General features: G+C 52.9%; 106 protein-coding genes, 1 tRNA gene, 1 other RNA gene, 1 pseudogene and 1 riboswitch (2 of these 110 running past the window's edge). Of the genes and pseudogenes, 59 read left to right on the top strand and 50 right to left on the bottom strand.

All coding sequences use genetic code 11. The annotated features are described in order from the left end of the window. A protein-coding gene (locus FDW92_RS03060) for an AraC family transcriptional regulator (protein ID WP_042311020.1) crosses the window boundary here: on the top strand, positions 1-91 show its 3' end. It extends 761 nt beyond the left edge of the window; 91 of the gene's 852 nt are visible here — the last part of the coding sequence; its start codon lies beyond the left edge, outside the window; the stop codon is at positions 89-91. A 45-nt stretch (positions 92-136) separates the two neighbouring features. Here the strand turns inward: FDW92_RS03060 and parE are convergent, their stop codons facing one another. Genes parE through nudF form a run of 5 tightly spaced genes read right to left on the bottom strand, consistent with a single transcriptional unit; the run spans position 137 to position 4,542 of the window. Further along, positions 137-2,029 carry a DNA topoisomerase IV subunit B gene (gene parE, locus FDW92_RS03055; protein ID WP_042311021.1) on the bottom strand — a complete coding sequence of 631 codons (1,893 nt, stop codon included), beginning with the start codon at positions 2,027-2,029 and terminating at the stop codon, positions 137-139. A gap of 28 nt (positions 2,030-2,057) precedes the next feature. Further along, entirely contained in the window at positions 2,058-2,639 is a 582-nt protein-coding gene (gene yqiA / locus FDW92_RS03050; protein WP_038633915.1) for an esterase YqiA, read from the bottom strand. Then, positions 2,639-3,466, bottom strand: coding sequence for a 3',5'-cyclic-AMP phosphodiesterase (gene cpdA / locus FDW92_RS03045; RefSeq protein WP_042311024.1), 828 nt, complete (start codon positions 3,464-3,466; stop codon positions 2,639-2,641). Before cpdA ends, yqiA begins: the two co-directional genes overlap by 1 nt. Before the next feature lie 24 nt (positions 3,467-3,490). Further along, a complete protein-coding gene (locus tag FDW92_RS03040) occupies positions 3,491-3,913 on the bottom strand; it encodes a DUF1249 family protein (RefSeq protein WP_003024582.1) in 423 nt (140 codons plus the stop codon). Next, positions 3,910-4,542: an ADP-ribose diphosphatase gene (nudF, locus tag FDW92_RS03035; RefSeq protein ID WP_042311025.1), complete on the bottom strand. Its 633-nt coding sequence runs from the start codon at positions 4,540-4,542 to the stop codon at positions 3,910-3,912. Before nudF ends, FDW92_RS03040 begins: the two co-directional genes overlap by 4 nt. Before the next feature lie 205 nt (positions 4,543-4,747). On the opposite strand from nudF, the gene tolC reads away from it, so the two are divergent. From tolC to FDW92_RS03020, 3 genes are all read left to right on the top strand, one after another. After that, positions 4,748-6,223 carry an outer membrane channel protein TolC gene (gene tolC, locus FDW92_RS03030; protein ID WP_042311027.1) on the top strand — a complete coding sequence of 492 codons (1,476 nt, stop codon included), beginning with the start codon at positions 4,748-4,750 and terminating at the stop codon, positions 6,221-6,223. A gap of 148 nt (positions 6,224-6,371) precedes the next feature. Continuing rightward, positions 6,372-7,049 (top strand): DUF1190 family protein, encoded by a 678-nt coding sequence (locus tag FDW92_RS03025; RefSeq protein WP_042311029.1) that lies wholly within the window; start codon positions 6,372-6,374, stop codon positions 7,047-7,049. 5 nt (positions 7,050-7,054) lie between these two features. Further along, positions 7,055-8,215 carry a glutathionylspermidine synthase family protein gene (locus FDW92_RS03020; protein WP_042311167.1) on the top strand — a complete coding sequence of 387 codons (1,161 nt, stop codon included), beginning with the start codon at positions 7,055-7,057 and terminating at the stop codon, positions 8,213-8,215. A gap of 40 nt (positions 8,216-8,255) precedes the next feature. Here FDW92_RS03020 and ygiD read toward each other — a convergent pair whose 3' ends face one another. Next, a complete protein-coding gene (gene ygiD / locus FDW92_RS03015) occupies positions 8,256-9,044 on the bottom strand; it encodes a 4,5-DOPA dioxygenase extradiol (RefSeq protein WP_042311031.1) in 789 nt (262 codons plus the stop codon). 147 nt (positions 9,045-9,191) lie between these two features. Here ygiD and zupT point away from each other — a divergent pair, with 147 nt between their 5' ends. Next, complete coding sequence (gene zupT, locus FDW92_RS03010; protein WP_038633928.1) at positions 9,192-9,965, top strand: zinc transporter ZupT; 774 nt, start codon at positions 9,192-9,194, stop codon at positions 9,963-9,965. Positions 9,966-10,031: 66 nt separating this feature from the next. Here zupT and FDW92_RS23020 read toward each other — a convergent pair whose 3' ends face one another. Further along, positions 10,032-10,208, bottom strand: coding sequence for a hypothetical protein (locus tag FDW92_RS23020; RefSeq protein ID WP_064507033.1), 177 nt, complete (start codon positions 10,206-10,208; stop codon positions 10,032-10,034). Between the two features lie 429 nt (positions 10,209-10,637). Then, positions 10,638-11,291 (bottom strand): 3,4-dihydroxy-2-butanone-4-phosphate synthase, encoded by a 654-nt coding sequence (ribB, locus tag FDW92_RS03005; RefSeq protein WP_038633931.1) that lies wholly within the window; start codon positions 11,289-11,291, stop codon positions 10,638-10,640. Positions 11,292-11,397: 106 nt separating this feature from the next. Next, positions 11,398-11,548: riboswitch (FMN riboswitch) on the bottom strand. Between the two features lie 132 nt (positions 11,549-11,680). On the opposite strand from ribB, the gene ubiK reads away from it, so the two are divergent. Continuing rightward, positions 11,681-11,977 carry a ubiquinone biosynthesis accessory factor UbiK gene (gene ubiK, locus FDW92_RS03000; protein ID WP_038633935.1) on the top strand — a complete coding sequence of 99 codons (297 nt, stop codon included), beginning with the start codon at positions 11,681-11,683 and terminating at the stop codon, positions 11,975-11,977. 32 nt (positions 11,978-12,009) lie between these two features. Here ubiK and glgS read toward each other — a convergent pair whose 3' ends face one another. Continuing rightward, entirely contained in the window at positions 12,010-12,216 is a 207-nt protein-coding gene (gene glgS, locus FDW92_RS02995; protein WP_087856824.1) for a cell surface composition regulator GlgS, read from the bottom strand. A 261-nt stretch (positions 12,217-12,477) separates the two neighbouring features. On the opposite strand from glgS, the gene FDW92_RS02990 reads away from it, so the two are divergent. Then, positions 12,478-13,107, top strand: a complete 630-nt coding sequence (locus tag FDW92_RS02990) for an OB-fold-containig protein (protein ID WP_042311034.1) — start codon at positions 12,478-12,480, stop codon at positions 13,105-13,107. A gap of 23 nt (positions 13,108-13,130) precedes the next feature. Then, positions 13,131-14,798, top strand: a complete 1,668-nt coding sequence (locus FDW92_RS02985) for a flotillin family protein (protein ID WP_042311035.1) — start codon at positions 13,131-13,133, stop codon at positions 14,796-14,798. Positions 14,799-14,863: 65 nt separating this feature from the next. Here the strand turns inward: FDW92_RS02985 and hldE are convergent, their stop codons facing one another. Genes hldE through FDW92_RS02970 form a run of 3 tightly spaced genes read right to left on the bottom strand, consistent with a single transcriptional unit; the run spans position 14,864 to position 20,546 of the window. Next, a complete protein-coding gene (gene hldE / locus FDW92_RS02980; protein WP_042311038.1) occupies positions 14,864-16,297 on the bottom strand; it encodes a bifunctional D-glycero-beta-D-manno-heptose-7-phosphate kinase/D-glycero-beta-D-manno-heptose 1-phosphate adenylyltransferase HldE in 1,434 nt (477 codons plus the stop codon). A gap of 59 nt (positions 16,298-16,356) precedes the next feature. Further along, a complete protein-coding gene (gene glnE, locus FDW92_RS02975) occupies positions 16,357-19,197 on the bottom strand; it encodes a bifunctional [glutamate--ammonia ligase]-adenylyl-L-tyrosine phosphorylase/[glutamate--ammonia-ligase] adenylyltransferase (protein ID WP_042311040.1) in 2,841 nt (946 codons plus the stop codon). 47 nt (positions 19,198-19,244) lie between these two features. Further along, the gene (locus FDW92_RS02970; RefSeq protein WP_042311042.1) at positions 19,245-20,546 is read right to left on the bottom strand and encodes an inorganic triphosphatase; all 1,302 of its coding nucleotides are present in this window, start codon (positions 20,544-20,546) and stop codon (positions 19,245-19,247) included. Between the two features lie 242 nt (positions 20,547-20,788). On the opposite strand from FDW92_RS02970, the gene FDW92_RS02965 reads away from it, so the two are divergent. Beyond that, the gene (locus tag FDW92_RS02965; protein ID WP_048232822.1) at positions 20,789-21,409 is read left to right on the top strand and encodes a TIGR04211 family SH3 domain-containing protein; all 621 of its coding nucleotides are present in this window, start codon (positions 20,789-20,791) and stop codon (positions 21,407-21,409) included. A 62-nt stretch (positions 21,410-21,471) separates the two neighbouring features. Next, positions 21,472-22,713 (top strand): multifunctional CCA addition/repair protein, encoded by a 1,242-nt coding sequence (locus FDW92_RS02960; RefSeq protein ID WP_042311046.1) that lies wholly within the window; start codon positions 21,472-21,474, stop codon positions 22,711-22,713. A gap of 97 nt (positions 22,714-22,810) precedes the next feature. On the opposite strand, the gene bacA is transcribed toward FDW92_RS02960, so the two are convergent. Together bacA and folB are read right to left on the bottom strand one after the other, a co-directional pair. Then, complete coding sequence (gene bacA / locus FDW92_RS02955) at positions 22,811-23,629, bottom strand: undecaprenyl-diphosphate phosphatase (protein WP_042311049.1); 819 nt, start codon at positions 23,627-23,629, stop codon at positions 22,811-22,813. Between the two features lie 86 nt (positions 23,630-23,715). Further along, positions 23,716-24,084 carry a bifunctional dihydroneopterin aldolase/7,8-dihydroneopterin epimerase gene (gene folB / locus FDW92_RS02950; protein ID WP_042311051.1) on the bottom strand — a complete coding sequence of 123 codons (369 nt, stop codon included), beginning with the start codon at positions 24,082-24,084 and terminating at the stop codon, positions 23,716-23,718. Between the two features lie 106 nt (positions 24,085-24,190). Here folB and plsY point away from each other — a divergent pair, with 106 nt between their 5' ends. Continuing rightward, positions 24,191-24,808 carry a glycerol-3-phosphate 1-O-acyltransferase PlsY gene (gene plsY, locus FDW92_RS02945; protein ID WP_003024662.1) on the top strand — a complete coding sequence of 206 codons (618 nt, stop codon included), beginning with the start codon at positions 24,191-24,193 and terminating at the stop codon, positions 24,806-24,808. A 31-nt stretch (positions 24,809-24,839) separates the two neighbouring features. Here plsY and FDW92_RS02940 read toward each other — a convergent pair whose 3' ends face one another. Then, positions 24,840-25,781 carry a LysR family transcriptional regulator gene (locus tag FDW92_RS02940; RefSeq protein ID WP_042311052.1) on the bottom strand — a complete coding sequence of 314 codons (942 nt, stop codon included), beginning with the start codon at positions 25,779-25,781 and terminating at the stop codon, positions 24,840-24,842. A 212-nt stretch (positions 25,782-25,993) separates the two neighbouring features. On the opposite strand from FDW92_RS02940, the gene ttdA reads away from it, so the two are divergent. The 10 genes from ttdA to ureG all read left to right on the top strand — a co-directional run bounded on the left by ttdA (position 25,994) and on the right by ureG (position 34,069). Beyond that, positions 25,994-26,902 carry a L(+)-tartrate dehydratase subunit alpha gene (gene ttdA, locus FDW92_RS02935; protein ID WP_042311054.1) on the top strand — a complete coding sequence of 303 codons (909 nt, stop codon included), beginning with the start codon at positions 25,994-25,996 and terminating at the stop codon, positions 26,900-26,902. Then, positions 26,899-27,504, top strand: a complete 606-nt coding sequence (ttdB, locus tag FDW92_RS02930; protein ID WP_042311055.1) for a L(+)-tartrate dehydratase subunit beta — start codon at positions 26,899-26,901, stop codon at positions 27,502-27,504. Before ttdA ends, ttdB begins: the two co-directional genes overlap by 4 nt. Positions 27,505-27,552: 48 nt before the next feature. Next, positions 27,553-29,016 (top strand): anion permease, encoded by a 1,464-nt coding sequence (locus FDW92_RS02925; RefSeq protein WP_042311057.1) that lies wholly within the window; start codon positions 27,553-27,555, stop codon positions 29,014-29,016. Between the two features lie 123 nt (positions 29,017-29,139). Next, positions 29,140-29,964 carry an urease accessory protein UreD gene (locus tag FDW92_RS02920; protein ID WP_212734091.1) on the top strand — a complete coding sequence of 275 codons (825 nt, stop codon included), beginning with the start codon at positions 29,140-29,142 and terminating at the stop codon, positions 29,962-29,964. A 10-nt stretch (positions 29,965-29,974) separates the two neighbouring features. Further along, a complete protein-coding gene (locus FDW92_RS02915; protein ID WP_042311062.1) occupies positions 29,975-30,277 on the top strand; it encodes an urease subunit gamma in 303 nt (100 codons plus the stop codon). Between the two features lie 9 nt (positions 30,278-30,286). Then, positions 30,287-30,607, top strand: coding sequence for an urease subunit beta (locus tag FDW92_RS02910; RefSeq protein WP_042311064.1), 321 nt, complete (start codon positions 30,287-30,289; stop codon positions 30,605-30,607). Further along, positions 30,600-32,303: an urease subunit alpha gene (gene ureC / locus FDW92_RS02905; RefSeq protein ID WP_042311066.1), complete on the top strand. Its 1,704-nt coding sequence runs from the start codon at positions 30,600-30,602 to the stop codon at positions 32,301-32,303. Before FDW92_RS02910 ends, ureC begins: the two co-directional genes overlap by 8 nt. A 9-nt stretch (positions 32,304-32,312) precedes the next feature. After that, complete coding sequence (gene ureE / locus FDW92_RS02900; protein ID WP_042311069.1) at positions 32,313-32,771, top strand: urease accessory protein UreE; 459 nt, start codon at positions 32,313-32,315, stop codon at positions 32,769-32,771. Beyond that, complete coding sequence (locus FDW92_RS02895; RefSeq protein WP_042311070.1) at positions 32,771-33,442, top strand: urease accessory protein UreF; 672 nt, start codon at positions 32,771-32,773, stop codon at positions 33,440-33,442. The genes ureE and FDW92_RS02895 overlap by 1 nt, the downstream gene beginning before the upstream one ends. A gap of 9 nt (positions 33,443-33,451) precedes the next feature. Beyond that, positions 33,452-34,069, top strand: coding sequence for an urease accessory protein UreG (gene ureG, locus FDW92_RS02890; protein ID WP_038633986.1), 618 nt, complete (start codon positions 33,452-33,454; stop codon positions 34,067-34,069). Positions 34,070-34,156: 87 nt separating this feature from the next. Here the strand turns inward: ureG and tsaD are convergent, their stop codons facing one another. Further along, positions 34,157-35,170, bottom strand: coding sequence for a tRNA (adenosine(37)-N6)-threonylcarbamoyltransferase complex transferase subunit TsaD (gene tsaD / locus FDW92_RS02885; protein WP_042311072.1), 1,014 nt, complete (start codon positions 35,168-35,170; stop codon positions 34,157-34,159). 236 nt (positions 35,171-35,406) lie between these two features. Between tsaD and rpsU the strand changes: the two genes are divergently transcribed. The 3 genes from rpsU (at position 35,407) to rpoD (ending at position 39,735) form a co-directional block, all read left to right on the top strand. Beyond that, on the top strand, positions 35,407-35,622 hold the full coding sequence (gene rpsU, locus FDW92_RS02880) for a 30S ribosomal protein S21 (protein WP_001144069.1): 216 nt from the start codon (positions 35,407-35,409) through the stop codon (positions 35,620-35,622). A gap of 238 nt (positions 35,623-35,860) precedes the next feature. Next, on the top strand, positions 35,861-37,606 hold the full coding sequence (gene dnaG / locus FDW92_RS02875; protein ID WP_038633998.1) for a DNA primase: 1,746 nt from the start codon (positions 35,861-35,863) through the stop codon (positions 37,604-37,606). Positions 37,607-37,890: 284 nt separating this feature from the next. Next, positions 37,891-39,735 carry an RNA polymerase sigma factor RpoD gene (rpoD, locus tag FDW92_RS02870; protein ID WP_038634001.1) on the top strand — a complete coding sequence of 615 codons (1,845 nt, stop codon included), beginning with the start codon at positions 37,891-37,893 and terminating at the stop codon, positions 39,733-39,735. A gap of 45 nt (positions 39,736-39,780) precedes the next feature. Here rpoD and mug read toward each other — a convergent pair whose 3' ends face one another. Then, entirely contained in the window at positions 39,781-40,287 is a 507-nt protein-coding gene (gene mug / locus FDW92_RS02865; RefSeq protein WP_042311075.1) for a G/U mismatch-specific DNA glycosylase, read from the bottom strand. 124 nt (positions 40,288-40,411) lie between these two features. Here mug and FDW92_RS02860 point away from each other — a divergent pair. Continuing rightward, positions 40,412-40,487: transfer RNA gene (locus FDW92_RS02860), tRNA-Ile, on the top strand. A gap of 214 nt (positions 40,488-40,701) precedes the next feature. Here the strand turns inward: FDW92_RS02860 and FDW92_RS02855 are convergent. The 8 genes and pseudogenes from FDW92_RS02855 to FDW92_RS02825 all read right to left on the bottom strand — a co-directional run bounded on the left by FDW92_RS02855 (position 40,702) and on the right by FDW92_RS02825 (position 47,601). Then, positions 40,702-41,187: a hypothetical protein gene (locus FDW92_RS02855; RefSeq protein WP_137349730.1), complete on the bottom strand. Its 486-nt coding sequence runs from the start codon at positions 41,185-41,187 to the stop codon at positions 40,702-40,704. A 656-nt stretch (positions 41,188-41,843) separates the two neighbouring features. Beyond that, positions 41,844-41,972 carry a hypothetical protein gene (locus tag FDW92_RS23295; protein ID WP_256372417.1) on the bottom strand — a complete coding sequence of 43 codons (129 nt, stop codon included), beginning with the start codon at positions 41,970-41,972 and terminating at the stop codon, positions 41,844-41,846. A gap of 311 nt (positions 41,973-42,283) precedes the next feature. Beyond that, a pseudogene (locus FDW92_RS23325) lies at positions 42,284-42,432 on the bottom strand (cell filamentation protein Fic); the annotation flags it as partial. 215 nt (positions 42,433-42,647) lie between these two features. Then, on the bottom strand, positions 42,648-42,971 hold the full coding sequence (locus FDW92_RS02845; protein ID WP_001573898.1) for a DUF1889 family protein: 324 nt from the start codon (positions 42,969-42,971) through the stop codon (positions 42,648-42,650). Between the two features lie 109 nt (positions 42,972-43,080). Next, entirely contained in the window at positions 43,081-44,895 is a 1,815-nt protein-coding gene (locus FDW92_RS02840; protein WP_042311081.1) for a diol dehydratase reactivase subunit alpha, read from the bottom strand. A gap of 11 nt (positions 44,896-44,906) precedes the next feature. Further along, positions 44,907-45,335 carry a diol dehydratase small subunit gene (locus tag FDW92_RS02835; protein ID WP_042311169.1) on the bottom strand — a complete coding sequence of 143 codons (429 nt, stop codon included), beginning with the start codon at positions 45,333-45,335 and terminating at the stop codon, positions 44,907-44,909. A 2-nt stretch (positions 45,336-45,337) separates the two neighbouring features. Then, positions 45,338-45,922 carry a propanediol/glycerol family dehydratase medium subunit gene (locus FDW92_RS02830; protein WP_042311082.1) on the bottom strand — a complete coding sequence of 195 codons (585 nt, stop codon included), beginning with the start codon at positions 45,920-45,922 and terminating at the stop codon, positions 45,338-45,340. 11 nt (positions 45,923-45,933) lie between these two features. Further along, entirely contained in the window at positions 45,934-47,601 is a 1,668-nt protein-coding gene (locus tag FDW92_RS02825) for a propanediol/glycerol family dehydratase large subunit (protein WP_016243883.1), read from the bottom strand. A 392-nt stretch (positions 47,602-47,993) separates the two neighbouring features. Between FDW92_RS02825 and FDW92_RS02820 the strand changes: the two genes are divergently transcribed. The 4 genes from FDW92_RS02820 to FDW92_RS02805 are packed head-to-tail and all read left to right on the top strand — an operon-like array spanning position 47,994 to position 50,509. Next, on the top strand, positions 47,994-48,422 hold the full coding sequence (locus FDW92_RS02820; RefSeq protein WP_007372190.1) for a heme-binding protein: 429 nt from the start codon (positions 47,994-47,996) through the stop codon (positions 48,420-48,422). A 22-nt stretch (positions 48,423-48,444) separates the two neighbouring features. After that, on the top strand, positions 48,445-49,608 hold the full coding sequence (gene dhaT, locus FDW92_RS02815; RefSeq protein ID WP_042311086.1) for a 1,3-propanediol dehydrogenase: 1,164 nt from the start codon (positions 48,445-48,447) through the stop codon (positions 49,606-49,608). A gap of 16 nt (positions 49,609-49,624) precedes the next feature. Continuing rightward, positions 49,625-49,978, top strand: coding sequence for a glycerol dehydratase reactivase beta/small subunit family protein (locus FDW92_RS02810; RefSeq protein WP_042311087.1), 354 nt, complete (start codon positions 49,625-49,627; stop codon positions 49,976-49,978). After that, on the top strand, positions 49,979-50,509 hold the full coding sequence (locus FDW92_RS02805) for a cob(I)yrinic acid a,c-diamide adenosyltransferase (protein ID WP_042311088.1): 531 nt from the start codon (positions 49,979-49,981) through the stop codon (positions 50,507-50,509). Here FDW92_RS02805 and dhaR read toward each other — a convergent pair. Both dhaR and FDW92_RS02795 read right to left on the bottom strand, forming a co-directional pair. Beyond that, positions 50,487-52,412: a dihydroxyacetone kinase operon transcriptional regulator DhaR gene (dhaR, locus tag FDW92_RS02800; RefSeq protein ID WP_137400539.1), complete on the bottom strand. Its 1,926-nt coding sequence runs from the start codon at positions 52,410-52,412 to the stop codon at positions 50,487-50,489. The two genes, FDW92_RS02805 and dhaR, sit on opposite strands and share 23 nt — an antisense overlap. An 89-nt stretch (positions 52,413-52,501) precedes the next feature. Next, on the bottom strand, positions 52,502-53,599 hold the full coding sequence (locus FDW92_RS02795; protein ID WP_007372185.1) for a glycerol dehydrogenase: 1,098 nt from the start codon (positions 53,597-53,599) through the stop codon (positions 52,502-52,504). Positions 53,600-54,159: 560 nt separating this feature from the next. On the opposite strand from FDW92_RS02795, the gene FDW92_RS02785 reads away from it, so the two are divergent. Then, complete coding sequence (locus FDW92_RS02785) at positions 54,160-55,818, top strand: glycerone kinase (RefSeq protein WP_042311090.1); 1,659 nt, start codon at positions 54,160-54,162, stop codon at positions 55,816-55,818. A gap of 40 nt (positions 55,819-55,858) precedes the next feature. On the opposite strand, the gene cfa is transcribed toward FDW92_RS02785, so the two are convergent. Then, positions 55,859-57,013, bottom strand: a complete 1,155-nt coding sequence (gene cfa / locus FDW92_RS02780; RefSeq protein WP_042311091.1) for a cyclopropane fatty acyl phospholipid synthase — start codon at positions 57,011-57,013, stop codon at positions 55,859-55,861. A gap of 66 nt (positions 57,014-57,079) precedes the next feature. Here cfa and FDW92_RS02775 point away from each other — a divergent pair, with 66 nt between their 5' ends. Beyond that, entirely contained in the window at positions 57,080-57,928 is an 849-nt protein-coding gene (locus FDW92_RS02775; RefSeq protein ID WP_042311093.1) for a helix-turn-helix transcriptional regulator, read from the top strand. Here FDW92_RS02775 and FDW92_RS02770 read toward each other — a convergent pair whose 3' ends face one another. Next, a complete protein-coding gene (locus FDW92_RS02770; RefSeq protein ID WP_042311096.1) occupies positions 57,929-58,702 on the bottom strand; it encodes a siderophore-interacting protein in 774 nt (257 codons plus the stop codon). Positions 58,703-58,938: 236 nt separating this feature from the next. On the opposite strand from FDW92_RS02770, the gene FDW92_RS02765 reads away from it, so the two are divergent. Continuing rightward, positions 58,939-59,619: a PadR family transcriptional regulator gene (locus FDW92_RS02765; protein ID WP_162267385.1), complete on the top strand. Its 681-nt coding sequence runs from the start codon at positions 58,939-58,941 to the stop codon at positions 59,617-59,619. Positions 59,620-59,671: 52 nt separating this feature from the next. Here FDW92_RS02765 and FDW92_RS02760 read toward each other — a convergent pair whose 3' ends face one another. Continuing rightward, positions 59,672-61,192, bottom strand: coding sequence for a PAS domain-containing methyl-accepting chemotaxis protein (locus tag FDW92_RS02760; protein WP_042311101.1), 1,521 nt, complete (start codon positions 61,190-61,192; stop codon positions 59,672-59,674). Positions 61,193-61,622: 430 nt separating this feature from the next. On the opposite strand from FDW92_RS02760, the gene ygjG reads away from it, so the two are divergent. Beyond that, the gene (ygjG, locus tag FDW92_RS02755; protein ID WP_167371260.1) at positions 61,623-63,002 is read left to right on the top strand and encodes a putrescine aminotransferase; all 1,380 of its coding nucleotides are present in this window, start codon (positions 61,623-61,625) and stop codon (positions 63,000-63,002) included. 91 nt (positions 63,003-63,093) lie between these two features. Here ygjG and FDW92_RS02750 read toward each other — a convergent pair whose 3' ends face one another. After that, on the bottom strand, positions 63,094-63,426 hold the full coding sequence (locus tag FDW92_RS02750) for a tRNA-binding protein (RefSeq protein WP_042311103.1): 333 nt from the start codon (positions 63,424-63,426) through the stop codon (positions 63,094-63,096). Positions 63,427-63,635: 209 nt separating this feature from the next. Here FDW92_RS02750 and ebgR point away from each other — a divergent pair, with 209 nt between their 5' ends. The 7 genes from ebgR (at position 63,636) to FDW92_RS02715 (ending at position 75,626) form a co-directional block, all read left to right on the top strand. Continuing rightward, on the top strand, positions 63,636-64,619 hold the full coding sequence (gene ebgR, locus FDW92_RS02745) for a transcriptional regulator EbgR (RefSeq protein ID WP_042311105.1): 984 nt from the start codon (positions 63,636-63,638) through the stop codon (positions 64,617-64,619). Between the two features lie 207 nt (positions 64,620-64,826). Further along, positions 64,827-67,919: a beta-galactosidase subunit alpha gene (gene ebgA / locus FDW92_RS02740; protein ID WP_137400538.1), complete on the top strand. Its 3,093-nt coding sequence runs from the start codon at positions 64,827-64,829 to the stop codon at positions 67,917-67,919. Then, positions 67,916-68,365: a beta-galactosidase subunit beta gene (locus FDW92_RS02735; protein ID WP_003828536.1), complete on the top strand. Its 450-nt coding sequence runs from the start codon at positions 67,916-67,918 to the stop codon at positions 68,363-68,365. The genes ebgA and FDW92_RS02735 overlap by 4 nt, the downstream gene beginning before the upstream one ends. Positions 68,366-68,430: 65 nt before the next feature. Then, complete coding sequence (locus FDW92_RS02730) at positions 68,431-69,864, top strand: amino acid permease (RefSeq protein ID WP_042311108.1); 1,434 nt, start codon at positions 68,431-68,433, stop codon at positions 69,862-69,864. A gap of 83 nt (positions 69,865-69,947) precedes the next feature. Continuing rightward, positions 69,948-71,009: a protein YgjJ gene (gene ygjJ, locus FDW92_RS02725; RefSeq protein ID WP_042311111.1), complete on the top strand. Its 1,062-nt coding sequence runs from the start codon at positions 69,948-69,950 to the stop codon at positions 71,007-71,009. Positions 71,010-71,025: 16 nt separating this feature from the next. Continuing rightward, complete coding sequence (gene ygjK / locus FDW92_RS02720; protein WP_042311112.1) at positions 71,026-73,377, top strand: alpha-glucosidase; 2,352 nt, start codon at positions 71,026-71,028, stop codon at positions 73,375-73,377. Positions 73,378-73,607: 230 nt separating this feature from the next. After that, a complete protein-coding gene (locus FDW92_RS02715) occupies positions 73,608-75,626 on the top strand; it encodes an NADPH-dependent 2,4-dienoyl-CoA reductase (protein ID WP_042311114.1) in 2,019 nt (672 codons plus the stop codon). Between the two features lie 56 nt (positions 75,627-75,682). Here the strand turns inward: FDW92_RS02715 and rlmG are convergent, their stop codons facing one another. Continuing rightward, a complete protein-coding gene (gene rlmG, locus FDW92_RS02710) occupies positions 75,683-76,819 on the bottom strand; it encodes a 23S rRNA (guanine(1835)-N(2))-methyltransferase RlmG (RefSeq protein ID WP_042311116.1) in 1,137 nt (378 codons plus the stop codon). Between the two features lie 82 nt (positions 76,820-76,901). Between rlmG and FDW92_RS02705 the strand changes: the two genes are divergently transcribed. The 4 genes from FDW92_RS02705 to sstT all read left to right on the top strand — a co-directional run bounded on the left by FDW92_RS02705 (position 76,902) and on the right by sstT (position 81,199). Continuing rightward, on the top strand, positions 76,902-77,402 hold the full coding sequence (locus FDW92_RS02705; protein ID WP_042311118.1) for a M48 family metallopeptidase: 501 nt from the start codon (positions 76,902-76,904) through the stop codon (positions 77,400-77,402). A gap of 72 nt (positions 77,403-77,474) precedes the next feature. Then, positions 77,475-78,473: a Gfo/Idh/MocA family oxidoreductase gene (locus tag FDW92_RS02700; protein WP_042311121.1), complete on the top strand. Its 999-nt coding sequence runs from the start codon at positions 77,475-77,477 to the stop codon at positions 78,471-78,473. A gap of 268 nt (positions 78,474-78,741) precedes the next feature. Beyond that, on the top strand, positions 78,742-79,710 hold the full coding sequence (locus tag FDW92_RS02695; protein ID WP_038642882.1) for a TerC family protein: 969 nt from the start codon (positions 78,742-78,744) through the stop codon (positions 79,708-79,710). A 244-nt stretch (positions 79,711-79,954) separates the two neighbouring features. Next, positions 79,955-81,199, top strand: a complete 1,245-nt coding sequence (gene sstT, locus FDW92_RS02690) for a serine/threonine transporter SstT (protein WP_042311123.1) — start codon at positions 79,955-79,957, stop codon at positions 81,197-81,199. A gap of 16 nt (positions 81,200-81,215) precedes the next feature. Here the strand turns inward: sstT and FDW92_RS02685 are convergent, their stop codons facing one another. From FDW92_RS02685 to uxaC, 3 genes are all read right to left on the bottom strand, one after another. Further along, positions 81,216-81,770, bottom strand: coding sequence for a YgjV family protein (locus FDW92_RS02685; protein WP_042311125.1), 555 nt, complete (start codon positions 81,768-81,770; stop codon positions 81,216-81,218). A gap of 138 nt (positions 81,771-81,908) precedes the next feature. Further along, a complete protein-coding gene (locus FDW92_RS02680; protein WP_042311128.1) occupies positions 81,909-83,396 on the bottom strand; it encodes an altronate dehydratase family protein in 1,488 nt (495 codons plus the stop codon). Positions 83,397-83,557: 161 nt separating this feature from the next. After that, positions 83,558-84,970: a glucuronate isomerase gene (uxaC, locus tag FDW92_RS02675; protein ID WP_042311130.1), complete on the bottom strand. Its 1,413-nt coding sequence runs from the start codon at positions 84,968-84,970 to the stop codon at positions 83,558-83,560. Between the two features lie 473 nt (positions 84,971-85,443). Between uxaC and FDW92_RS02670 the strand changes: the two genes are divergently transcribed. The 11 genes from FDW92_RS02670 to FDW92_RS02620 all read left to right on the top strand — a co-directional run bounded on the left by FDW92_RS02670 (position 85,444) and on the right by FDW92_RS02620 (position 92,723). Then, on the top strand, positions 85,444-86,745 hold the full coding sequence (locus FDW92_RS02670; RefSeq protein ID WP_042311133.1) for an MFS transporter: 1,302 nt from the start codon (positions 85,444-85,446) through the stop codon (positions 86,743-86,745). A gap of 134 nt (positions 86,746-86,879) precedes the next feature. Continuing rightward, positions 86,880-87,656 carry a transcriptional regulator ExuR gene (gene exuR, locus FDW92_RS02665; protein WP_038634073.1) on the top strand — a complete coding sequence of 259 codons (777 nt, stop codon included), beginning with the start codon at positions 86,880-86,882 and terminating at the stop codon, positions 87,654-87,656. 349 nt (positions 87,657-88,005) lie between these two features. Then, positions 88,006-88,668 (top strand): DedA family general envelope maintenance protein YqjA, encoded by a 663-nt coding sequence (gene yqjA / locus FDW92_RS02660; protein WP_003024820.1) that lies wholly within the window; start codon positions 88,006-88,008, stop codon positions 88,666-88,668. 3 nt (positions 88,669-88,671) lie between these two features. Continuing rightward, positions 88,672-89,055: an EnvZ/OmpR regulon moderator MzrA gene (mzrA, locus tag FDW92_RS02655; protein WP_042311135.1), complete on the top strand. Its 384-nt coding sequence runs from the start codon at positions 88,672-88,674 to the stop codon at positions 89,053-89,055. Positions 89,056-89,203: 148 nt separating this feature from the next. Continuing rightward, the gene (locus FDW92_RS02650; protein ID WP_038634079.1) at positions 89,204-89,572 is read left to right on the top strand and encodes a DUF1090 domain-containing protein; all 369 of its coding nucleotides are present in this window, start codon (positions 89,204-89,206) and stop codon (positions 89,570-89,572) included. 33 nt (positions 89,573-89,605) lie between these two features. Continuing rightward, positions 89,606-89,911 carry a YqjD family protein gene (locus FDW92_RS02645; RefSeq protein ID WP_006687949.1) on the top strand — a complete coding sequence of 102 codons (306 nt, stop codon included), beginning with the start codon at positions 89,606-89,608 and terminating at the stop codon, positions 89,909-89,911. A gap of 2 nt (positions 89,912-89,913) precedes the next feature. Then, positions 89,914-90,309, top strand: a complete 396-nt coding sequence (locus FDW92_RS02640) for a phage holin family protein (protein WP_038634082.1) — start codon at positions 89,914-89,916, stop codon at positions 90,307-90,309. Next, positions 90,309-90,608 (top strand): YqjK-like family protein, encoded by a 300-nt coding sequence (locus FDW92_RS02635; protein ID WP_038634085.1) that lies wholly within the window; start codon positions 90,309-90,311, stop codon positions 90,606-90,608. The genes FDW92_RS02640 and FDW92_RS02635 overlap by 1 nt, the downstream gene beginning before the upstream one ends. Before the next feature lie 173 nt (positions 90,609-90,781). After that, positions 90,782-91,174, top strand: coding sequence for a DoxX family protein (locus FDW92_RS02630; protein ID WP_032940735.1), 393 nt, complete (start codon positions 90,782-90,784; stop codon positions 91,172-91,174). Between the two features lie 71 nt (positions 91,175-91,245). Beyond that, a complete protein-coding gene (gene yqjG, locus FDW92_RS02625; RefSeq protein WP_042311138.1) occupies positions 91,246-92,232 on the top strand; it encodes a glutathionyl-hydroquinone reductase YqjG in 987 nt (328 codons plus the stop codon). 125 nt (positions 92,233-92,357) lie between these two features. Next, the gene (locus FDW92_RS02620; RefSeq protein WP_038642883.1) at positions 92,358-92,723 is read left to right on the top strand and encodes a DUF805 domain-containing protein; all 366 of its coding nucleotides are present in this window, start codon (positions 92,358-92,360) and stop codon (positions 92,721-92,723) included. Between the two features lie 108 nt (positions 92,724-92,831). Here FDW92_RS02620 and yhaJ read toward each other — a convergent pair whose 3' ends face one another. Next, positions 92,832-93,728, bottom strand: coding sequence for a DNA-binding transcriptional regulator YhaJ (gene yhaJ / locus FDW92_RS02615; RefSeq protein WP_042311140.1), 897 nt, complete (start codon positions 93,726-93,728; stop codon positions 92,832-92,834). 104 nt (positions 93,729-93,832) lie between these two features. On the opposite strand from yhaJ, the gene FDW92_RS02610 reads away from it, so the two are divergent. Together FDW92_RS02610 and FDW92_RS23015 are read left to right on the top strand one after the other, a co-directional pair. Continuing rightward, the gene (locus FDW92_RS02610) at positions 93,833-94,534 is read left to right on the top strand and encodes a pirin family protein (protein ID WP_042311142.1); all 702 of its coding nucleotides are present in this window, start codon (positions 93,833-93,835) and stop codon (positions 94,532-94,534) included. Positions 94,535-94,560: 26 nt separating this feature from the next. Next, positions 94,561-94,710, top strand: coding sequence for a hypothetical protein (locus FDW92_RS23015; RefSeq protein ID WP_165406919.1), 150 nt, complete (start codon positions 94,561-94,563; stop codon positions 94,708-94,710). A 54-nt stretch (positions 94,711-94,764) separates the two neighbouring features. Here the strand turns inward: FDW92_RS23015 and FDW92_RS02605 are convergent, their stop codons facing one another. The 14 genes from FDW92_RS02605 to garP form a co-directional block, all read right to left on the bottom strand. Further along, positions 94,765-96,075, bottom strand: a complete 1,311-nt coding sequence (locus FDW92_RS02605; protein ID WP_042311144.1) for a serine dehydratase subunit alpha family protein — start codon at positions 96,073-96,075, stop codon at positions 94,765-94,767. 24 nt (positions 96,076-96,099) lie between these two features. Next, complete coding sequence (locus FDW92_RS02600) at positions 96,100-97,431, bottom strand: amino acid permease (protein WP_042311146.1); 1,332 nt, start codon at positions 97,429-97,431, stop codon at positions 96,100-96,102. 988 nt (positions 97,432-98,419) lie between these two features. After that, complete coding sequence (tdcG, locus tag FDW92_RS02590) at positions 98,420-99,784, bottom strand: L-serine ammonia-lyase (protein ID WP_042311189.1); 1,365 nt, start codon at positions 99,782-99,784, stop codon at positions 98,420-98,422. An 87-nt stretch (positions 99,785-99,871) separates the two neighbouring features. Continuing rightward, complete coding sequence (locus FDW92_RS02585; protein ID WP_003828585.1) at positions 99,872-100,267, bottom strand: enamine/imine deaminase; 396 nt, start codon at positions 100,265-100,267, stop codon at positions 99,872-99,874. A 13-nt stretch (positions 100,268-100,280) separates the two neighbouring features. Next, positions 100,281-102,575: a 2-ketobutyrate formate-lyase/pyruvate formate-lyase gene (gene tdcE / locus FDW92_RS02580; protein WP_042311190.1), complete on the bottom strand. Its 2,295-nt coding sequence runs from the start codon at positions 102,573-102,575 to the stop codon at positions 100,281-100,283. 28 nt (positions 102,576-102,603) lie between these two features. After that, positions 102,604-103,812 carry a propionate kinase gene (gene tdcD / locus FDW92_RS02575; protein ID WP_038634108.1) on the bottom strand — a complete coding sequence of 403 codons (1,209 nt, stop codon included), beginning with the start codon at positions 103,810-103,812 and terminating at the stop codon, positions 102,604-102,606. Between the two features lie 31 nt (positions 103,813-103,843). Beyond that, positions 103,844-105,175: a threonine/serine transporter TdcC gene (tdcC, locus tag FDW92_RS02570; protein ID WP_006687934.1), complete on the bottom strand. Its 1,332-nt coding sequence runs from the start codon at positions 105,173-105,175 to the stop codon at positions 103,844-103,846. Between the two features lie 22 nt (positions 105,176-105,197). Beyond that, positions 105,198-106,187 carry a bifunctional threonine ammonia-lyase/L-serine ammonia-lyase TdcB gene (gene tdcB, locus FDW92_RS02565; protein ID WP_042311192.1) on the bottom strand — a complete coding sequence of 330 codons (990 nt, stop codon included), beginning with the start codon at positions 106,185-106,187 and terminating at the stop codon, positions 105,198-105,200. A 98-nt stretch (positions 106,188-106,285) separates the two neighbouring features. After that, positions 106,286-107,224, bottom strand: coding sequence for a transcriptional regulator TdcA (gene tdcA / locus FDW92_RS02560; RefSeq protein WP_042311194.1), 939 nt, complete (start codon positions 107,222-107,224; stop codon positions 106,286-106,288). A gap of 859 nt (positions 107,225-108,083) precedes the next feature. Further along, positions 108,084-108,460, bottom strand: an RNA gene (rnpB, locus tag FDW92_RS02555) — RNase P RNA component class A. Between the two features lie 32 nt (positions 108,461-108,492). Further along, positions 108,493-109,638 (bottom strand): glycerate 2-kinase, encoded by a 1,146-nt coding sequence (gene garK / locus FDW92_RS02550; protein WP_042311196.1) that lies wholly within the window; start codon positions 109,636-109,638, stop codon positions 108,493-108,495. Between the two features lie 65 nt (positions 109,639-109,703). Beyond that, positions 109,704-110,594 carry a 2-hydroxy-3-oxopropionate reductase gene (gene garR, locus FDW92_RS02545; RefSeq protein WP_042311198.1) on the bottom strand — a complete coding sequence of 297 codons (891 nt, stop codon included), beginning with the start codon at positions 110,592-110,594 and terminating at the stop codon, positions 109,704-109,706. A 30-nt stretch (positions 110,595-110,624) separates the two neighbouring features. After that, entirely contained in the window at positions 110,625-111,395 is a 771-nt protein-coding gene (gene garL, locus FDW92_RS02540; protein ID WP_042311200.1) for a 2-dehydro-3-deoxyglucarate aldolase, read from the bottom strand. Between the two features lie 15 nt (positions 111,396-111,410). Next, complete coding sequence (gene garP, locus FDW92_RS02535; RefSeq protein ID WP_042311203.1) at positions 111,411-112,745, bottom strand: galactarate/glucarate/glycerate transporter GarP; 1,335 nt, start codon at positions 112,743-112,745, stop codon at positions 111,411-111,413. Between the two features lie 406 nt (positions 112,746-113,151). On the opposite strand from garP, the gene garD reads away from it, so the two are divergent. Together garD and FDW92_RS02520 are read left to right on the top strand one after the other, a co-directional pair. After that, the gene (gene garD / locus FDW92_RS02525) at positions 113,152-114,723 is read left to right on the top strand and encodes a galactarate dehydratase (protein ID WP_042311205.1); all 1,572 of its coding nucleotides are present in this window, start codon (positions 113,152-113,154) and stop codon (positions 114,721-114,723) included. Between the two features lie 355 nt (positions 114,724-115,078). Beyond that, positions 115,079-115,343, top strand: the start of a protein-coding gene (locus FDW92_RS02520; protein WP_042311206.1) for a sugar ABC transporter substrate-binding protein. Its footprint extends 995 nt past the window's final position; the window shows 265 of its 1,260 coding nt (coding positions 1-265); it begins with the start codon at positions 115,079-115,081; its stop codon lies beyond the right edge, outside the window.

Here is a 115,343-nt window from a genome sequence, read left to right as displayed (position 1 = left end):
GGGATTTTCAGAGGTGACGTACTTTATCAGCGCCTTCGGCAAAGGCATTGGCGAGACGCCGCTGCAGTATCGCAAGCGCCATAAACAGTAACGCCGGATAAGGCGGTTTGCGCCGCCATCCGGCATTCACGGTCAATTACCCCTCGAGATCCGCCTGGTCGCCTTTCTCCTGCAACCAGTTACGACGATCTTCAGAACGCTTCTTGGCCAGCAGCATATCCATTACCGCGTTGGTGCGCTGATCGTCTTCATCATCAATGATGAGCTGCACCAGGCGGCGCGTGTTCGGATCCAGCGTGGTTTCGCGCAGCTGCATCGGGTTCATTTCGCCCAGACCTTTAAAGCGCTGCACGTTCGGCTTGCCTTTCTTGCGTTTTAGCTGCTCCAGTACGCCCGCTTTTTCTTCTTCCGTCAGTGCGTAATAGACCTCTTTACCGAGGTCGATACGGTATAACGGCGGCAGCGCCACATAGACGTGACCGTGTTTCACCAGCGTGCGGAAGTGTTTTACAAACAATGCGCACAGCAGCGTGGCAATGTGCAAACCATCGGAGTCCGCATCCGCCAGAATACAGATCTTGCCGTATCGCAGCTGGCTCAGATCGTCGCTGTCCGGATCGATACCGATCGCCACCGAAATATCGTGAACTTCCTGCGAGGCCAGCACTTCATCGGAAGAGACTTCCCAGGTATTGAGGATCTTACCTTTGAGCGGCATGATCGCCTGGTACTCACGATCGCGCGCCTGTTTGGCCGATCCGCCCGCAGAGTCACCTTCGACAAGGAACAGTTCGGTGCGATTGAGATCCTGTGCGGTACAGTCCGCCAGTTTCCCTGGCAGCGCCGGACCGCTGGTCAGCTTTTTACGCACCACTTTTTTCGCCGCGCGCAGGCGACGCTGGGCGCTGGAAATCGCCATCTCAGCCAGCAGTTCGGCTGACTGCACGTTTTGGTTCAGCCACAGGCTGAAAGCATCTTTCACCACGCCAGAGACAAAAGCCGCGCACTGACGCGAGGAGAGACGCTCTTTGGTTTGCCCGGCAAACTGCGGATCCTGCATTTTTACCGACAGCACGTAGGCGCAGCGATCCCAGATATCTTCCGCCGACAGCTTCACGCCACGCGGCAGGATATTGCGGTATTCGCAGAACTCGCGCATCGCATCCAGCAGGCCCTGACGCAGACCGTTAACATGCGTACCGCCCTGCATGGTTGGGATCAGGTTTACATAGCTTTCGGTCAACAGCTCGCCGCCTTCCGGCAGCCAGAGCAACGCCCAGTCAACGGTCTCTGTCTCACCGCTAAAATTACCGATAAACGGTTTTTCTGGCAGCGTCGGCAGGCCATTCACCGCTTCGCTCAGATAATCATTCAGACCATCCTGGTAGCACCAGCGCTGTTCGCTATTGTTGACCTCATCTTTAAAAGTGATCTCAACACCCGGACACAATACCGCTTTAGCTTTCAGTACGTGCGTTAAGCGCGAAACGGAAAAACGCGGGCTGTCGAAGAAGGTTTCATCCGGCCAGAAGTGCACGCTGGTTCCGGTATTGCGTTTACCGCAGGTCCCGACAACCTGTAAATCCTGCACCTTATCGCCGTTCTCAAACGCAATGTTGTACACCTGTCCGTCGCGACGCACGTTCACTTCCACACGCTTAGACAGAGCATTGACCACGGAGATACCCACCCCATGCAGACCACCAGAGAACTGATAGTTCTTATTGGAGAACTTACCACCCGCATGTAAACGGCAGAGGATCAACTCAACCGCCGGAACACCTTCTTCAGGGTGAATGTCTACTGGCATGCCGCGGCCATCATCAATGACTTCCAGAGATTGGTCAGCATGTAAGATCACGTCCACACGTTTTGCGTGGCCCGCCAGTGCTTCATCCACACTGTTATCAATCACTTCCTGCCCAAGGTGGTTCGGACGGGTTGTATCGGTGTACATCCCCGGGCGACGGCGTACCGGCTCAAGCCCAGTGAGTACCTCAATGGCATCAGCGTTATAAGTTTGCGTCATGGTTTAAATAAGCAATTCGAATTGATCGTCAGAAACTGTGCAGTCCAAGAAAATCGACAATCTGGTTGAAATAATCTTCGAAGCCCGTGAATGCGTGGTTTCCGCCCTCAGTAACTGTCTGGCGGCAGGAGGCGTAATACGCCACCGCCTGGCGGTAGTCCAACACTTCATCGCCCGTTTGTTGGAGCAGCCAGATTAAATCCGGCGCTTCCAGCGGGTCAATCTGCATGACTTTAAGATCGTAAATATGGCGTGACTCTAGCACATATTGCTGCCCCGTGTAGGGGTTCTCGTTTTGACCGAGATAGTCGACCAGCAGTTCATAAGGCCGGACCGCCGGATTCACCACCACCGCTGGCAGCATAAAACATTGTGACAGCCAGGTGGCGTAATAGCCGCCCAACGAGGAACCGACAATCCCCAGCGACTCGCCGCCATGCTCAAGAACGATCGATTCCAGCATCTCTGCGGCCTGAGCAGGATACGGCGGCAACTGCGGTACGATCATCTCAACGTGCGGATGGTGCTCCGCCAGCCAGCTTTTCAGCAAACATGCCTTCGCTGAACGAGGAGAACTGTTAAATCCGTGGAGATAGAGAAGTGTAGACATCAGTAGCCTTCTGAAGCGGTATCAGGGTGGAACCGATTACCCTGCAGACGACACACCTGAGTCTGCAACGTACCGTCAGCAAATAGCTCCAGCGTACGCCAGCCGGGGCTGATGGTATCTAACGTGAAATTAGAACAATGCGGCTTAAACTGCACGCAGGTCGACGGCGTCGCCAACAGGCGGCGACCGTTCCAGTCCAGATCCAGTTCCTGATGAATATGCCCGCAGAGCAGATACTTCGCGCGCGGGTAGTTCACCAGCACGTTGTCCAGCTCGGCGGCATTGCGCAGACTGTGCTGATCGAGCCAGCTGCAGCCCGCAGGCATAGGATGATGATGCAGAAGCAGCAAGGTATTGCGTTCAGGCGCATCGGCAAGTTTACGCTCCAGCCATTCGAGCTGAAATTCGCTTAACTCGCCGTGGGGAACGCCAAATACCTGACTGTCCAGCAACAAGATTTGCCACTGTTCGCCAATGAAGACGCGCTTAGCCGGGGAAATGCCAGCTTCCTGCAGCGAGCTGTACATTGCAGGCTGAAAATCATGATTACCCGGGAGCCAAACGCAGGGCGCACGAAAACTTGCGATGCCCTCAGCAAAATGCTGATAAGCCGCAGCGGATTGATCCTGCGCCAAATCGCCAGTCGCGACGATCAGATCGTACTCTGGCGACTCAGCATGTATTGCATCCAGTACGGATTGATAGCTGTCCCAGGTGTTCACACCCAGCAGCGTTTCATGCTTTTCGGCAAACAGGTGAGTGTCTGTAATTTGTAAGATCCTGACTCTGGCCTCACCAGCCAAAGGAAGGGTTAACAGGCTTTCCAAATGGTGTCCTTAGGTTTCACGACGCTAATAAACCGGAATCGCCATCGCTCCATGTGCTAAACAGTACCGTAACCAGTCGGCCAGAAACTGGTTAATTTGATGCTTTTCGTCGCGTTGATGCAACTTTTTATTTGGATAATCATACCGCGCTTTGAAGCGAAAGATCTGCTGACTTGAACACACTTCAGCGACCCTCGCATCATGATACAGACGCACGGTTAACGACGGCAGGCTCCAGTAAGTCACAGCCGGTGCCGTTTGTTCGATCGCGACAAGCGTAGTGTATCGGGTCGATTCAACGATCGTTAACCGATATTGTGCGTTTGCTACCTGATAGCTCACTGTTTCACCGGCTGCGTCATTACGCGGCAACAGGCGGCGCAATTGCGAATAATTGGTTTCGCACAGGCGCATCATTTCAGGGAAGTCAGGTGTGTAACGCTTCATTTTTTCCACTCAGTTTTTAACTCTTGATGGTGCAGCTGTAACCATTGCAAGGCGATGACAGAAGCCGCGTTGTCGATTATCCCCTCTTCTACCCATTGATAAGCCTGTTCCCGGCTCACCACATGAACACGAATATCTTCGTTTTCATCAGCCAGACCATGAATTCCGCTCGCGGTCGTGGCGTCCACTTCACCCACCATAATCGATGAACGTTCGCTGGTGCCTCCCGGGCTTGCCAGATAACTTAGCACCGGTTTTACGCGTTTAACGTTAAGCCCAGCTTCTTCCATGGCTTCACGGCGCGCGACATCTTCCACACTCTCGCCTTCTTCGATCATCCCGGCCACCATTTCCAGTAGCCATGGGCTGGCGCTGGTATCAAACGCCGCGATGCGGATCTGCTCGACCAGCACAACTTCGTCCCGCTCAGGGTCAAAGGGTAGCAAGACTGCCGCGTGTCCGCGCTCAAAAATTTCGCGCTTTACCTCACCGCTCATCCCGCCGTTAAACAGGCGATGGCGGAATCGATAAAGATCCAGTGAAAAAAATCCGCGGTATAGCGTTTCTCGTGCAATAATTTCTACATCATTTTTAGTGAAAGTCATTGGCAAGTTGTCTGGTTTACGCATTGTGCTGTCCTGAAACCAATAGTGTTTAAAATGTGAATTTCAAGGTCGTTTGACTGATGTTTCAACGCCCTTGTGTTAAATTGATGCAAATTAACGCCGTATGGCACGTAACGCCAACTTTTTGCAGTGGCGGATTCTGCTAGAATCAGCAAATATTTTTACAATTTGATCAGCGCTAAATACTGCTTCACAACAAGGAATGCAAATGAAGAAATTGCTCCCCATCCTTATCGGCCTGAGCCTGTCGGGGTTCAGTACTCTGAGCCAGGCAGAAAACCTGATGCAGGTTTATCAGCAAGCACGCCTGAGCAACCCGGAATTGCGTAAATCCGCCGCCGATCGCGATGCTGCATTCGAAAAAATTAACGAAGCGCGTAGCCCATTACTGCCGCAACTGGGATTAGGTGCCGATTACACCTACAGCAATGGCTACCGTGATGCAAATGGCGTCAACTCCAACGCCACCAGCGCATCTCTGCAGTTAACTCAGTCCATTTTTGATATGTCAAAATGGCGTGCCCTGACGCTGCAAGAAAAATCAGCGGGCATCCAGGACGTGACCTATCAGACCGATCAGCAAACGCTGATCCTGAATACCGCCACCGCCTATTTTAACGTACTGAACGCGATTGACGTGCTGTCTTACACCCAGGCACAGAAAGATGCGGTTTACCGTCAGTTAGATCAGACCACTCAGCGTTTTAACGTTGGCCTGGTTGCCATCACTGACGTACAGAACGCCCGTTCACAATACGATACCGTGCTGGCGAACGAAGTTACCGCGCGCAACAATCTGGATAACGCGGTGGAACAGCTGCGCCAGGTGACCGGTAACTACTACCCGGAACTGGCTTCGCTGAACGTTGACGGCTTCAAAACCAACAAACCGCAGGCGGTGAACGCACTGCTGAAAGAAGCAGAAAACCGCAACCTGACCTTATTGCAGGCACGTTTAAGCCAGGATCTGGCGCGTGAACAGATCCGCCTGGCACAGGACGGTCATTTACCAACTCTGGACCTGACCGCATCTACTGGCGTATCTGACACCTCTTACAACGGTTCCAAAACTAACAATAACGCCCAGTATGACGACAGCAACATGGGCCAGAACAAAATCGGTCTGACCTTCTCGCTGCCTATCTACCAGGGTGGAATGGTTAACTCGCAGGTGAAACAAGCGCAGTACAACTTTGTTGGCGCGAGTGAACAACTGGAAAGCGCACACCGCAGCGTGGTGCAGACCGTTCGTTCTTCGTTTAACAACATTAATGCGTCCATCAGTAGCATCAACGCGTACAAACAAGCGGTTGTTTCTGCGCAAAGTTCTTTGGATGCGATGGAAGCCGGTTATTCCGTTGGTACACGTACCATCGTGGATGTATTGGATGCCACTACCACGCTGTATAATGCCAAGCAACAGCTGGCTAATGCGCGTTATACCTATCTTATCAATCAGTTAAACGTCAAATCCGCGCTCGGTACGCTGAACGAGCAGGATCTGGTGGCCCTGAACAATACGCTGGGTAAACCGGTATCCACTACCCCGGATACGATCGCCCCGCAAAACGCGCAGCAAGACGCCGCAGCGGATGGTTATACGTCCAACAGCACGACGCCAGCGGCGCAGCCGACAGCTGCACGTACAACCAGCAGCAACGGCACCAACCCGTTCCGTAATTGATGCTGATGACGGGGCTTCGGCCCCGTCTGAACGTAAGACAACGTAAAGATCCGCCCCTTCCTACGCATTCTCGCCTCTTCCCGCTTCAATTTCGACCAGTCATCCTCTATTCTGAGCAGTATTTACCACTGGGTCCTGGAAGACATAAATGAAACGGACAAAATCGATACATCACGCCTCGTTCCGCAAAAGCTGGAGCGCACGCCACCTGACTCCTGTCGCCCTGGCAGTTACCGCTGTGTTTATGCTCGCGGGCTGTGAAAAGAGCGACGAAACGGTTTCGCTTTATCAAAACGCGGACGACTGCTCGGCAGCGAATCCGGGTAAAAGCGCCGAATGTACTACCGCGTTCAACAATGCGCTGAAAGAAGCGGAACGCACCGCGCCAAAATATGCCACTCGCGAAGACTGTATCGCCGAATTCGGCGAAGGCCAGTGCCAACAGGCACCTGCGCAAGCGGGTATGGCGCCGACAGGCGAAGGCCAGGCTCAGGCGCAGAGCCAAAGCAGCGGCAGCTTCTGGATGCCGCTGATGGCAGGCTACATGATGGGCCGACTGATGGGCGGCGGTATGGGCGCGCAGCAGCCGCTGTTCAGCTCGAAAAATCCGGCCAGCCCTGCCTACGGCAAATACACTGATGCCAGCGGTAAAAACTACGGTGCAGCGACGCCGGGTCGTACCATGACCGTGCCGAAAACCGCCATGGCGCCGAAACCAGCCACCACCACTACCGTCACCCGCGGCGGATTTGGCGAATCTGTGGCTAAACAGAGCACTATGCAGCGTAGCGCCAGCGGTACCACCACACGTTCAATGGGCGGCTGATGGTCATGGAAAGAGTCAGTATTGTTGAGCGCCCGGACTGGCGCGATAAGGCCACCGAATACGGTTTCAACTTTCACACTATGTACGGCGAGCCGTACTGGTGTGAAGACGCGTACTATAAGCTCACGCTTGCTCAGGTTGAAAAGCTGGAAGAGGTCACCGCAGAGCTGCATCAAATGTGCCTCAAAGTGGTGGAAAAGGTCATCGCCAGCGATGAGCTAATGACCAAGTTTCGCATTCCAAAGCATACCTGGGGCTTTGTTCGTCAGTCCTGGCAGACACAGCAGCCGTCACTTTATTCGCGTCTGGATCTGGCGTGGGACGGCACGGGTGAACCCAAACTGCTGGAAAACAACGCCGATACGCCAACGTCACTGTACGAAGCCGCGTTTTTCCAGTGGATCTGGCTGGAAGATCAGCTCAATGCCGGCAACCTGCCGGAAGGCAGCGATCAGTTCAACAGTCTGCAGGAAAAGCTGATCGAGCGTTTCACCGAGCTGCGTGAACAGTATGGTTTTCAACTGCTGCATCTGACCTGCTGTCGTGATACGGTCGAAGATCGCGGAACGATCCAGTACCTGCAGGATTGCGCTGCCGAGGCTGAGATCGCCACTGAATTCCTTTATATCGAAGATATTGGCCTTGGTGAAAAAGGTCAGTTCACGGATATGCAGGATCAGGTTATTGCTAACCTGTTCAAGCTTTATCCGTGGGAATTCATGCTGCGTGAAATGTTCTCCACTAAGCTTGAAGACGCGGGCGTTCGCTGGCTGGAACCGGCCTGGAAGAGCATTATCTCCAACAAGGCGCTACTCCCGCTGTTGTGGGAAATGTTCCCCAACCATCCGAACCTGTTGCCTGCTTATTTCGCCGAAGACGACTATCCGCAGATGGATAAATTCGTCGTTAAGCCAATCTTCTCGCGTGAAGGCGCTAACGTCTCCATCATTGAGAACGGGAAAACGATCGAAGCCGTGGAAGGGCCGTATGGCGAAGAAGGTATGATCGTCCAGCAGTTCCATCAGCTCCCGAAATTTGGCGACAGCTATATGCTGATCGGCAGCTGGCTGATTAACGATCAACCTGCTGGCATCGGCATTCGTGAAGACAGAGCATTGATCACGCAGGATCTCTCGCGCTTCTATCCGCATATTTTTGTCGAATAATCGTTGTGCCGGGTGAGGCGAAGCTGCCACCCGGCATTTCTCATCCAACTTGTACAGATAACATACTTAAACTTCCCATCTCAATCCCGTCGACAGGAATAGTCACCGGCTCTTTGCCATCCCATGCGCCCAATACATACAGCAGCGGCAGATAGTGATCCGGCGTCGGGTTCGATAAAGATCCACCTTCATGATCGAGGTAGTTGACCAGAGGGTGCTGTTCAACCGGTCCCTGCCATGTCAGGTTGGCCTTCACATAATCGTTGAATGAGAAAGCCCAAGGGTATGGCGTGTTCTCACCGTGCCAACGCGCAGTACGCAGATTGTGTACCACATTGCCGCTGGCCACCAACATAATGCCTTCATCACGCAACGCCGCCAGCTTACGGCCCATCTCAAAATGCCAGGCCGCGGGTTTGGTGCTGTCGATGCTCAACTGCACCATCGGAATATCCGCATTCGGATACATCTTGATTAGCACGCCCCAGGAGCCATGGTCGAATCCCCACGCTTCTCTATCTAACGTGACGGGCAAAGGGGAAAGCAAATCCACCAGATGCTGCGCCAGCTCAGGTGAACCGGGGGCCGGGTAATGGGTGTCATATAATGCTTGCGGAAAACCGCCAAAATCATGGATTGTTTTTGGCGCTTCCATCGCCGTCACGCCTGTTCCACGGGTAAACCAATGCGCCGACACCACCACAATGGCTTTCGGACGCGGCAACGTTTCCCCCAGTTGCTGCCAGGCACGGGTATAAACGTTATCTTCCAGAACATTCATCGGGCTACCGTGGCCCAAAAACAATGCTGGCATACGAGTTGAAGACATGATGATATCCTTACTGAGGGAGTCATTTTGATACCACCACAATACGCTTATTCGGTTGATGAAGAACTCAGATAACCATGATGAAGATCATCAGTTATTTTGACGATCCAATCCGGATAGCAGATTGATAAGGAGTTTTATTTGTCGATGTCAGTACCTTTACTTCTGACTTTACTGGCAGGCGCCGCCACGTTTATCGGCGCATTTCTCGGCGTGCTGGGGCAAAAACCCTCTAATCGCGTTCTTGCCTTTTCTTTAGGTTTCGCCGCCGGGATCATGTTACTGATTTCTCTAATGGAGATGCTACCTGCTGCGCTGGCCGCTGACGGCATGTCGCCGGTGTTGGGTTACGGGATGTTTATTGTGGGCCTGCTGGGCTACTTTGGCCTCGACCGTATACTGCCGCATGCTCACCCTCAGGATCTGGTGCAAAAAACCACGCAGCCTTTACCCGGTTCCATCCGGCGTACCGCGATTTTATTAACGCTCGGCATCAGCCTGCACAACTTCCCGGAAGGAATTGCGACATTTGTTACTGCCAGCAGCAACCTCGAACTGGGCTTTGGTATTGCCCTTGCCGTCGCATTACACAATATTCCTGAAGGATTAGCCGTGGCGGGTCCGGTCTATGCGGCTACGGGATCTAAACGCACCGCGATATTCTGGGCCGGGATTTCGGGCATGGCGGAAATATTGGGTGGCGTACTGGCGTGGTTAATTCTCGGTAGTCTGATTTCGCCGGTAGTAATGGCGGCGATAATGGCGGCCGTTGCAGGTATTATGGTCGCGCTGTCCGTCGATGAATTGATGCCATTGGCAAAAGAGATCGACCCCAATAATAATCCCAGCTATGGGGTATTGTGCGGAATGTCGGTGATGGGGTTAAGTCTCGTCATTCTCCAGTCTATGGGAATCGGCTAATCCAGAGGGCGGATGCCACCCTACAAGTTTAACAGCATCCGCTCATCCATAGCAGAACGCGAAGGACTATTCCTGTCCCTTAACCGCGCCGTTATCTTCGCCAGGTCGACGAAAGAGTTTGTTACGCGCCTCAAGCAGCGCATCTCTGTCCTGGCGGAACGCACGACAATAACGCTTCATATGACAATAATAACCCACCGCAACGAGTGCAATTAATACAATCCAATACCAGGCAATAAACATTCTTTTACCCTTAATATTTAACATCATTAAACATTTAACGTTAAAAATTTACACTAACTTATTCTGACCTACCCCTATAGTGGCATAACACAGAAACAAATATATGATTTCGATCATATAACCCAACTGTGCAGGGAATGACAAACGTGTATTAAAAATAAAACAATGTAGAAACAAGCCTGTTTCTAAATAATATTTATTATTCTGTAAATATCCTCAGCTCACTTAAGACAAAGTGATAAAATCGCTAATCCCTGATAATTCATCTCTTTCCCGGCCAATAAACAGAATTATTTAAACTCCACTTTCGGCAATGGCATTTAATTGCGGAACATTTTAAATATAAGCAGGCCTCGATAACAAAAAACCGAAGCCAGAAAACTGACTTCGGTTTTTTTAATCTTCTACAGCAGGCGCGGCAACACGCTATTAGCTGGCTTTACGCTCATGCGCCTGACGGTAAGCCACCAGGTCTTCGATAGTGACCACAGCCATATTATGCTTGCCGGCAAATTCGATGCACTCCGGCGCACGCGCCATGGTGCCATCATCATTGGTCAGTTCGCACAGCACACCTGCTGGTTTAAAGCCTGCCAGCGTCATCAGATCGATGGTGGCTTCAGTATGACCGCCGCGAGTCAACACACCGCCTGCCTGAGCTCGCAGCGGGAAAACGTGTCCCGGGCGGTTCAGATCGGAAGGTTTTGCGCCATCCTTAATTGCCGCACGTACCGTAGTAACACGGTCTGCAGCGGAAACGCCGGTAGTCACGCCTTCTGCGGCTTCAATGGTCACGGTAAAACCGGTACCGTAAGCACTGGTGTTATTTTCCACCATCATTGGCAGATCGAGCTGTTTGCGTCGGTCTTCAGTGATGCACAGGCAAACAATACCGCTGCCGTGACGGATGGTCAGCGCCATCTGTTCAACGGTCATGGTCTCTGCCGGGAAAACCATATCGCCTTCGTTTTCACGATCTTCGTCGTCAAGCACCATCACACCGCGTCCTTCACGCAGCGCAGAAAGCGCATGTTCAACACGTTCGAAAGGCGTACCAAAAGAGGAAAGTAGCGTCTGATTCATGGTAAAAAAACCTCACTAAAATTATGGTTACCAGAATCAGGGCAGTCTTAGGAGTACCGTCTAAGCGGCAAAAAAATAACGTGAGCGGGTCCATGCCCGACTGGATCGTTACTCTCTCCCATCCGGACTCTAACCGTCGGCCCCGGAATTACACCGGATCTGCTGACCTTTGAGTTTGCACCCAAAGCGCTCGCGGGCTTTCAGCATTAAGCTGATTTACCGCCGGTGGGGAATTTCGCCCCGCCCTGAGAATAAGCGGGTTAACTATAACGCTATTGATTACCTTCATCAACGCCTTTACTCGACTTAGCTTCACACAATTCTGGTTTATGCCTGCGCCCATTCGCACTACAATAAGCAGCAACACGTACCAGTTCAGGGAAACCACAATGATTGACCCGAAAAAAATTGAGCAAATTGCTCGTCAGGTTCACGAGTCGATGCCGAAAGGGATCCGGGAGTTTGGGGAAGACGTCGAGAAGAAAATTCGTCAAACGCTGCAGTCACAACTGACCCGTCTGGACCTGGTAAGCCGTGAAGAGTTTGATGTGCAGACTCAGGTTTTGCTGCGTACCCGTGAAAAGTTGGCGCTGCTTGAACAACGCCTGACTGAGCTGGAAGCGCGTGAAAAAACGGCAGAAGTTAAGCCTGCCCCTGCAATCCCCTCAGTCGATCCGCAAGAGTAAAAACGACAACGGGCCGCAAGGCCCGTTTTTTGTTAGTGTTCCAGTTCGAGTTTCTTCGCCTCTGTCGCCTGCTGGCAGTACAGCGCATAACGTTTACAAAACCAGCTACGATGTTCCTCATCCATATTGCCAGTGACGGCCTGGATATCAACAGGGTGTCCCTCAGCCTGCATCCTGGCAAAACTGCGGGCCAGGAAATCGAAATTGTTCATTGAATACATGTTGCTGTGCATGAGCATACCCTCCAGTTATTGAATATCTGCTAAGGCCATATGCTTTTTCTGATTTCAGTATTTCCCTATACGCGAAATGGTTTTGTACATAATGTGCGCAAATTTATAGCCCAGGCTCACACTTTCCTACGAAATATAAGGGGGCAATAAGTCCCCTTTCGGATTTAAGGATAATGGCTCGGCATGCTATTGTAACGTTATGTAAAAGTAACAGGTAAAACCGTTACTTTTGACACTATCAGGGAACGTAGTCGCAGGAGGAAAAAGTTGGTTTTATTTACGGAATATAACGGCCCCTACCTGTTTGCTATTTCATTTGTACTACTGATTGGCCTATTGGAAATCATCTCTCTTATTTTCGGTCATTACCTTTCTGGCACGCTTGATGCGCATCTCGAACATTACGATGCCCTGGCCTCCGGCAATATAGGACAGGCATTGCACTATCTCAATATCGGACGGATTCCAGCGCTGATCGTGCTGTGCTTACTCGCTGGCTTCTTTGGACTTTTCGGTATCCTCATCCAGCATGGCTGGGTCACGTTGTGGCAAGCACCGCTGAGTAATCTACTACTTGTCCCGGTAAGTTTTATTCTCGCCGTCTTCGCTGTGCATTACAGCGGAAAAATTATTGCTCCATGGCTACCACGAGATGAAACCACCGCCCTCGCCGAGGATGAGTTTATCGGCAGCATGGCGATTATTACCGGACATTCTGCGATTGCCGGTACCCCATGCGAAGGCAAATTTACCGACAAGTTTGGGCAGACCCACTATGTGCTGCTGGAGCCTGAAGCGGGCAAAGAATTCAAAAAAGGAGACAAGGTGCTGATTATTTGCCGACTCTCTGCAACGCGTTACCTGGCCGAGCTAAACCCCTGGCCGACTGTTTTATAATTTTATACAGAGGGACCTTATAGATGGATGATGTTTTTGGCATGTTACCTTCATGGATGTTTACCGCTATTGTTGCGGTGGTCGTCTTAGTAATTATCGGGATTATCTTTGCCCGCCTGTACCGCCGCGCGTCTGCCGAACAGGCGTTTGTGCGTACCGGCCTTGGCGGGCAAAAAGTGGTGATGAGCGGCGGCGCAATTGTCATGCCGATTTTCCACGAAATTATTCCAATCAATATGAACACCCTCAAACTTGAGGTGAGCCGTTCAACTGTCGACAGTCTCATCACCAAAGACCGTATGCGCGTGGATGTCGTCGTCGCCTTTTTCGTGCGTGTAAAACCGTCTGTGGAGGGGATTGCTACCGCCGCACAGACGTTGGGTCAGCGTACGTTGTCGCCAGAAGATTTACGTGTGCTAATAGAAGATAAGTTTGTCGATGCGCTACGTGCCACAGCATCACAAATGACCATGCATGAACTTCAGGATACGCGAGAGAACTTCGTTCAGGGTGTACAAAACACCGTGGCGGAAGACCTGTCCAAGAACGGGCTGGAACTGGAAAGCGTTTCGTTAACCAACTTTAACCAGACCGAAAAAATCCATTTCAACCCCAACAACGCCTTTGATGCCGAGGGTCTGACCAAGCTGACCCAGGAAACGGAACGTCGTCGTCGCGAACGTAACGAAGTCGAGCAGGACGTAGAAGTTGCCGTCCGTGAGAAAAACCGCGATGCGCTGTCACGCAAGCTGGAAATCGAGCAGCAGGAAGCGTTCATGACGCTCGAGCAGGAACAGCAGGTGAAAACCCGCACGGCTGAGCAAAATGCAAAAATTGCCGCCTTCGAAGCCGAACGTCATCGTGAAGCTGAACAGACGCGTATTCTTGCCGAACGTCAGATTCAGGAAACGGAAATCGAACGCGAGCAAGCCGTTCGTTCAAGAAAAGTGGAAGCGGAGCGCGAAGTTCGCATTAAAGAGATCGAACAGCAGCAGGCAACAGAGATTGCTAACCAGACCAAGTCCATCGCCATCGCCGCCAAGTCCGAACAGCAGTCCCAGGCAGAAGCGCGTGCTAACGATGCGCTGGCCGAGGCGGTTCGCGCTCAACAGAACGTAGAAACCACTCGCCAGACCGCAGAAGCCGATCGTGCCAAACAGGTGGCGCTGATTGCCGCCGCGCAGGATGCTGAAACACAGGCCGTTGAACTGACCGTACGCGCGAAAGCAGAGAAAGAAGCGGCAGAATTGCAGGCAGCCGCAATTGTTGAACTGGCCGAAGCCACGCGGAAAAAAGGTCTCGCGGAAGCCGAAGCACAACGCGCACTGAACGATGCGATTAACGTGCTTTCTGACGAACAGACCAGCCTGAAATTTAAGCTGGCTCTGCTGCAGTCCCTGCCAGCAGTGATTGAGAAATCCGTTGAGCCAATGAAGTCTATCGATGGAATCAAGATCATTCAGGTTGATGGTCTGAACCGCGGCGGTGCGGGCGGTGAAGTGACCGCAGGTAACGTAAACGGTGGCAATCTGGCGGAGCAGGCATTATCAGCCGCCCTTTCTTATCGCACACAAGCGCCGCTGATTGATTCGCTATTAAATGAGATAGGTTTGTCCGGCGGCTCGCTGTCGGCGCTGGCCGATCCGCTTAAAAACAGCCCACAGCCTGTTGAGAAAACGACTGAAGAATAAGAAACAGAAATGCCGGATGGCAGCGCTTACGCGTTTTATCCGCCATCCGGCAAACTTTCCAAGTGTTACTTATCGCTGTCTTTCTGGATCTTTTTGATGATATTGGTCGTTGAGCAGCCGTCTTCGAAGTTCAGCACCAGTACTTCACCGCCGTTCGCCCACACCTCTTTGCTGCCCGCAATATCTTCCGGCTTATAATCGCCGCCTTTTACCAGCAGATCCGGCAGGATGCCCGCAATCAGACGTTGCGGTGTATCTTCTTCAAAAGAGACCACCCAGTCGACGGCCTCCAGCGCACCCAGTACGATCATCCGCTGTTCCAGCGGGTTGACCGGACGCGTTTCGCCTTTCAAACGTTTGGTCGAAGCATCGCTGTTTACCGCTACGATCAGGCGATCGCCCAGCTTGCGCGCGTTTGCCAGATAGGAGACGTGACCCGCATGCAGGATGTCGAACACCCCGTTGGTCATCACGACTTTCTCACCGCGTTTGCGGGCGCTGGCTACGGCCTGTTTCAGCTCAGCTTCGCTCATCACACCAAAGCCAGTATCTGCCCGACCGCGCACGGCGTTTTCCAGTTCAATGGGAGAAACGGTGGAAGTCCCCAGTTTACCTACGACAACACCGGCTGCGGCGTTAGCAAAGTAGCACGCTTCTTCCAGAGAGTTACCCGCCGCAAGCGTCGCCGCAAGCACGCCAATAACCGTATCGCCCGCGCCGGTCACGTCATACACTTCCTGCGCCTGGGTCGGCATATGCAGCGGTGCTTTACCCGGTTGCAGCAGCGTCATCCCCTGCTCGGAACGCGTGATCAGCAAAGAGGAAAGGTCAAAATCAGCAATCAATTTCATGCCGCGTTCCACCAGCTCATCTTCGCTTTTGCACTTACCAACAACCGCTTCAAACTCAGACAGATTCGGCGTCAGCAGCGTGGCGCCACGGTAGCGTTCAAAATCGGTTCCTTTCGGATCGATAAGCACCGGAACTCCGGCCTTACGCGCCAGCGCAATCATCTGCTGGACGCTTGCCAGCGCGCCTTTGGCGTAATCAGAGAGCACCAGCGCGCCGATAGAACCCAGCGCCTGATTAATACGCTCGTGCAACGGCTGCGGATCCACACCTTCAAAACCTTCTTCGAAATCCAGACGAATCAGCTGCTGGTTACGGGAAAGCACGCGCAGTTTGGTAATCGTCGGATGGGTCGGTACGGAGACGAAATCACATTTTACGTTCACATCCGCCAGCGTTTTGCTCAGCGCACGCGCCGCGTCATCAATACCAGTCAGGCCCACCAGACGCGAATTCGCTCCCAGGGAGGCAATGTTCATCGCCACGTTTGCTGCGCCACCGGGACGTTCTTCGATGGTATCCACTTTCACCACCGGAACCGGCGCTTCAGGCGAAATACGGCTGGTAGGACCGTACCAGTAGCGATCCAGCATCACATCACCGACAACCATTACTCCTGCACGTTCAAACTCTGGCAGCGTTACTTTCATTCCTGTCTCCTGAGAGATTCTCTGAGGGTCTTAAAATTTGCGCGCGATAATAGCACACTTCACTCGGCAACCAGCCACTTCTGCCAGCTGTCGCGCACCAGCGTGCGTTCAGCCTCAAAGCACTCTGGCGCCACATGGCCCGGAAGCTCCTGCAAGGCAAGATGGTGAAGTTCATCACGCAGCGTCGTATAAGCACGGGTAAGCGCCAGCGCCTCCTGCTCATCCATAATGTCGTTTTGCGCCAGTAATTCCAGAATGCGCACGTTATCCGACCAACGCGTCAGCTTCGGTTTTTCATGGGCATAGCGCAGCACCAGGTATTGCGTAATGAACTCAATATCGGTGATGCCGCCTTCGTCCGCTTTGATATCAAAACGATCGCGATGCTTATTGCCCAAATGGGCACGCATTTTCTCACGCATTTCGCGCACCTCGGTTTGCAAGGTTTTTCCGTCACGGACGAGGGTCATGATAGCGCGACGCACCGCGTCAAACTGAGAGGTCAACTGCGGGTCACCGTACACTACGCGCGCACGCACCAGCGCCTGATGCTCCCATGTCCAGGCTTCATTGCGCTGGTAATCGGCGAAAGCGTCCGCTGATGTTACCAGCATCCCCGCCGCACCGGACGGACGCAGTCGCGCATCCACTTCGTACAAAATACCGGAGGAGGTACGGGTGCTGAAAAGGTGCATAATGCGCTGCGCAAGACGCAGATAGAACTGTCGCCCGTCAATCTCACGTTCGCCATCCGTCATTACATCCATCGGACAATCGTGCAGGAAGATCAGATCGAGATCCGAGCTATAACCCAGCTCCCAGCCGCCCAGCTTGCCATAGCCGACCACGGCAAAACCGCGTCCCTCGCGATCGCCAAGATGGGTGGGTTGCCCGTAGCGAGCGACCATCTGCGTCCACGCCTGCTGGACTACCGCATCGATAATGGCTTCCGCCAGCCAGGTTAAGTGATCGCTCACCTTCATCACCGGCAACGTACCGGCGATATCAGCCGCGGCAATACGTAACAGCTGGGTTTGCTTAAACTGACGCAGCGCTTCCAACTGTTGCTCTTCGTCATCTTCCGGCACGCGCAGTAAATACTGACGCAGCTCATCACGGTAGGCATCTGTCGCCGTGGGTTGATACAGCGTGTTCGGATCCAACAGCTCGTCAAGCAACAGCGGATACCGCGCCAGTTGGCTGGCGACCATCGGCGAGGCGGCACACAGTGAAATCAGGTGTTTGAGCGCGCCGGGAAATTCGCTCAGCAGCTCCAGATAGGTTGTACGGGTGACAATGCCCACCAGCAGCGGCGTAATGCGCGACAGCGGAACTGAGGCGTCGTCACGCGAACAGACATCGCTCAGCAGATGCGGCATTAGATGATCCAGCACCTGGCGTCCGCGCGGGCCAATGGTGCGTTTATCCAGCTCTTTACGGAAATCCGCGATCAGCGACAGGACGCGTCGCCGATCGTCATCCGCCAGATGCGTCAGCACCGGCGTGCTGTCATCTTCCTGTAAGGCGTCCTGCCACAATTCGCGCCACTGTTCTGACAGTGACTCCTCCTGTGTTTCGGCTTCGTCATCGCCAATCAACTCGTTAAATACCCGACGCACATTGTGCATATGGCCAGCCAGCACATCGGTCAACTGCTGCCAGTCATCAACGTTCATTCCCCACGCCAGCCGCGCACGATTCAGTTCATCACCCGGCAGCGTCTGGGTCTGTTCATCATTGATGCTTTGCAGCAGGTTTTCCAGACGGCGTAAATAGAGATAGGCTGCGCGCAATTGCTCCGCGTCGGTATCTGGCAGCAGGTTTAACGCGTTGATGGCGCTCAACGTCGGTAACAGTGAGCGGGATTGCAGCGACGGCTCGCGTCCGCCGCGAATAAGCTGGAATACCTGCACGATAAATTCGATTTCACGAATACCGCCCGCCCCCAGCTTAATGTTGTCCTTCAGTCCGCGACGGCGCACTTCACGGGCAATCATCCCTTTCATGTTACGCAGAGACTGGATCACGCTGAAATCGATATAACGACGGAAGACAAACGGTCGCAGCATGGCGCGGAGTTCATTGACGTAAGAGCCATCAGCATCGCCCATAATGCGGGCTTTGACCATTGCATAACGTTCCCAGTCGCGGCCTTGTTCCTGGTAATAATCCTCCAGCGCAGAGAAGCTCAGCACCAGCGGACCACTGTCGCCAAATGGGCGTAGGCGCATGTCCACCCGATAAACAAAGCCATCCATTGTGGGCTGATCCAGGACCTTGATGAGCCGCTGGCCCATACGGGTAAAGAACTGCGCGTTATCCAGCTCGCGTCGCCCGCCCTGCGTACTGCCGTGCTCCGGCCAGGCAAAAATCAGGTCGATATCGGAGGAAAAATTCAGCTCGCCGCCGCCCAGTTTCCCCATGCCTAAAATCAGCAGCGGTTGCGCAACACCGTCTGGATTACAAGGCGTTCCCCATTCGCGACAACAAGCGGCGTATAACCAGTCACGCGCGGCAACGATCAGCGTTTCAGCCAGATGGCTTAGCTGCTGCAAGATACTCTCTTCCGTCACCAGCGACAGCGTCTGCGCCCACGCGATACGCACCATAATACGACGGCGAAACAGGCGTAGCTCACGCATCAGCGCGTTTTCGTCGCTGACCTCGGTCAAAGCCTGCTGTAACCAGGCGGCATAATGTTGCCATTCGTCCGCCTGAGGCGCTGCGCTTTCCAGCTCCAGCAGCCATTCAGGATGGGCAATAAGGCTGTCGCGGACAAAATCACTGAATGTAAGCACTGACTTCGCCTGCACGCTAAGCGAGGACTCAGATATTGTTGTTGGCAGCCGCTCAACAACGGTCGGCCAGTACTGCTGTAACGGTGAAGAGAGCTGCTTCATTTATGAGTTATCCTTTGAATAGCGCCAGATGGCGGCCTCAGTCCTGATTATCGTTTTCCGCTGTGCAGCCAGAACGGTTCCAGCGCGATTGCCTCATTGCGGAAGTGTTCAATTTCAACATATTGGTTGGCCGCAATGGCGTGACGCAGGCCCTGCCAGTTGGCGATCCATTCCGAGGCGACATTTTCGTCATAATATCCCGCCAGCATCAGCATGCTATCAATGTTGCGCGTCAGGCGTGGAAGCTGATCGGCATACTGATCGCCCAGCGGCTGAGCAAACGCGGTTTTCAGTTCAGCGGCATGGCGCGAGAGATGAATATCTGAGAAACGCTTAAAGGAGTCGGCAATTTTACCCTGCGCCTTCGCATCAAGGAACGGCTGCCACCCTTTGGTTACCAACCATTCGGTCAGCGCCAGTTTTGCCATCGCCGTTTGTGTGCTGTAAACCGCCGAAACGGCAGAAACGTCCGACGCCATGATCGCTTCCGACTGGGTCAGCAAATCGCGTAAGTGAGCACTCGCTTTTCGTGGCACAATACCGCCAAAAAGCATCAGAATGTGGCGCACCAGGCCCATTGCCCCCAGTACCTCGGCTTTTGCCCCCTTGACGCCACGTACCCACAGCTCTTCATGGTACTGCCACTGTGATAATGCCAGCTCCAGCGCCGCTTCCAGACCTTGCTCGATGCTCGCCTTCGCGGGAACCCGTAAAATGCGCGTCGGTTTGAGTTCACGCGGCGCATTCCCCTGCGCTAAATGATAGCCGCGCGCCGCTTTGCTCAGGCTACCCTGCCGTAAACCAGTTTGTGAAACCAGCTGGTTTGCCAGCTTCAGTACCGCACGGGTATCGCCGCTTAGCAGTTCCAGTTCAAGCTCACAGATAGGTTCAGCAAACTCGCCCGCTTTCACTTCCCCAAGATCGAGAGCTATCTCAATCCGGCTACCGTCGACATCAAGGCACCATTTCTCACGGTAAAAATCGGTGCTAAACAGCGGCTGCACCTGAGAAGCGAGTTCCGTGGGTAGCTTGCCATCAGGCCAGACTTCAGCGGGAAACAGGGCGAGATCCAGCTCAGGCGTGCTCAGCGCAATGTTATATTCTGGTCGCTGATGCAGACCGCCCGTTACCCGTCCGGCAATTTTCATGGTCATTTCATAATGACCGTTTTCACCGCGAATACGCAGTCCCATATCGTGACCACGCAACCAGGCATCCGGCGTTTCGTAGTAGATATTCAGCAACTGGCTGGGCGCGTGATGCTCTCCTCCCAGCGTATTCAGACGCTCACGTAGCGCATCTACAGCATCACTATTGACGATAAATTTTAATTCGATTTCCTGGGCCATGGTCTTGTACTTATGGGTTATGTCACAGTTGAGAAAACTGACTGCGAACTAAGTTCGTTCTTAATGGTCAAGTAGATAGTATTTTGCGCCAAATTGCCATGCAACGAGCAATTTGACGGGCGTAAAAGTTTCGGGTGGTGGCAAAAAGGACACAGATGATTCCGATTGATGTCGAATGCTTTGCGTAGAGACACTGATGCCACTACTATCGTTCCACTTTCTATGACAATAACGACAGCCTGATGCCAAAATTACGCCTGATTGGATTAACTTTACTCGCACTTAGCGCCACTGCAGTCTCACATGCCGAAGAAAAGCGCTATGTCTCTGACGAACTGAACACCTGGGTCCGCAGCGGTCCGGGAGATAATTATCGCCTCGTGGGTACGGTTAACGCCGGCGAGGAAGTCACGCTTTTACAGACTGACGCCAACACCAACTACGCCCAGGTGAAAGACAGCACCGGACGTACCGCCTGGATCCCGCTGAAAGAGCTGAACAGTACGCCGAGCCTGCGCACCCGCGTTCCCGATCTGGAAAACCAGGTTAAGACGCTGACAGATAAGCTCAATAATATCGATACCACGTGGAATCAGCGCACCGCCGATATGCAGCAAAAAGTGGCGCAAAGCGACAGTGTGATCGACGGCCTGAAACAAGAAAATCAGAAGCTGAAAAACGAACTTATCGTGGCGCAAAAGAAGGTCAGCGCAGCCAACCTGCAGCTTGATGACAAACAGCGCACCATCATTATGCAGTGGTTTATGTATGGCGGCGGCGTGCTGGGTCTTGGTCTGCTGCTCGGCCTGGTTCTGCCACACATGATCCCAAGCCGTAAACGCAAAGATCGCTGGATGAACTGAATCGCCTTCTCCGCCACACTGACATATGATTAAGGGATGATTTTTTTCAGAAGGAAAGTGGCGTGAAGATTTATCTGGTCGGTGGTGCTGTTCGGGACGCGTTAATAGGGCTACCGGTTAAAGATAAAGATTGGGTTGTTGTCGGCGCCACGCCGCAAGAGATGCTTGACGCGGGCTACCAGCAGGTAGGCCGCGATTTTCCCGTGTTTCTCCATCCGCAAACCCGGGAAGAGTATGCGTTGGCGCGTACCGAACGTAAATCCGGTTCGGGTTATACCGGGTTCACCTGCTACGCCGCAGCGGATGTCACGCTGGAGGACGATCTTCAGCGTCGCGACCTGACTATCAACGCGATGGCCCGCGATGACGACGGGGAAATTATCGACCCCTATAACGGACGCAGCGATCTGGAAAACCGCCTGCTGCGCCATGTTTCTCCCGCCTTTAGCGAAGATCCGCTACGCGTGCTGCGCGTAGCGCGCTTTGCCGCCCGCTATGCACACCTCGGTTTTCGTATCGCTGACGAAACCATGACATTGATGCGCAACATGACCGCTGCCGATGAACTGGAGCATCTGACGTCAGAGCGGGTGTGGAAAGAAACGGAAAACGCCTTAACCACCCGTAATCCACAGGTATTCTTTCAGGTTCTGCGCGACTGCGGCGCATTGCGCGTCCTGTTCCCGGAAGTTGATGCCCTGTTTGGCGTTCCAGCGCCCGCGCAGTGGCACCCGGAAATCGATACCGGTATTCATACCCTGATGACGCTGTCGATGGCTGCCATGTTAAGCCCCGAGGTCGACGTGCGCTTTGCCACGCTGTGCCACGATCTTGGCAAAGCATTAACGCCCAAAGCGCTGTGGCCACGCCATCACGGTCACGGTCCGGCGGGCGTCAAGCTGGTCGAGCAACTGTGTCAGCGCCTGCGCGTGCCAAATGACATCCGTGATTTAGCCAAACTGGTGGCCGAGTTCCACGATCTCATTCATACCTTCCCCATCCTGCAGCCAAAAACCATCGTGAAGCTGTTTGATTCCATCGATGCCTGGCGTAAACCGCAGCGTGTAGAGCAAATCGCCCTGACCAGCGAGGCCGACGTGCGTGGGCGTACCGGCTTTGAAGCGGCGGATTATCCACAAGGGAGACTACTGCGTGAAGCCTGGCTGGTTGCGCAGGCGGTGCCAACGAAAGACGTCGTTGAGGCCGGATTTAAAGGTCAGGAAATTCGGGAGGAGCTGACGAAACGGCGAATTGCGGCGGTGGCCAGTTGGAAAGAGCAGCGTTGTCCGAAACCAGCCCAGTAAACTGACGTTACCTGATGACGGCATAAATGCCGTATCCGGCCTACATATCGCGCCCGTAGGCCGGATAAGCGTAGCGCCATCCGGCATTTAATAGCGATCAGAAAAAAACCACATAGACGGCGGCCGCCACAATAAAGCGGTAAATCGCAAACGGAATAAACGAGATGCGTTTAATCAGTTGCAGGAAGGTTTTGATCGCTACCAGCGCCACGATAAACGCCGTCACGAAACCGACTGCAAACATCGGAATATCTGACGCGCTGAGGAACGACCAGCTTTTGTAGAGATCCAGGGCCGTTGCGCCCATCATCATCGGTACCGCCAGCAGGAAAGAAAACTCAGATGCCGCGTAACGGCTGACCCCCATCAGCATACCGCCAGAAATCGTCGCCCCAGAGCGGGAAAAACCCGGCCACAGCGCCAGACACTGGAAACAGCCAATCATAAACGCCTGACGATAAGTCATATCATCCAGCCCCGGCGCGCGCGGCTCTTTCGGCTTCAGGCATTCTGCGGCTATCAGCAGCACGCCCCCTACCACCAGCGCATACATCACGTTGATCGGGTTAAACAGTGATTTGATTGTATCGTGGAAAACCAGACCGAGGACAACGGCCGGGATCATCCCGAGCAGGATATGTCCCAGCGTCAACCGACCTTTGCCAGTCCCTTCGTGTTGGACCTTGCCAAAGTGAATGCCAATCAGGCCAAACAGACGTCGCCAGAACATCACTACGACGGCCAGAATAGAACCAAGTTGGATCACCACTTCAAATGTTTTTGCGGTATCGCCCTCAAAACCCAGCAGGTGGCCAACAATAATCATATGGCCGGTACTGGAAACGGGTAAAAATTCCGTCAATCCTTCGACCACACCCAAAATTGCCGCCACCAGCAGCGAGTGCATATCACTCATTAATAAACCCCTAGATAGAGAAACCACGGCAAAAAAGAGCCGACGAAAGGACCCTTTTATACCCGTTTGTTTTAGAAATTATTAAATTAATTATTTTCTTTCAGATTACTGCCACGCTCAATGATAACCCCGACGTTTGCCGCACGCGCCACCGCGCCAGGTTTACTGAGTTTGATACGCACCCATGGGGAATTAAAGCGACTAAGCAGGAGGTCAGCCACCTCTTCCGCTACGCGCTCTACCAGTGCAAAACGCCCGCCTTCCACATGATTAACAACCGTTTGAGCAATATCAGCATAGCTCAGGCAATCAGCGACATCATCGCTTTTAGCCGATTTACGGTTATCCCATGCCATTTCGATATCGAACACCAACTTTTGCTCGATTGTCTGTTCCCAGTCGTAAACACCGATGGTGGTGATTACTGAAAGTTGCTCTATAAATACAATATCCATCACGACCCGCCTGCTTTTTGGCTAACCCGGATACCACTTCCGGCGAAATATGCGTATTATCCACAGAAGTAGCGTTTTACACGACATTTTCAAAACGGAACAGCTTATGAGTGCAATCGCGCCTGGAATGATTATCTTCGCGTACCTCTGCGGCTCTATTTCCAGTGCCATTCTGGTATGCCGCCTCGCTGGATTGCCGGACCCGCGTGACAGCGGCTCTGGGAATCCGGGCGCGACAAACGTGCTACGCATAGGTGGCAAGGGAGCCGCCGTCGCCGTACTGATTTTCGACGTACTGAAAGGCATGTTGCCCGTCTGGGGTGCCTATGCGCTAGGCGTCAGCCCCTTCTGGCTGGGATTGATAGCGATCGCCGCCTGTCTGGGACACATCTGGCCGGTATTCTTCGGCTTTAAAGGTGGGAAAGGCGTTGCCACCGCCTTTGGCGCAATTGCGCCAATTGGTTGGGACTTAACGGGCGTAATGGCGGGAACCTGGCTGCTGACTGTCTTACTCAGCGGCTATTCGTCATTGGGCGCTATCGTCAGCGCGCTGATTGCTCCCTTTTATGTCTGGTGGTTCAATCCCCAGTTCACCTTCCCGGTTTCCATGTTGTCGTGCTTAATTCTGCTACGTCACCATGACAACATTCAGCGTCTGTGGCGCCGTCAGGAGCCGAAAATCTGGACCAAACTGAAGAAAAAACGCGAAAAAGATCCTGAGTGACGATACTACCGGATGGCGGCGCTAAAGCGTCTTATCCGGCCTGAGGGACGTGATACCCTTCAATTGGCTTACCCAATCGGTGCTGACACCACGTCGCCAGAAACTCCACACAGACGCGAAGCTTCACGCTGCGATACAGCGGCTCCTGATAAACCGCCCAGATATTGGCGCTTTGTGCATAGTCCGGAAGTACACGCACCAGTTCACCGCTTGCCAAAAACGGTTGTACGTCCCATTCGGAACGCAACATGATCCCTTTTCCCTGCAGCGCCCACTGCAACACAATCTCACCGCTGTTCGATGAAAGGTGCCCGGCGACCTTCACCGATTTTTTCTCCTGGCCGTTATCCAGCTCCCACACTCCGTGGGTCATATCGCGTTCTTTGGTGACCAGGCAATCATGCCGACTTAATTCCTGTAGCGTCATCGGCTCGCCATATTTTTGTAAATAGGTCGGGGCCGCACACAATATTCTTTTGTTTTTCGTTAACAAATGCGCAATATAATAATCAGGAATTTCATCATTAATACGAATATCCAAATCGATATTATCCTGCGCCAAATCAATTTGCCGATCATAAAGCTCAAAATGCACCTGTAATTCAGGGTAGCTATGCATCAGTTCGGTAATGGCCGGCGCAATATAGCTGCGCCCAAAACCAAAGCTACAGCCGATACGAATCATCCCCGCCGGGCGCGTTTTGATTTGCGTGACGTCATCAACCAGATGCTGGTAGCCCGCGAGGATCGCCTGTGCATGTTCATAGCAACGTTGACCACTCTCAGTTAACGCCACACCGCGCGCAGAGCGGTTAAGCAACGTCGTCCCCAGCGTGGATTCGAGGATTTGAATACGTTTTGTCACAAACGCTGGCGTCTGTCCCAGCGTGGCGGCAGCGGCGCTAAAGCTGCCGCTATGAACAATTTCAACCAGCACCTGCAGGTCTTTCGCCAGGGGATACGTGTTCAGCATGGTCGGTATATCCGTAATGTTGTTAACCGCAGTGTAATTCTCTCACGCGTATTAAACCCTGCCTTTGCGCAATTTTTATTGCCTTATTTGGACATCATTCACGAACTGTTAATTGGATATTCACAGTGGCAAATAATATAAATCCCTATTTTTAGTGGTAGTTTGTGGCGGAGAATTTATTTCCAGAAAATAAAAGAACTGGAGTTTACAAGATGAGCAATCAAAATAACCAAAATGCGATAAATACGCTGACAAACATTGTCGCGAATTTTACCGCCATGATTTCTACCCGTATGCCCGACGACGTAGTGGATAAGTTAAAACAGCTGCGTGAAGGCGAAGACTCGCCGATGGGTAAAATCATCTACCACACCATGTTTGACAACATGCAGAAGGCGATCGAACTGAACCGTCCGGCCTGTCAGGACACCGGTGAGATTATGTTCTTTGTAAAGGTCGGTTCCCGTTTTCCGCTGTTGGGTGAACTGCAAAGCATCCTGAAACAGGCCGTTGAAGACGCCACGGTCAAAGCGCCACTGCGCCATAACGCGGTAGAAATTTTTGACGAAGTGAATACCGGCAAAAATACCGGCACCGGTGTGCCGTGGGTCACCTGGGACATCATTCCTGATAATGATGACGCGGAAATCGAAGTCTACATGGCTGGCGGCGGCTGTACCCTGCCTGGACGCTCGAAAGTGTTAATGCCTTCAGAAGGTTACGAAGGCGTAGTGAAATTTGTCTTCGAAAATATCTCCACATTGGCCGTTAACGCCTGCCCGCCGGTGCTGGTGGGCGTAGGCATTGCTACCTCAGTAGAAACTGCCGCAGTACTCTCCCGTAAAGCGGTGCTGCGTCCTATCGGCTCACGTCATCCCAACCCCAAAGCGGCCGAACTGGAACTGCGTCTTGAAGAAGGACTTAACCGCCTCGGTATTGGTCCGCAAGGGTTGACCGGCAATAGCTCCGTGATGGGCGTGCATATCGAATCCGCCGCGCGCCACCCGTCGACTATCGGCGTTGCTGTTTCCACCGGCTGCTGGGCGCACCGTCGCGGCACGCTGTTGGTTCATGCTGATCTCTCCTTCGAAAATCTGTCTCACACCCGGAGCGCGTTATGAAAAAGATCCTCACAACCCCGATTAAAGCCGAAGATCTGGAAGATATTCGTGTTGGCGATGTCATTTACCTGAGCGGTACGCTGGTGACCTGCCGCGACGTGTGCCACCGTCGCCTGATCGAACTGAAGCGCCCAATTCCTTATGACCTGAATGGCAAGGCTATTTTCCACGCAGGCCCAATCGTGCGTAAGCACGGTGATAAATGGGAAATGGTCTCCGTCGGCCCAACCACCAGTATGCGTATGGAAGCCTTTGAGAAAGAGTTCATCGAGCAGACCGGCGTCAAACTGGTGGTCGGTAAAGGTGGTATGGGACCGTTGACAGAAGAAGGCTGCAAGCAGTTCAAAGCGCTGCACGTAATCTTCCCGGCAGGTTGCGCCGTACTGGCGGCTACTCAGGTTGAAGAGATTGAAGAAGTGCACTGGACGGAGCTGGGCATGCCGGAATCCCTGTGGGTGTGTCGGGTCAAAGAGTTCGGCCCGTTGATTGTGTCCATCGACACCCACGGCAACAACCTGATCGCCGAAAACAAAAAGCTGTTCGCTGAACGCCGCGATCCCATCGTGGAAGAGATCTGCGAGCACGTGCATTACATCAAATAATCCTTCCGGAGAGGCGCAGAGCCTCTCCCCATTCGCAGGGATATCACAATGGCACCTTTAGCTGGTTGGTGGCGATACCTGGCTCCGCTGGTGGTCATCGCCATTATTGCTGTTTTACCCGTTCCCACCGGTCTTGAGAGCCACACCTGGCTCTATTTTGCCGTCTTTACCGGTGTGATTGTGGGGCTCATTCTGGAACCTGTACCCGGCGCGGTAGTGGCGATGATTGGTATTTCGATCATCGCCGTACTTTCACCGTGGATCCTGTTCAGCCCGGAACAACTCGCGCAGGACGGTTTTAAATTTACCGCCAAATCGCTGTCGTGGGCCGTGTCTGGCTTTTCTAACTCGGTTATCTGGCTGATTTTCGCGGCCTTTATGTTTGGTACCGGCTATGAGAAAACCGGCCTCGGTCGGCGTATCGCGCTAATGTTAGTAAAAAAGATGGGGCACCGGACGTTATTCCTCGGCTACGCGGTGATGTTCTCCGAGCTGATCCTCGCCCCCGTTACGCCTTCCAACTCCGCGCGCGGGGCCGGAATAATCTACCCGATTATCCGCAACCTGCCGCCGCTGTATAACTCCCAGCCCAATGACGCCAGTTCACGTTCTATTGGCTCCTACATCATGTGGATGGGCATTGTCGCCGACTGCGTCACCAGCGCGATTTTCTTAACGGCGATGGCGCCGAACCTGCTGCTGATCGGCCTGATGAAAGGCGCATCTCATACGGCGCTCAGTTGGGGCGACTGGTTCTTGGGTATGCTGCCGCTGAGCATTTTACTGGTGCTGATCGTGCCCTGGCTGGCGTATGTGTTGTACCCGCCAGTGCTGAAATCCGGCGATCAGGTGCCTCGCTGGGCGGATACAGAGTTAAAAGCGATGGGACCGCTCTGCGCACGTGAGAAAAAGATGCTGGGGCTGATGGTCGGCGCGCTGGTGTTGTGGATCTTCGGTGGCGATTATATTGACGCCGCGATGGTCGGTTACAGCGTGGTGGCATTGATGTTGGTGCTGCGCATCATTAGTTGGGATGACATCGTCAGTAATAAAGCCGCATGGAACGTCTTTTTCTGGCTGGCCTCGTTAATAACCCTGGCGACCGGGCTGAATAACACCGGTTTTATTACCTGGTTCGGCAAGCTGCTGGCAAACGGGCTGAGCGGCTATTCACCGATCATGGTGATGGTGGCGCTCATCGTGGTCTTCTATCTGCTGCGCTACTTCTTTGCCAGCGCCACAGCGTATACCTCCGCCCTCGCACCGATGATGATCGCCGCCGCGCTGGCGATGCCGGAAATCCCGTTGCCGGTCTTCTGCCTGATGGTCGGCGCCGCTATTGGCCTGGGCAGTATTCTGACTCCCTACGCCACCGGCCCAAGCCCTATCTACTACGGCAGCGGCTATTTGCCAACGGTCGATTACTGGCGGCTGGGCGCTATTTTTGGCCTGATTTTCCTCGTGCTGCTGGTGATCACCGGTCTGGTCTGGATGCCCCTCGTTTTACTGTAAAACCCCATTGGGGCGACCTCTTGTCGCCCCTTTATCCATAAGCTTCTCATATGATCGATTTCCCGATGCGCTGAGGCATACTTTTTTGTACGCAAACACCCTCATGCTGATAAGGGAAACGCTCTGGACACGCTGGCGCACGAGACACTCACACGAGGCTGGCAGGCCGAACTGGATCTGCACTTTACCCGCACCGGACACAAAACGGTGCTCGCCTCGGCGCGTCACTATGGACCTTTGACGGTTCAACGTCCGTTTTATCCCGAAGAAGAGGTATGTCACCTCTATTTGCTTCATCCACCTGGCGGGATCGTCGGCGGGGATGAGCTACATATTTCCGTATCACTTGATGAAAACAGCCATGCGTTAATCACTCAGCCCGGCGCGGGAAAATTTTATCGCAGCCGTGGGCCGCAGGCGTTGCTACGCCAGCATTTCACGCTCGCCCCACACGCCACACTGGAGTGGCTGCCGCAGGATACGATCTTCTTTCCCGGCGCTAATGCCACCGTCCAATCCGTATTTCATCTGACGTCCGCAAGCCATTTGCTGGCCTGGGATCTGCTGTGTCTCGGACGCCCTGTCATGCAGGAAACGTTCAGCCACGGCACGCTACAAAACCGTCTGGAAGTGTGGCGGGATGGGCAACCGCTGCTGATAGAGCGTTTGCAGGTGCAGGCAGGGGATCTGCATGGGATCGCACATCATCCCTGGGTCGGTACGTTGCTGTGTTACCCGGCCAGCGAACACATGCTGGAGGGGACGCGCGAGCGGCTTACGCCACTGGGGGATTATGCCGGGGCAACGCTTAACGACTCGCTGCTGACAATTCGATTTCTGGCGAACGACAACCTAATTGTTCAGCGCGTTATGCGCAATATCTGGCAATTTCTGCGCCCGCTGCTGACACACAAAGCGCCCATGCTACCGCGAATCTGGCAAACCTAAGAGGCCCATTATGGAACTGACCCCCAGAGAAAAAGACAAGCTGTTGCTGTTTACCGCCGCGCTGGTGGCAGAACGTCGCCTGGCCCGCGGGCTGAAGCTGAATTACCCGGAATCAGTGGCGCTGATTAGCGCTTTCATTATAGAAGGGGCGCGCGACGGGCAAACCGTGGCCGCGCTGATGGAAAACGGGCGTCACGTGCTGCGCCGCGATCAGGTGATGGAAGGCGTACCAGAGATGATCCCGGATATTCAGGTTGAAGCCACATTCCCGGACGGTTCAAAGCTGGTCACCGTCCACAACCCGATCGTCTAAGGAGCGGCAATGATCCCAGGTGAGTATCAGATCTCAGCAGGCAACATTGCGATCAATCAGGGGCGCGAAACCTGCACGATCGTGGTGGAAAATCACGGTGACAGACCCATCCAGGTGGGATCGCACTATCACTTTTACGAGGTGAACCCGGCGCTGCGCTTTGACAGGGCGGCCACGCGGGGCTTCCGTCTGAACATTGCCGCAGGTACAGCGGTACGTTTTGAACCGGGGCAAAAGCGCGAAGTCGAACTGGTGCGTGTCGCTGGCGCACAAAGGATGGTGGGTTTTCGCAGTGAAGTGATGGGCGCGCTGGAGACAGATAATGAGTAACATTTCCCGCCAGGCGTACGCCGACATGTTTGGCCCAACCACCGGCGATAAAGTGCGTCTGGCGGATACTGATCTGTGGATCGAGGTGGAAAAAGACTTCACCACCTACGGCGAAGAGGTCAAATTCGGCGGCGGAAAAGTGATCCGCGACGGTATGGGCCAGGGACAAATGCGCGCCCAGGCGTGTGTGGATCTGGTGATAACCAACGCGCTGATCGTTGATCACTGGGGGATCGTCAAAGCGGATATCGGCATCAAAGACGGCAGGCTCTTCGCCATCGGCAAAGCGGGTAATCCCGATATTCAGCCCAATGTCACGATCCCGATAGGCGTAGGAACAGAAGTCATCGCCGGAGAAGGCAAGATCGTCACCGCAGGCGGCGTGGATACACATATTCACTGGATCTGCCCACAGCAGGCGCAGGAGGCGCTGGTTTCCGGCGTGACGACGATGATCGGCGGTGGTACGGGTCCGGCCGCAGGCACTAACGCCACCACCTGCACGCCAGGCCCGTGGTACATCGCGCGCATGCTGCAGGCGGCAGACACATTGCCGGTTAACATCGGTTTGCTGGGCAAAGGCAATGGCTCAAACCCTGACGCCCTGCGCGAGCAAATCACAGCTGGCGCCATTGGCCTGAAGATCCACGAAGACTGGGGCGCCACGCCTGCCGCAATCGACTGTGCGCTGACCGTGGCCGACGAGATGGACATCCAGGTGGCGCTGCACAGCGACACGCTCAATGAGTCCGGTTTTGTTGAGGATACGCTGGCGGCGATCGGCGATCGCACCATTCATACCTTCCATACCGAAGGCGCAGGCGGCGGCCATGCGCCGGATATCATCACCGCCTGCGCACATCCGAATATTTTGCCCTCCTCCACCAACCCGACGCTGCCTTATACCGTCAACACCATCGATGAACATCTCGACATGCTGATGGTCTGCCACCATCTCGATCCGGATATCGCTGAAGACGTGGCCTTCGCCGAATCGCGCATTCGCCGGGAAACGATCGCTGCCGAGGATGTGCTGCATGACATTGGCGCGTTTTCCCTGACCTCGTCCGATTCACAGGCAATGGGGCGCGTGGGCGAAGTGATCCTGCGCACCTGGCAGGTGGCGCACCGCATGAAGGTTCAGCGTGGCTCGCTGGCGGAAGAAACGGGCGACAACGACAACCTGCGCGTTAAACGCTACATCGCCAAGTACACCATCAATCCGGCATTGACCCACGGTATCGCCCACGAAGTCGGCTCCGTTGAGCCAGGCAAACTGGCCGATCTAGTGCTGTGGTCGCCGGCCTTTTTTGGCGTAAAACCGGCGACCATCGTGAAGGGCGGGATGATCGCCTGCGCGCCGATGGGCGACATCAACGCCTCAATCCCCACCCCGCAACCGGTGCATTACCGCATGATGTTCGGCGCGCTTGGCGCAGCGCGGCATCACACCCGTCTGACCTTTATTTCACAGGCTGCCGACGCGCAAAACGTCCCGCAGCAACTTAATTTGCAAAGCGCTATCGCCGTCGTCAAAGGCTGCCGGACGGTAAAAAAGGCTGACATGATCCACAACGGTCTACAGCCCAATATCACCGTCGATGCTCAGACCTACGAGGTACGCATTGATGGTGAACTGATTACCAGCGACCCGGCAGATGTTTTGCCGATGGCGCAACGCTATTTCCTGTTTTAAGGAGTGAGGATGATCTACCTGACCCAACGCCTTGACCACGCCCACCGCGTCACCGCAAGCGTCACGCTACCCATTGATGTTCGAGTAAAAAGCCGCGCCAGAGTGGCGCTGAGCGATGGCCGCGAAGCCGGCTTAATGCTACCGCGCGGTTTACTGTTACGCGGCGGCGATCTGCTGACTACCGACGATGGCCGCGAGGTGATCGAAGTGATCGCCGCGCCGGAGTCGGTTTCCGTCGTGCGCTGCGCCGACCCTTTCCTGCTCGCCAAAGCCTGTTACCACCTTGGTAATCGCCACGTACCGTTGCAGATCCTGCCCGATGAGCTGCGCTACCACCACGATCATGTGCTGGACGATATGCTGCGCCAGTTCAACCTCGAGGTGGCGTTTGCCCAGTTGCCGTTTGAGCCGGAAGCGGGTGCCTATGCGAGCGAGTCACACGGGCATCATCACGGCCATGCACACTGATGCATAGCACCCAACAGCTGCGCCTGATGCAGCTCGCCAGCAGCAGTCTCCCGGTAGGATCGTTTACCTGGTCTCAGGGGCTGGAGTGGGCGGTAGAAATCGGCTGGGTGAAAAGCGTCGATGACTTCTCTGGCTGGCAAATCCAGCAGATGGAGCACAACTTTTTTACCGTTGACCTACCGTTGCTGGCGAGATTGTATCGCGCCTGTGAGCAGGACGATCTCGCCGCCGCGCGCCGCTGGACCGCTTACCTGCTGGCCTGCCGGGAAACCCGCGAACTGCGGGATGAAGAACGCAGCCGGGGCCTCGCCTTTACGCGGCTGGTCACCGACTGGGAACCAGACTGTTCCCAGGATTGGCGCACGCTCTTTGCCGATAGCCAGCTGTGCGGTATGGCCTGGCTGGGCGTACGCTGGAAAATCCCCCTGACGAATCTGGCGTTAAGCCTCGGCTACAGCTGGATTGAGAGCGCCGTGATGGCAGGCGTCAAACTGGTTCCCTTTGGCCAGCAGGCGGCTCAGCGATTGATTATTTCGCTTGGCGATCGTTATGCGCAAGGTCTGGCACAAGCGCTGGCGTGTCCTGACGCCAGCCTCGGATCCGCAACGCCGTTAGCCGCCATCGCGTCTGCCCGGCATGAAACCCAATATTCCCGCTTATTCCGTTCCTGAGGAGAAAAAATGAGTGATTACAAGCATCCCCTGCGCGTGGGCGTTGGCGGCCCGGTTGGCTCCGGCAAAACGGCGCTGCTGGAAGCGTTATGCAAAGCCATGCGCAGCAGCTATCAACTGGCGGTCGTGACTAACGATATCTACACCAAAGAAGATCAGCGCATTCTCACCGAGGCTGGCGCACTGGAACCGGACAGAATCGTTGGTGTGGAAACTGGCGGTTGTCCGCATACCGCCATCCGCGAAGATGCGTCGATGAATCTGGCCGCTGTAGAAGCGCTGAGCGAGAAATTCGGCAACCTGGATCTGATTTTTGTGGAAAGCGGCGGCGATAACCTGAGCGCCACCTTTAGCCCTGAATTAGCGGATCTGACGATCTATGTGATCGACGTTGCCGAAGGCGAGAAGATCCCGCGTAAAGGCGGGCCAGGGATCACCAAATCCGATTTTCTGGTGATCAACAAAACCGATCTGGCCCCTTACGTGGGCGCTTCGCTGGAGGTGATGGAACGCGATACCCTGCGCATGCGCGGCGAGCGTCCGTGGACGTTTACTAACCTGAAAGCGGGCGACGGTCTGGCGACGATTATTGCGTTTCTGGAAGAGAAAGGAATGTTGCGGGTGTAGCGTGGTTTATCGCCGGGAGGCGGCTTCGCCTGACCCGGCCTACGGTTTTGTTGGCCCGGTAAGTAAAGCCACCACCGGGCAAAAAACTCACGCCGCCGGTAATTCCGCCAGCGGCCAGCGTGGACGTACGGTCACGCCAAGATCCGCCGTTGCGCCCGCTTTAAAACGCACCATACCCGCATAGGCGATCATCGCCCCGTTGTCGGTACAAAATTCCGGGCGTGCATAGAACACTTCGCCGCGGCGTTTTTGCATCATTTCGGCAAGCTTCGCGCGCAGCGTGCGGTTAGCGCTCACGCCCCCCGCCATCACCAGACGTTTAAAACCGGTGTGATCCAGCGCGCGTTTGCACTTGATCATCAGCGTATCAACCACCGCATCTTCAAACGCTCGGGCAATATCTGCACGCGTTTGATCGTCATTTTCGTTATTACGAATCGTATTCGCGGCGAAGGTTTTCAGGCCGGAGAAGCTGAAATCCAGTCCCGGACGGTCGGTCATCGGACGCGGGAAGACAAAGCGTTTTTCCACACCCTGTGACGCCAGCTTAGACAGCATTGGGCCGCCAGGATAATCCAGCCCCAGCAGCTTGGCGGTTTTGTCGAACGCTTCACCTGCCGCATCATCAATCGATTCGCCCAGTAATTCATACTGACCGATACCGGTGACGCTGATCAATTGCGTGTGCCCGCCGGAAACCAGCAGCGCGACGAACGGAAAAGCAGGAGGATTCTCTTCCAGCATCGGCGCCAGCAGATGCCCTTCCATATGGTGCACAGGAATTGCCGGCACGTCCCAGGCGAACGCCAGTGAACGTCCTACGGTTGCACCGACCAGCAGCGCGCCAACCAGACCCGGACCTGCGGTGTACGCCACCGCATCGATCTCTTTCGCCGTGAGTCCCGCTTCTTTCAGCGCGGCCTGAATCAACGGTACGGTTTTACGTACGTGATCGCGCGAGGCCAGTTCTGGCACTACGCCGCCGTAGTCAGCGTGTAATTTCACCTGACTATACAATTGGTTGGCTAAAAGACCTTTTTCATCGTCGTAAATGGCGATGCCGGTTTCATCGCAGGATGTTTCAATACCCAGTACACGCATGACTTGTTTTACCTCGCTCTATTACCGCGCAGTGTAGGACCAATGCGGGTTGATGTAAAACTTTGTTCGCCCCAGGCGCATGCCTCGTGTATACTCCTTGTCCTTATAAAAGTCCCTTTCAAAATCGCGTGGGTGCTTTACAAAGCAGCAGCAATTGCAGTAAAATTCCGCACCATTTTGAAATAAGCTGGCGTTGATGCCAGCGGCAAACCGAATTTATTAAAGGTGAGAGTTACATGCCGGTAATTAAAGTACGTGAAAACGAGCCGTTCGACGTAGCACTGCGTCGCTTCAAGCGTTCATGCGAAAAAGCAGGTGTTCTGGCGGAAGTTCGTCGTCGTGAGTTCTATGAAAAACCGACTACCGAACGTAAGCGCGCTAAAGCTTCTGCTGTGAAACGTCACGCGAAGAAACTGGCTCGCGAAAACGCACGCCGTACTCGTCTGTACTAATCCATTGAGAGCTAAGGCTCTCAATTCAGACTGAGTTGTAGTTGTAAGGCCGTGCTTCCGGAAGGAATGCGCGGCTTATTTTCGTTTATACACGTCATCATTCAAGCTGCCTCAGAGTTGGCTGCAGTCGCTCACCCCAGTCACGTACTTGCTGTACGCTCCTGAGGATTCGCTTCCTTGCCGCCTTGATGCATCCTGAATGATTTTGTGTATATGAGTCATCAAAAAACAGGGGCTTATGGCTGGACGAATTCCTCGCGTTTTTATTAATGACCTGCTGGCAAGAACCGACATCGTCGATCTCATCGACGCGCGGGTAAAGCTGAAAAAGCAGGGCAAAAATTATCACGCGTGCTGTCCGTTCCATAACGAAAAAACCCCCTCTTTCACCGTAAACGGTGAAAAACAGTTTTATCACTGCTTTGGGTGTGGCGCGCATGGCAACGCCGTCGACTTTCTCATGAACTACGACAAGCTCGAGTTTGTGGAAACCGTCGAAGAACTAGCCGCAATGCACAACCTTGAAGTGCCCTATGAAGCAGGCAGTGGCCCCAGTCAGATAGAGCGCCATCAACGGCAAAGCCTTTATCAATTGATGGACGGCCTGAACACTTTTTATCAACAGTCTTTGATGCAGCCCGCCGCTACCCCTGCGCGCCAGTACCTGGAAAAGCGAGGATTAAGTAGCGACGTTATCACCCGTTTTGCTATTGGTTTTGCGCCCCCCGGCTGGGACAACGTCCTGAAACGGTTTGGCGGCAATGCTGAGAATCGCAAATCGCTGGTCGATGCGGGGATGTTGGTCACCAACGATCAGGGACGCAGTTACGATCGCTTTCGCGAACGGGTGATGTTCCCCATCCGCGACAAACGTGGTCGGGTCATTGGTTTTGGTGGACGCGTGCTGGGCGATGCCCTGCCGAAGTATCTGAACTCCCCGGAAACCGATATTTTCCATAAAGGTCGCCAGCTGTATGGCCTTTATGAAGCCCAGCAGGATAACGCCGATCCGCAGCGCCTGTTAGTGGTGGAAGGCTATATGGATGTGGTAGCGCTGGCGCAATACGGCATTAACTACGCCGTGGCATCTCTTGGGACGTCAACCACCGCCGATCACATCCAGCTGTTGTTTCGCGCGACGAACAACGTGATTTGCTGCTACGACGGCGACCGCGCCGGACGCGATGCAGCATGGCGCGCGCTGGAAACCGCACTGCCCTATATGACAGACGGCCGCCAGCTACGCTTTATGTTTTTACCTGATGGCGAAGACCCCGATACGTTAGTGCGTAAAGAAGGGAAAGAGGCCTTCGAAGCCCGGATGGAGCAGGCGTTGCCGCTCTCCGCGTTTTTATTTAATAGCCTGTTGCCACAGGTGGATTTGAGTACCCCGGACGGACGCGCACAGCTCAGCACGCTGGCGCTGCCGCTGATCACTCAGGTGCCGGGCGAAACGTTGCGCATTTACCTGCGACAGGAGTTGGGAAACAAGCTCGGCATTCTGGATGACAGTCAGCTTGAACGTTTAATGCCAAAACTGGCAGAAAATGGCGCTTCCCGCCCTGTTCCACAGCTAAAACGTACGACCATGCGTATACTTATAGGGTTGCTGGTGCAAAACCCGGACCTTGCTCCGCTGGTTCCGCCGTTAGGTGCACTGGACAGCAATAAGCTGCCTGGACTTGGCTTATTCAGAGAACTGGTCAACACTTGTCTGGCTCAGCCAGGCCTGACCACCGGCCAACTTTTAGAGCACTATCGTGGCACAAATGATGCTGCAACCCTTGAAAAACTGTCGATGTGGGACGATATAGCAGATAAAGATATCGCAGAAAAAACCTTCACCGACTCACTCAACCATATGTTTGATTCGATGCTTGAACTGCGCCAGGAAGAGTTGATAGCTCGTGAGCGCACACACGGTTTAAGCAGCGAAGAACGCCGGGAACTCTGGACGCTGAACCAGGAACTGGCCAAGAAATAAGAGAAAGACAAAACAAAGACAAAATCATTCGCGTTGTATCAAGGCAGCAAGTGAACGAACGCCTGGGAGTGTACATAAGTACATGACCAGGAAGAGAGAACGCAGCTAACGCAGAGACAACGTGAAAGATGAAGTATTTAACGGCTTAACTGCCGAATATCGATCGGGAAGCCCCCGACAGCCGCACGGAGAGGCAGCGGCAAAATATAAGTATGCCCTCGTTTTGCCGTTGGCGGTTTTACCGCCCAACACCAATCAAACGAATTAAGTGTGGATACCGTCTTATGGAGCAAAACCCGCAGTCACAGCTGAAGCTTCTTGTCCAACGTGGTAAGGAGCAAGGCTATCTGACCTATGCCGAGGTCAATGACCATCTGCCGGAAGATATCGTCGATTCAGATCAAATCGAAGACATCATCCAAATGATCAATGACATGGGTATTCAGGTGATGGAAGAAGCACCTGATGCCGATGATCTGCTGCTTGCTGAAACCTCCAACAGCACCGATGAAGACGCGGAAGAAGCGGCTGCCCAGGTTCTGTCCAGCGTTGAGTCCGAAATCGGCCGTACAACTGACCCGGTCCGCATGTACATGCGTGAAATGGGTACCGTTGAACTGTTAACCCGTGAAGGCGAAATCGACATCGCTAAGCGCATAGAAGACGGGATTAACCAGGTTCAATGCTCCGTAGCCGAATACCCGGAAGCCATCACCTACCTGCTTGAGCAATACGATCGCGTAGAAGCTGAAGAAGCGCGTCTGTCCGATCTCATCACCGGCTTTGTCGATCCGAACGCGGAAGAAGACATGGCGCCAACGGCGACCCACGTCGGTTCTGAACTCTCTCAAGAAGAGATGGATGAAGATGAAGACGAAGATGAAGAAGATGACGACGACAGCAGCGATGACGACAACAGCATCGACCCTGAATTAGCGCGTGAAAAATTCGCTGAACTTCGTACCCAGTACGAAATCACCCGCGACACGATCAAGGCCAAAGGCCGCAGCCATGCTGCCGCGCAGGAAGAAATTCAGAAGCTGTCTGAAGTGTTCAAACAGTTCCGCCTGGTGCCGAAACAGTTCGACTACCTGGTAAACAGCATGCGCGTCATGATGGACCGCGTGCGTACTCAGGAACGTCTGATCATGAAGCTCTGCGTTGAGCAGTGCAAAATGCCGAAGAAAAACTTCATCACCCTGTTCACTGGCAATGAAACCAGCGAAACGTGGTTCAACGCGGCCATCGCGATGAACAAACCGTGGTCTGAAAAACTGCACGACGTGGCAGATGACGTTCACCGCGGTCTGCAGAAACTGCAGCAGATTGAAGAAGAAACCGGCCTGACCATTGAGCAGGTTAAAGACATCAACCGTCGTATGTCCATCGGTGAAGCGAAAGCCCGTCGTGCGAAAAAAGAGATGGTTGAAGCGAACTTACGTCTGGTTATCTCTATCGCCAAGAAATACACCAACCGTGGTCTGCAGTTCCTGGATCTGATTCAGGAAGGCAACATCGGTCTGATGAAAGCGGTTGATAAGTTTGAATACCGTCGTGGTTACAAGTTCTCCACCTACGCAACCTGGTGGATCCGTCAGGCAATTACCCGCTCTATCGCGGATCAGGCGCGCACCATCCGTATCCCGGTGCATATGATTGAGACCATCAACAAGCTCAACCGTATCTCCCGTCAGATGCTGCAAGAGATGGGCCGTGAGCCGACGCCGGAAGAGCTGGCTGAACGCATGCTGATGCCGGAAGACAAGATCCGTAAAGTGCTGAAGATCGCCAAAGAGCCTATCTCCATGGAAACGCCGATCGGCGACGATGAAGATTCGCATCTGGGTGATTTCATCGAGGATACCACCCTCGAGCTGCCGCTGGACTCTGCGACCACCGAGAGCCTGCGTGCCGCAACGCACGACGTGCTGGCTGGCCTGACCGCCCGTGAAGCGAAAGTGCTGCGTATGCGTTTCGGTATCGATATGAACACCGACCACACGCTGGAAGAAGTGGGTAAACAGTTCGACGTTACCCGCGAACGTATCCGTCAGATCGAAGCGAAGGCGCTGCGTAAACTGCGCCACCCGAGCCGTTCTGAAGTGCTGCGTAGCTTCCTCGACGATTAATCTCGCCGTATAAGTTCAAACGCCACCGCAAGGTGGCGTTTTTATTTACATCCCGCGCATGATCAGCGCGTCATCCAACTCGCGATACGCCTCCACCAGCTTATCCAGTGTAATCCGGCTCAATCCGCTGGGATTTGGCAATACCCAAATCTGCGTCGCGCCAATGGTCAGCGTCTGCTTTCCCCACTGCGCTCCGCGCTGACTGAAGCCTTGCTCGAACGCCTGCTTGCCAAGGATCGCCAGCGCAGCGGGCTGATAGTCATCAATCTTTTCAATAAGCTTACGCCCACCGCTACGCATCTCCTGTAGCTTCACTTCATTAGCCTGCACCGTCGGTCTGTCGACAAACTTGGTCACGCCACAGCGGAAGTCCAGCAGGTGTTGCGCCTCTTCAGGTTTGAGCTGGCGATCGGTAAATCCCGCCTGATGGATGACCTTCCAGAAGCGATTGGCGGGATGCGCAAAGGGGAACCCCGTACCTGCGGAAGATAGCCCCGGATTGATGCCGCAAAACACCACCCGCAGCCCTGGTGCCAGTATGTCCTTAACCATAATTACTCCGAACAATACATCAGAGTAACAGTATAACGGACTGAAAATACATTGTTTATAAAATCAGCATCCGTACGCTTATGGCTGGATTGCGACGCGGAGTTACTTTATAATCCACCGCCACGGCCCCTTAGCTCAGTGGTTAGAGCAGGCGACTCATAATCGCTTGGTCGCTGGTTCAAGTCCAGCAGGGGCCACCAAATAAAACAAGGGCTTAGATAAGAAATTATCTAAGCCCTTTTTCTTTGCGTCAAATTTGGGTCAGGTAAGGTTTTGATTCCTTTCTACCTTAGATATCAGAAATGTCATCCAGCCACGACTATCAGAGTAATGCTTGACTAAATCAGAAAGCCTTTAGCTCTGATAAATTACACTAAGTCTGGATTAACACCTTTTTAGTGGACGTGTTCATTATTACCAGCCGCCCAGAGAACGGTTGATGCCCTGAAGAGCTTGTGTCTGCTGCTGCATCAGCATCATTTGCTGTTGCTGCTGTATCTGCTGGTTTGCCTGCTGCATCTGCTGATTGTTATACGCGTCTTGTTGCGCTTGCTGGGCTTGCATCTGCTGCCCCATTTGCCCGATTGCCGCCCATGCAGCTTGTGATCGCGCGGTCTCGGCTTGTTCCTGAGAAAGCTGGTTAACACCAGCCTGTGAAAGCGCCTGGCAAGTTTCTTTTGGTACACTCAATACACCGCCGTGCGCATCCATACGTTTCTGTGCTTCATTACCAACTTCAAGCATACGATTTGAATCACCCGCCGCCATTGAATAACCGTAGGTGGTACAAAGTTCTGCATCAGTCATCTGCATAGCTGGTTTAAGTGGAGTCGTCGAGCAACCCGCCAGGAAAGATATGGAAACTGCTATTGCAAGGGCTATATTTTTTGCTTTCATCATCACTTTTCTTTTGGTCTGTTTTACACCGTAGAGCGGTTATTTACTTCCTGCCGCTTGCGGTATTGTTTTTGGGGTTTATGTTCCAGATATAAGCTGGATAACTGTACTCATGCTGCATCCATCACTATTATTAGGTTCTTCAGCATTGTAGCCACTGCCGGTTATCTGGTTTGCCAGTTGGCCGCGTTGCCCCCTGGACTTACTCATCCTGTACGTCACGATATTACCGTAGCGGTAGACACGTACAGTCTCGGTGCTAAACGTTGCAACAGTGGTGCTGGTTGTATACCAATGATTCATACATAGTGTTGGCACAATAAGAAACCTCTACGATAATTGCAGATAATGGTATTTTATTCATTTGAACTTTAACTCTATGATTTATCTTATCTCAGCCAGACTTATTTAAAATAAAAACAACTACCTATCGATTAAAACGGTACTAACACAATACAAGAATAAAAATCACAATATCAATCAATAACTATGCTGCATAAATATTTCTCATCACACAAATATAAACAACAATCACACACCCGGTTAACAGGATATCAATCTTAATTAATTTATATTTAATCTCGACTATTGCGGATCTAACAATTAAAAGACCCACGAGAAAACGTGGGTTAGCAATCTAATTAATCAGTATATTAGTTTTAGTAGCAGGTACCGCCTGCATGGTGGCTACCAGTACCGCCATGCGGATGAGTGCCTGCCGGGCAAGCTTTAGCCACGCCAGTGAATGCTGCGACAGCCAGAACGGCAGCAAGGATAATTTTTTTCATTTTTCGCTATCTCATTTTTGGAAGAATTCCCCGGCTCTGCGAGGAATGATATTTATCTGATTGTTGTAATAGTCTTGTACAACAAACTGCGAAAATCTACGGCAGCTTCTTCTTTTCAGCAACCCAAAAAAGATATCCATTGTGAAAAAAGCATGGAAGCCTGTGAAAACAAATTCCTTTAGCTATTCGTGCTTTGAAAAATTGTTTCAATACTTGATATGGAGTTAACAAATAAGAGCAGGAATGCCTCAAGCTCCGTTTATCATTCCGCGCGTTGCTATTTGGTTACAGAACTTTCCGGCCCAGTCTTAGACATTATCTAACCATTACGGTGCCACTCGTGAATATGCCCAAAAATCAAGGTTGCAGGCAGTTGATGTCTGATAAATTACTGCTCATACAACATGAGCAACAGCCCTGACTCCAACGCATCCATTTCAGCAGTTTCGGTAATATCCAGCTTATTCGCTAAAACTAAATCAACTGAACCAGGCTGATAACGCTCTGCCTGTTTGCATCGAAATGTGAAATGAGTACCAAGAAAAACAAGTAGGCGAGCAAAGAAGGTGTATCACGAGACACGCCGATTAAGGCAGTTACATACGAAAGGTAACCCTTCTGGACGCCGCCATCCTTAGATGGAAACGTCCGTTAGCGTTTTATTCAATAGTCAGCTCACACGAGTTCTTTGAGCTGCTCCTGCATATAGGTCGAAAAATACTCTGGGTTTTTGATAAGGATGCGGTTACCGGAGGCGACTTTTTCTGCCCATCCGGCCACTTTTTTCGTGAACTCAGGATTCCATCCCTCCTGCTCACCCCGTGCCATCACAACTTCCGGACTCGCTGGCACACCTAAGTCATGCAAATACTTTAAAATTCCCTTAGCGGTGCTTTCATCCATTGAATGGGGTACTGACGCCGAAGTGTTCATACCACCAATAAAATCCAAGGCTTTTTCAATTGCTGTTGGCATGCTCTTATCCTTAAAATTAACCACGTGAGAGACACCTTGATACTATGTACCCAACTCCGCCGGGATATCAAAGAGAACATCGCCTTTCTTTGACTTACCCCGCAGCTAAACGCTTGCGCGGCTGTTTTCTGCACTATTTTTTGGCTTCTCCGGCTAAAACCAGCCCGGTCGCCACCGCATTGCGCGGGCCTTCAGTACCACGGATATTACCCTGCCCAGCGACAACGCCGTACTGCGCCAACGCATCGGTGAGCGTCTGCGGAATTTCAAAATCCAGCGATGAGCCACCTACCAGCACCACAAAAGTGATATCGCGAATCGAGCCGCCGGGCGAGACCTGACGTAACGCGCGTAGACAGTTGGTCACAAAGACTTTCTCTTTGGCCTGACGGCGCACCAGACGAATCTTCTCCAGCGAGGTCTGGTTATCGACCGGGATCAGCTCGCCCTCTTTCAGATACACCACTTTGGCAAATACTGACGGGCTGAGCGGTTCACGAAAAAACTCCACCGCGCCGTTCTCGTGGCGAATGCTGAACAGGCTCTCCACTTTGGCCAGCGGGTATTTTTTAATTTCCTCTGCCAAAAACGGATCGCTTAAGCCCAGTTCCGTTTGAATCAACAGGCTGACCATATTCCCCGCCCCGGCAAGATGTACCGCCTTCACTACGCCGTCGCTATTAATAATGGCGGCATCGGTGGATCCTGCGCCTAAATCGAGGATCGCCAGCGGAGCGGCGCATCCAGGCGTCGTTAACGCGCCAGCCACGGCCATGTTGGCTTCCACACCACCGACTTCAACTGGGGTATTTAACCGGGCGCTTAGCTCGCTGGCGATAGCCTGCATCTGTAAGCGATCGGATTTCACCATCGCCGCAATGCCAACGGCGTTCTCCATTGAACATTCCCCGGCAATGCCACCCTGCACCGCGCGGGGAATAAACGTATCCACCGCCAGAAGATCCTGGATATGCACGGCGTTCATGTCGTGACCGGTCAGCGAGGCCATTACCTTACGAACCCGCTCAAGCATCCCGCCCGCGTGCGTACCTGCTTCACCGCGAATATCGCACACGGGCGCACAGGCGCTCATCGCCTGCATAATGGCCTGCGCGCCCTGCGCTACGTCGGCTTCACCGCCGCGCTTTTCGCCACGGATAAAGATCTTACCCGCCGGGATCGTTCGCGACTGCACATCCCCCTGCGGCGTTTTCAGCACCACGGCGGAGCGGTTGCCAATCAGCGCTCTGGCGATGGGGACGATGGTTTGCGTTTCCTCCGGCGTCAGGGCAAAAAAGGTTGCGATACCGTAAGGATTCGACAATACCCGCACCACCTGCCCGGCGGCCGCCACTTCCACCGCCGCCAGCACGCCTTCCGGCACCTTCTCAAGTAAGGTGACTTCATCAACCACCGGCATTGCCCGACGCAGGCGATTGTTGACCAGTACGCCATCATCCTTTTTCAGGATCGCCGCCACCACGTTGATCCCACGATCCAACGCCGCATTGATAAGCCAGACCGCTTCAAGGAAATCGATCTCTTCGCCCACCAGCGGGATCCAGCCCTGCGCAAAGCAATCCTCGCTCAGTGATGCCAGCTTATCCACGCTGATGGTGGTTCCCATCCCCACGCCGACGCCACCCGGCGTTTGCGGGTTATGGCCAATCATTGTCGATTCAGTAATGATGGTTTCAGTGATGGTTTCCATCGCCACATCGCCAATCACCGGCGCGGCCTCATTGATGCAGATTTTCGCCACGTCCTGAAGCGACCACGGTGTTTTATCCAGTGCCTGCTGCAGAGAAGCGACCACCCCGGCAATGTTGTCCCGCGTCCCTTTCATGCCCGTGGTGGCGACAATCCCGCTGGCGATAAACTGCCCATGCTGCGCCAACGCCACTTCGGTGGTGGCGTTGCCGATATCAATCCCGGCGATTAACGGCATACCTCCCTCCGTCACTGGCTACCTTTACGCAGCTTGTTTCTCTGCTGATACACATCTGCCGACTCGCGGACAAAGGCAGCGTTCACCGTGGCATGCCAGGTGTGCTCCAGCTCATCGGCAATCGCCTGTAGTTCCGCGAATGAAGAACGAAACGGACGTAGCGCATTATAGATTTCCAGAATACGAGCATCCGGGATGGCAATCAGTTCCGCCGCGCGACGGAAATTGCGCGCCACGGCGTGACGCTGCATCTGTTCGGCAATCTGCGCCTGGTACTCCAGCGTTTGCTGAGAAATACGCACATCCTGCGGCCCGACCTTGCCTGCCAGCACATTCTCAAGGGTAATGTCGGTTAACGGTTTCCCGCCAGGCGTCTGGATTTTCTCCGGGCAGCGGGTGGCTAATGGGTAATCCTGCGCGGTCATGATGTTGTCGTTCATGGTCATTCCCTCACCAGTGCAATATGCAGCGTGACAGGCGCAGCATCCTGCACCACATGTTTGGTTTCTTTGATGTGAAACAGCGCGGCCTTGGCCATAAATTTAGGGCGCACCATCTGGTCATTGACCACCGGCACCGGCGAAGGCGACTCTTTGCGTGCATAGCGCGCGGCGTTTTTACCGATCTGGCGATAGGTTTCCAGCGTCAGCAGCGGAGCCTGAGAGAACAGCTCCAGGTTACTCAGCGGCAGCAGATCGCGCTGATGAATCACCGTGGTTCCCTTCGACTGGATACCAATCCCGATGCCGGAACCGCTGAGGTTTGCCGCGTCCCACGCCATAAAAGAAACATCCGAGGTGCGCAGAATTCTTACCACCCGCGCATGCAGCCCCTCTTCTTCGATCCCCGCCACCAGCTCTTTAAGAATCGCCTTATGCGGCATATCAATCAGGGTCTTGTGCTGGTGCTTATCAAAGGCCGGAGCGACGCCAATCACCACTTCATCTACGCGTTCGTTCGCTTTAGCCGCTTCGCCTTCGCTTACCTGCAAGGTGAAAACCGGCTTACGTTCAGTTGTGCATTCCACGGTGTACCACCTTATTCAATTGAGCCTGGCTGAACCACGCCCGCGATATTTTTAATTTCCGCCCAGCGCTCGGCAGAGATGCGATAGCCGGTGCCTGGTCCCTGATAATCATTAATGTCGTTAACGGCGCTTACCACCTCAAACTGGCGATCCAGAATGGCCGACGTTTGCAGGTAATCACCGGTGACGCGCTGTCTCAGCATATTGAGAATGTTACTGGCGATATCTTCGAAGCCGCTACGGCTTAGCGCGCCGACGATATCCAGCCCGGTGATATTGCGCTTCATCATCTCTTCCACGGCAGCCAGATCTTCCACCACATTGCGCGCGGGCATATCTTTGCTGCCGTGAGCATAAGTGGCGGCCTCAACCTCCTCATCGCTAATCAGCGGCAGGCCCAGTTCGCGGAACACCGCCTGAATGGCGCGTGCCGCCTTGTTGCGGATGGCGATGGTTTCTTCTTCGGTTACAGGACGCAGACCACCGTCAACCATCAGATCGCGTTGCAGAATGTTGTAATCATCGAAGTCTTCCGCGTCGAAGTTCGACCCGGCAAACATGTTGTCGTAGTTCGGTACGGCGCTATAGCCGGAGAAGATAAAGTCGGTGCCGGGAAGCATTTGCATCAGGGTACGGGCGGTACGGCGAATATCAGAGTGGGAAAAGGTCTGGTCATTGGCGGAGGCCACTTCAAGGTCGAGCATTGAGGCAATCAGGTTTTCCGCCAGCACCGCGCGGATCCCCGACGGCACCGCGCCGGTCATGCCAATACAGCTGACCGCACCGTTTTGCAGCCCCTGTACGCCCGCGCCTTTGGTGATAAAGATGCAGCGCGACTCCAGATAGAGCATCGATTTACTCTCGGAATAGCCCATCAGCGCTTCCGAACCGGTGCCAGAGGTGTAACGCATTTTCAGTCCGCGAGACGCATAGGCCGAGGCGAGAAACGCTTTGGACCACGGCGTATCATCGCCGTCGGTAAACACCGACTCTGTACCGTATACCGACACGGTTTCGGCGTAGCTGGTTAACCCGCGCATCCCCAGCTCCAGCTCAGTCGCCTCCTCAACGGAACATTGCGTGAGCACGCCGGGGCGACCGCACTGGGAACCGACCAGCAGCGCCAGGGCGTTAAACGGTGCATAGCGGGCGATCCCGACCGTCGTTTCCTGTTCTGAAAAACCACGGATCCCCGCTTCAGCCGCATCGGCGGCAATCTGTACCGGGTTGTCTTTCAGGTTGGTGACATGGCACTGGTTGGACGGCGTGCGTCTGGCGCGCATTTTTTGCAGCGCCATCATCATTTCCACCACGTTCATTTGCGCCATCACCTCCACCGCTTTCGCCGGGGTGATAGCGGTGGTAATAGCAACAATCTCTTCCCGGCTGACGTGGATATCCACCAGCATTCTGGCGATCTCCAGCGCGTCGAGCCGCATTGCCCGTTCAGTTTCAGCTACGTTAATCGCGTAGTCGGCAATAAAACGGTCAATCATGTCGAACTCGGCGCGGCTCTTGCCGTCCAGCTCAACAATACGACCATTCTCTACCTTCACCGACGAAGCCGGATCGTAGGGGCTTTCCATGGCGATCAGCCCCTCTTCAGGCCATTCGCCAATCAGCCCATCCTGATTTACAGGGCGCTTCGCAAGCACTTCGAATCGTTTTGATCTTCTCATAGTTTATGGACTCAAAAGATAAAAAATAGGGACGCCGGGCCGTATTGCCGGGGACACACCACCCGGCATTCGCCTTTCATCAGCAATGGCCGAACTCTAAATGAGCACAGCAATAAAAAAATAAAATTAATTTCGTTCCAATTTGGCACGTAATAAAAATTCATCGTTCCATATTGAAACGGTTCTCAGGAATATCCGGAGCGAATTGTGACGAAGTTAAATGATCATTATCAATAAACACCAACACACAAAATTAAATTAATATTTTTTAAATTTTCACCCTATTGACTTAATAACGCACGGCGAGAAAATAAAGCCAAACCCAATGATAAAAAATAGCTGTATCGCGATATTTTCGTGACCTCAGCCCTACAACATTTTCAGGAGAGACTGTGAATAAGAGCCAACCAATCGCCACCATTACGCTGGCGGCGGCGAAAAAAATGGCGCAGGCCGTCGAGGCTAAAGCGCTTGAGATCAACGTGCCGGTAGTCTTTTCCGTGGTGGATCGCGGCGGCAACACGCTGCTGATGCAACGCATGGACGACGCGTTTGTCACCAGTTGTGATATTTCTCTTAATAAAGCGTATACCGCCTGCTGTCTGCGGCAGGGGACCCATGAAATTACCGACGCGGTACAACCGGGTGCGTCACTATATGGTTTACAGCTAACAAATCAACAGCGCATTGTTATTTTTGGCGGCGGCTTACCTGTCATGTTAAACGATAAATTAATCGGTGCTGTCGGCGTAAGTGGCGGTACTGTCGAACAAGACATGTTATTAGCGCAAACCGCACTGAATTGTTTCTCTGAATTATAATTTAAATCTAAGAAGGTAAATTATGAGCTATCGTATGTTTGATTACCTGGTGCCAAATGTGAACTTTTTTGGCCCGAATGCTATTTCCGTCGTTGGCGAACGCTGCAAACTGTTGGGCGGTAAAAAAGCGCTGCTGGTGACTGATAAAGGTCTGCGAGCCATTAAGGACGGCGCGGTTGATAAAACCCTCGAACATCTGCGTGAAGCCGGTATTGACGTGGTGGTGTTTGACGGCGTCGAGCCAAACCCTAAAGACACCAACGTGCGCGACGGCCTGGAAGTTTTTCGTAAAGAGCAATGCGATATCATCGTTACCGTCGGCGGTGGTAGCCCGCATGACTGCGGTAAAGGCATCGGCATCGCAGCGACGCACGAAGGCGATCTCTATAGCTATGCCGGGATTGAAACCCTGACCAATCCGCTGCCGCCGATCGTCGCGGTGAATACCACCGCCGGTACCGCCAGCGAAGTCACCCGCCACTGCGTGCTGACCAATACCAAAACCAAAGTGAAGTTTGTGATTGTCAGCTGGCGCAACCTGCCGTCGGTTTCCATCAATGACCCACTGCTGATGCTCGGCAAACCTGCGCCACTGACTGCGGCAACCGGAATGGACGCCCTGACCCACGCCGTTGAGGCCTATATTTCAAAAGATGCCAACCCGGTTACCGACGCCGCCGCTATCCAGGCAATTCGTCTGATCGCCCGCAACTTACGCCAGGCCGTAGCGCTGGGCAGCAACCTGAAAGCTCGCGAGAACATGGCCTATGCCTCTTTGCTGGCGGGTATGGCCTTCAACAACGCCAACCTTGGCTACGTTCACGCGATGGCGCATCAGCTTGGCGGTCTGTATGACATGCCGCACGGCGTAGCAAACGCCGTCCTGCTGCCGCACGTGGCGCGCTATAACCTGATCGCTAATCCGGAGAAATTTGCCGACATCGCGGAGTTTATGGGTGAGAACACCGATGGTCTGTCCACCATGGATGCCGCTGAGCTGGCGATTCGCGCCATCGCTCGCCTGTCAGCCGATATCGGTATTCCGCAGCATCTGCGCGAGCTGGGCGTCAAAGAAGCCGATTTCCCGTATATGGCGGAAATGGCGCTGAAAGACGGCAATGCCTTCTCCAACCCGCGTAAAGGGAACGAGAAAGAAATTGCCGAGATCTTCCGTCAGGCATTCTGATCAATAAGGGGGCGCAATGTCACTTTCATCACCGGGCGTACATCTGTTTTATCACTCACGCTGGCAGGATACGCGCGAGCTTGATGAACTATGCTGGGGGCTGGAAGAGCAAGGCGTCCCTTGCCGGACAATCTGTTGCGACGAGCATGACTGCGCGCTGGCCCTCAGCAAGCTGGCGGCTAAAAGCTCAACGCTACGCGTGGGTCTCGGCCTCAGCGCCTGTGGTGATATTGCCCTAACCCACGCCCAGCTACCCGAGGATCGGGCGCTGGTCTGCGGGCATATCGCCGCCGGGATAGTCCGCATCCGCACACTCGGCGCCAATGCAGGCCAACTGGTCAAAGTGCTTCCCTTCAGCGAGATAAAATAAATGTACCGCATCTATACCCGAACCGGTGATAAAGGCACGACCGCGCTGTTTGGCGGCAGCCGTATCGACAAAGACGACATCCGCGTTAACGCCTACGGTACGGTGGATGAACTGATTTCCCAGCTTGGCGTCTGCTATGCCAGCTCGCGCCAGGCAGAATTACGCCAGGATCTGCATGCCATCCAGAAGATGCTGTTTGTGCTGGGGGCGGAACTCGCCAGCGATGAGAAAGGTCTCGCCCGCTTAACGCAGACGATTAACGCCGAGGATATTCAGGCGCTGGAGCAACTTATTGACCGCAATATGGCGCAGAGCGGCCCCCTGAAAGAATTTGTCATTCCGGGGAAAAATCTGGCATCGGCACAGCTACACGTTGCGCGCACCCTGGCACGGCGGCTGGAGCGGATCCTCATCGCGATGGACAGAACGCTGACGTTACGCGATGAACCCAAGCGTTATATCAACCGGCTGTCGGATGCGCTGTTCTCCATGGCCAGAATCGAAGAAACTACTCCAGATGTTTGCGCTTAAACTGGCTGGCGTCGATGTCGTACTGCTTCATCTTACGCCACAAGGTGGTGCGACCAATATTCAGCAGTTGCGACATCTCCTGTACTCGCCCACAGGTGACGCGGGCGGCATGGATAATCGCCTCTTTTTCGATAGCGGTAAACGTCAGGCTGGCAGGCAGCAGGGAAGACGCCGTCTCCAGACCGGGACGCTCGGCAAACAGATAATCAGGTAAATTACTCAGCCGGATATGCCCGTTATCGCTACTGATAGCGATGTTTTCGATAATGCTGTTCAGCTCGAAGTCATTGCCCGGCCACGAATAAGCCACCAGTTGTGCCAGCGCGTCATCGTCGATCTTCAGGCTGTATGAAAAGCGTTTTTTCAGGCTATTCAGTCGCGTATAAATCAGCGAGGGAATACTGTTACGCCGCGCTCGTAGCGGCGGGATAACAATCTCAAAAGAGTGCAGCGCGTAATACAGTTGGCGGCTAAAGCGGTTTTGCTCCACCAAATTAGCGAGATCAACCGTAGTGGTGGCGATCACTTTCACATCCACCGGAATCAGCCGACGGGCATCAAGACGGGTTAACACCCCCTGCTTGATCACCTGTAGCAGCGCGGATTGCAGCTCCGGCGCCAGATATTCAATTTTCTCCAGAAACAGTGTGCCGCCGTTCGCCAGCTCAAGGCGGCTCAACCGACCATTTTCATCATCGGTGGGCGCACTGCCCATAAAATCCTGCCCCAGCACGCTGTTGGCATACAGCTGACAGTTCACGGCAATATACGGCCCGCTGGCGCGTTCGCTTTCATTGTGAATGGCCTGGCTCAGCAGCTCTTTCCCTACGCCCTCTTCCCCACACAGCAGGATCGGGAAACTCCCCCTTGCCGCCTGGCGACCAAAATGGATCAAGCGTCGGGTTTCTGGATCGTCCGTCGACATCTGCTCAAAGGTGTGGCTCACCTTACCAAGCTGGCTGGTCATCAGCTGACGCATTTGCTCCACCGGGTGCAGCAGCAGGATAAAGCTGTTGCCCTGCTCCTCAACAATCGGCTTCAGGGTGATAACAGCATCAACAAACTGGTGCTGGCTTTCAAAAGTGACTTCGACGTGATTCAGACCGCGGGCATGTTTAATTGCCCGACGCAGCAGCATGGGCATATTGAGCAGGTCGTGAATGTTTTTGCCCTGGCTGGCCTGCGCATCGAGATGCAAAAGCAGCGCCGCGCGCGCATTGAGGAACTGCAACACCCCCTGCTCATTCCAGGCCATCACGCCATCATCCATGCTCTCCAGCAGCCCGTACATCTGGTTCAGATGGCGGTTGGATTCTGCCAGCAGGCTGTCGGTCAGCAATGAATTGCCGACTTCTCTGGCAATCGCCAGCGTCAGGGATAAATCAGAAACGGACTCATGCTCTACCAGACAGCATAATGAGATGGAGCCAAACAGACGCCCATGGTTATCGAACACTGGCGTCGAGCAAAACGACCACGGATGCAGCGCCTGTTTAAAGTGCTGAGCGCCAGAGGTTTTTGTCGGCTGGCCCGGCATTGTCGCCAGCGACAGCGCACAGCTGCCGATAATGCTTTCCGCGCAATAGCTGCCGTCGCGAAACCCAAGCTCCGCCAGCTGTTCTATCGTCTGCGGATCGCCGCAACGGCTGAGAATACAGGCCGATTCATCCAGAATCAGCAGCGCGCACGGACGACCGTCCATAAACTCCCAGGCATCTTCCAGCGCGGCCTGCGCAATCGTGAGCAGCGCCGTCTTACGACGACAAATCGACTCAAAGGTCAGCCCTTGCGCCTGATGCGGCGCCTGCCAGGTTTCCCGCTGCATGAACTTGCTGCAACGATGCCAGGACTGGGCGAGAACCGAAGAGACTTCCTGCCCGATGCTATGCGTATGCGCCGTCATATCCATTTCCGCTGTTTTGCCATAGACAACCCCTCCGGCAGAGACTGTCAGAGGGGGAGAAGATGCTGGGTAAATTTACCGATGCCCGATTAACGCGCCAGCCACTGCTGTCCCAGCAGGTCTGCCGTCAAAATAGCGGCATGTACGCTTTCAGGCGTCACCGGGAACGGCATATTGTGAATGGTTTCACCTTCTGCGCAGGTGGCTTTAGCCACGGCCATGATCTTGCCATCAATGTCATCTTTTACGCCCATTTCCGCTAACGTTACCGGCAGGCCCACTTTCTGACAGAAATTCAGCACGGTTTCGATCTCTTCCATCGGGCTGTTCTGCAGCACCAGCTGCGCCAGCGTACCAAAGGCGACTTTTTCACCGTGGTACAGATGGTGGCACTCTTCCAGAATCGTAAAGCCGTTATGGATGGCATGTGCCCCCGCAAGTCCGCTGCTTTCAAAACCGATACCGCTGAGGTAGGTGTTGGCTTCGACAATACGTTCCAGCGCATCGGTCACCACGCCAGCCTGGGCGGCTAAGCGTGCCTTTTCGCCTTCCGCCAGCAGGGTATCATAGCACAGGCGCGCCAGGCTCAGCGCCGCCACGGTGGACTGCCCGCCCGCCATGCTGGTCGCCCGAGCGTCATAACAGGCTTTCGCTTCAAACCAGGTCGAGAGCGCATCGCCCATCCCGGCCACCAGCAGACGTACCGGCGCTTTGGCAATAATTGCGGTATCCATCACCACCATATCCGGGTTTTTCGGGTAGATCAGATACTCTTCAAACTCACCCGCTTCGGTATAGATAACGGACAGCGCGCTGGTTGGCGCATCGGTAGATGCGATAGTTGGGATCACTACTACCGGCAGCTTCTGGTAATAACCAATCGCTTTGGCGGTATCTAACGTTTTCCCACCGCCAATCCCAACCACGCCGCGGCAACCGTGTTTTTTCAGAATGGCAATCAGGCGATTAATTTCAACATGGCTGCATTCACCGTTGAAGCGTTCCGCGTGGCAGCTAATGTCATGGCTATGCAGACCATTGAGTACCTTTTCTCCCGCCAGCTTCATCACGAAGTCGTCCGCAATCACGAAAAAGCTGTCAGCCAGATTTTTAGCGTATTGACCAAATAAGGTAGAAGCGTCAGGACCCTGGAGATATTTGGCTGGAGATTGAATAACTTTTAGCATTCCTTTCATCCTCAAATAAGTACATGTTTTTACATGGTGAGCCCTGGCGTTAACCCGTTTAGCCTGATGTTGACGGCGAAAGCGGACGTACCGGAGCGATGTAATAACTGTATGGCGAGGCGTGCACAAAAAAATCTTTCGTCATTTTGTTCTGATATGGAACAGATAAAAATGACATGCGTTTCATATTGGAACACTTAACCACAAAAATAATGAGGTTTGCGATCTCGATCCGTTCCTTTACCGCGAAATCACCGACAAACACGATGATAAATTTCTCCAATTACGCGCCATCCTGCGTAAAACCCCGCAAAAAAGACTGACTGCGCCGTGTGGCCTGCTCTGATCCCAGGAGAAAAAAGTCGAGCTGGTTCGCATTGTGATGATTTCTCGCCTAATTAAGTTTCATTTCGGAACAAAAAACAGCAATCACGTTTCGTAATGAAACTCATTTTCGCATTGTTTTTTTGCAGGCTGACTTCGCCAGAATCTCTCTATCGCCTCCGCACCATGAACATGCATTCGGGGGTTTGTCTTACACTCAACCTCGAGGAGCCGTTATGTCTCAATTCTTTTTTAATCAACGCCCCCATCTCGTTAGCGACGTGATCGACGGTACAATTATCACCAGCCCGTGGAATAACCTGGCGCGTCTGGAGAGCGATCCGGCCATTCGCATCGTGGTTCGCCGCGACCTTAGCAAAAATAACGTGGCGGTGATCTCCGGCGGCGGTTCAGGACACGAACCCGCGCACGTTGGGTTTATCGGCAAAGGAATGCTGACCGCGGCGGTCTGCGGCGACGTGTTCGCCTCCCCGAGCGTGGATGCGGTACTGACCGCTATTCAGGCAGTGACCGGTGAGGCTGGCTGTCTGTTGATCGTGAAGAACTACACTGGTGACCGTCTTAATTTCGGTCTCGCCGCCGAGAAAGCGCGACGCCTGGGCTACAACGTTGAAATGCTGATAGTCGGTGACGATATCTCCCTGCCGGATAACAAACATCCGCGTGGCATTGCGGGAACCATCCTGGTGCATAAAATCGCCGGCTATTTCGCTGAACGCGGCTACAACCTCGCCACCGTCCTGCGTGAAGCGCAGTACGCAGCCAACAACACCTTCAGCCTGGGTGTTGCGCTTTCCAGCTGTCATCTGCCGCAAGAAACCGACGCCGCGCCGCGCCATCATCCGGGTCATGCAGAGCTGGGCATGGGTATTCATGGCGAACCGGGAGCCTCGGTTATCGATACGCAAAACAGTGCGCAGGTGGTCAACCTGATGGTGGATAAGCTACTGACGGTCCTGCCTGAAACCGGCAGAGTGGCGGTGATGATTAACAATCTTGGCGGCGTGTCCGTTGCGGAAATGGCTATTATCACCCGCGAACTGGCAAGCAGTCCGCTGTACCCGCGTATCGACTGGCTGATTGGTCCGGCCTCGCTGGTCACCGCGTTGGATATGAAAGGATTCTCACTGACGGCCATCGTGCTTGAAGAGAGCATCGAAAAAGCGCTGCTGACCGAAGTGGAAACCAGCAACTGGCCGACTCCCGTCCCACCGCGTGAAATCAGCTACGCGCCATCATCCCAGCGCAGCGCGCGCGTGGAATTCCAGCCCTCTGCCAACGCGCTGGTCGCCGGGATTGTGGAGCTTATCACCGGAACGCTTTCCGGTCTGGAAGCACATCTCAACGCGCTGGATGCCAAAGTCGGCGATGGCGATACGGGTTCAACCTTTGCCGCTGGCGCGCGTGAAATTGCCAGTCTGCTGCAGCGTCAGCAGCTTCCGCTGGATGACCTTGCCACGCTGTTCGCGCTGATTGGCGAACGCCTGACCGTGGTGATGGGGGGTTCCAGCGGCGTGCTGATGTCTATTTTCTTTACCGCCGCCGGGCAGAAACTGGAACAGAGAGCTAGCGTTGCCGAAGCGCTGAATACAGGTCTGGCGCAGATGAAGTTCTACGGCGGCGCAGACGAAGGCGATCGCACCATGATAGATGCCCTGCAACCCGCACTGACCTCACTGCTGGCGCAGCCGCACAACCTGCATGCCGCTTTTGACGCCGCGCGAGCCGGAGCCGAACGAACCTGCCTGTCGAGCAAAGCCAATGCGGGTCGCGCATCGTATCTGAGCAGCGAAAGCTTGTTGGGTAATATGGACCCCGGCGCGCATGCCGTCGCAATGGTATTTAAAGCGCTGGCAGAGAGTGAATTGGGTTAAGTCATAAATGCCTGATGCGCTTCGCGCATCAGGCAGAACGTTAACGGTAAACGCGGATGCCGCCCTCTACGCCGCGACTAAACAGTACCTGCCAAAGCTCAATATCTCTGGCGCGGAAAGCCCCAGCGCAGGCGCATAAATAGTAATTAAACATTCTTCTGAAGGTGGCGGAGTAACGTGAAGACAGCTCCGGCCATGCCTGATTAAAACGCTCGTGCCAGGCCATCAGCGTTTTATCGTAATCGCTGCCAAAGTTATGCCAGTCTTCCATAACAAAGCGCGATTCGCTGGCCTCGGCAATATGCGAAATCGCCGGTAAGCAACCGTTCGGGAAAATGTATTTATTGATCCACGGATCGACGCTCATCCCCTTTTTGTTGCTGCCAATGGTATGCAGCAGGAACAGCCCGTCCGGTTTTAAACAACGGTCGGCGATGCTGAAATAGGTGTCGTAGTTTTTCGGCCCGACGTGTTCGAACATCCCCACGGAAACAATGCGATCGTAGTGTTTATCGAGGTCACGATAATCCTGCAGCAGAATGTTAACGTCCAGCCCTTCACAGCGCTGTTGCGCCATTTTCTGCTGCTCTTTAGAGATAGTGACGCCTTCGACCGCCACGCCATAATAACGCGCTGCATATTCCGCCAGTCCGCCCCAGCCACAACCGATATCGAGTAAACGCATACCCGGTTTGAGTTGTAGCTTCTCACAAATCATTTTCAATTTGGCATTTTGCGCTTCGTCTAATGTGGTGGCGTCTTTCCAGTAACCACAGGAATATTGCATGTGCGGATCCAGCATCAGCGCAAAAAGATCGTTCCCAATATCATAATGCTCTTTACCGACAATCCACGCGCGGCTCCGCGACTGCAAATTAAACAGGCGGGCGCTGGCAATGCGTAAAATATCTTTCAGGTTGCCCGGCATTTGCTGGTCGAGTTTTGCTTTGAGAATTTTGCAGAACAGAATATCGAGCCGCTCGCAGTCCCACCAGCCTTCCATATAGCTTTCACCCAGCCCTAACGAGCCTTGTTGCAGTACCCGCTTAAAGAAACCGGCATGATGAAGCTGAATATCCCAGGCACGAGAGCCATTAATCTGGATATCCGCTTGCGAAAGCAGCTCTTTCCCCATTCGGGTCCAGTTATCATTTGTTTCATTGACGATGACAGCATCTGAACAAAGCGTGTTCATGGTATTTACCAAAGTGGGCTAAAAATCGTTACGCAAGATTATTATGGAAAACTGAATGCATGTATTATGATCTGCGGACAAGATCTATCGAATAGCGGACACATCACCGGGAGCATTGACGATTTATTTATGGAGACTCTCGCGCAAAAACAGTGGAATTCATTTCCCGATAACTCCATTACGGAGCTGCCGCAGGACGTGTACTTCCGTTCTTATGTCCTGGAAGCCAACCATCATGTTCCACTACATTCGCACTCTTTTATGCAGTTTCATTTCGCCCGTAAAGGCAGCATGCGAATTGATGTCGCCGGCAAATGCTGGATAATTCCAGCGCATTATGGCATCTGGATCCCCAATAATACCGAGCATGCGGTCTGGGCACTGGATGATGTGTATTTAGAGAATCTGGATATTAAGCCGAGTTTTCTTGAAGAGAGCATCAATGAATGTAAAGTGGTGGCGATCAGTGATTTCGCCAGAGAGTTTATTCATTACGCCACCAATTTAATTTCGGGCCATTATGATAGTCAGTCAAAAGAGGGTAAGCTGGTTAGTGTTCTGGTCGATATTATTCTGCAGCTCCCGGAAGTCGCTTTTGTATTACCCTGGCCACACGATCGCGAATTAACCAAAGTGTGCCGGACAATTCAGGAATCCCCGGCCCTGGAGCACTCAGTAGAATACTGGGCGCAGCATCTGGGCATGTCAGCCCGTACCTTTTCACGCCATTTCAAAAAAGAAACCGGATTGCCCTTCAGCGTCTGGAAGCAAAAAATGCGTATTCTGGAATCGGTATTAATGCTGAAGAAAAATAAAAGCATAACCACCGTGGCGCTGGATGTGGGGTATTCCAGCACCGCGGCATTTAGCTATGCATTTCGCCAGGCGTTTGGCGTGCCGCCATCGAATTACTGATTAACGGCGTTGATGCCAGTAAGCCGTTGCGCGCACCAGTTGCTGATCGAACGCCTCGGTTTCAAAGCGAACGCTGAGGTTTTTTACCACCTTGCCTTCGCCGGTAATCCAGATGAAATAATCGTCTGCGGGCACGTTCAGCCGCGATAAATGTTCGTTCACCACCTGTTCGTCATGGCCGATAAACCACTGAATAGTAAACTCGTCGAGATGGGCAAAATAGTCCTGATACGCCGCATCCTGCACGTTTACCAGCGCCGTTACGTTCGGGCGTACCGCTAAACGGCTGAGCGACTCCAGCCGTCGGCGCAGCGCGGGCATTCCTGATTCATCACACACGTAAACCTGATACGCATAATCCTCTGGCACCACCAAAGAACCGCGCGGACCACCGATCGTCAGCTTGTCACCCTCGCGAGCATTCATCGCCCATGTGCTCGCCACGCCACCGTCATGAATATAAAAATCCAGCGCCAGCTCATGGCGCGCTTCGTCATACAACGGCGTGTAGTCACGGGAGAGCGGACGTACGCCGTCAGCCCAGACAATGCCTTCATCGGTGACAACAGGCGGCACAAAATGGCTGCCCGGCTCCGGGAAAAAGACCTTGGTATGGTCATCAAAACCGTGCGAGCTAAAACCGTCCAGCGCGTCACCGCCCAGTACGATGCGCTGAAAACCCGCGCTAATACGTTCTACGCGCAGGACGGTAAGTTCACGGAAGCGCAGTTCATTGCGAACGCGCTGTGGGTAGCGTGAGGTGTTTTTTGTCATTTTTTCGCCTTCGTGAAGATAATACGATATATCTAAATTTATTTTTAAATGATAATGATTGCTAATCAAAAAGATTGCAAGCACTTTTTTGATATAGTCAGCTTGTGATTAAACAGCTATCAGCAACCCATAAAAACCATTAAAAATCATCAAATTAAACAAAAATCATCTTATAGACTTGCAAGCCGATAAAATTTAGATATAAATTAGATATATCTAAATAACATCAGGAGACGATGATGCAAAACCATCATGAAGGTTGCTGTAAACATACAGAGCACCAACACGAAGGCTGCTGCAAGGGTGAAGGACATCACCACGAAAGCCGCCACAGTGAGCACCATGCAGGCTGCTGCAAAAGTGAAGAGCATCGCCACGCAGGCTGTCACCAGGAACATCACCACGAACAGGGTTGCGGACGCCGCCACGGTCGCGGCGGAGGTGGTGGTCGTCGCCAGCGCTTCTTCGGTCACGGCGAATTACGCCTGGTGATTCTGGATATCCTGACCCGCGACGCCAGCCACGGCTATGAACTGATTAAAGCGATTGAAACCCTGACCCAGGGTAACTACACCCCGAGCCCGGGCGTTATCTATCCGACGCTGGATCTGTTGCAGGATCAGGCCCTGATCGCCATCAGCGACGAGGAAGGCGGGCGTAAGCAAATTGCCATCACGACTCAAGGTCTGCAGTGGCTGGATGAGAACCGCGAACATCTGGAACATATCCACGAACGTATTAAAGCCCGCTGTGTGGGTTTTGAATTACGTAAAAATCCACAGATGAAACGCGCGCTGGAGAACTTCAAAGCTGTGCTGGACCTACGCGTCAATCATGGTGATACCAGCGAGGCGCAGATCAAAAAAATCATTGGTATTATCGATCGCGCCGCGCTGGACATTACTCAGTTAGATTAATCTGCGCAGCAGGCGGAACCCGTGTCCGGCGTTGCGCCTGCTGTGGTTAAGATTAATGCAGCACCGTGACCGCATCTTCCAGACGACCCGCGCGATGTTTCACCATCGCGGAAATCTTGGCGCTCTCTTCAACCAGTTCGGCATTTTTCTGCGTAATGCTGCTCAGTTCATTCACCGCACGAGTCAGGCTGGAAAGACCATCGGACTGTTCCAGCGTTGAGTGGCTGATTTGGGCGATCAACTGAGTGACGTTTTGCACCTGCGCCACAATATCGTCCATCGTGCGCCCCGCGGCGTGCACCTGATCGGAGCCGGACTGCACCTTATCGGCGCTGGCATCAATCAGCTTGCGAATATCATTGGCTGCACTGGCGCTACGACTGGCAAGATGACGCACTTCTCCCGCCACTACGGCGAAGCCTTTGCCCTGCTCGCCCGCCCTCGCGGCTTCAACGGCGGCGTTCAAAGCCAGAATATTGGTCTGGAAAGCAATATCGTTAATCAGCGTGGTAATGGTGCCGATCCGCTGAGTGCTGTTGGCAATATCATCCATGGTTTTGATGACGGTATCCATCGCCTCGCCGCCGTGCGTTGCCGCGCTGCTGGCAGCAATCGAGAGTTTATCGGCTGCGGCGGCGGTCTCAGAATTTTGTTTCACCGACGCCGCCATCTGATTCATGGTGGCCACCGTTTCCTGCACATTCTCTACGGTCTGCTGCGTATGCTTGTTTAAATCATCACTGCCTTTCGCCAGCGTTTCGCTGTCGCTGCGCACACAACTCACCTGGCTGGAGACATCATGGATGAGCCAACGGCACATTAACCCCAGTTGCCCCACCGCTCGCAGCATCAAGCCCAGTTCATCGCAGCGGTTAAGATGCGACACGCTGTTGCGCTCACCGGTCGCCACTTTCAACGCCTGACGCGCGACATTCTCGATGGGACGCACAATTTGCCATTCGAAAATAGCCGTCCCCAGCAGCATTACCAACGCACTCATCAACAGTATCGGCCATTCGGCGCCCATTTGCTGCAATGCGGTCGCCAGTACGACAAACATCAATGCCATCACGCTGCGTACCCGCCAGCGAATCGGCAGTGCCGGGAGTTTACCCAGCCAGCCTTTGCGTACCACCAAACCTTTATGAATACGTCGGTTGCAACGTCCTTCATTCAGCGCCTTATATAAAGGCTCTACTGCCGCAATCTCTTCGTCAGTTGCCCGGGTGCGAATCGACATATACCCGGTCACTCGCCCTTCCCGCACCATCGGCACCGCGTTGGCCCTCACCCAGTAGTGATCGCCATTCTTACGCCGGTTTTTCACAATGCCGCTCCACGGCTCACCCTGTTTGAGGGTGTACCACATATCCGCGAATGCCGCTTTTGGCATGTCCGGATGACGAACCAGGTTGTGCGGCTTATCGAGCAATTCATTCAGTTGATAGCCGCTGACCTGGACAAAGGTATCGTTAGCATGAGTGATATAGCTTTGTAAGTCGGTGGTGGACATGAGGGTGATATCATCATCCAGCGGTGTATTTTGCTGACTAACGTAGGGATGAGCAGACATGGTTGCGTCCTGTGCAGGTTATCTGGTTGTTAACTCTTTCGGCTTATGTTATTTCGGCGATAATGTTTTTATCTTTAGTTGTTAAATTTGATTTAGATCGCAATTTGCGATTAAACCTCAAAATCTGTACGCATTCTAATTCGTTGATTTAAAATACTTTCATTAGGTAACTATTCAATTGCACGTCTTCTCCCGCACCGTGACAGTGCAAACATTGCCCATTTTTAGCGCAAATACGCGTTTATTCGATCTGTTTTCAGGTGCCAAATCTGGGCAAAATGCCAGCAAATGTTAAATACCGGCATTAAATGTTGCACAAATGAGATATTTCCTGGTGTTTATCCCGATTTTTGCTAAGCGCGCCGGAATGGCGCAATCCCTGCAATACTTAAATCAGTATCATGTGATACGCCAGCTCCGGGAGCATATTTTGAACAGGTTACCTTCCAGCGCATCGGCCCTGGCCTGCAGCGCACACGCACTGAATCTCATCGAAAAGCGCACGCTTGATCATGAGGAAATGAAATCATTAAACCGCGAGGTGATTGAGTACTTTAAGGAGCATGTCAATCCGGGGTTCTTAGAGTATCGAAAATCTGTAACTGCAGGCGGGGATTACGGAGCCGTAGAGTGGCAAGCGGGAAGCCTTAATACGCTTGTCGACACCCAGGGACAGGAGTTTGTTGATTGCCTGGGCGGTTTTGGCATTTTCAACGTGGGGCACCGTAATCCAGTCGTGGTTTCCGCCGTACAGAACCAACTCGCGAAACAACCTCTGCACAGCCAGGAGTTACTTGACCCGTTGCGGGCCATGCTGGCAAAAACCCTCGCCGCACTGGCGCCCGGTAAACTGAAATACAGTTTTTTCTGTAACAGCGGGACCGAGTCGGTTGAAGCCGCCCTGAAGCTGGCGAAAGCGTATCAATCGCCGCGCGGTAAATTTACATTTATTGCCACCAGCGGCGCATTCCATGGTAAATCCCTCGGCGCGCTATCCGCCACGGCGAAATCCACCTTCCGTAAACCCTTTATGCCGCTGCTGCCGGGATTCCGCCATGTGCCATTTGGCGATATTAACGCGATGCGTACCATGCTCAGCGAGTGTAAAAAGACCGGTGACGACGTCGCCGCCGTGATCCTTGAGCCTATTCAGGGCGAAGGGGGCGTGATCCTGCCGCCGCAAGGGTATTTGACCGCCGTTCGTAAGCTCTGTGATGAGTTTGGCGCGCTGATGATCCTTGACGAAGTGCAGACCGGCATGGGTCGTACCGGCAAAATGTTCGCCTGCGAGCACGAAAACGTGCAGCCGGATATTATGTGTCTGGCAAAAGCGTTGGGCGGCGGCGTGATGCCGATTGGCGCAACCATTGCCACCGAAGAGGTGTTCTCCGTCCTGTTCGATAATCCTTTCCTGCATACCACTACGTTTGGCGGCAACCCGCTCGCTTGTGCGGCGGCGCTGGCCACCATTAACGTCCTGCTGGAGCAAAATTTACCGGCTCAGGCAGAGCAGAAAGGCGATATGTTGCTGGATGGTTTCCGCCAGCTTGCGCGGGAATACCCGGATCTGGTGCACGATGTACGCGGCAAAGGCATGTTGATGGCGATTGAGTTTGTCGATAATGAAATCGGCTATAACTTTGCCAGTGAGATGTTCCGCCAGCGGGTGCTGGTCGCCGGGACGCTGAACAATGCCAAGACGATCCGCATCGAACCGCCGCTAACGTTAACGATCGAGCAATGCGATCTGGTGTTGCGATCAACACGCAAAGCCCTGGCAGCATTACGGGTGAGCGTGGAGCAGATGTAATACCTGTCGGATGGCGCTGTGAGTATCTGGCCTACGAAAGTGTGTCCTTTGTAGGCTCAGGCGTAGCCGCCATCCGGCAGAATCACACAACTCACACAATGCGTACGCCGGCTGGCATCATCCGTTCTGGCGTTAACAGCACGCTTTCACTACCGTCGTCGGTTTCCGCACACAGCAGCATGCACTCTGATGTCTCACCGCGCATTTTGGCCTTTTGCAGATTACACAGCACCACCACCGTTTTGCCCATCAGCTCCTCTTCGCTGTAATAAGGCACCAGACTGGTGACGGTTTGCAGCGTATGTCCTCCCACATCTACCTGTACGATATACAGCTTATCGGCATTGTCATGGCGCTTAACCTGTGCGATTTTTCCAACTCGTATTTCCATTCGGGCAAAATCAGCAAATGCGACGGTATCCATTGTTTTCTCCTTTGGTAAAATTTTACTAAATACTAGCAAAATATTTTTCAGGCATTGTTCTCAAAAGCAGGAAAATGACGTACTCATCACACTCTTCAAGCCCAGTTTTACCCCGAGCATGTCAATTAAACGTGCTTTTTTTACTGAAAACAGATGAATAGATAAGCACTTCATTTACAATGCGCAGGTAACTCAGGGAAAAGGCAAACATGGCAACACTTAAAGACATCGCAATCGAAGCTGGCGTGTCCCTGGCGACAGTGTCCCGGGTTTTAAACGATGACCCCACGCTGAATGTAAAAGAAGAGACCAAACATCGCATTCTGGAGATCGCGGAAAAGCTGGAGTACAAAACCAGCAGCGCCCGAAAGAACCAGACCAGCGCGCTCGGCCCCCAGCATATTCTGGCGCTCTACAGCTATCAGCAGGATTTGGAAATCAACGATCCTTACTATCTCGCGATCCGCCATGGAATTGAAACCCAGTGTGAGAAACTGGGGATCGAACTAACCAACTGCTATGAGCACAGTGGGCTGCCGGAGAGCAAACACATTACCGGCATTCTTATCGTTGGCAAGCCTTCTCCCGCTCTGCGCGAGGCGGCAACAGCGCTTACCGACAACATCTGCTTTATCGATTTCCATGAATCCGGCAGCGAATATGACGCCGTCGATATCGATCTGGCCCGCATTAGTAAAGAGAGCATCGACTTCTTCATTACCCAGGGCGTCACCCGCATTGGCTTCATTGGCGGCGAAGATCAGCCAGGCAAGGCTGATATCCGCGAAGCGGCGTTTGTCGAATACGGTCGTTTGCAGCAGGTCGTTTCTGAACAGGACATCTATCGCGGCGGTTTCTCCAGTTCATCAGGCTATGAACTGGCTAAAGAAATGCTGGCGAAACCCGACTATCCCAGCGCCCTGTTTGTGGCTTCAGACTCGATTGCGATTGGCGTTCTACGCGCTATCCACGAGCGTGGCCTGAACATTCCGCAAGATATTTCGCTGATAAGCGTTAATGATATCCCGACGGCGCGTTTCACCTTTCCTCCACTATCCACCGTTCGCATTCATTCGGAAATGATGGGTAGTCAGGGCGTCAACCTGCTGTTTGAGAAAGCCCGCGATGGACGTGCGCTCCCCCTGCTGGTTTTTGTTCCCAGCAAACTGAAACTGCGCGGCACCACCCGCTAAAATCCCCCGTTAACCCGCCTGGTTTCTTCTGATGCCGGGCGCGCATTGTCATGCATTCTTTTCTGCGTCCGAATTATTTTCGTGATCCAGTTAAAGTAAATCACCTCACTCGCTATATTTTAGTAAAACTTTTACTAAAATCACCATCAATTACACTTACTCACCATTACAATGAATGGTTCCGATTTTTCTCCACCGGGAGGCCTTATGAATCGCTGGGAAAACATTCAGCTCATCCACGAAAATCGACTGGCGCCACGCGCATATTTTTTCTCTTATGACTCCGTTGCGCAGGCTCGCTCGTTTGCCCGCGAAACCAGCAGCCTCTTTCAACTGTTAAGCGGTCAGTGGAATTTTCAGTTCTTTGAGCATCCGCTACAGGTACCAGAAGCCTTTACGTCGCAGTTTATGAACGACTGGGGCAGCATCACCGTCCCCGCCATGTGGCAGATGGAAGGACACGGTAAGCTGCAATATACCGACGAAGGCTTTCCTTTCCCGATTGATGCCCCCTACGTTCCGACCAATAACCCCACCGGTGCCTACCAGCGCATTTTCTCCCTCAGTGAAGGCTGGCAGGGCAAACAGACGCTGATTAAATTTGATGGCGTAGAAACCTACTTCGAGATTTACGTGAATGGTCAGTACGTTGGCTTCAGTAAAGGCAGTCGCCTGACGGCTGAGTTTGATATCAGCGCAGTGGTGAAAACCGGTGACAACCTGCTGTGCGTTCGCGTAATGCAATGGGCTGATTCCACCTACGTTGAAGACCAGGACATGTGGTGGTCGGCGGGAATTTTCCGCGACGTCTATCTGGTCGGCAAACAGGCGACCCATATTCAGGATTTTACCGTCCGCACCGAGTTCGATGATGACTATCGCGACGCCACCCTCTCCTGCGACATTGCGCTGGAAAACCTGGCCTCCACGCCAGCGATGGCGTCGCTCGAATACACCCTGTTTGACGGTGAGCAGGCACTACATAGCGGCGTGATTAACGCCCTGAAGGTGGATAAAAACACGCATACCGCTTTTAATTTCAAGGTCAGCGCGCCGCAGCAGTGGTCGGCAGAATCTCCGTATCTCTACCATCTGGTGATGACGCTGAAAGATGCCAGCGGCAACATCCTTGAGGTCGTGCCACAGCGCGTCGGATTCCGCGATATCAAAATTCGCGACGGTCTGTTTTACATCAATAACCGCTACGTGATGTTGCATGGCGTTAACCGCCACGATAACGATCATCTTAAAGGCCGTGCGGTCGGTATGGATCGCGTAGAAAAAGATCTGCTGTTGATGAAGCAGCACAACATCAACTCTGTACGTACCGCCCATTACCCGAACGATCCGCGCTTCTATGAATTGTGCGATATCTACGGTTTGTTCGTGATGGCCGAAACCGACGTTGAATCTCACGGCTTCGCCAATATCGGCGATATCAGCCGGATAACCGACGATCCGCTGTGGGAAAATGTCTACGTTGAGCGCATCGTGCGCCACGTCCATGCGCAGAAAAACCATCCGTCGATCGTCATCTGGTCGCTCGGTAATGAATCCGGATACGGCTGTAACATCCGCGCCATGTATCACGCTGCAAAAGCGCTGGATGACACGCGTCTGATCCATTACGAAGAAGATCGTGACGCCGAAGTGGTGGATATCATCTCCACCATGTACACCCGCGTGCCGCTGATGAATGAGTTTGGTGAATATCCGCATCCTAAGCCGCGCATCATCTGCGAATATGCTCACGCCATGGGCAACGGTCCCGGCGGGCTAACGGAATATCAGAACGTCTTCTATCAGCATGATTGTATTCAGGGACACTATGTCTGGGAGTGGTGCGATCACGGAATTCAGGCCAAGGATGACAATGGCAACGTCTGGTACAACTATGGTGGCGACTACGGCGACTATCCGAACAACTACAACTTCTGCCTTGATGGCCTGATTTATTCCGATCAAACCCCGGGGCCGGGTTTGCAAGAGTACAAGCAGGTGATTGCGCCAGTGAAGGTTCGCGCACAGGATCTGGCCCGCGGTGAGTTGCGGGTAGAAAACAAACTGTGGTTCACCACGCTTGACGACTACACCTTGCATATTGAGGTTCGCGCCGAAGGAGATACGCTCTCTGTTCAGCAGATAAAACTGCGTGACGTTCCTCCCAACAGCGATACGCTTCTGCAATGCGCGCTGCCCGAACTGGATGCTCGCGAGGCGTTCCTTAACGTCACCGTGACGAAAGATTCCCGTACGTCATACAGCGAAGCCGGGCATCACATCGCGACGTATCAGTTCCAGCTGAAGGCCAGAACGACGGCTGCCGTACCGTTTAGCCTGCAAAACGCCAACCCTCTGACGCTGGAAGACAGCCGCCAGAGCTGCACCGTTCGCGGTTATAACTTCCATCTGACCTTCTCAAAGCTGACAGGTAAACCGATCGCCTGGAACGTCAATGGCGAAGAGCTGATTACCCGCGAGCCGAAGATTAATTTCTTCAAACCGACCATTGATAACCACAAGCAAGAGTTCGAAGGCCTCTGGCAGCCGAATCATTTACAGATTATGCAGGAGCATCTGCGCGAGTTTACCCTTGAGCAAACCGATGATGCGCTGCTGATAACCAGCCAGACCATTATCGCCCCGCCGGTATTCGATTTCGGTATGCGCTGCACCTATCGCTGGCGCATTGCCGCGGACGGTCAGTTGAACGTAGAGCTTTCCGGCCAGCCTTACGGCGAGTACCGGGACATTATTCCGTGCATCGGTTTCACGATGGGCATCAACGGTGATTTGGGCCAGGTGGCGTATTACGGACGTGGTCCCGGTGAAAACTATGCCGATAGCCAGCAGGCCAACATCATCGACATCTGGCGCAGCAGCGTGGATGAGATGTTCGAAAATTATCCGTTCCCGCAAAACAACGGTAATCGTCAGGACGTGCGCTGGGCAACGCTAACCAACCGCCACGGCAACGGTCTTCTGGTGGTTCCACAGCATCCTGTCAACCTGAGCGCCTGGCGCTATACGCCAGAAAATATCTTCGCCGCACAGCACTGCAACGCGCTACAGCGTAGCGATGACATCACCCTGAATCTGGACCACCAGTTGTTGGGATTAGGTTCCAATTCGTGGGGAAGTGAGGTGCTCGATTCCTGGCGCGTCTGGTTTACATCATTCAGCTACGGCTTCACGTTGTTGCCGTTTTCCGGCAGCGAGTCTGGCGCTCAAACCACCGCCAACCGCGCCTTTGGCACCAGATTCTTTTCCACGAATTTGCACAGCGAGAATACAAAATGAGGATCATCGACAACTTAGAGCAGTTCCAGCAACGCTATGCTTCGGGTCGAAAATGGCAACGCTGCGTCGAGGCTATTGAAAATATTGATAATATTCAGCCAGGCGTCGCCCACTCGATCGGTGATTCCCTGAGCTACCGCGTGGAAACAGACTCCGCGACCGATGCGCTGTTTACCGGCCATCGTCGTTATTTTGAGATCCATTACTACCTCCAAGGACAGCAAAAAATAGAGTATGCCGCCAAAGAGGATCTCCAGGTGGTTGAATACTATCGCGATGAAACCGATCGCGAATATCTGAAAGGTTGTGGAAAAACCGTAGAAGTGCACGAAGGACAAATGGTTATTTGTGACAACCATGAGGCCTATCGTTTTATTTGTAATAACGCGGTGAAAAAAGTCGTACTCAAAGTCACCATCGAAGATGGTTATTTTCATAATAAATAAAAACACAGGCGGCGCCGACGTTGCGCCGCCAGTACCCTATAATAATCAGGAATCGGAGATGTGCTATGTCTGATACCAAACGTAACACCATCGGCAAGTTCGGCTTACTTTCACTCACTTTTGCCGCGGTTTATAGTTTTAATAACGTAATCAATAATAATATTGAGCTTGGTCTGGCATCCGCACCGATGTTTTTCCTCGCGACGATTTTCTACTTTATTCCATTCTGTTTAATCATCGCCGAATTTGTTTCGCTGAATAAAAACTCCGAAGCCGGTGTCTATGCTTGGGTAAAAAGTTCGCTGGGCGGACGTTGGGCATTTATTACCGCCTACACCTACTGGTTCGTTAACCTGTTCTTTTTTACCTCGCTTTTGCCCCGCGTTATCGCCTACGCCTCATATGCTTTTTTAGGCTACGAATACATTCTGACGCCGTTCGCGACTACCGTGTTAAGTATGGTGCTGTTTGCCTTCTCCACCTGGGTTTCGACCAACGGCGCAAAAATGTTAGGACCAATTACCTCAGTCACCTCCACGTTGATGCTGCTGCTGACGCTATCCTATATCTTACTGGCGGGTACTGCGCTGGTTGGCGGCGTACAGCCTGCTGACCCTATCACCGTAGACGCAATGATCCCGAATTTTAACTGGGCATTCCTGGGTATCACCACCTGGATCTTTATGGCGGCAGGCGGCGCGGAGTCGGTGGCGGTGTACGTCAACGACGTCAAGGGTGGTTCCAAATCATTCGTGAAGGTCATTATCATTGCCGGGATTTTTATCGGCGTGCTCTATTCCATCTCCTCCGTGCTGATCAACGTCTTCGTCAGCAGCAAAGAGCTGAAGTTTACCGGGGGTTCAGTGCAGGTATTCCACGGCCTGGCGGCATATTTCGGCCTGCCGGAGCTGATCGTTAACCGCTTTGTCGGCCTGGTCTCCTTTACCGCGATGTTCGGCTCTCTGCTGATGTGGACCGCCACGCCGGTGAAGATCTTCTTCTCTGAAATTCCGGCGGGTATTTTCGGTAAAAAAACCGTCGAACTGAATGAAAATGGCGTTCCGGCCCGCGCAGCGTGGATCCAGTTCCTGATCGTTATCCCGCTGATGATTATCCCAACCCTCGGCTCCAATACCGTGCAGGATTTAATGAACACCATCATCAACATGACCGCCGCCGCATCGATGCTGCCGCCGCTGTTTATTATGCTGGCTTACCTGAATCTGCGCGCAAAACTGGATCACTTACCGCGTGACTTCCGTATGGGTTCGCAAAAAACCGGCATTATTGTGGTATCGATGCTAATTGTCCTTTTCACCATCGGGTTTATCGCCTCTACCTTCCCGACCGGCGGTAACATCATGACCATTATTTTCTATAACGTCGGTGGGATTGTTATTTTCCTCGGTTTTGCCTGGTGGAAATACAGTAAATACATCAAAGGGCTGACCAAAGAAGAAAAGGCTATTGAGGCGGCCCCCGCTTCAGATGTCAATTAATGACTAAAACAGAATAACAATAAAAAATATTCACCAAGGCTATAACAATAAAAATTATCTTTTATTTGGCTTAGGATCGAAGCATGAAAAACATTAGCCTCTGTTGCAGGGCAATTCTTGCCCTGCCCTTTTTCTGCGTCTCCTCTCTGGGTGCAGAAGAAGTTCGCCCTGCAGAACACGACGATACGAAAACGCCCGAAATATCTTCCCCGTCATTTCGTTTTTATGGCGAATTGGGCATGGGTGGATATATGGATTTAGAAGGAAAAGATAAACATAAGTACAGCGATGGTACCTATATAGAAGGTGGCCTGGAGATAAAACACGGCTCGTGGTTTGGTCTGATTTACGGCGAGGGCTGGACCGTACAAGCGGACCATCAGGGCAATGCCTGGGTTCCTGACCATAGCTGGGGTGGATTCGAGGGTGGGATCAACCGCTTTTACGGTGGTTACCGCACCGATGATGGCACGGAGCTGATGCTCAGCCTGCGCCAGGACTCTTCGCTGGATGACCTGCAATGGTGGGGGGATTTCACTCCAGACCTGGGCTACGTCATTCCTAATACCCGCGACATCATGACCGCCATTAAGGTGCAAAACCTGACCGGTCCTTTGCGCTACAGCGTGACCGCGACGCCCGCCGGACACCACGACGAGAGCAAAGCCTGGCTGCACTTTGGTAAATACGATCGCTACGACGATAAATATACCTATCCGGCCATGATGAACGGCTACATCCAGTACGATCTGAGCGAAGGCGTAACCTGGATGAACGGCCTGGAGATAACGGATGGTACCGGACAGTTGTTCCTGACTGGCATCCTCTCACCCAACTTCGCCGCCCGCGCCTGGCACCACACGGGCCGCGCCGACGGGCTGGATGTGCCCGGCACCGAGACCGGCTATATGGTCAGCGCGATGTATGAAGCACTAAAAGGCATTTACCTCTCCACCGCTTATAGTTACGCCAAACACCGACCGGATCGCGCCGAGGACGAAACCACGTCCTTTATGCAGTTCGGTATCTGGTATGAATACGGCGGCGGACGTTTCGCTACCGCCTTCGACAGCCGGTTCTATATGCAGAATGCATCTGGCGACCCGAGCGACCAAATCTTCCTGATGCAATATTTCTATTGGTAACAAGGACCGGAACACCATGAACATGAAACCTCTTCTTACACCGCTGGCCTGCATCCTGCTGATGAACTTCTCCGCGCATGCCGCCAGTGCTGACGACTTTAAAAACATCATTAATCGCACCGGTGCGCCGGGCTACATGCATGACTACGATCACGACGACCACCAGCGCTTTAATCCCTTCTTCGATCTTGGCGCCTGGCACGGTCATTTGCTGCCGGACGGCCCCGCCACGATGGGCGGCTTTCCGGGCGTTGCGTTGCTGACCGAAGAATACATCAATTTTATGGCCAATAATTTTGACCGTCTGACGGTGTACCAGCACGGTAAAAAGGTCGATTTCGCGCTTGAGGCCTACAGCATTCCGGGCGCGCTGGTGCAAAAGCTGTCATCTAAGCATGTGCAAATAGAGATGACGCTGCGTTTTGCCAGTCCCCGCACCTCGCTGCTGGAAACCAAAATCACCAGCGACACGCCGTTGGATCTGGTGTGGGACGGCGAGCTGCTATCGAAGCTGGAAGCCAAAGAGGGAAAAGCGCTGTCAGATAAAACCATTGATAGCGAATTCCCTGGCTATCAGCGCAAAATTGCCGCCACTCGCGACGGCCTGAAAGTCACCTTCGGCAAAGTGCGCTCAACCTGGGATCTGCTCACCTCCGGTGAGTCCGAATATCAGGTACATAAATCGCTGCCGATGAAGACGAAGGTCAATGGTCACCGCTTCTCCAGCACAGCCCATATCAAAGGTTCAACCACCTTCTACACCACCTATTCTCATCTGCTTACCGCCGAAGATGTCGCGAAAGAGCAACCGCAGATCCGCGATATTCTGGCGCGTCCGGCCTGGTATCTTGCTGCATCGCAAAAGCGCTGGGCGGATTATCTGCAAAAAGGCTTAACCAACCCGGATGCCACAACGGAACAAACCCGGGTCGCGGTTAAAGCTATTGAAACGCTGAACGGCAACTGGCGTTCAGCGGGCGGTGCGGTAAAACACAATACCGTGACCCCATCGGTCACCGGACGTTGGTTCTCCGGCAACCAAACCTGGCCGTGGGACACCTGGAAGCAGGCCTTCGCCATGGCGCACTTTAACCCGGATATCGCCAAAGAGAACATTCGCGCCGTCTTCTCATGGCAGGTTAAACCAGACGATCCGGTTCGCGCGCAGGATGCCGGATTCATTCCCGACCTGATTGCCTGGAATCTCAGCCCGGAACGCGGCGGCGACGGCGGTAACTGGAACGAGCGCAACACCAAGCCCAGCCTGGCGACCTGGTCGGTGATGGAGGTCTACAACGTCACCAAAGACAAGGCCTGGCTCGAAGAGATGTATCCAAAGCTGGTTGCGTATCACGACTGGTGGCTACGTAACCGCGATCATAACGGCAACGGCGTGCCGGAATACGGCGCTACGCGCGATAAAGCCCACAATACCGACAGCGGTGAAATGCTGTTTACGGTGAAAAAAGGCGACAAGGAAGAAACCCTCTCCAGACTGAACAACTACGCCGCCGTGATCGATAAGGGCCAGTATGACAGCCTCGAGATCCCAGCGCAGGTAGCCGCCTCGTGGGAGTCCGGTCGTGACGATGCGGCAGTATTTGGTTTTATCGACAAAGAACAACTGGATAAATACGTCTCAGGCGGCGGAAAACGTAGCGACTGGGTGGTGAAATTTGCCGAAAACCGCGGTAAAGACGGTAATTTGCTGGGTTACTCGCTATTGCAGGAGTCGGTTGATCAGGCCAGCTACATGTACAGCGACAACCATTATCTGGCAGAGATGGCGACCATCCTCGGTAAAACAGAAGATGCGAAACACTATCAGTCGTTAGCGAAGGAGCTGGCTGATTACATCAATACCTGCATGTTCGACCCTGGCACCCAGTTCTTCTATGACATCAGGATAGAAGATATTCCGCTGGCGAACGGCTGCGCGGGTAAACCGATCGTCGAGCGTGGTAAAGGGCCGGAAGGCTGGTCGCCGCTGTTTAACGGCGCAGCAACGCAGCCCCACGCGGATGCGGTGGTTAAGGTGATGCTCGATCCTAATGAGTTCAACACCTTTGTGCCGCTTGGCACGGCAGCGCTGACCAATCCGGCCTTTGGCCCAGACATATACTGGCGCGGACGCGTCTGGGTGGATCAGTTCTGGTTCGGGCTAAAAGGGATGGAGCGTTACGGCTATCGCAATGAAGCTTTAAAACTGGCGGATACCTTCTTCAGCCACGCCAAAGGCCTCACCGCTGACGGTCCGATTCAGGAAAACTATAACCCGCTGACCGGCGCACAACAGGGCGCGCCGAATTTCTCCTGGAGCGCGGCGCATCTCTATATGTTGTACAACGATTTTCTTAAAAAACAGTAAGCTGTGACATATCGCCGGATAGCGCTTCGCTTATCCGGCCTACCAAGGACACATTTTCACAGGCCGGATAAGGCGCTTGCACCGACATCCGGCAAATTCGTTCTCTGGCTCCACTCCTTTTTTGAATCCCATCACAATCACGGCATTCCCCTTTTCCCTTTTACGCTGCGACGGCTAAATTATTAACTCATCCGACCACATAACAATAATTTTACATACTGGACACGTTTATGAGCTATCCGTCACTGTTCGCCCCGCTCGATTTAGGCTTCACCACGCTTAAAAACCGCGTGCTGATGGGTTCAATGCATACCGGGCTGGAGGAATATCCCGACGGGGCAGAACGGTTGGCCGCGTTCTATGCCGAACGCGCCCGTCACGGCGTGGCTCTGATTGTGACCGGAGGCATTGCGCCAGCGTTATCCGGCGTGGGTATGGAAGGCGGCGCGGTGCTGAACGATACCAGCCAGCTCGCGCATCATCGCGTGATTACCGATGCCGTGCATGACGAAGGCGGCAAAATCGCTCTGCAAATCCTGCATACCGGGCGTTACAGCTATCAGCCGCATCTGGTGGCGCCTTCTGCCATTCAGGCCCCCATCAACCGTTTTACGCCGCATGAACTGACGCACGATGAAGTGCTGCAGCTGATTGAGGATTTTGCCCACTGCGCGCAGCTGGCGCGAGAAGCGGGCTACGATGGCGTGGAAGTGATGGGCTCGGAAGGGTATCTCATCAACGAATTCCTGACCCTGCGCACCAATCAGCGCGACGACGAATGGGGCGGTGAGTATGCCAACCGCATGCGTTTTGCCGTCGAGGTGGTACGGGCAGTACGTCAGCGTGCCGGCAATGACTTTATTATTATCTTCCGCCTGTCGATGCTCGATCTGGTAGAAAACGGCGGCACCTTCGAGGAAACAGTCCAGTTGGCGCAGGCTGTAGAAGCCGCAGGCGCAACCATTATCAACACCGGTATTGGCTGGCACGAGGCGCGTATCCCCACCATCGCCACCCCGGTGCCGCGGGGTGCATTTAGCTGGGTGACGCGCAAGCTGAAAGGTCATGTGACGATCCCCCTGGTCACCACCAACCGCATTAACGATCCTAAAGTCGCCGATGACATTCTGGCCCGCGGCGATGCCGATATGGTGTCGATGGCCCGTCCGTTCCTCGCCGACGCCGAACTGCTGTCAAAAGCGCAAAGCGGACGGTCGGATGAGATCAATACCTGTATCGGTTGCAACCAGGCCTGCCTGGATCAGATCTTCGTCGGCAAAGTCACCTCTTGTCTGGTGAATCCACGCGCCTGCCATGAAACCAAAATGCCGATCGTTGCGGTAACTGTGCCGAAAAATCTGGCGGTTGTCGGCGCGGGTCCTGCTGGCCTCGCCTTCGCCATTAATGCCGCCGCGCGCGGGCATCACGTGACGCTGTTTGACGCCCATAGCGAGATTGGCGGACAGTTTAATATCGCCAAACAGATCCCCGGCAAAGAAGAATTCTATGAAACCCTACGCTACTACCGTCGGATGATCGACGTGACGGGCGTGACGCTAAGACTGAACCACATTGTCACCGCGCGCGATCTGGAAACTTTTGACGAGGCGATCCTCGCCAGTGGGATCGAACCACGGATGCCACCGATCGCGGGGATCGATCACCCTAAAGTGCTGAGCTATCTCGACGTCCTGCGCGATAAAGCGCCGGTGGGCAAACGCGTTGCCATCATTGGCTGCGGCGGGATCGGCTTTGATACCGCCATGTATCTGAGCCAGCCAGGCGATCCCACCAGCCAGAACATTGCTGAGTTCTGTTTGGAATGGGGGATCGACACCAGCCTGCAGCAGCCTGGCGGTTTACGCCCTGAAGGTCCGCACTTATCCCGCAGTCCGCGTCAGATAGTGATGTTGCAGCGCAAAGTCAGCAAACCGGGGCAAGGTTTAGGTAAAACGACGGGCTGGATCCATCGCGCCACCCTGCTCTCACGCGGCGTGAAAATGATCCCGGCGGTCAGTTACCAGAAAATTGATGATGATGGATTACACGTCGTATTGAACGGCGAACCGGTAATCTTTAACGTGGATAACGTGGTGATTTGCGCCGGACAAGAGCCACGCCGTGAGCTGGTCGATCCTCTCCACGCGGCAGGTAAAACGGTGCATCTGATCGGCGGCTGCGATGTGGCGCTGGAACTGGATGCCCGCCGCGCTATCGCGCAAGGCACGAGGCTGGCACTGGAAATTTAACATCATGTCTTTCGTAGGCCGGATAAGGCGCTCACGCCTCCATCCGGCATACGCGATTACCGACGACGACCTAATTTCACCGATTTGAGAATCACAAACTTATTATTGGTGGCGATGGTCTCGCAGTTGCCGAAAATCTTCTTCAGCTTGTGGAAGTAGTCGAGGTGACGGTTCGCCACAATATACAGCTCACCGTTAATCTTCAGACAGCGGCGGGCGTGATGGAACATCTCCCAGGCGATATTGTCGGTCAGCGCGTGCTTCTGATGGAACGGCGGGTTGCACAGGACGGCATTAAAGCGGAACGGCTCAACCCCGGACAGCGCGTTGTTAATCATAAACTCGCAGCGATCCAGCGCCTCAGGCATGTTGCTTTCGACGTTCAGACGACTTGACGCCACCGCCATCGGCGATTCATCCACAAACACCACGCTGGCTTGCGGGTTTTTCTCCAGCAATGTCAGGCCAATCACGCCATTCCCACAGCCGAGATCGACAATCTCCCCTTCAAGATTTGCAGGCAGGTGCTCGATGAAGAAGCGCGCGCCGATATCCAGTCCTGTACGAGAGAAAACGTTGGCGTGGTTATGGATAGTCCAGTCGGTACCTTCCAGCTTCCAGCTCAGCGTTTGCGAAGCAGCGGCCAGTTCAGGTTTGCTGAACGTACAGTTGATCAGACGAGCTTTTTTCCACGCCAGCGTCGTGGTGGTTGGACCCAACACCTTTTCAAACAGCTCCAGCGTCGAGGTATGAATATCGCGTGCTTTCGCTCCGGCAATAATCCGCGTTTGCGGCGTCACCACTTCACGCAGCGCGCGTAACTGCTGCTCCAGCAACGCCATGGTTTTGGGGATTTTAATCAGCACCACGCCCGGCGCCTGCGGGTATTCCGCGTTGCTGTCGAGGAACTTGACGCTCGACTCGGCGATGTCGTTATGACGCAGATTTTCGCGCGTCGCCAGCTCGCTTAAGTAGGAGTCGCCGATGCTGTACGGCGTGTGCTCCGCCAGCGCACAGCCCAGCGCGCCAAAGGTATCATTCAGGATCAGCACCGGGCCGCTAATCTCGGTATCGTCCAGCTGTTGCAGCAGATATTCATCCGCCGCTTCCCACGCCAGCAGCGGGTTAACGTCATCCGTCTCCGGGAAACGTTTAAGTGACAGCGAACGGAAACCGTTGTCTATGTGGCTCATCGGCCCTCCTGAATGGTAAAATTTCGGCATATCCCTGAAAAGGGTGCGTGAGTATACACTTTTATGATTTGCGTGGACATTAATGAACCAACTAACTTATCTCCAGGGCTATCCTGAGCACTTACTCGCCCAGGTTCGAACCTTGATTAGCGAGCAGCGTCTGGGTGCAGTGCTGGAGAAGCGCTATCCGGGTACGCATGACTTCGCGACCGACAAAGCGCTCTGGCAATATACGCAAGATCTGAAAAACCAGTTTCTGCGCAATGCTCCACCGCTGAATAAGGTGATGTACGACAGCAAGATCCACGTTCTGAAGAATGCGCTGGGGCTGCATACCGCCGTCTCCCGCGTGCAGGGCGGCAAGCTAAAAGCCAAAGCGGAGATCCGCGTGGCGACCGTTTTTCGCAATGCCCCGGAACCTTTCCTGCGTATGATCGTGGTCCATGAACTGGCGCATCTGAAAGAAAAAGAGCATGACAAAGCGTTTTACCAACTGTGCTGCCATATGGAACCTCAGTACCATCAACTGGAGTTCGATACCCGCCTGTGGTTAACGCAACAATCGTTAAAGCAAAGTGCGTAGTCGCGCACTGGCTTTGTCTTCAAGGCATGCTAAATTGACGAAAGGATCCCTTTTAGCAGCCTGAAGGCCTTTATGATACGTTTCGCAGTAATTGGCACAAACTGGATCACCCGCCAGTTTGTCGATGCCGCCCATGAAACCGGCAAGTATAAGTTAACCGCAGTGTATTCCCGCAGTCTTGAGCAGGCACAGACCTTCGCCAACGATTACCCCGTCGAGCACCTGTTTACCTCGCTGGAGGCGATGGCCAATAGTGATGCGATTGACGCCGTCTACATCGCCAGTCCAAACTCCCTGCACTTCCCGCAGACAGAGCTATTTTTGCAGCACAAAAAGCATGTCATTTGCGAAAAGCCGCTGGCCTCAAATCTGGCGCAAGCTGAAGCCGCTATCGCCTGCGCGCGCGAAAATCAGGTCGTGCTGTTTGAAGCATTTAAGACCGCCAGCCTGCCTAACTTCCTGCTGCTGCAGCAAGCGTTACCCAAAGTGGGCAGAATCAGGAAAGCCTTTATCAATTACTGCCAGTACTCCTCGCGTTACCAGCGTTATCTGGACGGTGAAAATCCGAATACGTTTAATCCGGCGTTCTCTAACGGTTCGATTATGGATATCGGCTTTTACTGCCTGGCCTCAGCGATTGCGCTTTGGGGCGAACCGCAGAGCGTTCAGGCCAGCGCCAGCCTGCTGGAAAGTGGTGTGGATGCCCACGGCGTGGTCGTGCTTAATTACGGTGATTTCAGCGTCACACTCCAGCACTCCAAAGTCAGCGACTCGGTATTAGCCAGTGAAATTCAGGGCGAGTCGGGTTCGCTGGTCATTGAGCATATCTCTGAGTGTCAGAAAGTATGCTTCGTTGCGCGTGGTGGCAAAACGCAGGATCTGACGGTGCCTCAGCATATCAATACGATGCTGTATGAGGCAGAGACTTTTGCTCATCTGGTTGAATCCGGCGAAGTGGATCATCCGGCACTGAACGTCAGCCGTATCACCGCCAAACTGCAAACGGAAATTCGCCGTCAGACCGGCGTGATTTTCCCGGCAGATGAAACGGTAACATCGCTGACTGCGTAAAGGTATGTAAAACAAATGTTGCAGGCCATTGACTGCATGCATGGCCTGTAATATTTTGTAACCCGCAAAGGGGAGTAACTTCGTTGTCGGTTGATCGTCATTACGATGTGTGCAAAACCACATCCGGTCACCGGGCAACAACAAAGGAATACGCTAGCGTATTCCTTTGTTGTTGTAAGTGAGACCTTGCCGAATGGCAAGGTCTATGCATAAAAAGCAACGGCTAACGTCATTCGGCGTTGGCCGTTTTTTTATGCATGGGGGAATTATGAATACTGTCGGCACACCGTTGTTGTGGGGCGGCTTCGCTGTTGTGGTGGTGATTATGTTGGCCATCGACCTGCTGCTACAGGGTCGTCGTGGCGCACATACCATGTCGATGAAGCAGGCGGCAGCCTGGTCCATCGTCTGGGTCACGCTGTCGTTACTGTTTAACGCCGCCTTCTGGTGGTACCTGGCCCAAACGCAGGGCCGCGCCGTTGCCGACCCACAGGCGCTGGCGTTTCTTACCGGCTATCTGATCGAGAAATCACTGGCGGTAGATAACGTCTTTGTCTGGCTGATGCTGTTCAGCTACTTCTCGGTACCGCCTGCGTTACAGCGTCGGGTACTGGTGTACGGCGTACTGGGCGCGATTGTGCTGCGTACGATTATGATCTTCGCAGGTAGCTGGCTTATCGCCCAGTTCGAATGGCTGCTGTACGTGTTTGGCGCGTTCCTGCTGTTTACCGGCGTGAAGATGGCGCTGGCGAAAGAAGATGCTTCCGGTATCGGCGACAGACCGTTAGTCCGCTGGCTGCGTAGTCATTTACGCATGACCGATACCATCGAAGACGAAAAATTCTTCGTGCGTAAAAACGGACTGCTGTTCGTCACGCCGTTGATGCTGGTGTTGATTCTGGTTGAGCTGAGTGATGTCATTTTTGCCGTCGACAGTATTCCGGCAATCTTCGCCGTCACAACCGACCCGTTCATCGTGTTGACCTCAAACCTGTTTGCTATTTTGGGTCTGCGTGCGATGTACTTCCTGCTGGCTGGCGTGGCAGAGCGTTTCTCCATGCTGAAATACGGCTTGTCGGTCATTTTGGTGTTTATCGGTATTAAGATGCTGATCGTCGATTTCTATCATATCCCGATCGCTATCTCGTTAGGCGTGGTGTTCGGTATTCTGTTCGTTACGCTGGTCGTGAATGCGTGGGTTAATCACCAGCACGATAAAAAGCAGCAAATACAGTAAGTTTCATCCGCTAGCTGAAAAAGCCCGACAGCACACTGCGTGCGTCGGGCTTTTTGTTTATCATGTCAAATTAATGTTAATTTAAAGTTATAAAACATGATCTGAACGCAAAAATCAGGAGATTTCGCTTCCCGGGACTTCATCTTTCCTTATACTCAACCAGGCAAACACTTTGTTACATCCAGAAAGATGCGTCATCAGAATGCACACTGGATGGGCAACAACACAATGAAAGGATTACTACATGACTACGCAACGTTCATCGGGGCTATTCTCGCGTTTGGCGCAAGGGAGCCTGGTTAAACAAATTTTGATCGGTTTGGTACTGGGGATATTGTTGGCGCTGGTGTCAAAACCTGCTGCAGAAGCCGTCGGGCTGTTGGGTACGCTGTTCGTTGGCGCATTAAAAGCCGTGGCCCCTGTTCTGGTCCTGATGCTGGTTATGGCGTCCATCGCCAACCACCAGCACGGACAAAAAACCAATATCCGTCCAATCCTGTTCCTTTACCTGCTCGGTACTTTTTCCGCAGCGTTAGCAGCGGTTGTCTTCAGCTTCGCCTTCCCGTCCACACTGCATCTTTCCAGCAGCGCCAGCGACATCGTACCGCCATCCGGCATTGTCGAAGTGATGCGTGGCCTGCTGATGAGTATGGTTTCTAACCCGATTGATGCCCTGCTTAACGCCAACTATATCGGCATTCTGGTATGGGCCGTCGGCCTGGGCTTTGCGCTGCGTCATGGGAATGAAACGACCAAAAATCTGGTCAATGATATGTCCAACGCCGTCACCTTTATGGTGAAGCTGGTGATTCGTTTCGCGCCAATTGGGATCTTCGGCCTGGTCTCCTCCACGCTGGCAACCACCGGTTTTGCCACGCTTTGGGGCTACGCTCAGCTGCTGACCGTGCTGGTAGGTTGTATGCTGCTGGTAGCGCTGGTGGTTAACCCGCTGCTGGTATTCTGGAAAATTCGCCGTAACCCGTATCCGCTGGTGCTGGTCTGTCTGCGTGAAAGCGGCGTGTATGCCTTCTTTACCCGCAGCTCCGCGGCAAACATTCCGGTGAATATGGCGCTGTGTGAGAAGTTGAATCTGGATCGTGATACCTACTCGGTTTCTATTCCGCTGGGGGCCACCATCAATATGGCGGGTGCGGCGATCACCATTACCGTGCTGACGCTGGCGGCGGTGAATACGCTGGGTATTCCGGTCGATTTACCGACAGCGCTGTTACTCAGCGTGGTGGCTTCGCTGTGTGCCTGCGGCGCATCGGGCGTGGCGGGCGGTTCTCTGCTGTTAATCCCCCTGGCATGCAACATGTTCGGGATTCCGAATGATATCGCCATGCAGGTGGTTGCCGTTGGCTTTATCATCGGCGTGCTGCAGGACTCCTGTGAAACGGCATTAAACTCTTCTACAGACGTCCTGTTTACCGCTGCTGCCTGTCAGGCAGAAGACGAACGTCTGGCCAACAACGCCCTGCGCGGCTAATCTCTGCTCCCCTCCGTCATCGGGCGGAGGGGTTACTATCTTGTACGCTTTTTTCAATTTTGAACGGATCAATTCCGCGTTTTTGCATCCGCCGGAAGCGAATAATATTCAAGCCGTTCATCACCAGAAAACTCCCTTCGATCATCGTCCCGCCAATCGATCCCAGCCAGAAGTTATGGATAACCCAGCAAGCGGTTGCGCACCACATAACGCAACGCACGGTTAACCCTTGGCAGCGAAACAGCGCCCAGGTGCTGGCCAGCGTGCCGATTATCGGCAACAGCTCCATCGCATGCTGTAATTTCGCCAGCCCGAGAACCAGGGTGAGGATAATAAAAACGGTCATTACCCACAGTTTACGGGTATGCATCGAGACGAGTGTGCGGATGGTATTGAGCTCAGCGCTCATTCCTGCAGGCCAGGCGCCCATCAGGAAAAAATGCACGCCAATGGTGGCGCTATAGACAGCGAGTTGCAGCCGGAACCGACGCTCATCGCGATTGAAAAAGGTGGTAATGCCGATTAGAAAGGCGATGACACCTACGCCCTGGGCCAGCCAATACGCGGTCATGCAAGCAACCCCAATTCTATCTCGTAGGCCGGATAAGGCGAGTTCGCCACCATCCGGCAACGGTTTGTGCCTGATGGCGCTGCGCTTATCAGGCCTACGGTTTGCGCAGACCTGTATGCAGGTACCATCAGGTATTTACTACAACGTTACGCCGCTTTTAAATATCGCTAACTCTCTAAAATCATTCCGCTCGTTGCAGGTTTGCTTACCGTTGGCGAAATCGACGATGGTATCGACAAATTCTTCCAGTAACTGCGGCATCGCTTTGCCGTGGATCAGTTGTCCGGCATCAAAATCGATCCAGTGCTTTTTCTTCGCTGCCAGCTCGCTGTTGGTAGCAATTTTCACCGTCGGCACAAATCCACCGTACGGCGTACCGCGACCGGTACTGAACAGCACCATATGACAGCCCGCTCCAGCCAGTGCACTGGTGGCGACTGCGTCGTTACCCGGCGCGCTCAGCAGGTTCAGACCGTGCGTTTTCAGGCGTTCACCGTAGCGCAGTACGTCCACCACCTGGCTGGAGCCTGCTTTTTGGGTACAGCCGAGAGATTTATCTTCCAGGGTGGTGATACCACCCGCTTTGTTGCCCGGCGATGGGTTTTCGTAGATCGGCTGGTCGTGAGCAATGAAGTACTGTTTGAAGTCATTCACCATAGTGACCAGCTTGCCGAACGTTTCTTCGTCACGGCAGTGGTCCATCAGCAACTGCTCGGCGCCGAACATTTCCGGTACTTCGGTCAGCACGGTGGTGCCGCCGTTGGCAATGACATAGTCGGAGAAGCGGCCCAGCATCGGGTTGGCGGTAATACCGGACAGGCCGTCGGAGCCGCCGCATTCGAGACCAAACTTCAGCTCGCCCAGCTTACCGGGTTCACGCTTATCGTTACGCATCACGTTGTACAACTGGTGAAGATGTTCGATCCCCGCTTCCACTTCGTCTTCCTGGTGTTGGCAGACCATAAAGTGAACGCGATCGGGATCGTACTCGCCTAAGGTTTCGCGAAAAGCGTCAACCTGGTTGTTTTCACAGCCGAGACCGACCACCAGCACTGCGCCCGCGTTCGGGTGGCGCACCATGTTTTGCAGCATGGTGCGGGTGTTGATATGGTCGTCACCCAGTTGTGAGCAGCCGTAGGTGTGGCTGAAGAGATGCACGCCGTCGATCCCTTCGGCATCGTTGGTCTCTTTCAGGAAGCGATTCTGCATCTGACGGGCCATGGCGTTGACGCAGCCTACTGTCGGCAGGATCCACAGTTCATTACGCACGCCAACATCGCCGTTGGCACGACGGTAGATCTGTACATCACGATCCGCCGGTTGCGCCTCAGGTTCCTGAAAGTCGGGTTGATAGCTATATTCATCCAGATCGCTCAGATTGGTACGCGTGTTATGAGCATGAATATGCTCGCCCGCCGCGATATCAGCCAGAGCATGGCCGATCGGCAGGCCATATTTCATGACGTTCTCACCCTGCGCGATATCGCAAAGCGCGAACTTATGCCCACGAGAGACCGCCTGGCGCAGGGTTACCGCCTGCCCGTCAACGGTAACTTCGGTTCCTTCAGCCAAATCAGCGAGCGCTACCGCAACGTTATCCAGCGTATGGATCTTGATGTATTGCATATCAACCCCGGACCTTAGAGCCTATTTCAGTAGGCGTATATTGTCGCAGCCCGTTTGGACACGGACAGCGCGCAAAAACCGGAGCGTACACGCAGTACGTGAGGATTTTGAGCACTGCCCAGGTTCAAACTGGCAAGTAAAATAGCCTAATGGATAGGCTCTTAGTTCAATTCAATGGCGAAATAATCGCGCGCATTGTTGAAACAAATGTTTTTCACCATTTCACCCAGCAGTTGGATGTCGGCTGGGGCTTCGCCCGCAGCAACCCAACGACCGATCATCTGGCACAGAATACGACGGAAGTATTCGTGACGGGTGTAAGACAGGAAGCTACGGCTGTCGGTCAGCATGCCGACGAAGCGGCTCAGCAGGCCCAGTTGCGCCAGCTGTGTCATCTGACGTTCCATCCCGTCTTTCTGATCGTTGAACCACCAGCCGGAACCGAACTGCATCTTGCCCGGCATGCCTTCGCCCTGGAAGTTACCGATCATGGTGCCCAGCACTTCGTTATCGCGCGGGTTCAGACAGTACAGAATGGTTTTCGGCAGCAGGTTTTGTTCGTTCTGTTTGCTCAGCAGTTTGGACAGTTCTTCCGCCATCGGACGGTCGTTGATGGAGTCGAAGCCGACGTCCGCGCCCAACAGTTTGAACTGACGTAGGTTGTTATTACGCAGCGCGCCGATGTGGTACTGCTGTACCCATTCGCGACGTGCGTATTCTGCACCGAGGAACACCAGTACAGCGGTTTTGAACTGGGCAACTTCGTGCTCGCTCAGGGTTTCACCGGCCAGACGACGCGCCAGGATGCTATCCAGCTCCGCTTCGTTAGATTCCGCGAAAAGTACAACGTCCAGCGCGTGGTCAGACACTTTACAGCCGTGAGCGGCGAAGTGGTCCAGGCGTTTGGTCAGCGCGGTCTGCAGGTCAGCGAAACGACGGATATCGGTGTCAGAGACTTCACCGAGCTTGGCCATGTAATCGTTAAAGGTCGCCAGTTCGATGTTGAAGGCTTTATCCGGACGCCAGCTTGGCAGCACTTTTACGTCGAAGGAGCCGTCTTTAGCAACGGCCGCGTGGTGCTCCAGAGAATCGATCGGGTCATCGGTGGTGCCGACCATTTTCACGTTCATCTGCTTCATGATACCGCGCGCGGAGAATTGATCCTGTGCCAGCAGTTCGTTGCACTGGTTCCAGATTTCGTCAGCCGTTGCCGGAGACAGCAACTTACCTGTAATACCAAACGGGCGACGCAACTCGAGGTGGGTCCAGTGGTACAGCGGGTTACCGATAGTGTGCGGAACCGTAGCGGCCCAGGCATCAAACTTCTCACGATCGGAGGCATCGCCGGTACACAGGCGCTCAGCAACGCCGTTGGTACGCATCGCACGCCACTTATAGTGGTCACCCTTCAGCCAGATGTCATACAGGTTATTAAAACGGTAGTTTTCAGCGATTTGTTGCGGTGGTAAATGGCAGTGGTAATCGAAGATCGGCTGGTCTTTGGCGTAATCATGATACAGACGGCGGGCAAATTCGGTATCCAGCAGGAAATCTTCAGTCATAAACGGGGTCATTATCGTCTTCCTCTCAACGAGTGCGTCAGATTGCTTATGTTTTGATGTTGACAAAGTTATCACACCAATTTCCACACACTGAAGATATTTTCGTGAGTTAGATCAACAAATGATGACAAAAAAATTACTCTCAAAGAGGTAAATCATGCCTCAAGCCGCGCCAGCACTGGCTTTGCTGAATCGAAATAATGACCACACGAAGATTCACACTTTTGTGATGGCACTCACCTTTTAAAGTTGTATGACAAGTTATCTTTTGGCCGTCGCGATACATAAGCCGACGGAATGCAAATTACCGATGTATCACCATCGGATTGACCGGTACGGAAACCGAATTAGCACAACTATTGACATGGCAACGTTCGGGGAGTACCGGCTTTTTTTTCGGTTCCCCCCTCGTAAAAGAACATCCTCCGCTCTGAACTGGAAGATGACCGCTCGTTCGCGGACATAACAAAACGATGAGGTTTTACATGCGTAAAATTAAAGGGTTACGTTGGTACATGATCGCACTGGTGACGCTTGGCACCGTGCTGGGTTACCTGACACGTAACACTGTGGCGGCAGCTGCGCCGACTCTGATGGAAGAGTTACACATCTCCACTCAACAGTATTCCTATATCATCGCAGCGTATTCTGCTGCTTACACCGTAATGCAACCCGTTGCTGGCTACGTGCTTGATGTTCTCGGCACGAAAATAGGTTACGCGATGTTCGCCGTTCTGTGGGCCGTCTTCTGTGGCGCGACCGCACTGGCTGGCAGCTGGGGTGGCCTGGCGTTGGCGCGAGGTGCGGTAGGTGCCGCTGAAGCCGCAATGATCCCGGCCGGTCTGAAAGCCAGTTCTGAATGGTTCCCGGCAAAAGAGCGTTCAATTGCCGTCGGTTACTTCAACGTCGGTTCTTCTATCGGCGCGATGATCGCTCCGCCGCTGGTGGTCTGGGCTATCGTCATGCACAGCTGGCAAATGGCATTCATTATTTCCGGTGCCCTGAGCTTCATCTGGGCGATGTCCTGGCTGGTGTTCTATAAACACCCACGCGACCAGAAAAAACTGTCTGACGAAGAACGTGATTACATTCTGAACGGCCAGGAATCACAGCATAAAAACACGACCTCGAAGAAAATGTCGCTCGGCCAGATCCTGCGTAACCGCCAGTTCTGGGGCATCGCGCTGCCGCGTTTCCTGGCTGAACCGGCGTGGGGGACTTTCAACGCCTGGATCCCGCTGTTCATGTTTAAAGTCTACGGCTTTAACCTGAAAGAAATCGCCATGTTTGCCTGGATGCCGATGCTGTTTGCTGACCTGGGCTGTATCGTTGGGGGTTACCTGCCACCGCTGTTCCAGCGTTGGTTTGGCGTGAACCTGATCGTGTCCCGTAAAATGGTGGTCACCATGGGCGCGCTGCTGATGATTGGCCCAGGGATGATTGGTCTGTTCACCAGCCCATACATTGCTATCGCCCTGCTGTGCGTCGGCGGCTTTGCTCACCAGGCGCTGTCCGGTGCGCTGATTACGCTCTCCTCTGACGTATTTGGCCGTAATGAAGTGGCAACCGCGAACGGTCTGACCGGCATGTCCGCCTGGCTTGCCAGTACGCTGTTTGCCCTGGTCGTTGGCGCGCTGGCCGACACCATCGGCTTTAGCCCGCTGTTCGCCGTGCTGGCGGTATTCGACCTGCTTGGCGCGTTGGTCATCTGGACGGTACTACAGAACAAATCAGCCAGCGAGATAGATTCAGGTCCGCAAACTGGCGATCCCGCGACGCAAAGTTAACCGGATGCGATACAAAAAGGTTATATAATGCTAAGCCGTCAGTTATCTGGCGGCTTTTTTGTCCTCGCGAGTGGAGGCGTAATCGCAAAAGTGGTATAACAAATATAGTCTGCCGTATCATGCCTGGAGCGCATATGGAAATCACCGAACCACGCCGTTTATACCAACAACTTGCCGCTGATCTTAAAGAACGCATCGAGCAAGGCGTCTATCTGGTGGGTGACAAACTCCCCGCTGAGCGCTTTATCGCCGATGAAAAAAATGTCAGCCGTACCGTGGTTCGTGAAGCGATTATCATGCTGGAAGTTGAGGGCTATGTTGAGGTGCGTAAAGGATCGGGGATCCACGTCATCTCTAACCAACCCAAACATTATGTTGCTCCCGACGAAGGTTTGGAATTCGCCAGCTACGGTCCTTTTGAATTGCTGCAAGCGCGTCAACTTATTGAGAGCAACATCGCCGAGTTTGCCGCCACCCAGGTGACCAAGCAGGACATTATGAAACTGATGGAAATCCAGGAGAAGTCGCGCAACGAAAAAAGCTTTCGTGACTCCGAGTGGGATCTCCAGTTCCATGTGCAGGTTGCGCTGGCCACGCAGAACTCCGCCCTGGCCGCCATCGTGGAAAAAATGTGGACTCAGCGTATCCATAACCCCTACTGGAAAAAACTGCACGACCACATCGACTCGCGTACGGTCGATAACTGGTGCGATGACCATGACCAGATCCTACGGGCGCTGATTCGCAAAGATCCCCATGCCGCTAAACTGGCGATGTGGCAGCACCTTGAGAATACGAAGCAGATGCTGTTTAACGAAACCAGCGATGATTTTGAGTTCAACGCGGACCGTTACCTTTTTACTGAAAATCCGGTCGTTCATCTCGATACGGCCGCTAACGGCGCAAAATAATCAATCTTATCGATACAGGCGTGGCGAAGCGCCTGTACCTGCTGCTTGGTAAGCATTAGGTATAAAATGTCAGCCTGTGTAAATCCTCTCGCCTCCCTCTAATGCGATAAGCAAAATCAGAGTTCAGCAACCGTAATTTCTATAACGGACAACGTTGACCTTTGTTACAATTAGATGCTATTTGAATTTTTGTGTTTAAGAGCTTGCTAACTTCACAACTTCACAGGGAACAGTTCAGGCCGTGAATTTGTATCAGACCGCGCACCTTGCAAAAAACATCAATAAAATCGCGGCGTTACAAAATCCAGAAAAACCGGCATGACGATAACCGATTCTCCAGGAATATTGAATGGAACTACTGACTCAATTACTGAATGCTTTATGGGCTCAGGATTTTGAAACTCTGGCCAATCCTTCCATGATTGGCATGCTCTATTTTGTACTATTTACCATTTTGTTTCTGGAAAATGGACTGCTGCCAGCAGCGTTTTTACCCGGCGACAGTTTGCTGGTACTGGTCGGCGTGCTTATTGCCAAAGGCGCAATGGGTTTTCCGCAAACGGTACTGCTACTCACCACCGCGGCCAGCCTCGGCTGTTGGCTCAGTTATATCCAGGGGCGATGGCTGGGGAATACCCGCACCGTACAAAATTGGTTGTCGCACCTTCCTGCGCATTACCATCAGCGCGCACATCATCTTTTTCATAAGCATGGCTTGTCTGCGCTGCTGGTTGGTCGCTTCATTGCGTTTGTCAGAACATTATTGCCGACCATCGCAGGGTTATCCGGCCTGAATAATGCGCGCTTTCAGTTCTTTAACTGGATGAGCGGATTGCTTTGGGTCCTGATCCTCACAACGCTTGGCTATCTGCTGGGTAAAACGCCGGTATTTCTTAAGTATGAAGATCAGCTCATGTCTTGCCTGATGCTGCTTCCTGTGGTGTTACTGGTGTTTGGTCTGGCAGGTTCACTGGTTGTGCTGTGGAAAAAGAAATACGGGAACCGAGGATAAATTATGCTGAAATCATGCATAACGTTCCGACGACTTGCCTGGACCACTACCTTTATGCTGTTTATCGGCGCGCTGCTCCTGACCTGGTCGGTTATTCGTCAGCAGGAGTCAACGCTTGCCATTCGCGCAGTAAACCAGGGAGCCAGCATGCCTGATGGCTTCTCTATCTGGCATCACCTGGATGCCAACGGCATTCGCTTTAAAAGCATTACCCCGCAAAATGACGCGCTGCTGATCACTTTTGATTCCAGCGCGCAGAGCGCAGCCGCCAAAGTCGTGCTGGACCGTACGTTACCGCATGGTTTCGTTATTGCTCAGCAGGATGATGATAATCAGGCGGTGCAGTGGTTATCCCGCTTACGTGATACCCCGCACCGTTTTGGTTAATCTCCAGGAATCTGAATTAGATCACTCACTTTGGTGATTTCACCGTTTAGCGCCTATGATTAATAAACTGGGATTATGACCCAACGTTTTATTAATCTGGAGCATCGACCGCACGCCACAACGTCGAATCACAATGGAAGGTTCAATAATGAAATACCGCATCGCTTTGGCTATTAGCCTTTTCGCTCTCAGTGCCGGCAGTTACGCCACTACCCTCTGTCAGGAAAAAGAACAGGATATTCAGCGGGAGATTAGCTATGCCGAAAAGCACAACAATCAGAACCGCATCAATGGTCTGAACAAAGCGCTTAGTGAGGTTCGGGCTAACTGTACTGACAGCAAACTGCGCGCCGACCATCAGAAAAAAATCGCAGAGCAGAAAGATGAGATAGCCGAGCGTCAAGATGATTTAGCCGAGGCGAAGCAAAAAGGCGATGCGGATAAAATTGCCAAACGCGAACGTAAGCTTGCCGAAGCTCAGAATGAGCTGAAAGAACTCGAATCACGCGATTACTAAGTACGGTAACTACCCACTCAACTGGAGAAAACTATGTCGAAAGATAATGCTACGGACAACCTGCGCGCTGAGCTGAAATCTCTTGCGGATACGCTTGAAGAAGTACTTAGCTCCTCTGGCGATAAGTCGAAGGAAGAGATGAGTAAAATTCGCAGCAAAGCCGAACACGCCCTGCGGGAGAGCCGTCATCGCCTGAGTGAAACCAGCGATGTGATTGCCAAACAGACCCGTGAAGCCGCGGCCAAAGCCGATAACTATGTACGCGAAAACCCATGGACTGGCGTCGGGATTGGCGCTGCAGTCGGTGTGGTGCTTGGTGTACTGCTGTCGCGCCGTTAACAATGGCTGACTCTCAACACGCACAAGGTCCAGGCAAAAGCGTACTGGGTATTGGACAGCGGATCCTGACGATTCTCGTTGAGATCGTAGAAACGCGGTTGCGGCTGGCCGTCGTGGAACTGGAAGAGGAAAAATCAAATCTCATCCAGATCCTGCTGATGCTTGGGCTGACCATGCTGTTCGCGGCGTTTGGGCTGATGAGCCTGATGGTGCTTATCATCTGGGCCATTGATCCGCAATATCGCCTGAACGCAATGATTGCCACCACCGTTGTGCTGTTGGTTATGGCGCTTATTGGCGGGATATGGACTCTGCGTAAAGCGCGCAAAACAACGCTGCTACGCCATACGCGCCACGAACTCGCAAACGACAGGCAGGCCCTGGAGGATGATGCATAATGAGCAGTAAAGTCGAACGTCAACAACGTAAGGCGCAACTGCTTGGACAGATCCAGCAGCAACGGCTGGATCTGTCTGCTACTCGCCGCGACTGGCTGGAGGCCACCGAAGTCTACGATCGTGGCTGGAAAACGCTGTTGAACCTACGTGGCTGGGTGTTAGTGGGTAGCAGTATCATGGCAGTTCGTACCATTCGTAATCCTAATCTGCTGGTACGCTGGGCTAAGCGCGGTTTTAGCGTCTGGAGCATCTGGCGTCTGGTTAAAGCGACCATCAGACAGCAGCAACTGCGCGGCTAATCCCTCTCACTCCCCCTAACCTCAAAATTTTTGAAAAAATTTGACAGTTTTCCTTGCTAACAATTGTCATTAAGCACGTTTATGATTCTCTCCATCGACAGCAACGACGCGCTCTGCAGCGTCGTTGCACACAAAACAAAATAAGCCGCCTGAGTGGTTTCCTGGAGTGAATGATGAAGAAATTAGAAGATGTTGGTGTACTGGTAGCGCGCATTCTGATGCCAATCCTGTTTATTTCCGCAGGCTGGGGCAAAATCACCGGATATGCGGGTACCCAACAGTATATGGAAGCCATGGGCGTGCCTGGTTTTATGTTGCCGCTGGTCATCCTGCTTGAGTTTGGCGGCGGTCTGGCAATCCTGTTCGGCTTCCTGACCCGCACAACCGCGCTGTTCACCGCAGGCTTCACGCTGCTGACAGCGTTCATCTTCCACAGCAACTTTGCGGAAGGCGTGAACTCTCTGATGTTCATGAAAAACCTGACCATCGCAGGCGGTTTCCTGCTGCTGGCTATCACCGGTCCGGGCGCATTCAGCATCGACCGCGTTCTGAATAAAAAGTGGTAAGCGAGCTATACTGAACACACCAAAAAGCGAGGGGACATCTCCTCGCTTTTGCTATCTGAGGAGGCGATAAAATGGGACAACTGATTGACGGCGTATGGCATGACACCTGGTATGATACCAAATCAACCGGGGGAAAATTTCAACGTTCAGCATCGGCTTACCGCAACTGGCTCACCGCGGATGGCGCACCGGGTCCAACGGGCGAAGGGGGATTCGCTGCCGAAAAAGACCGCTATCATCTCTACGTTTCTCTGGCCTGTCCGTGGGCGCACCGTACGCTGATTTTGCGTAAGCTCAAAGGGCTGGAACCGTTTATTTCCGTCTCCGTTGTACATCCGCTGATGCTAGAAAACGGCTGGACCTTTGACGATACCTTCCCGGCTGCAACCGGCGATACGCTGTATCAACACGAGTTTCTTTACCAGCTCTATCTGCACGCCGATCCGCATTACAGCGGTAGGGTAACCGTCCCGGTGCTGTGGGATAAAAAAAATCACACCATTGTCAGCAACGAATCTGCGGAGATCATCCGCATGTTTAACACCGCTTTTGATGCTTTGGGCGCAAAAGCTGGGGATTACTATCCGCCAGCCCTGCAAAGTCAAATCGACGAGCTGAATGGCTGGATTTATGGCAACGTCAATAACGGTGTGTACAAAGCCGGATTTGCCACCAGCCAGGAAGCGTACGATGACGCCGTGGAAAAAGTCTTCCAATCCCTGGCGCGACTGGAGCAAATCCTGGGGCAGCATCGCTACCTGACCGGCAATCAGTTAACAGAAGCAGATATTCGCCTGTGGACCACACTGGTACGTTTTGATCCAGTGTATGTGACCCATTTCAAGTGCGACAAACACCGGATTAGCGACTATCTGAACCTGTACGGTTTCCTGCGCGACATCTACCAGATACCGGGCATTGCGGAAACCGTCAATTTCGATCACATCCGTAATCACTACTTCCGTAGCCATAAAACCATTAACCCGACTGGTATTATTTCTGTTGGGCCGTGGCAGGACCTTAACGAACCCCACGGGCGTGACGAGCGTTTCGCCTGATTTACACAGGCCCCCATTTGGGGGCTAAATAATTAATACCGTAAATATTTACCATCATTTCATTCACAGCTATTCTTAATTTGATTGCTTTAAAAACAAGTAATTGAATGCAGAACGAGGCAAAAATGGATTGGTATTTAAACGTATTAAAGAATTACTTTGGTTTTGGTGGTCGCGCGCGTCGTAAAGAATACTGGATGTTTGTGCTGGTCAACATCATCTTCACGTTCGTGCTGGGTATCCTGGACAGAATGCTTGGCTGGGAACGCGCCGGAGGGGAAGGCATACTAACAACGATTTATGGGGTTCTGGTGTTTATCCCTTGGTGGGCGGTACAGTTCAGGCGTTTGCATGACACCGATCGTTCAGCCTGGTGGCTGCTGGTGCTGCTGATCCCGATCGTTGGCTGGTTGATTATCATCATTTTCAACTGTCAAAACGGGACTCAGGGGAGTAACCGCTTCGGGCCCGATCCCAAACAGTTATCCTGACGTAGCATATGTAGATGCCTGATGGCGCTGCGCTTATCAGGCCTACAACATACTCCGTCTTCCAGGCCGGATAAGGTGCTTCGCACCGCATCCGGCGTAACAGTCCGGCTATTTACCCACAAACAGTTTGGGGATTTCCCGCAGACACCAGGATTTTGCCTCGCCCATACTGTCTCGCCGCCAGGCCATAATGATATCAATTTCACTTGTCGACTCAGGGCTTACTACCCGCAACCGACCAGCCGCAATATCCTCTTCCACCAGCGGGTAAGGCATCGTCGCCACACCCAGTCCGGCTAACAGCGCCTGACGTTTATCTTCTATCGAACTCACCGTCAGACGAGGTTGTTTATCCAACAGTTGCACGGTCAACACCGGACGTTCACGAGCGGTATCCGCCACCGCGATACCACGGTATTTCACGCGGGTGACTTCCGATAATGGTTCCGGCTCCTGATGGATAGGATGATCCGGTGCCGCCACATACACGTTCATCAACGAGTACAGCTTGCGCGAGTTGATTTCGGAAGATGAGCGAAAATGCATATCCGGCGCAATCACGATATCCGCTCTCCCTTGCTCCAGACGCTCCCACGCCCCGGCCAGAACTTCAGTGATAACGGAAAGCTGGGTATTGGCCTTCCCGGCAAGCCTGTCGATCAGCGGGAAAAACGCCGCCGTCGGCACCAACGCTTCGGTCACGATGGTCAGATGCGTTTCCCACCCACGCGCCAGTGCTTCGGCATCGGTAGTCAGCTTATCCGCAGCCTCCAGCAGGACGCGTCCACGCTCCAGCAGCATACGCCCGACGTTGGTGAATTTTGTGCGATGACCTGAACGGTCAAACAAGACGACGTCCAGCTCTTCCTCCAGCTTCTGCATGGTATAGCTGAGGGCTGAAGGAACCCGCCCCAGTTCATCTGCCGCGGCGGCAAAGCTACCGCGTCTGTCTATTGCGTCCATGACGCGTAACGCTTCAAGCGTTAAAGCCCTTTCTTTGGCCATCTCGTTCTCATTCAGGAAATTTGAACATACCAGGCAGAATATCTGGCTAACAATGCAGCGTCTAGCCATTTAACATAAAAGGAAGTAAAGAGAGGTCAAGAACTATGATTACTACCCGTACAGCCAAACAATGCGGACAGGCAGACTACGGCTGGCTGCAGGCCCGTTATACCTTCTCCTTTGGACACTATTTTGATCCTAAACTGCTGGGTTATGCCTCGCTGCGTGTTCTGAACCAGGAAGTTCTGGCACCGGGGGCCTCTTTCCAGCCACGTACCTATCCGAAAGTGGATATCGTCAACCTGATCCTCGAAGGGGAAGCTGAGTACCGCGACAGCGAAGGCAACCATATCCAGGCTAAAGCGGGCGAAGTGCTATTGCTCGCGACACAGCCCGGGATCAGCTATAGCGAACACAATATCAGCAAAGATAAGCCGTTAACCAGAATGCAGCTCTGGCTGGATGCCTGCCCGCAGCGTGAAAATGCCTGCGTGCAGAAAGCCATGCTGAGTGCCGGTAAGCATCAACTGCTGGCCTCGCCGGACGGTGAGCAAGGCAGCCTGCATCTGCGCCAACAGGTTTGGGTGCATCATGTTGAGCTGCAACAAGGCGAATCGCTCAGTTTTCAGTTACATGGGCCTCGCGCTTATCTCCAGTCGATCCACGGCAGATTCCATGCGGTGACGGCTGGAGCCGAAAAAGAAGCACTCACCTGCGGCGATGGCGCATTTATTCGTGACGAAACTAACATAACGTTAGTCGCCGATACCCCGCTACGTGCTTTGCTGATAGATTTGCCCGTATAGTCATGGAAAACAATGGAGTACGACTATTGAGCAAGAAAAAAACAAAAAAACGCCAGCCGCAGGTTGAGCCGCAAAAACAGGACACGGCGACTTTCGGTTATGAAGAAATGCTGACAGAACTGGAAGCGATTGTGGCCGATGCCGAGCTACGGCTCGAAGACGAAGAAGCCGCCTGAAAAGGCGGCTCAGGCTGATGCCGGGTAGCGGCTGCGCCTTACCCAGCCTACAGATTAATGCGCTTTACTGGCCATGATCTCAATGATCTGCTTGTCGGTTTCCTGCATTGACCGACACGCCAGCGCGCACAGGTTAGTGATAGATTGCTCCACGTTATGCGCCACAATCCCTTCGTTACCCGTTACAGCAGTATCGTCCAGAGCCATCAGCACCGCTTTCCACGCCGCAGATGCGCTGGTTGAAACTTTCATCGCGCAGCTGTTTGAGGCGCCATCGCAAATCATTCCGCTCACGTCGCCAATCATGCTGCTGATCGCCATCGCGATGGTGTTGTAGCGCCCATCGACAATCCATGCCATACCCGCCGCAGCGCCCATCGCCGCCGTGGTTGCCGCACACAGTGCGGACAAACGTGGAAGCTGATGATGGATGTAGATTGCGCTCAGGTGAGACAGCATCAGCGCACGCGCCAGTTTTTCCTCATCCGCGCCAAAGTGCTCAGCAACCACCATCACCGGAACAGTGGCGGTAATACCCTGATTACCGGAGCCGGAATTGCTCATCGCTGGCAGCGTCGCCCCGCCCATTCGCGCATCCGATGCCGCACTGGTACGGATCAGAATGGCGGTAGATAGATCGTCTGCCAGCAGGCCACGCGCGCACTGCTTCTCAAGCGTGGTTCCGATGTGCAAACCCCAGTTACCGCGCAGCCCTTCCTGAGACAACGCCCCGTTCAGTTTTGCCGCATCGAGAATAAAGCGGATTGACGCAAACGGCACCGCATTCACAAACGCCAGAATCTCTTCCAGCGACGTGTGAGACAGCACCGCCAGCGGTGATTCCTGCTCCTCTTCCTGAGTGCTCTCTTCTGTCGCGAACACCACGCCTTTGTTGGTTTCAATGCGCACAACGTTGGTATGGCCGCCAACAATGGTCACGCACGCCCATCCTTCAGCGCTGTACACTTTCGCACGGGAAAAAAGAATATCTTCGCAAGGCTCTTGCAGCATCACCGTAACCTTCCCGGCGCTCAGCATCGCTTTGGCCTGCGCCACCGCCTCAGCCGAAGCGTCTTTCAGCACTTCCAGCCCGGCTTTGGCGTTACCACCGATCGCGCCCAGCGCGGCGGCAATCGGTAACCCCACCATGCCAGTCCCCGGAACGGTCACACCCAGGCCATTTTTCATCAGGTTTGGCGAGACCCACGCATCAATGCGTTCAACCGCGCCGTCCAGCTCAGACGATGCGACCGCCGCCGCCAGAGCCAGAGAGATAGGTTCCGTGCAGCCCAGCGCGGGCTTCACTTCTTCCTGCACTGCGCGAATAAAATTATCCCATAATGGATTCAATGTAGTCTCAAACATAACAACAACCTTTGCTCAGATAACTCAGGAAAATGCCAGGAACGGAGAAACGCACAGCAGCAAGCCCGTGATAATAATCAGATACAGGGAAGCGCCTTTGTATTTGTGCAGTGCAGGAACTTTGTAGACCAGCCACGCCGGGATCAGACAACCCACCATGCCGAAGATTGGACTACAAATAGACGTGAAGCTCAGTACCGGCGCATTGAGCACAATTGCGCTCCAGGCCAGCAGAATGGCGAAAATCATAATGCCGCGCTGCACCAGGGTTTCATTGATTTTCTCGGCTGGCATTTTACGGCGCAGCACGTTCATCACGATCCCCTGAGTAGCTTCACGGAAGCCTAAATAGACGCCGAAGAAGGCAGTCATTACGGCAAAGATGTTCAGGATAACGCTGACGATTTTCACCCAGCCAGCACCATCGCCGCTGATAAACTGCGCAGCAATCGCCAGAGCGGAAATGTTCTGCTCATAGGCTTTAACCGCTTCGTCGTGGCCCATCGCCAGCGTGAAGGAAACGGCGTAGAAAAAGACCGTAACGAACAGAATACCAAACGCGATATTCATAGCGCGCAGCGCTTTATGACGCGCCACCTCAATGGATTTTTCGCGAGAACGATATGAGATAACCATTGGGCTAAGAGTCTGAATAAACAGAATCGAGGTCAGCGTAAACGGCAGCGTGATAATCGCGTTTTTGATCAGCAGCGCCATCGGCGGCAGCGAACCTACGTTATATAAATGCCACATCCCTACCATCGACACGCCAAGCGCCGCTACCACCAGCAGCTTGGTCAGTACCATACCGGTAGAGATTTTAAACAGCAGTTTTTCCCCGCGCGACGAGATGGCCACCAGGATGCAAATTAGCACCAGGCCATAGAACGGGCTGTCGGACAGTAAGCCTTCAGTCAGGCCAAACGTGTGCAGATAGGAGGCGCTGTCGTTAGTGATGGCGGTGGAATAGACGAACATCCAGATGACCAGCATCACAAAATACAATGCCCCCAACAGGATGCCCCAGTTTTTACCCAGGTAGCCGCTGATCACGCTCGGGTAGTCTTTGCATTCTGGGGATTCAGCCAGCGTATTGATAAACAGACGCTGGAACAGATACATGGCAGGGTAGCCGATGATAGAGGAGAGTAAGAATACCCACAGCCCCATCAGTCCTACCTGGACGGGAAGAAAAACAATCCCCGCGCCGATTGCCATACCGATACTCATAATGACCCAGCCGGTGTCCGTACTGTCGAATTTAATGGCTTCGCGCCATTCACTTTCGGTCATTCCCGCCCGACGTGCCGGAGCAGATGCGTCGAGTATTACGCTGCTATTCGTTGCCGTTTCCATAATTTCCCGCTCAATGTGTAGGTAGAGGTTTTTTTATTTTTTTCGTACTGCTTAATGCGATACGCAGTACATAAGGTGCAGGTGAGCTATTGGAGTAATGAAGAAATCATACGCGCAGGATCAGAGAAAAACTTTACAAATAAACCCCTGTAATTTCTAAAAGTTAAGAAATATTTTCTCTTTTAATAACATTAAATGTATTAAATTTCTGTTTTTGAAGCAGATCACAACAAAAAAGGTGCGCTAAAGTACTAATGTTTGTCAGTTAAGCATTATCGAGAACATGTGATTCTAGTTCAGGATTCCGTTCACCTCAGCGGTGTCATTTCTCTGAAACGCCGTTACCCGTGAACGTGCAAGGGAGGCTCATCGCCGCCTCCCTTGCAACCCAGGCTCCCGGCGGGAAAATCGTCGCTGCGCGATTCATTCGTCTTATGCCGTCTGCCTGTCGGGTCGGGGCCGAGCCTGCATCCCTGCAGGCCATCCCCTCTGCCCGCATCCCTGCGGGCAGACCCGGTCAGCCGTCAACACCTCATCGATTTTCAGCCGGATCGGGGTCATCGCTTCAATGCTCTGACTTCCAGTGAAACCTGTTTTGCTGTTTAAACAAAAAAACGCAGATGGTCAGGTGTGGGCTGGTCCGGCTGAAAATTGCCGACGTGTTTCCGTAAGGCAGGGAGAGCCAGCATGGATGCTGGCTCAGGGCGCGCTTTGCATGGATGCTACCTCGCGCCCGGCCCGGTAGCCTGAAGGAATAAGCGGAGGGTATTGCGCAGCAACAATTTTCCTGCCGGGAGCCGGGATTGTAAAGGGTGCGGCGATAGCACCCTTTACACGTTCACAGGAACCGGTACATAAGAGAAGCAATGAACATAAGGTGAACGGAACAATGCCTCAGATTCATCATCCTGGTCAGTGGATGTTAATTGATTCATTGCCGGATGGCGGCGCTTACGCCTTATCCGGCCTACAAACGCACCCTTTCATCTCAGGTACAAACCACTTTAATCGCCAGGCCACCGCGCGAAGTTTCACGGTACTTGTCATTCATATCTTTGCCCGTTTCGTACATGGTCTCGATCACTTTATCGAGCGAAACGCGTGGCTCAGACGTCCGGCGTAGCGCCATACGCGCGGCGTTCACGGCTTTTACCGCGTTGATCGCATTGCGTTCGATACACGGTATTTGCACCTGCCCGGCCACCGGATCGCAGGTCAGCCCCAGGTTATGCTCCATAGCGATTTCCGCCGCAATGCATACCTGCGCAGGGCTACCGCCAAGCAACTCCGTCAGCCCGGCTGCCGCCATGGAACAGGCTACGCCAATCTCTCCCTGACAGCCCACTTCGGCACCAGAAATAGAAGCATTCATCTTATACAGCGCGCCTATCGCTCCTGCTGCCAGCAAATATCGGGCAATCGAGTTCGCATTCACCGGACGGCGGAATTTGTCGTAATAGGCCAGCACGGCGGGAATTATCCCGCATGCGCCGTTGGTTGGCGCGGTAACAACCCGACACCCGGCGGCGTTTTCTTCGCTCACGGCCAGCGCGAACATGTTGATCCAGTCGATCACGTTCATCGGGTCACTGGACAGATTATCACTGGAAACCAACAGTCGCCGCAGCGCCACGGCGCGACGCGGGACGTTCAGCGGGCCCGGCAGGACGCCTTCGGTGTTCATGCCGCGCTCAATCCCGGCGTGCATGACGTCCCAGATGGCGGCAAAACCAGCATCGATTTCCTCTTTGCTGCGCATCGCCAGTTCGTTTTGCATCATCAGGCCGGAAACAGACAGCCCGTTGCGCTCGCACAGCTTCAGCAGTTCGCTGGCGGAATGAAAATTGTAGGGTACGGGTGTTTCAACGTCATGCACCTGACCAAATTGCTCCTCTTCGACGATAAAACCGCCGCCGATGGAGTAATAGGTTTTACTTAACAGTGTCTCGTTACCATGCCACGCGGTAATACGCATACCATTTTCATGGCGCGGCAGCGTTTCGCTATGAAAGAGAATATTTTCGTCTGGGGAGAAATCGACAATATGCGTACCCTGAGCAACCGGCAAACGTCCGGTACGGGCCACTTCCTGAGTAAAACCAGGGATTGAATCTATATTAACGTTTTGCGGACTGTTACCGGCCAGTCCCATCATGATGGCGACGTCTGTCGCATGACCTTTGCCGGTCAGAGAGAGCGATCCATAAAGATCGACCACGATATGCGTGGTCCTGAAGAGTTCCCCGCTGCTGACCAACAGATCGATAAAGCTTTTACCTGCGTTCATTGGCCCCACGGTATGGGAGCTGGAAGGTCCAATGCCAATCTTGAAAATATCGAATGCGCTAATCATATCCACACCCTCGGATTGCCGTTCAGTGAAGACCAGGTTTCACACTCATTAAGGATCGGGGCGATCCTGCGATCGCCCCGCAAGGGATTACAGCGTATCGCCACGCACGGCGATGGCTTCAATCTCCAGCTTCACATCCTTTGGTAAGCGGGCGACCTGTACGCAGCTGCGCGTAGGGTAGATTGCCTTGTGCTCATCAAAAAACTGCTGGTACACCTGGTTAATGGTGGCGAAGTCGTTCAGGTCAGAAACGAAAACGGTGGTCTTGACGATATCGCTCACCTTCAAACCGGCGGACTCGACAATCGCTTTCACGTTTTCCAGGCTTTGACGCGCCTGATCGGCCACGTTTTCTGCCACTTCACCGGTCTGTGGACACACCGGAATCTGACCTGAGGTCAACACCATACTGCCCAGATCCACACCCTGTACGTAAGGTCCAATCGCCCCTGGCGCACATTCGGTTGCAATAACTTTTCTCATAACCCCTCCGGCGTTACAGCGCCTGGGTGAAAGTACGTGAAATAACGTCCTGCTGCTGTTCGCGGGTCAGCGCGTTGAAGCGCACCGCATAACCAGACACGCGGATCGTCAGGTTCGGATAGTTTTCCGGGTGCTCAATGGCATCCATCAACATTTCACGGTTCATAACGTTAACGTTCAGATGCTGCCCACCTTCCACATGCGCTTCATGGTGGAAGTAACCATCCAGCAGCCCGACCAGGTTGGTTTTACGCACGCTATCTTCTTTGCCCAGCGCAGCCGGCACAATGGAGAAGGTGTACGAAATACCGTCTTTGGCATAGGTAAACGGCAGTTTGGCGACCGAGGTTAACGACGCCACCGCACCTTTGCGATCGCGGCCGTGCATCGGGTTTGCCCCTGGCGCAAACGGCGTACCTGCGCGACGTCCATCCGGCGTGTTACCTGTTTTCTGGCCGTACACCACGTTGGAGGTGATGGTCAGAATGGACTGCGTCGGCACCGCGTTACGGTAGGTTGGCAACACCTTAATTTTTTTCATAAAGCGTTCGACCAGGTCGCAGGCAATGCTGTCTACGCGCTCGTCGTTGTTACCGTATTGCGGATAGTCGCCTTCGATTTCAAAATCGATCGCCAGACCGTTTTCATCACGAATCGGTCTCACGCGGGCGTATTTGATAGCCGACAGCGAATCCGCCGCCACGGAAAGCCCCGCCATACCACAGGCCATCGTGCGATAAACATCACGATCGTGCAACGCCATCAACGAAGCTTCATAGCTGTACTTGTCGTGCATGTAGTGGATGATGTTCAACGCGCTGATGTACTGCACGGCCAGCCAGTCCATAAAGTGGTCCAGGCTCTCCATCACCGTGTCGTAATCCAACACGTCATCCATCAGCGGCGCAGTTTTCGGTCCGACCTGGATTTTTAGTTTCTCATCCACACCGCCGTTGATTGCGTACAGCAACGTTTTGGCGAGGTTGGCGCGCGCACCGAAGAACTGCATTTGCTTGCCGATAACCATCGGGCTGACACAGCAGGCAATGGCATAGTCATCGCTGTTAAAGTCAGTACGCATCAGATCATCGTTTTCGTACTGTAAAGACGAGGTGATGATGGACACCTGAGCGGCATATTTTTTGAAGGCAATCGGTAGCTGCTCGGACCACAGTACCGTCAGGTTCGGCTCAGGCGCCGGCCCCATGGTGTGCAGCGTATGCAGGTAGCGGAACGAGTTTTTGGTCACCAGCGTACGACCATCCAGTCCCATACCACCGATGACTTCGGTCGCCCAGATAGGGTCGCCAGAGAACAGGGTGTCGAATTCCGGCGTACGCAGGAAGCGCACCATACGGATCTTCATAATGAAGTGGTCGATCAGCTCCTGCGCCTGCTGCTCGTTTAAAATTCCCGCTTTGAAGTCACGCTCAATGTAGATGTCGAGGAACGAAGCGGTACGGCCCAGCGACATAGCGCCGCCGTTCTGCGATTTCACCGCAGCCAGGTAAGCAAAGTAGACCCACTGCACCGCTTCCTGCGCATTACGTGCCGGACGAGAGATATCGCAGCCGTATTTCGCTGCCATTTCCTGCATTTGCAGCAGAGCGCGACGGTGTTCAGACAGTTCTTCACGCAGACGAATCGTGGCTTCAAGATTCTGCCCCCACTCCAGATTCGACTGAAGATCGGCAAACTGCAGTTCACGCTCACGCACCAGGTAGCGGATACCGTACAGCGCAACGCGGCGGTAGTCACCGATGATGCGGCCACGACCATAGCCGTCCGGCAGACCGGTCAGTACGCCGGATTTACGGCAGCGCAGCATATCCGGAGAGTAAGCATCGAATACGCCCTGGTTGTGGGTCTTACGCAGGTCAGTAAACAGGTATTCAAAATTAGCATCCATCTCACGACCATAAGCATCAAAAGAGCTTTTGATCATGTTGATGCCGCCAAACGGATGCAGGGCGCGCTTGAGCGGCGCATCCGTTTGCAGACCGACGATTTTTTCCAGTTCTTGTTCAATATAACCGGCGTCATGCGCGGTTATCGTGGTGGCAATATTGGTATCGAAATCAACCGGCGCATGGGTCGAGTTTTCAATACGGATGCCCGCCATAACTTTTTCCCACAACGCCGTGGTTGCTGGCGTTGCTTCGGCGAGGAAAGATTCATCCCCTTCATAAGGCGTGTAGTTGTGCTGAATAAAATCACGGACATTAATTTCTTCTTTCCAGTCCGTACCTTTAAAGCCATTCCAGGCTTCGGCATACAGCATATCGCTGGTATCGATATTTACCTTCATGAAAAATAATCTCTCTGCTGAAAATTAATTATGCAAATGCTACTGGGATATTAATTTTGCCTAACGCAATGGCATCACGAGCAATCATTTTCTCTTCATTTGTGGGAATCACCGCACAAATAACACGAGCATCCTTATTAGAGATAATTCTTTCGCCATGGGAATTTGGCAGACTATTCATCTCGCTATCGATATTTACACCTAAAACGGCCAAATGCTCGATAACCAAACGGCGAATTAATACTGAGTTCTCACCGATTCCGCCGGTGAAAATAATGCCATCAAGACGATGCAGCGATGCGGCATGTCCGGCGATGTGACGCGCAATACGATGCACAAACGTTTTAATCGCCAATTGCGCGCGCTCATGTCCTTCGTGCCAGGCTTTTTCTAACGTACGTAAGTCAGAGGACAGACCGGAAATACCCAGCAAACCGGACTCTTTATTCACTACGCGCTCAAGGTCGCCGAGCGTCTGGTTGGTTTCAGCGGCAATCCACGCCATCGCGCCGAAATCCACGTCGCCGCTGCGTGTGCCCATCATCAGCCCTTCCAGCGGCGTCATGCCCATCGAGGTATCAACGCTCTGCCCGTTACGTACCGCACAGATAGACGCGCCGTTGCCCAGGTGCGCCACAACCAGACCTGAATCATCATTCTGCAGATCCAGAAGTTCATGCGCTCGTTGCGAAACATAGCGATGCGACGTGCCGTGGAAACCGTAACGACGAACGCCTAACTCCTCAAAATATTTCCACGGTAAACCGTACAGATAGGCTTCTGGGGCCATCGTCTGATGGAAGCTGGTATCAAATACCGCGACCTGCTGCACGCCTGGGAAAAGGTGCTGAGCAGATTCAATCCCGCTCAGGTTCGCATAATTATGTAGCGGTGCTAATGGCGATACCCGGCGAATATTGTCGATAACTTCCTCAGTAATAATTGCTGATTCGGTAAAGATATTTCCACCGTGGGCAATGCGGTGGCCAATTAAGGCCACACTGTCCATTAAATTACGTTTTTCCAGTTCAACGGCAATCGCTTTTAATGCGTCTTCGTAGCTGTGGTGAGCCAGCTTAGCTGGCTCTCCTCCATTAATTGCTATGAACGCATTTTCAGAGTTAATACCGTCTGCAATTCCCGCCATTAAAACTTCACAGTTTGCTGCATCGAGCACTGAGAATTTAATGGAAGATGAACCACAGTTAATAACCAGTACTACCGGAAACTCATTCATTTCACTACTCCGCTCATCCTGAGCTTAAGGATTAAAACAGTTTGTAGACAATGTTCAGGATGGTCAGCAGACCAATCACGGTAACAAACACGTTATCCAGACGGCCACGGTATTTCGCCAGTGATGGCGCTTTACGGATGGCATACATCGGCAGCAGGCAGAGCAGAGAGGCAATAATCGGCGCGCCCATTGCTTCAATCAGGTCCAGGATGTTCGGGTTGGCATATGCCACAACCCAGGTGGAACCCATGATGAAGATCATGCTGATGGTGTTGAGTTTGCCCATGGAAACTTTGGTTTTATCGCCTTTGTAACCAAACTTCAGCACCAGACCGTTCAGACCTTCCAGCGTCCCCAGATAGTGGCCGAAGAAAGATTTGAAGATAGCAACCAGGGCGATGATTGAAGCACCGTATTCCAGAATGGTGGCGAAGGTAGACTTCGTACCGGACAGTGAAGCGAAGTGGTTCGCCAGGTAAGACAGCACTGGAATGTTTTGCGCTTTCGCATCCGCCATGTTTGCCGGAGAGAGCGTGAACAGGCAGCTAAAGGCGAAGAACATTACCACCGCAACCATCAGCATACTGGCGCGGGAGATGATTTTAGAACATTTCTGCTCGGTGAATTCGCGACCGTAATCTTTCTCATACTCTTCGCGTTTAGAGACGACGAAAGAAGAAACGATTGGCGAGAAGTTGAAAGAGAACACCATGATGGAAATACCCAGCCATACGGTAACCAGGATGCCGTCATGGCCAGTCAGGGCGATATTGCTGATATCCACCTGATCGATAACCGCAGAGTTCCAGTAAGGAATCAGCGACAGAGAGATAAGCACCAGGCTGGCAATGAACGGCCATACCAGGTAGCTCATCACTTTAACCATCAGATCTTTACCAAACCAGATGACGAATGCCATCAGCAACAACAGGAACAGCGCCACGAAGCCACGGTTCAATGCTGGCATCTGCAGCTGGTTTTCCCAGAAGGTCATAAAGGTGTTGGTAATGGTGACGCCATAAATCCACAGCAGCGGACAAATCGCAAAGAAGTAGAGGAACGTGATAACCACACCGCCCGTTTTACCAAAGTGCTCTTCAACCGTTTCTGTGATGTTACCGGAAGGGTTAGAACCGGAAAGACACAGGCGTGCCAGCGCACGGTGGCAATAGAAAGCGATGGGGTATGCTAACACCAGCATGATCAGAATGGGGATCAGTCCGCCAAAACCTGCGCGGATAGGGAAGAACAGCACCCCTGCGCCGATGGCTGTACCAAATAAACCCAGTGTCCAGGTGGTGTCCGATTTGCGCCAGGACGACTGTTTTGTCTGGCTGGATACAATGCTATCAGTAGTACTCATATCCTATCCTCAACGAAGTATATTAAGCGTCAACTAAACCAGTAATTTGAGATACACGAGAAAGATCGATATTACCGCCAGAAATAATGCTGACTGTTTTTCTGTTCTGGATATAGCTATCTAATTTCCCGCTTAATAATGCTGCGCATGCCAGCGCACCGGCACCTTCAGTTACAACTTTATTTCGCTGAATTAATGCCACCATGCTGTTGCGAATTTCATCTTCGCTGACCAGGACAATGTCATCCACCAACTCACGAACGATTTCATACGTTAAAGTACCCGGGCGAGAGACGTCACAACCATCCGCCAGGGTGCCGGTCGTTCGGTGCGTGGTTATTTCTCCAGCGCGGAAAGAAGCCGCCATGCCGTGAACGTTTTCAGACTGTACGCCAATAATCTTAATGGTCGGGTTAATAGATTTAATTGCCACCGCAATACCTGCAATCAGTCCGCCGCCGCCAATTGGCACAATCACGTTATCGACATCGTACAGATCTTCCAGAATTTCCAGACCAATAGTGCCCTGACCGGCAATCACTTTCGGGTCATCATAGGGCGGAATAAAGATACGGCCTTCCGTTTCCACAATCTCGCTAACCTTCGCGATAGTGTCGTTGAAGTTATCACCGTGCAGCACAACTTCCGCGGAATAATCGCAGGTTGCCGCCACTTTAGACTTCGGCGCGCCTTTCGGCATCACCACTTTGCCGTCAATTCCGAGCATGGCGCAGGAGAGAGAAACCCCTTGCGCATGGTTCCCTGCAGAGCAAGCCACCACGCCTTTACATCTTTCCGCTTCGGTTAATGAACTGAGCTTGTTAAAAGCGCCGCGGATTTTAAATGAACCGGTACGCTGCATGTTTTCAAACTTGAGGAAAATTTCCCCTTTGCAACGTTCACTAAAATAGTTAGAGCGAGGCATTCCCGTTTTATATATTTTCCCCGCCAGTCTTTTTTTCGCTTCGAGGATATCTTCAATTGCAACTGGGAGATCGTATGTAATGTGCATTAGAACCTCTTACCTGGGTATTAAATTAAATAGATAGCCGTAACCATTGTCAGATATAGACAGATGGCATTGAGTCCGTGTTAAAACAAATTCAATCTTTAATCAACTTCAATTAATTGCCTTCGTCTTCGACAATTATATGATGAATATTCTTTGGCTAATTCCACCAAAATAGATGCTGCTTTTTTAATTCGATAATTTTTCGACCACACGGCGGCATAACGCGCGACGGGTAACGTCTCTTGTACCGGGATAGTAATAAACTGGTTTGAGCCAAACGGTGTGGTCATGTCACAGGGAATTACTGTTAAGAAATCAGCATTGAGAACAAGATTATAAATGGTGACGACGGAGTCAGTATTAACGATGTTTTCACTGCTGATGCCATTATTTTGTAACGTAGTTAGAAGTTCGCGGTAGTATCCCATATTCGTTTGTGGCAACACCCACTGTTCGTTTTTCAACGCGCTCAGCGAGGTGATGCCGGTGCATGTTCGGGACTTGCTGGCGACCAGTATAAAGTCTGACTCAAAGAGCGGCTCAACATGGAGATCCTGTAGTTTCATCTCATCACTCAGCGTACCGATAGCGAAGTCGAGGCGCCCGTCACGAAGCGCGGGTAAGAACGAGGAGAGCTGCGCTTCGTACATGGAAACCTGCGCCTTCGGAAACACCTCTTTAAATTTTTTAATCATGCCGGACATGATGGTGAAGGCGATCAGTGAAGGAAAGCCAAACGACACATCAACCACTGCGTTACTCGTCATGCTGTTCATCTCATCAACCATGTTTTTCATTTCACGAGTAATGGATTCAGACCATGAGAGCATCACCTGACCAGCCTGAGTCAAGGTAACGCCGGTATTTTTACGCACCACTAACTCAATACCAAAATAAGCCTCAACATCATTAATGATTTTGCTGACCGCCGGTTGAGTTAAACCTAATTCTTTTGCAGCAGAACCGATAGAACCACTTCTAATGACTTCCTGAAAGACCACTAAGTGCTGTGTTTTAGGGAGAGAAATAGTATTCATATCGTCCTGCTCTAATAACTTTGTTGACGGCAGGAAGTTTACCAAATTAAGCAAACGAGGATATGTGCGACCACTCACAAATCCCCTTCCCTTACATTTTGTAAGATTATTATTAAATTGATAATTTCTTATTAATCATAGAGATAGAAAATATCAATCTCACTTAACCCTGACTTTAATCAAAAAAAGATGGGGGGATAACGATTTTTTATGGCTATAACGACATCATTTTCTCTGTTATTTCTTCGAACCATGAAAGGCTATATTTCAATCAATTACAGAGTAATTACCGGTAAAAAATGCGTTTAAATTTAATAAGTAATTTATCAAATATAATTATATTTTATCGTTTATGGTGTTTAAATAACGCCATGCATCACATTTTTTTGCCTTGTTTGTTTGTAAAAAAACATTGCATTTATCAATATTTAAACCAATGAAAACAAACCATCATCATATGCAACATTATATTAACACCGATTTTGCGCACTTTGTCAGCAACTAATTTTGTGATGGCGATCGATTGCGCGTGATTATTCTCGATAAAAACGTATCGCATAGCGTTTTGTGTTGCTCATCACAAAACCAGAAATATCCCGAGAGACATTTCCTCTTATAAAAGAAATCAGGAACATTAATAAGAACGAAATAAAGGTTAGATGAGTGGGAAATAAACGTCAGATTTGTGGTGAATCAATCGCAACGCCATCAGGAAAACATTTGCCGGATGGCGGCGTAACCACCTTATCCAGCCTACAAAACCCGTTCCATACACCCAGTAGGCCTGATAAGCGCAGCGCCATCAGGCATGACAACCTACTCAGAAAGCAAAAACCCCGCCGAAGCGGGGTTTTATAAAGAGTGAAGCTGACCGATAAGCCGGGTTCTGTCGTGGACAGTCATTCATCTAGGCCAGCAATCGCTCACTGGCTCAAGCAGCCTACCCGGGTTCAGTACGGGCCGTACCTTGTGAACCCCTATTTGGCCTTGCTCCGGGTGGAGTTTACCGTGCCACGGACTGTTACCAGCCGCGCGGTGCGCTCTTACCGCACCCTTTCACCCTTACCTGATCCCACTTACGTGGGCCATCGGCGGTTTGCTCTCTGTTGCACTGGTCGTGGGTTTCCCCCCCAGGCGTTACCTGGCACCCTGCCCTATGGAGCCCGGACTTTCCTCCCCTCCGCCCGTCTCCCCCGAAGAGGACGACGACGAAGCGGCGACTGTCTGGTCAGCTTCGGCGCGCAGTATAGAGGGTTTGCGGGGCAATGTCACCCCGCACTGCGCATTCCTATCGCCAGCGTGGCGGCAATGTTCCTTGAAGCACGATAAATATTATCAAATGCCCCACGGAACGCCTCTTCCAGTGTGCTGATACTGGTCAATACGCTAAACACCGCATCGATACCATATTGATGCACCACCGCCACATCATGCGTCAGGCTGCCGCCAATACCAATCACTGGCTTGTGGTACTTCTTCGCGACATTCGCCACACCTACCGGCACTTTGCCGTGAATACTCTGGCTGTCGATCCGCCCCTCGCCAGTCACTACCAGCGTGCAATCGTGAATATGTTCTTCCAGATTAAGCGCCTGAGTCACAATCTCTATCCCACTGCGCAGATCCGCGCCTAAAAAAGCCATTAACGCTGCGCCCATTCCACCAGCCGCACCGGCGCCGGGAACGTCCTTCACGTCGACCCGCAGCGATTTTTTAATAATCTCGGCATAGTGAGACAGATTACGGTCCAGTTCGAGAATGCGTTCTTCCGTTGCCCCTTTCTGCGGGCCAAAGATACGTGAAGCGCCAGAATCACCTGTAAGCGGATTGGTCACGTCACAAGCCACGCGAATTGAACAGGTTTTTAAACGTGGATCCAGGCCCGAGATATCGATGGCGTTCAGACTCATCAGGCTACCACCGCCGTAGCCAATTTCAGTTCCGTTGGCGTCACAGAGTTTCGCTCCCAGCGCCTGCGCCATACCCGCGCCGCCGTCGTTGGTCGCGCTACCGCCAATGCCGATAATGATGCTCTGTGCGCCGCTGTTCAGCGCCTGCAAAATCAACTCTCCGGTACCACGCGACGTAGTGACTAACGGATTGCGCTTTTCAGGAGGAACCAGCGCCAGACCACTGGCTGCCGCCATTTCGATAAACGCGGTTTTACCGTCCCCGGACATGCCCCAGCAGGCATTCACTTTTTCGCCCAGCGGCCCCGTCACCCACGCGGAATGTTCACGCCCTTGCGTGGCAGCAATCATGGCTTCGACCGTTCCTTCGCCGCCATCGGCAACCGGAACAGACACATATTGCGCATCGGGGAAAATTTCCCGAAATCCTTTTTCTATTGCCTGAGCTACCTCGGTGGCAGAAAGGCTTTCTTTATAAGAGTCTGGGGCAATTACGATTTTCATAGTTATGTAGCCTGACAGTGCCGCGCAAGGCAAGAAATACAGGGCGCGCATCCGCGCCCTTCTTGTTAGCGAGTGACTTCCACTTTCGCCAGTTTTTCGTAGTAGCATGCGAGTGCGCTGTGATCGGCGGAGCCCAACCCATCTGCGCGAAGCGCCTGCATCATCTCCATGACTGCAGCCGTCAGCGGTAACTGAGCGCCAACACCATGCGAGGTATCCAGCGCATTGGCCAGATCTTTAATGTGCAGATCGATACGGAAGCCCGGCTTGAAGTTGCGGTCCATCACCATCGGCGCTTTCGCATCCAGTACGGTGCTGCCCGCCAGCCCGCCACGGATCGCCTGATACACCAGATCCGGGTTCACACCAGCTTTGGTTGCCAGCGTCAGCGCTTCAGACATCGCGGCAATGTTCAGCGCCACAATCACCTGATTCGCCAGCTTGGTGACGTTACCCGCGCCAATTTCACCTGTATGCACCACGGAACCCGCCATCGCTTTCAGCAGATCATAGTACTTGTCGAAAATCGCTTTATCACCGCCGACCATCACCGACAACGTGCCATCAATCGCTTTTGGCTCGCCGCCGCTGACCGGCGCATCCAGCATATCCACACCTTTCGCTTTCAGCGCCTCGCTGATTTCACGGCTGGCTAGCGGTGCGATGGAACTCATATCGATCAGTACCGTCCCCGGTTTCGCCCCTTCAATGATGCCGCCTTCGCCTAGCGCCACCTCTTTCACATGCGGAGAGTTCGGCAGCATGGTGATGATCACATCACACTGCTCGGCAATGTCTTTCGCCGTGGCGGCGGTTTCTGCGCCTGCGGCGATCACTTCCGCAATAGATTCTGGGTTACGGTCGGCAACCACCAGCGAGTAACCTGCCTTGAGGAGGTTTTTACTCATTGGTTTACCCATGATACCGAGGCCAATAAAACCAACTTTCATTGTCATGTCTTTATCTCTCTCTACTGTCGATGGTGGTTATTTCTTAAAAGAATCAGCCAGTTTCTGCGTGGCTGAACGGAACACGCCAAGGTCGCTGCCGACGGCAACAAACGTCGCGCCCCACTCCAGATAACGCCGCGCATCCGCCTCTACCGGGGCCAGAATGCCGCTTGGTTTGCCGTGGGCTTTCGCGCGGGCGAAAATGTGCTGGATAGCTTTCTGCACATCGGGATGGGACGCATTGCCGAGGTGGCCTAACGCCGCAGCCAGATCGCTGGGGCCGACGAAGATACCGTCAACGCCTTCAGTCGCCGCGATTGCATCAACGTTATCAACGCCCTGCTGGCTTTCGATCTGCACGATGATGGTGATGTTCTTATTCGACTGCGCAAAATAGTCCGGCACGGTGCCAAACATATTGGCGCGGTGGGATACGGACACGCCGCGAATCCCTTCCGGTGGATAGCGGGTTGACGCCACCGCGTTCACCGCCTCTTCTTCGGTCTCAACAAACGGGATCAGGAAGTTGTAAAACCCGATATCCAGCAGACGCTTAATGATCACCGGCTCGTTGGTCGGCACACGTACCACCGGCGCGCTGGTGCTGCCTTTCAGCGCCATCAATTGCGGGATAAACGTCGAGATATCGTTCGGCGCATGTTCGCCGTCCAGCACCAGCCAGTCGAAACCTGCCAGACCTAAAACTTCGGTGCTGATTGGGTTGGCTAATGCAGACCAGCAGCCAATCTGAATCTGCTGCGCCGCGAGGGCCGCTTTAAACTTATTCGGGAAAATTGTGTTATTCATCGCCTATACCTTTATTTATTTCTGCAATTCCATACGTTTAATGTCACCGACAATAAACAGGTAGCAAACCATTGCCATCAGCGCCGAGCATCCTACGAACATCAGCGCGGCATTAAATGAGTGCAACTCGCTCACCAGATACCCAATCACCAACGGAGTAACAATGGAGGCCACGTTGCCAAATACGTTAAATACGCCACCACACAGACCGACAATCTCTTTCGGCGCGGTATCGGAAATCACCGGCCAGCCCAACGCCCCGAAGCCTTTGCCGAAGAACGCCAGCGCCATCAGCGCTACTACCAGAGCAGTGTTATCGGTGTAGTTACACAGAATAATGGTCGATGCGAGCAGCATGCCGAGCACAATCGGCAGCTTACGCGCCAGGGTGATGCTGGAGCCACGTTTAATCAGATAATCAGAGAACACCCCACCCAGCACGCCGCCAATGAATCCACATAGCGCCGGAATAGACGCCACCAGACCAACTTTGAGGATCGACATACCTTTTTCCTGTACCAGGTAAATCGGGAACCAGGTAAGGAAAAACCAGGTAATTGTGTTAATAAAATACTGTCCGAAGAACACCCCAAGCATCATACGGTTGGTGAGCAACTGCTTGATATAATGCAGCTTAGGACCACCTGACTTCACATCGCCCGGCTTCTTATGGTCCATATCCACGACCGCGCCGTTTTCAGAGATAAACTTCAGCTCTTCTGGCGACATACGCGGGTGATCGGTTGGGTTATGAATAAACTTTACCCATAGCCCGGTGAGCACAAAACCAATCACGCCCATTACGGTAAACACGTGCTCCCAGCCCCAGGCGAAGGTCAGCCAGCCGAGCAGCGGAGAAAACAGCGCCAGGGAAAAATACTGTGCGGAGTTAAAAATCGCGGATGCCGTACCGCGCTCTTTGGTCGGGAACCAGGCCGCCACGATACGGGCGTTGGCCGGGAAGGAAGGCGCTTCCGAGAAGCCCAGCATAAAGCGCATGATGAACATTGAAATACCCGCCCAGGCCAGCGGGAACATGTCCACAAAGCCCTGCAGGAAGGTAAACAGCGACCAGAAGAACAGGCTCCAGGTATAGACTTTCTTCGAGCCGAACTTATCGAGCAGCCAGCCGCCGGGGATTTGCATCAACAGGTAAGCCCATCCGAAAGCGGAAAAAATATAACCCATTGAGATGGCGCTGAGGTGCAACTCTTTCGCCACTTCCGTGCCGGCAATTGACAGCGTCGCACGGTCCGCATAGTTAACGGCAGTTACAATAAAAATTATCAGTAATATTAAATAGCGGGTATGTGTACCTTTCTTTTTTTCGACAATTGCATCCAGAATCATTCTATTTACCTCGGGCACATAAAAATGTTTTTATTATTATTTGTTAGCTATCCCTGGTGATAAATTACCGATAATAAAAACACATAATAATTTATCAGACGTTATGAAACCGTGATTTAGTATAATCAGCAGAGCAACGTTAATCATTGTGCAGAAGCTCACTAATCACGCCTTATTAAAATAATATTTTGGGCATATGCACACACCCATGGGCGCTAATGCACACATTTACTGATTAGTCCCCTTGGTGGTACGGTCCTGCTGAGTTTAAGTGATCATGATCACATTCTTAATTTTAAACTCCTGACATTCTTATTTCACGATACCGAATATTTATTACTGATAATTAGATTCAAAATATAAATATCCACACTATTATCACCACCTTGTTGGAGAATACTGGACAATGGCCGACATCGAAATCAGACAACAATCGCCAACGGCGTTTTATATTAAAGTTCACGCAACAGATAATGTGGCGATTATTGTCAATGACAATGGTCTGAAAGCCGGAACGCGTTTTCCAGACGGGCTCGAACTCATTGAACATATTCCCCAGGGTCATAAAGTGGCGCTATGCGATATTCCCGTTCACGGCGAAATTGTGCGTTACGGCGAAGTGATAGGCTATGCCGTTCGCGATATCCCGCCCGGCAGCTGGATTGATGAATCCATGGTTGAGCTACCCAAAGCCCCGCCGCTGGAGACGCTGCCGTTGGCAACCAAAGTGCCAGAGCCGCTGCCGCCTCTTGAGGGTTATACCTTCGAAGGCTATCGCAATGCAGACGGCAGCGTCGGCACCAAGAATCTGCTCGGCATCTCCACCAGCGTGCACTGCGTTGCGGGCGTGGTGGATTATGTGGTGAAAATCATTGAGCGCGATCTGCTCCCCAAATACCCGAACGTTGACGGCGTGGTGGGGCTTAATCACCTGTACGGCTGCGGGGTGGCGATTAACGCTCCGGCCGCCATTGTGCCGATTCGCACCATCCATAATATTGCGCTGAACCCCAACTTTGGCGGTGAAGTGATGGTTATTGGCCTCGGCTGCGAAAAACTGCAACCGGAGCGACTGCTGGAAGGAACTCACGATGTAAAAAGTATCCCGGTCGACAGCGCCAGCATCGTCAGTCTGCAGGATGAAAAGCACGTCGGCTTTCAATCGATGGTTGCTGATATTTTGCAAGTGGCAGAACGCCATCTGGCAAAGCTCAACCAACGCCAACGTGAAACCTGCCCGGCATCAGAACTGGTGGTCGGAATGCAGTGCGGCGGTAGCGATGCCTTTTCCGGCGTGACGGCCAACCCAGCGGTGGGTTATGCCTCCGACCTGTTAGTACGCTGCGGCGCGACCGTGATGTTCTCGGAAGTGACCGAAGTGCGCGATGCCATCCACCTTCTGACCCCGCGCGCGATTAACGAAGAAGTAGGTAAGCGCCTGCTCGAAGAGATGGCCTGGTACGATAACTACCTGGATATGGGCAAGACTGACCGCAGCGCCAACCCTTCACCGGGCAACAAGAAAGGCGGTCTGGCAAACGTGGTGGAAAAAGCGCTGGGCTCAATCGCCAAATCTGGCAAGAGCGCCATCGTCGAAGTATTGTCGCCGGGCCAGCGTCCAACCAAACGAGGTCTGATTTACGCCGCAACGCCCGCCAGCGATTTTGTCTGCGGTACGCAGCAGGTTGCTTCCGGGATCACCGTGCAGGTATTCACCACCGGTCGCGGTACGCCGTACGGCCTGATGGCGGTGCCGGTGATAAAAATGGCGACGCGTACTGAGCTGGCCAATCGTTGGTTTGACCTGATGGACATCAACGCAGGTACCATCGCTACCGGAGAAGAAACCATTGAAGACGTGGGGCTGAAATTGTTCGAGTTTATTCTCGACGTCGCCAGCGGGCGTAAGAAAACCTTCTCGGATCAGTGGGGACTGCATAACCAACTGGCGGTGTTTAACCCGGCGCCAGTGACCTGATTATCGAAACGAAAGCCAACGAAAAAACGGGGATTTATCCCCGTTTTTTATGTCTATGTAACAACAAATAAAGTGATAACGTTCGCATTTTAAGAGGTTTTTTTAAACATCTGTTTTTTTCGATTCAAACCCACAAAATAAACCTAACAACATGAAATTAAACGAAATAATATCGCCATTGTTTTATGTTATATTTTCGTTTTGATAAAAGAGAAACCTACCGAAAGACGACCTTGTTTTAATGCGATAATCCCCTATTTTTTACCGCTTTGACTTTCTCCGATGTAAAACAGATTATTCATAGGCTCCTGTAATTTACCTCATAAGCATTCTGACCTGAATAAAGAGGGAAGTTATGTATACCCTGAATAAAAATAATGTCGCATTGGCCTGTCTTATTTCCTGTTTACTGGCAACTCCTGTCGTCGCGAGTGCTGAAGGCCAATCGGACGCAAAGCCTGTTAAATTACGCTACACGTTATGGGACCGTAATCAACTCCCTGGCGAACAACAGCTCGTTAATGAATTCGAAAAAAACAACCCTGGCATCAAAGTCGAAATTGAATTAACACCTTATGACCAATATTTTATCAAGCTAAGTTCAGCAGTCGGTGGAAATG

This window comes from Citrobacter sp. wls706, from assembly GCF_005281305.1.
Taxonomy (GTDB): domain Bacteria; phylum Pseudomonadota; class Gammaproteobacteria; order Enterobacterales; family Enterobacteriaceae; genus Citrobacter; species Citrobacter werkmanii.
The sequence above is the reverse complement of the archived record's forward strand: the minus strand, read 5'-3'. Positions and strand labels throughout refer to the sequence as shown.

Bases quoted from the DNA above. Each gene is read 5' to 3' on its own strand.
- parE (WP_042311021.1), bottom strand. From the start codon at position 2,029: ATGACGCAAACTTATAACGCTGATGCCATTGAGGTACTCACTGGGCTT.
- yqiA (WP_038633915.1), bottom strand. From the start codon at position 2,639: ATGTCTACACTTCTCTATCTCCACGGATTTAACAGTTCTCCTCGTTCA.
- FDW92_RS03040 (WP_003024582.1), bottom strand. From the start codon at position 3,913: ATGAAGCGTTACACACCTGACTTCCCTGAAATGATGCGCCTGTGCGAA.
- nudF (WP_042311025.1), bottom strand. From the start codon at position 4,542: ATGCGTAAACCAGACAACTTGCCAATGACTTTCACTAAAAATGATGTA.
- tolC (WP_042311027.1), top strand. From the start codon at position 4,748: ATGAAGAAATTGCTCCCCATCCTTATCGGCCTGAGCCTGTCGGGGTTC.
- FDW92_RS03025 (WP_042311029.1), top strand. From the start codon at position 6,372: ATGAAACGGACAAAATCGATACATCACGCCTCGTTCCGCAAAAGCTGG.
- FDW92_RS03020 (WP_042311167.1), top strand. From the start codon at position 7,055: ATGGAAAGAGTCAGTATTGTTGAGCGCCCGGACTGGCGCGATAAGGCC.
- ygiD (WP_042311031.1), bottom strand. From the start codon at position 9,044: ATGTCTTCAACTCGTATGCCAGCATTGTTTTTGGGCCACGGTAGCCCG.
- zupT (WP_038633928.1), top strand. From the start codon at position 9,192: ATGTCAGTACCTTTACTTCTGACTTTACTGGCAGGCGCCGCCACGTTT.
- FDW92_RS23020 (WP_064507033.1), bottom strand. From the start codon at position 10,208: ATGTTTATTGCCTGGTATTGGATTGTATTAATTGCACTCGTTGCGGTG.
- ribB (WP_038633931.1), bottom strand. From the start codon at position 11,291: ATGAATCAGACGCTACTTTCCTCTTTTGGTACGCCTTTCGAACGTGTT.
- ubiK (WP_038633935.1), top strand. From the start codon at position 11,681: ATGATTGACCCGAAAAAAATTGAGCAAATTGCTCGTCAGGTTCACGAG.
- glgS (WP_087856824.1), bottom strand. From the start codon at position 12,216: ATGCTCATGCACAGCAACATGTATTCAATGAACAATTTCGATTTCCTG.
- FDW92_RS02985 (WP_042311035.1), top strand. From the start codon at position 13,131: ATGGATGATGTTTTTGGCATGTTACCTTCATGGATGTTTACCGCTATT.
- hldE (WP_042311038.1), bottom strand. From the start codon at position 16,297: ATGAAAGTAACGCTGCCAGAGTTTGAACGTGCAGGAGTAATGGTTGTC.
- glnE (WP_042311040.1), bottom strand. From the start codon at position 19,197: ATGAAGCAGCTCTCTTCACCGTTACAGCAGTACTGGCCGACCGTTGTT.
- FDW92_RS02970 (WP_042311042.1), bottom strand. From the start codon at position 20,546: ATGGCCCAGGAAATCGAATTAAAATTTATCGTCAATAGTGATGCTGTA.
- FDW92_RS02965 (WP_048232822.1), top strand. From the start codon at position 20,789: ATGCCAAAATTACGCCTGATTGGATTAACTTTACTCGCACTTAGCGCC.
- bacA (WP_042311049.1), bottom strand. From the start codon at position 23,629: ATGAGTGATATGCACTCGCTGCTGGTGGCGGCAATTTTGGGTGTGGTC.
- folB (WP_042311051.1), bottom strand. From the start codon at position 24,084: ATGGATATTGTATTTATAGAGCAACTTTCAGTAATCACCACCATCGGT.
- plsY (WP_003024662.1), top strand. From the start codon at position 24,191: ATGAGTGCAATCGCGCCTGGAATGATTATCTTCGCGTACCTCTGCGGC.
- FDW92_RS02940 (WP_042311052.1), bottom strand. From the start codon at position 25,781: ATGCTGAACACGTATCCCCTGGCGAAAGACCTGCAGGTGCTGGTTGAA.
- ttdA (WP_042311054.1), top strand. From the start codon at position 25,994: ATGAGCAATCAAAATAACCAAAATGCGATAAATACGCTGACAAACATT.
- ttdB (WP_042311055.1), top strand. From the start codon at position 26,899: ATGAAAAAGATCCTCACAACCCCGATTAAAGCCGAAGATCTGGAAGAT.
- FDW92_RS02925 (WP_042311057.1), top strand. From the start codon at position 27,553: ATGGCACCTTTAGCTGGTTGGTGGCGATACCTGGCTCCGCTGGTGGTC.
- FDW92_RS02915 (WP_042311062.1), top strand. From the start codon at position 29,975: ATGGAACTGACCCCCAGAGAAAAAGACAAGCTGTTGCTGTTTACCGCC.
- FDW92_RS02910 (WP_042311064.1), top strand. From the start codon at position 30,287: ATGATCCCAGGTGAGTATCAGATCTCAGCAGGCAACATTGCGATCAAT.
- ureC (WP_042311066.1), top strand. From the start codon at position 30,600: ATGAGTAACATTTCCCGCCAGGCGTACGCCGACATGTTTGGCCCAACC.
- ureE (WP_042311069.1), top strand. From the start codon at position 32,313: ATGATCTACCTGACCCAACGCCTTGACCACGCCCACCGCGTCACCGCA.
- FDW92_RS02895 (WP_042311070.1), top strand. From the start codon at position 32,771: ATGCATAGCACCCAACAGCTGCGCCTGATGCAGCTCGCCAGCAGCAGT.
- ureG (WP_038633986.1), top strand. From the start codon at position 33,452: ATGAGTGATTACAAGCATCCCCTGCGCGTGGGCGTTGGCGGCCCGGTT.
- tsaD (WP_042311072.1), bottom strand. From the start codon at position 35,170: ATGCGTGTACTGGGTATTGAAACATCCTGCGATGAAACCGGCATCGCC.
- rpsU (WP_001144069.1), top strand. From the start codon at position 35,407: ATGCCGGTAATTAAAGTACGTGAAAACGAGCCGTTCGACGTAGCACTG.
- dnaG (WP_038633998.1), top strand. From the start codon at position 35,861: ATGGCTGGACGAATTCCTCGCGTTTTTATTAATGACCTGCTGGCAAGA.
- rpoD (WP_038634001.1), top strand. From the start codon at position 37,891: ATGGAGCAAAACCCGCAGTCACAGCTGAAGCTTCTTGTCCAACGTGGT.
- mug (WP_042311075.1), bottom strand. From the start codon at position 40,287: ATGGTTAAGGACATACTGGCACCAGGGCTGCGGGTGGTGTTTTGCGGC.
- FDW92_RS02855 (WP_137349730.1), bottom strand. From the start codon at position 41,187: ATGATGAAAGCAAAAAATATAGCCCTTGCAATAGCAGTTTCCATATCT.
- FDW92_RS23295 (WP_256372417.1), bottom strand. From the start codon at position 41,972: ATGAAAAAAATTATCCTTGCTGCCGTTCTGGCTGTCGCAGCATTCACT.
- FDW92_RS02840 (WP_042311081.1), bottom strand. From the start codon at position 44,895: ATGCCGTTAATCGCCGGGATTGATATCGGCAACGCCACCACCGAAGTG.
- FDW92_RS02835 (WP_042311169.1), bottom strand. From the start codon at position 45,335: ATGAACGACAACATCATGACCGCGCAGGATTACCCATTAGCCACCCGC.
- FDW92_RS02825 (WP_016243883.1), bottom strand. From the start codon at position 47,601: ATGAGAAGATCAAAACGATTCGAAGTGCTTGCGAAGCGCCCTGTAAAT.
- dhaT (WP_042311086.1), top strand. From the start codon at position 48,445: ATGAGCTATCGTATGTTTGATTACCTGGTGCCAAATGTGAACTTTTTT.
- FDW92_RS02810 (WP_042311087.1), top strand. From the start codon at position 49,625: ATGTCACTTTCATCACCGGGCGTACATCTGTTTTATCACTCACGCTGG.
- FDW92_RS02805 (WP_042311088.1), top strand. From the start codon at position 49,979: ATGTACCGCATCTATACCCGAACCGGTGATAAAGGCACGACCGCGCTG.
- dhaR (WP_137400539.1), bottom strand. From the start codon at position 52,412: ATGACGGCGCATACGCATAGCATCGGGCAGGAAGTCTCTTCGGTTCTC.
- FDW92_RS02795 (WP_007372185.1), bottom strand. From the start codon at position 53,599: ATGCTAAAAGTTATTCAATCTCCAGCCAAATATCTCCAGGGTCCTGAC.
- FDW92_RS02785 (WP_042311090.1), top strand. From the start codon at position 54,160: ATGTCTCAATTCTTTTTTAATCAACGCCCCCATCTCGTTAGCGACGTG.
- cfa (WP_042311091.1), bottom strand. From the start codon at position 57,013: ATGAACACGCTTTGTTCAGATGCTGTCATCGTCAATGAAACAAATGAT.
- FDW92_RS02775 (WP_042311093.1), top strand. From the start codon at position 57,080: ATGATCTGCGGACAAGATCTATCGAATAGCGGACACATCACCGGGAGC.
- FDW92_RS02770 (WP_042311096.1), bottom strand. From the start codon at position 58,702: ATGACAAAAAACACCTCACGCTACCCACAGCGCGTTCGCAATGAACTG.
- FDW92_RS02765 (WP_162267385.1), top strand. From the start codon at position 58,939: ATGATGCAAAACCATCATGAAGGTTGCTGTAAACATACAGAGCACCAA.
- FDW92_RS02760 (WP_042311101.1), bottom strand. From the start codon at position 61,192: ATGTCTGCTCATCCCTACGTTAGTCAGCAAAATACACCGCTGGATGAT.
- FDW92_RS02750 (WP_042311103.1), bottom strand. From the start codon at position 63,426: ATGGATACCGTCGCATTTGCTGATTTTGCCCGAATGGAAATACGAGTT.
- ebgR (WP_042311105.1), top strand. From the start codon at position 63,636: ATGGCAACACTTAAAGACATCGCAATCGAAGCTGGCGTGTCCCTGGCG.
- ebgA (WP_137400538.1), top strand. From the start codon at position 64,827: ATGAATCGCTGGGAAAACATTCAGCTCATCCACGAAAATCGACTGGCG.
- FDW92_RS02735 (WP_003828536.1), top strand. From the start codon at position 67,916: ATGAGGATCATCGACAACTTAGAGCAGTTCCAGCAACGCTATGCTTCG.
- FDW92_RS02730 (WP_042311108.1), top strand. From the start codon at position 68,431: ATGTCTGATACCAAACGTAACACCATCGGCAAGTTCGGCTTACTTTCA.
- ygjJ (WP_042311111.1), top strand. From the start codon at position 69,948: ATGAAAAACATTAGCCTCTGTTGCAGGGCAATTCTTGCCCTGCCCTTT.
- ygjK (WP_042311112.1), top strand. From the start codon at position 71,026: ATGAACATGAAACCTCTTCTTACACCGCTGGCCTGCATCCTGCTGATG.
- FDW92_RS02715 (WP_042311114.1), top strand. From the start codon at position 73,608: ATGAGCTATCCGTCACTGTTCGCCCCGCTCGATTTAGGCTTCACCACG.
- rlmG (WP_042311116.1), bottom strand. From the start codon at position 76,819: ATGAGCCACATAGACAACGGTTTCCGTTCGCTGTCACTTAAACGTTTC.
- FDW92_RS02705 (WP_042311118.1), top strand. From the start codon at position 76,902: ATGAACCAACTAACTTATCTCCAGGGCTATCCTGAGCACTTACTCGCC.
- FDW92_RS02700 (WP_042311121.1), top strand. From the start codon at position 77,475: ATGATACGTTTCGCAGTAATTGGCACAAACTGGATCACCCGCCAGTTT.
- FDW92_RS02695 (WP_038642882.1), top strand. From the start codon at position 78,742: ATGAATACTGTCGGCACACCGTTGTTGTGGGGCGGCTTCGCTGTTGTG.
- sstT (WP_042311123.1), top strand. From the start codon at position 79,955: ATGACTACGCAACGTTCATCGGGGCTATTCTCGCGTTTGGCGCAAGGG.
- FDW92_RS02685 (WP_042311125.1), bottom strand. From the start codon at position 81,770: ATGACCGCGTATTGGCTGGCCCAGGGCGTAGGTGTCATCGCCTTTCTA.
- FDW92_RS02680 (WP_042311128.1), bottom strand. From the start codon at position 83,396: ATGCAATACATCAAGATCCATACGCTGGATAACGTTGCGGTAGCGCTC.
- uxaC (WP_042311130.1), bottom strand. From the start codon at position 84,970: ATGACCCCGTTTATGACTGAAGATTTCCTGCTGGATACCGAATTTGCC.
- FDW92_RS02670 (WP_042311133.1), top strand. From the start codon at position 85,444: ATGCGTAAAATTAAAGGGTTACGTTGGTACATGATCGCACTGGTGACG.
- exuR (WP_038634073.1), top strand. From the start codon at position 86,880: ATGGAAATCACCGAACCACGCCGTTTATACCAACAACTTGCCGCTGAT.
- yqjA (WP_003024820.1), top strand. From the start codon at position 88,006: ATGGAACTACTGACTCAATTACTGAATGCTTTATGGGCTCAGGATTTT.
- mzrA (WP_042311135.1), top strand. From the start codon at position 88,672: ATGCTGAAATCATGCATAACGTTCCGACGACTTGCCTGGACCACTACC.
- FDW92_RS02650 (WP_038634079.1), top strand. From the start codon at position 89,204: ATGAAATACCGCATCGCTTTGGCTATTAGCCTTTTCGCTCTCAGTGCC.
- FDW92_RS02645 (WP_006687949.1), top strand. From the start codon at position 89,606: ATGTCGAAAGATAATGCTACGGACAACCTGCGCGCTGAGCTGAAATCT.
- FDW92_RS02640 (WP_038634082.1), top strand. From the start codon at position 89,914: ATGGCTGACTCTCAACACGCACAAGGTCCAGGCAAAAGCGTACTGGGT.
- FDW92_RS02635 (WP_038634085.1), top strand. From the start codon at position 90,309: ATGAGCAGTAAAGTCGAACGTCAACAACGTAAGGCGCAACTGCTTGGA.
- FDW92_RS02630 (WP_032940735.1), top strand. From the start codon at position 90,782: ATGAAGAAATTAGAAGATGTTGGTGTACTGGTAGCGCGCATTCTGATG.
- yqjG (WP_042311138.1), top strand. From the start codon at position 91,246: ATGGGACAACTGATTGACGGCGTATGGCATGACACCTGGTATGATACC.
- FDW92_RS02620 (WP_038642883.1), top strand. From the start codon at position 92,358: ATGGATTGGTATTTAAACGTATTAAAGAATTACTTTGGTTTTGGTGGT.
- yhaJ (WP_042311140.1), bottom strand. From the start codon at position 93,728: ATGGCCAAAGAAAGGGCTTTAACGCTTGAAGCGTTACGCGTCATGGAC.
- FDW92_RS02610 (WP_042311142.1), top strand. From the start codon at position 93,833: ATGATTACTACCCGTACAGCCAAACAATGCGGACAGGCAGACTACGGC.
- FDW92_RS02605 (WP_042311144.1), bottom strand. From the start codon at position 96,075: ATGTTTGAGACTACATTGAATCCATTATGGGATAATTTTATTCGCGCA.
- FDW92_RS02600 (WP_042311146.1), bottom strand. From the start codon at position 97,431: ATGGAAACGGCAACGAATAGCAGCGTAATACTCGACGCATCTGCTCCG.
- tdcG (WP_042311189.1), bottom strand. From the start codon at position 99,784: ATGATTAGCGCATTCGATATTTTCAAGATTGGCATTGGACCTTCCAGC.
- FDW92_RS02585 (WP_003828585.1), bottom strand. From the start codon at position 100,267: ATGAGAAAAGTTATTGCAACCGAATGTGCGCCAGGGGCGATTGGACCT.
- tdcE (WP_042311190.1), bottom strand. From the start codon at position 102,575: ATGAAGGTAAATATCGATACCAGCGATATGCTGTATGCCGAAGCCTGG.
- tdcD (WP_038634108.1), bottom strand. From the start codon at position 103,812: ATGAATGAGTTTCCGGTAGTACTGGTTATTAACTGTGGTTCATCTTCC.
- tdcC (WP_006687934.1), bottom strand. From the start codon at position 105,175: ATGAGTACTACTGATAGCATTGTATCCAGCCAGACAAAACAGTCGTCC.
- tdcB (WP_042311192.1), bottom strand. From the start codon at position 106,187: ATGCACATTACATACGATCTCCCAGTTGCAATTGAAGATATCCTCGAA.
- tdcA (WP_042311194.1), bottom strand. From the start codon at position 107,224: ATGAATACTATTTCTCTCCCTAAAACACAGCACTTAGTGGTCTTTCAG.
- garK (WP_042311196.1), bottom strand. From the start codon at position 109,638: ATGAAAATCGTAATTGCCCCAGACTCTTATAAAGAAAGCCTTTCTGCC.
- garR (WP_042311198.1), bottom strand. From the start codon at position 110,594: ATGACAATGAAAGTTGGTTTTATTGGCCTCGGTATCATGGGTAAACCA.
- garL (WP_042311200.1), bottom strand. From the start codon at position 111,395: ATGAATAACACAATTTTCCCGAATAAGTTTAAAGCGGCCCTCGCGGCG.
- garP (WP_042311203.1), bottom strand. From the start codon at position 112,745: ATGATTCTGGATGCAATTGTCGAAAAAAAGAAAGGTACACATACCCGC.
- garD (WP_042311205.1), top strand. From the start codon at position 113,152: ATGGCCGACATCGAAATCAGACAACAATCGCCAACGGCGTTTTATATT.